Annotated in this window: 107 protein-coding genes, 3 tRNA genes and 1 pseudogene (2 of these 111 only partly in view); 74 read left to right on the top strand and 37 right to left on the bottom strand. The window is 70.2% G+C overall.

Annotation, left to right across the window (positions count from 1 at the left end; all coding sequences use genetic code 11):
- Positions 1-714: the 5' portion of an LLM class flavin-dependent oxidoreductase gene (locus BUB75_RS20515; RefSeq protein WP_073259129.1), read on the bottom strand. Its footprint begins 450 nt before the window's first position; only the first 714 of its 1,164 coding nucleotides appear in the window; the start codon lies at positions 712-714; the stop codon falls past the left edge of the window.
- Between the two features lie 90 nt (positions 715-804).
- Between BUB75_RS20515 and BUB75_RS20510 the strand changes: the two genes are divergently transcribed.
- Positions 805-1,365 (top strand): TetR/AcrR family transcriptional regulator, encoded by a 561-nt coding sequence (locus BUB75_RS20510; protein WP_073259128.1) that lies wholly within the window; start codon positions 805-807, stop codon positions 1,363-1,365.
- Positions 1,366-1,399: 34 nt separating this feature from the next.
- A complete protein-coding gene (locus BUB75_RS20505; protein WP_178379929.1) occupies positions 1,400-2,332 on the top strand; it encodes an LLM class F420-dependent oxidoreductase in 933 nt (310 codons plus the stop codon).
- Positions 2,333-2,365: 33 nt separating this feature from the next.
- Here BUB75_RS20505 and BUB75_RS20500 read toward each other — a convergent pair whose 3' ends face one another.
- Complete coding sequence (locus BUB75_RS20500; protein WP_073259126.1) at positions 2,366-4,390, bottom strand: prolyl oligopeptidase family serine peptidase; 2,025 nt, start codon at positions 4,388-4,390, stop codon at positions 2,366-2,368.
- A gap of 189 nt (positions 4,391-4,579) precedes the next feature.
- Between BUB75_RS20500 and BUB75_RS20495 the strand changes: the two genes are divergently transcribed.
- Positions 4,580-6,655 (top strand): acyltransferase family protein, encoded by a 2,076-nt coding sequence (locus tag BUB75_RS20495; protein ID WP_073259125.1) that lies wholly within the window; start codon positions 4,580-4,582, stop codon positions 6,653-6,655.
- A 17-nt stretch (positions 6,656-6,672) separates the two neighbouring features.
- Here the strand turns inward: BUB75_RS20495 and gad are convergent, their stop codons facing one another.
- The 4 genes from gad to BUB75_RS20475 form a co-directional block, all read right to left on the bottom strand.
- A complete protein-coding gene (gene gad, locus BUB75_RS20490) occupies positions 6,673-8,058 on the bottom strand; it encodes a glutamate decarboxylase (protein WP_143175315.1) in 1,386 nt (461 codons plus the stop codon).
- Between the two features lie 100 nt (positions 8,059-8,158).
- Complete coding sequence (locus BUB75_RS20485) at positions 8,159-8,494, bottom strand: hypothetical protein (RefSeq protein WP_073259123.1); 336 nt, start codon at positions 8,492-8,494, stop codon at positions 8,159-8,161.
- Positions 8,491-9,399, bottom strand: a complete 909-nt coding sequence (locus BUB75_RS20480) for an SUMF1/EgtB/PvdO family nonheme iron enzyme (RefSeq protein WP_073259222.1) — start codon at positions 9,397-9,399, stop codon at positions 8,491-8,493. Before BUB75_RS20480 ends, BUB75_RS20485 begins: the two co-directional genes overlap by 4 nt.
- A gap of 38 nt (positions 9,400-9,437) precedes the next feature.
- A complete protein-coding gene (locus tag BUB75_RS20475; protein ID WP_073259122.1) occupies positions 9,438-10,940 on the bottom strand; it encodes an arylsulfatase in 1,503 nt (500 codons plus the stop codon).
- Positions 10,941-11,066: 126 nt separating this feature from the next.
- On the opposite strand from BUB75_RS20475, the gene BUB75_RS20470 reads away from it, so the two are divergent.
- Entirely contained in the window at positions 11,067-11,987 is a 921-nt protein-coding gene (locus BUB75_RS20470) for an HAD family hydrolase (protein WP_073259121.1), read from the top strand.
- Positions 11,988-11,996: 9 nt separating this feature from the next.
- On the opposite strand, the gene BUB75_RS20465 is transcribed toward BUB75_RS20470, so the two are convergent.
- From BUB75_RS20465 to BUB75_RS20440, 5 genes are all read right to left on the bottom strand, one after another.
- Positions 11,997-14,072, bottom strand: a complete 2,076-nt coding sequence (locus tag BUB75_RS20465; protein WP_073259120.1) for a hypothetical protein — start codon at positions 14,070-14,072, stop codon at positions 11,997-11,999.
- Between the two features lie 1,348 nt (positions 14,073-15,420).
- Positions 15,421-16,485 carry a decaprenyl-phosphate phosphoribosyltransferase gene (locus BUB75_RS20455; protein ID WP_073259118.1) on the bottom strand — a complete coding sequence of 355 codons (1,065 nt, stop codon included), beginning with the start codon at positions 16,483-16,485 and terminating at the stop codon, positions 15,421-15,423.
- Between the two features lie 161 nt (positions 16,486-16,646).
- Complete coding sequence (gene dprE2 / locus BUB75_RS20450; RefSeq protein ID WP_073259117.1) at positions 16,647-17,399, bottom strand: decaprenylphospho-beta-D-erythro-pentofuranosid-2-ulose 2-reductase; 753 nt, start codon at positions 17,397-17,399, stop codon at positions 16,647-16,649.
- A complete protein-coding gene (gene dprE1 / locus BUB75_RS20445; protein ID WP_218617652.1) occupies positions 17,396-18,748 on the bottom strand; it encodes a decaprenylphosphoryl-beta-D-ribose oxidase in 1,353 nt (450 codons plus the stop codon). Before dprE1 ends, dprE2 begins: the two co-directional genes overlap by 4 nt.
- 44 nt (positions 18,749-18,792) lie before the next feature.
- Positions 18,793-20,253, bottom strand: a complete 1,461-nt coding sequence (locus tag BUB75_RS20440) for a benzaldehyde dehydrogenase (protein WP_073259221.1) — start codon at positions 20,251-20,253, stop codon at positions 18,793-18,795.
- Between the two features lie 160 nt (positions 20,254-20,413).
- Between BUB75_RS20440 and BUB75_RS20435 the strand changes: the two genes are divergently transcribed.
- The 3 genes from BUB75_RS20435 (at position 20,414) to BUB75_RS20425 (ending at position 25,707) form a co-directional block, all read left to right on the top strand.
- Complete coding sequence (locus tag BUB75_RS20435; RefSeq protein WP_073259115.1) at positions 20,414-20,806, top strand: cupin domain-containing protein; 393 nt, start codon at positions 20,414-20,416, stop codon at positions 20,804-20,806.
- A 358-nt stretch (positions 20,807-21,164) separates the two neighbouring features.
- Complete coding sequence (locus tag BUB75_RS20430; RefSeq protein ID WP_073259114.1) at positions 21,165-23,378, top strand: putative bifunctional diguanylate cyclase/phosphodiesterase; 2,214 nt, start codon at positions 21,165-21,167, stop codon at positions 23,376-23,378.
- Positions 23,379-23,424: 46 nt separating this feature from the next.
- A complete protein-coding gene (locus BUB75_RS20425; RefSeq protein ID WP_073259113.1) occupies positions 23,425-25,707 on the top strand; it encodes a putative bifunctional diguanylate cyclase/phosphodiesterase in 2,283 nt (760 codons plus the stop codon).
- Here BUB75_RS20425 and BUB75_RS45355 read toward each other — a convergent pair.
- Entirely contained in the window at positions 25,701-26,987 is a 1,287-nt protein-coding gene (locus tag BUB75_RS45355) for a hypothetical protein (RefSeq protein ID WP_143175314.1), read from the bottom strand. The two genes, BUB75_RS20425 and BUB75_RS45355, sit on opposite strands and share 7 nt — an antisense overlap.
- A 123-nt stretch (positions 26,988-27,110) precedes the next feature.
- Between BUB75_RS45355 and BUB75_RS20415 the strand changes: the two genes are divergently transcribed.
- A complete protein-coding gene (locus BUB75_RS20415) occupies positions 27,111-27,401 on the top strand; it encodes a hypothetical protein (RefSeq protein ID WP_073259111.1) in 291 nt (96 codons plus the stop codon).
- Between the two features lie 132 nt (positions 27,402-27,533).
- Here the strand turns inward: BUB75_RS20415 and BUB75_RS48175 are convergent, their stop codons facing one another.
- The 6 genes from BUB75_RS48175 to BUB75_RS46370 form a co-directional block, all read right to left on the bottom strand.
- The gene (locus tag BUB75_RS48175; protein ID WP_143175313.1) at positions 27,534-31,364 is read right to left on the bottom strand and encodes an ABC transporter transmembrane domain-containing protein; all 3,831 of its coding nucleotides are present in this window, start codon (positions 31,362-31,364) and stop codon (positions 27,534-27,536) included.
- Positions 31,365-31,368: 4 nt separating this feature from the next.
- Positions 31,369-34,617 (bottom strand): adenylate/guanylate cyclase domain-containing protein, encoded by a 3,249-nt coding sequence (locus BUB75_RS20405; protein WP_178379928.1) that lies wholly within the window; start codon positions 34,615-34,617, stop codon positions 31,369-31,371.
- A 308-nt stretch (positions 34,618-34,925) separates the two neighbouring features.
- On the bottom strand, positions 34,926-35,591 hold the full coding sequence (locus tag BUB75_RS20400) for a Crp/Fnr family transcriptional regulator (RefSeq protein ID WP_073259108.1): 666 nt from the start codon (positions 35,589-35,591) through the stop codon (positions 34,926-34,928).
- Positions 35,592-35,606: 15 nt separating this feature from the next.
- Positions 35,607-37,667 (bottom strand): serine/threonine-protein kinase, encoded by a 2,061-nt coding sequence (locus tag BUB75_RS47175; protein WP_073259107.1) that lies wholly within the window; start codon positions 37,665-37,667, stop codon positions 35,607-35,609.
- Between the two features lie 28 nt (positions 37,668-37,695).
- Positions 37,696-39,519, bottom strand: a complete 1,824-nt coding sequence (locus BUB75_RS20390) for a trypsin-like peptidase domain-containing protein (RefSeq protein ID WP_178379927.1) — start codon at positions 39,517-39,519, stop codon at positions 37,696-37,698.
- Positions 39,520-39,737: 218 nt separating this feature from the next.
- Positions 39,738-39,896, bottom strand: a complete 159-nt coding sequence (locus tag BUB75_RS46370) for a hypothetical protein (protein WP_178379926.1) — start codon at positions 39,894-39,896, stop codon at positions 39,738-39,740.
- 281 nt (positions 39,897-40,177) lie between these two features.
- Between BUB75_RS46370 and BUB75_RS20385 the strand changes: the two genes are divergently transcribed.
- Positions 40,178-40,495: an antibiotic biosynthesis monooxygenase family protein gene (locus BUB75_RS20385; RefSeq protein ID WP_073259105.1), complete on the top strand. Its 318-nt coding sequence runs from the start codon at positions 40,178-40,180 to the stop codon at positions 40,493-40,495.
- A 95-nt stretch (positions 40,496-40,590) separates the two neighbouring features.
- Here the strand turns inward: BUB75_RS20385 and BUB75_RS20380 are convergent, their stop codons facing one another.
- Positions 40,591-41,922, bottom strand: a complete 1,332-nt coding sequence (locus BUB75_RS20380; RefSeq protein ID WP_073259104.1) for a class I adenylate-forming enzyme family protein — start codon at positions 41,920-41,922, stop codon at positions 40,591-40,593.
- A gap of 130 nt (positions 41,923-42,052) precedes the next feature.
- Here BUB75_RS20380 and BUB75_RS20375 point away from each other — a divergent pair, with 130 nt between their 5' ends.
- The 3 genes from BUB75_RS20375 (at position 42,053) to BUB75_RS20365 (ending at position 44,601) form a co-directional block, all read left to right on the top strand.
- Positions 42,053-42,481, top strand: a complete 429-nt coding sequence (locus BUB75_RS20375; protein ID WP_143175312.1) for a hypothetical protein — start codon at positions 42,053-42,055, stop codon at positions 42,479-42,481.
- 279 nt (positions 42,482-42,760) lie between these two features.
- A complete protein-coding gene (locus BUB75_RS20370; protein WP_073259220.1) occupies positions 42,761-44,044 on the top strand; it encodes an RsbRD N-terminal domain-containing protein in 1,284 nt (427 codons plus the stop codon).
- Positions 44,045-44,067: 23 nt separating this feature from the next.
- Positions 44,068-44,601 (top strand): PaaI family thioesterase, encoded by a 534-nt coding sequence (locus BUB75_RS20365; RefSeq protein WP_073259102.1) that lies wholly within the window; start codon positions 44,068-44,070, stop codon positions 44,599-44,601.
- A 10-nt stretch (positions 44,602-44,611) separates the two neighbouring features.
- Here the strand turns inward: BUB75_RS20365 and BUB75_RS20360 are convergent, their stop codons facing one another.
- The gene (locus BUB75_RS20360) at positions 44,612-45,247 is read right to left on the bottom strand and encodes a TetR/AcrR family transcriptional regulator (protein WP_073259101.1); all 636 of its coding nucleotides are present in this window, start codon (positions 45,245-45,247) and stop codon (positions 44,612-44,614) included.
- Between the two features lie 259 nt (positions 45,248-45,506).
- Here BUB75_RS20360 and BUB75_RS20355 point away from each other — a divergent pair, with 259 nt between their 5' ends.
- Positions 45,507-46,370 (top strand): carbon-nitrogen hydrolase family protein, encoded by an 864-nt coding sequence (locus tag BUB75_RS20355; RefSeq protein WP_073259100.1) that lies wholly within the window; start codon positions 45,507-45,509, stop codon positions 46,368-46,370.
- A 68-nt stretch (positions 46,371-46,438) separates the two neighbouring features.
- Positions 46,439-47,962: an NAD(P)/FAD-dependent oxidoreductase gene (locus BUB75_RS20350; protein WP_178379925.1), complete on the top strand. Its 1,524-nt coding sequence runs from the start codon at positions 46,439-46,441 to the stop codon at positions 47,960-47,962.
- On the opposite strand, the gene BUB75_RS20345 is transcribed toward BUB75_RS20350, so the two are convergent.
- Positions 47,951-48,874 (bottom strand): alpha/beta hydrolase, encoded by a 924-nt coding sequence (locus BUB75_RS20345; RefSeq protein ID WP_073259098.1) that lies wholly within the window; start codon positions 48,872-48,874, stop codon positions 47,951-47,953. The genes BUB75_RS20350 and BUB75_RS20345 overlap by 12 nt on opposite strands.
- Positions 48,875-48,883: 9 nt before the next feature.
- Positions 48,884-49,762, bottom strand: coding sequence for an SDR family oxidoreductase (locus BUB75_RS20340; RefSeq protein ID WP_084741514.1), 879 nt, complete (start codon positions 49,760-49,762; stop codon positions 48,884-48,886).
- Positions 49,763-49,849: 87 nt separating this feature from the next.
- Between BUB75_RS20340 and BUB75_RS20335 the strand changes: the two genes are divergently transcribed.
- On the top strand, positions 49,850-50,485 hold the full coding sequence (locus tag BUB75_RS20335) for a TetR/AcrR family transcriptional regulator (protein ID WP_084741513.1): 636 nt from the start codon (positions 49,850-49,852) through the stop codon (positions 50,483-50,485).
- 42 nt (positions 50,486-50,527) lie between these two features.
- Here the strand turns inward: BUB75_RS20335 and BUB75_RS20330 are convergent, their stop codons facing one another.
- From BUB75_RS20330 to BUB75_RS20315, 4 genes are all read right to left on the bottom strand, one after another.
- Entirely contained in the window at positions 50,528-50,899 is a 372-nt protein-coding gene (locus tag BUB75_RS20330) for a hypothetical protein (RefSeq protein ID WP_073259096.1), read from the bottom strand.
- An 82-nt stretch (positions 50,900-50,981) separates the two neighbouring features.
- Positions 50,982-51,509, bottom strand: coding sequence for a roadblock/LC7 domain-containing protein (locus tag BUB75_RS20325; RefSeq protein WP_245806286.1), 528 nt, complete (start codon positions 51,507-51,509; stop codon positions 50,982-50,984).
- Positions 51,506-52,630 (bottom strand): hypothetical protein, encoded by a 1,125-nt coding sequence (locus BUB75_RS20320; protein ID WP_073259095.1) that lies wholly within the window; start codon positions 52,628-52,630, stop codon positions 51,506-51,508. The genes BUB75_RS20325 and BUB75_RS20320 overlap by 4 nt, the downstream gene beginning before the upstream one ends.
- Positions 52,630-53,007, bottom strand: a complete 378-nt coding sequence (locus tag BUB75_RS20315) for a hypothetical protein (protein ID WP_073259094.1) — start codon at positions 53,005-53,007, stop codon at positions 52,630-52,632. Before BUB75_RS20315 ends, BUB75_RS20320 begins: the two co-directional genes overlap by 1 nt.
- 313 nt (positions 53,008-53,320) lie before the next feature.
- On the opposite strand from BUB75_RS20315, the gene BUB75_RS20310 reads away from it, so the two are divergent.
- Positions 53,321-55,633, top strand: a complete 2,313-nt coding sequence (locus BUB75_RS20310; protein ID WP_084741512.1) for a putative bifunctional diguanylate cyclase/phosphodiesterase — start codon at positions 53,321-53,323, stop codon at positions 55,631-55,633.
- Here the strand turns inward: BUB75_RS20310 and BUB75_RS20305 are convergent.
- Together BUB75_RS20305 and BUB75_RS20300 are read right to left on the bottom strand one after the other, a co-directional pair.
- Complete coding sequence (locus BUB75_RS20305) at positions 55,630-56,313, bottom strand: ANTAR domain-containing protein (protein WP_073259093.1); 684 nt, start codon at positions 56,311-56,313, stop codon at positions 55,630-55,632. The two genes, BUB75_RS20310 and BUB75_RS20305, sit on opposite strands and share 4 nt — an antisense overlap.
- A 136-nt stretch (positions 56,314-56,449) precedes the next feature.
- A complete protein-coding gene (locus BUB75_RS20300; RefSeq protein WP_073259092.1) occupies positions 56,450-57,160 on the bottom strand; it encodes a M50 family metallopeptidase in 711 nt (236 codons plus the stop codon).
- Positions 57,161-57,361: 201 nt separating this feature from the next.
- Here BUB75_RS20300 and BUB75_RS20295 point away from each other — a divergent pair, with 201 nt between their 5' ends.
- The 9 genes from BUB75_RS20295 to BUB75_RS20255 all read left to right on the top strand — a co-directional run bounded on the left by BUB75_RS20295 (position 57,362) and on the right by BUB75_RS20255 (position 64,325).
- Positions 57,362-57,769, top strand: a complete 408-nt coding sequence (locus BUB75_RS20295; RefSeq protein WP_073259091.1) for a hypothetical protein — start codon at positions 57,362-57,364, stop codon at positions 57,767-57,769.
- 132 nt (positions 57,770-57,901) lie between these two features.
- Positions 57,902-60,493 (top strand): putative bifunctional diguanylate cyclase/phosphodiesterase, encoded by a 2,592-nt coding sequence (locus tag BUB75_RS20290; protein WP_178379924.1) that lies wholly within the window; start codon positions 57,902-57,904, stop codon positions 60,491-60,493.
- Between the two features lie 89 nt (positions 60,494-60,582).
- Positions 60,583-60,655: transfer RNA gene (locus BUB75_RS20285), tRNA-Thr, on the top strand.
- A gap of 49 nt (positions 60,656-60,704) precedes the next feature.
- A tRNA-Met gene (locus tag BUB75_RS20280) sits at positions 60,705-60,777 on the top strand.
- 123 nt (positions 60,778-60,900) lie between these two features.
- Positions 60,901-61,032: a 50S ribosomal protein L33 gene (rpmG, locus tag BUB75_RS20275; RefSeq protein ID WP_240746576.1), complete on the top strand. Its 132-nt coding sequence runs from the start codon at positions 60,901-60,903 to the stop codon at positions 61,030-61,032.
- A 215-nt stretch (positions 61,033-61,247) separates the two neighbouring features.
- Positions 61,248-61,700 (top strand): MaoC family dehydratase N-terminal domain-containing protein, encoded by a 453-nt coding sequence (locus BUB75_RS20270; RefSeq protein WP_073259090.1) that lies wholly within the window; start codon positions 61,248-61,250, stop codon positions 61,698-61,700.
- Positions 61,700-62,128, top strand: a complete 429-nt coding sequence (locus tag BUB75_RS20265; protein WP_073259089.1) for a MaoC family dehydratase — start codon at positions 61,700-61,702, stop codon at positions 62,126-62,128. The genes BUB75_RS20270 and BUB75_RS20265 overlap by 1 nt, the downstream gene beginning before the upstream one ends.
- Before the next feature lie 111 nt (positions 62,129-62,239).
- Positions 62,240-62,815: a TetR/AcrR family transcriptional regulator gene (locus tag BUB75_RS20260; RefSeq protein WP_073259088.1), complete on the top strand. Its 576-nt coding sequence runs from the start codon at positions 62,240-62,242 to the stop codon at positions 62,813-62,815.
- Positions 62,816-62,897: 82 nt separating this feature from the next.
- Positions 62,898-64,325 carry a DHA2 family efflux MFS transporter permease subunit gene (locus tag BUB75_RS20255; protein ID WP_073259087.1) on the top strand — a complete coding sequence of 476 codons (1,428 nt, stop codon included), beginning with the start codon at positions 62,898-62,900 and terminating at the stop codon, positions 64,323-64,325.
- An 89-nt stretch (positions 64,326-64,414) separates the two neighbouring features.
- On the opposite strand, the gene BUB75_RS20250 is transcribed toward BUB75_RS20255, so the two are convergent.
- Positions 64,415-65,638: a pyridoxal phosphate-dependent aminotransferase gene (locus tag BUB75_RS20250; protein WP_073259086.1), complete on the bottom strand. Its 1,224-nt coding sequence runs from the start codon at positions 65,636-65,638 to the stop codon at positions 64,415-64,417.
- 219 nt (positions 65,639-65,857) lie between these two features.
- Here BUB75_RS20250 and BUB75_RS20245 point away from each other — a divergent pair.
- The 7 genes from BUB75_RS20245 (at position 65,858) to rplL (ending at position 70,426) form a co-directional block, all read left to right on the top strand.
- Positions 65,858-65,930, top strand: a tRNA-Trp gene (locus BUB75_RS20245).
- 306 nt (positions 65,931-66,236) lie between these two features.
- Positions 66,237-66,590, top strand: a complete 354-nt coding sequence (gene secE / locus BUB75_RS20240; protein ID WP_073259085.1) for a preprotein translocase subunit SecE — start codon at positions 66,237-66,239, stop codon at positions 66,588-66,590.
- A 96-nt stretch (positions 66,591-66,686) separates the two neighbouring features.
- On the top strand, positions 66,687-67,409 hold the full coding sequence (gene nusG, locus BUB75_RS20235; RefSeq protein ID WP_073259084.1) for a transcription termination/antitermination protein NusG: 723 nt from the start codon (positions 66,687-66,689) through the stop codon (positions 67,407-67,409).
- A 224-nt stretch (positions 67,410-67,633) separates the two neighbouring features.
- Positions 67,634-68,068, top strand: a complete 435-nt coding sequence (gene rplK, locus BUB75_RS20230) for a 50S ribosomal protein L11 (RefSeq protein ID WP_073259083.1) — start codon at positions 67,634-67,636, stop codon at positions 68,066-68,068.
- Positions 68,069-68,157: 89 nt separating this feature from the next.
- A complete protein-coding gene (gene rplA / locus BUB75_RS20225) occupies positions 68,158-68,880 on the top strand; it encodes a 50S ribosomal protein L1 (protein WP_073259082.1) in 723 nt (240 codons plus the stop codon).
- A gap of 493 nt (positions 68,881-69,373) precedes the next feature.
- Positions 69,374-69,946 (top strand): 50S ribosomal protein L10, encoded by a 573-nt coding sequence (gene rplJ, locus BUB75_RS20220; protein ID WP_073259081.1) that lies wholly within the window; start codon positions 69,374-69,376, stop codon positions 69,944-69,946.
- 90 nt (positions 69,947-70,036) lie between these two features.
- Positions 70,037-70,426, top strand: coding sequence for a 50S ribosomal protein L7/L12 (gene rplL / locus BUB75_RS20215; protein WP_073259080.1), 390 nt, complete (start codon positions 70,037-70,039; stop codon positions 70,424-70,426).
- 167 nt (positions 70,427-70,593) lie between these two features.
- On the opposite strand, the gene BUB75_RS20210 is transcribed toward rplL, so the two are convergent.
- The gene (locus BUB75_RS20210; protein WP_073259079.1) at positions 70,594-71,370 is read right to left on the bottom strand and encodes a WecB/TagA/CpsF family glycosyltransferase; all 777 of its coding nucleotides are present in this window, start codon (positions 71,368-71,370) and stop codon (positions 70,594-70,596) included.
- A gap of 172 nt (positions 71,371-71,542) precedes the next feature.
- On the bottom strand, positions 71,543-72,511 hold the full coding sequence (locus BUB75_RS20205; RefSeq protein ID WP_073259078.1) for a GDP-L-fucose synthase family protein: 969 nt from the start codon (positions 72,509-72,511) through the stop codon (positions 71,543-71,545).
- 66 nt (positions 72,512-72,577) lie between these two features.
- Between BUB75_RS20205 and BUB75_RS20200 the strand changes: the two genes are divergently transcribed.
- Both BUB75_RS20200 and BUB75_RS20195 read left to right on the top strand, forming a co-directional pair.
- A complete protein-coding gene (locus BUB75_RS20200) occupies positions 72,578-73,759 on the top strand; it encodes a glycosyltransferase family 4 protein (protein ID WP_073259077.1) in 1,182 nt (393 codons plus the stop codon).
- 266 nt (positions 73,760-74,025) lie between these two features.
- On the top strand, positions 74,026-75,693 hold the full coding sequence (locus tag BUB75_RS20195; protein ID WP_073259076.1) for an O-antigen ligase family protein: 1,668 nt from the start codon (positions 74,026-74,028) through the stop codon (positions 75,691-75,693).
- Between the two features lie 57 nt (positions 75,694-75,750).
- Here the strand turns inward: BUB75_RS20195 and gmd are convergent, their stop codons facing one another.
- The 5 genes from gmd to BUB75_RS47705 all read right to left on the bottom strand — a co-directional run bounded on the left by gmd (position 75,751) and on the right by BUB75_RS47705 (position 81,997).
- The gene (gmd, locus tag BUB75_RS20190) at positions 75,751-76,815 is read right to left on the bottom strand and encodes a GDP-mannose 4,6-dehydratase (RefSeq protein WP_073259075.1); all 1,065 of its coding nucleotides are present in this window, start codon (positions 76,813-76,815) and stop codon (positions 75,751-75,753) included.
- Positions 76,816-76,855: 40 nt separating this feature from the next.
- The gene (locus tag BUB75_RS20185) at positions 76,856-78,193 is read right to left on the bottom strand and encodes an MATE family efflux transporter (RefSeq protein WP_073259074.1); all 1,338 of its coding nucleotides are present in this window, start codon (positions 78,191-78,193) and stop codon (positions 76,856-76,858) included.
- Between the two features lie 23 nt (positions 78,194-78,216).
- A complete protein-coding gene (locus BUB75_RS20180; RefSeq protein ID WP_073259073.1) occupies positions 78,217-78,984 on the bottom strand; it encodes a CDP-alcohol phosphatidyltransferase family protein in 768 nt (255 codons plus the stop codon).
- Positions 78,981-79,688, bottom strand: coding sequence for a phosphocholine cytidylyltransferase family protein (locus BUB75_RS20175; RefSeq protein ID WP_073259072.1), 708 nt, complete (start codon positions 79,686-79,688; stop codon positions 78,981-78,983). The genes BUB75_RS20180 and BUB75_RS20175 overlap by 4 nt, the downstream gene beginning before the upstream one ends.
- A gap of 1,265 nt (positions 79,689-80,953) precedes the next feature.
- The gene (locus tag BUB75_RS47705; protein ID WP_178379899.1) at positions 80,954-81,997 is read right to left on the bottom strand and encodes a collagen-like domain-containing protein; all 1,044 of its coding nucleotides are present in this window, start codon (positions 81,995-81,997) and stop codon (positions 80,954-80,956) included.
- Positions 81,998-82,571: 574 nt separating this feature from the next.
- Between BUB75_RS47705 and BUB75_RS47700 the strand changes: the two genes are divergently transcribed.
- The gene (locus BUB75_RS47700) at positions 82,572-82,709 is read left to right on the top strand and encodes a hypothetical protein (protein ID WP_178379898.1); all 138 of its coding nucleotides are present in this window, start codon (positions 82,572-82,574) and stop codon (positions 82,707-82,709) included.
- A gap of 95 nt (positions 82,710-82,804) precedes the next feature.
- Here BUB75_RS47700 and BUB75_RS48540 read toward each other — a convergent pair.
- Positions 82,805-83,122 (bottom strand): annotated as a pseudogene (locus BUB75_RS48540) (PRC-barrel domain-containing protein); the annotation flags it as partial.
- 712 nt (positions 83,123-83,834) lie between these two features.
- Between BUB75_RS48540 and rpoB the strand changes: the two are divergent.
- From rpoB to BUB75_RS19975, 39 genes are all read left to right on the top strand, one after another.
- Positions 83,835-87,269: a DNA-directed RNA polymerase subunit beta gene (gene rpoB, locus BUB75_RS20165; RefSeq protein ID WP_073259070.1), complete on the top strand. Its 3,435-nt coding sequence runs from the start codon at positions 83,835-83,837 to the stop codon at positions 87,267-87,269.
- Positions 87,270-87,360: 91 nt separating this feature from the next.
- Entirely contained in the window at positions 87,361-91,257 is a 3,897-nt protein-coding gene (locus tag BUB75_RS20160; RefSeq protein ID WP_073259069.1) for a DNA-directed RNA polymerase subunit beta', read from the top strand.
- A 164-nt stretch (positions 91,258-91,421) separates the two neighbouring features.
- Entirely contained in the window at positions 91,422-91,955 is a 534-nt protein-coding gene (locus BUB75_RS47165) for a hypothetical protein (RefSeq protein ID WP_218617650.1), read from the top strand.
- A gap of 73 nt (positions 91,956-92,028) precedes the next feature.
- Positions 92,029-93,111 carry a hypothetical protein gene (locus BUB75_RS20150; RefSeq protein WP_073259068.1) on the top strand — a complete coding sequence of 361 codons (1,083 nt, stop codon included), beginning with the start codon at positions 92,029-92,031 and terminating at the stop codon, positions 93,109-93,111.
- Between the two features lie 439 nt (positions 93,112-93,550).
- Positions 93,551-93,925 carry a 30S ribosomal protein S12 gene (gene rpsL / locus BUB75_RS20145; protein ID WP_035857832.1) on the top strand — a complete coding sequence of 125 codons (375 nt, stop codon included), beginning with the start codon at positions 93,551-93,553 and terminating at the stop codon, positions 93,923-93,925.
- Between the two features lies 1 nt (position 93,926).
- Positions 93,927-94,397, top strand: coding sequence for a 30S ribosomal protein S7 (gene rpsG / locus BUB75_RS20140; protein ID WP_073259067.1), 471 nt, complete (start codon positions 93,927-93,929; stop codon positions 94,395-94,397).
- 36 nt (positions 94,398-94,433) lie between these two features.
- On the top strand, positions 94,434-96,533 hold the full coding sequence (gene fusA, locus BUB75_RS20135) for an elongation factor G (protein WP_073259066.1): 2,100 nt from the start codon (positions 94,434-94,436) through the stop codon (positions 96,531-96,533).
- Between the two features lie 83 nt (positions 96,534-96,616).
- The gene (gene tuf, locus BUB75_RS20130; RefSeq protein ID WP_073259065.1) at positions 96,617-97,810 is read left to right on the top strand and encodes an elongation factor Tu; all 1,194 of its coding nucleotides are present in this window, start codon (positions 96,617-96,619) and stop codon (positions 97,808-97,810) included.
- 131 nt (positions 97,811-97,941) lie between these two features.
- Positions 97,942-98,250 carry a 30S ribosomal protein S10 gene (gene rpsJ / locus BUB75_RS20125; RefSeq protein ID WP_035857828.1) on the top strand — a complete coding sequence of 103 codons (309 nt, stop codon included), beginning with the start codon at positions 97,942-97,944 and terminating at the stop codon, positions 98,248-98,250.
- A 125-nt stretch (positions 98,251-98,375) separates the two neighbouring features.
- The gene (gene rplC, locus BUB75_RS20120; protein ID WP_073259064.1) at positions 98,376-99,044 is read left to right on the top strand and encodes a 50S ribosomal protein L3; all 669 of its coding nucleotides are present in this window, start codon (positions 98,376-98,378) and stop codon (positions 99,042-99,044) included.
- Complete coding sequence (gene rplD, locus BUB75_RS20115; protein WP_073259063.1) at positions 99,041-99,736, top strand: 50S ribosomal protein L4; 696 nt, start codon at positions 99,041-99,043, stop codon at positions 99,734-99,736. The genes rplC and rplD overlap by 4 nt, the downstream gene beginning before the upstream one ends.
- A complete protein-coding gene (gene rplW, locus BUB75_RS20110) occupies positions 99,733-100,029 on the top strand; it encodes a 50S ribosomal protein L23 (protein ID WP_073259062.1) in 297 nt (98 codons plus the stop codon). The genes rplD and rplW overlap by 4 nt, the downstream gene beginning before the upstream one ends.
- A gap of 44 nt (positions 100,030-100,073) precedes the next feature.
- Positions 100,074-100,910 carry a 50S ribosomal protein L2 gene (gene rplB, locus BUB75_RS20105; protein WP_073259061.1) on the top strand — a complete coding sequence of 279 codons (837 nt, stop codon included), beginning with the start codon at positions 100,074-100,076 and terminating at the stop codon, positions 100,908-100,910.
- Between the two features lie 11 nt (positions 100,911-100,921).
- The gene (gene rpsS / locus BUB75_RS20100) at positions 100,922-101,203 is read left to right on the top strand and encodes a 30S ribosomal protein S19 (protein WP_073259060.1); all 282 of its coding nucleotides are present in this window, start codon (positions 100,922-100,924) and stop codon (positions 101,201-101,203) included.
- Positions 101,204-101,258: 55 nt separating this feature from the next.
- Positions 101,259-101,729, top strand: coding sequence for a 50S ribosomal protein L22 (rplV, locus tag BUB75_RS47695; RefSeq protein WP_073259059.1), 471 nt, complete (start codon positions 101,259-101,261; stop codon positions 101,727-101,729).
- Entirely contained in the window at positions 101,729-102,640 is a 912-nt protein-coding gene (rpsC, locus tag BUB75_RS20090) for a 30S ribosomal protein S3 (protein WP_073259058.1), read from the top strand. Before rplV ends, rpsC begins: the two co-directional genes overlap by 1 nt.
- A gap of 3 nt (positions 102,641-102,643) precedes the next feature.
- Positions 102,644-103,066, top strand: coding sequence for a 50S ribosomal protein L16 (rplP, locus tag BUB75_RS20085; RefSeq protein WP_073259057.1), 423 nt, complete (start codon positions 102,644-102,646; stop codon positions 103,064-103,066).
- The gene (gene rpmC / locus BUB75_RS20080) at positions 103,063-103,302 is read left to right on the top strand and encodes a 50S ribosomal protein L29 (protein ID WP_073259056.1); all 240 of its coding nucleotides are present in this window, start codon (positions 103,063-103,065) and stop codon (positions 103,300-103,302) included. Before rplP ends, rpmC begins: the two co-directional genes overlap by 4 nt.
- Complete coding sequence (gene rpsQ, locus BUB75_RS20075) at positions 103,299-103,586, top strand: 30S ribosomal protein S17 (protein ID WP_073259055.1); 288 nt, start codon at positions 103,299-103,301, stop codon at positions 103,584-103,586. The genes rpmC and rpsQ overlap by 4 nt, the downstream gene beginning before the upstream one ends.
- Positions 103,587-103,688: 102 nt before the next feature.
- Complete coding sequence (gene rplN / locus BUB75_RS20070; protein WP_035857817.1) at positions 103,689-104,057, top strand: 50S ribosomal protein L14; 369 nt, start codon at positions 103,689-103,691, stop codon at positions 104,055-104,057.
- Between the two features lie 2 nt (positions 104,058-104,059).
- The gene (rplX, locus tag BUB75_RS20065; RefSeq protein WP_073259054.1) at positions 104,060-104,407 is read left to right on the top strand and encodes a 50S ribosomal protein L24; all 348 of its coding nucleotides are present in this window, start codon (positions 104,060-104,062) and stop codon (positions 104,405-104,407) included.
- The gene (rplE, locus tag BUB75_RS20060; RefSeq protein ID WP_073259053.1) at positions 104,407-104,976 is read left to right on the top strand and encodes a 50S ribosomal protein L5; all 570 of its coding nucleotides are present in this window, start codon (positions 104,407-104,409) and stop codon (positions 104,974-104,976) included. Before rplX ends, rplE begins: the two co-directional genes overlap by 1 nt.
- Positions 104,977-104,978: 2 nt before the next feature.
- Positions 104,979-105,164 (top strand): type Z 30S ribosomal protein S14, encoded by a 186-nt coding sequence (locus BUB75_RS20055; RefSeq protein WP_073259052.1) that lies wholly within the window; start codon positions 104,979-104,981, stop codon positions 105,162-105,164.
- 100 nt (positions 105,165-105,264) lie between these two features.
- Complete coding sequence (rpsH, locus tag BUB75_RS20050; RefSeq protein WP_073259051.1) at positions 105,265-105,669, top strand: 30S ribosomal protein S8; 405 nt, start codon at positions 105,265-105,267, stop codon at positions 105,667-105,669.
- 8 nt (positions 105,670-105,677) lie between these two features.
- Complete coding sequence (gene rplF, locus BUB75_RS20045; protein ID WP_073259050.1) at positions 105,678-106,217, top strand: 50S ribosomal protein L6; 540 nt, start codon at positions 105,678-105,680, stop codon at positions 106,215-106,217.
- The gene (gene rplR / locus BUB75_RS20040) at positions 106,217-106,612 is read left to right on the top strand and encodes a 50S ribosomal protein L18 (RefSeq protein WP_073259049.1); all 396 of its coding nucleotides are present in this window, start codon (positions 106,217-106,219) and stop codon (positions 106,610-106,612) included. Before rplF ends, rplR begins: the two co-directional genes overlap by 1 nt.
- A gap of 40 nt (positions 106,613-106,652) precedes the next feature.
- Positions 106,653-107,249, top strand: a complete 597-nt coding sequence (gene rpsE / locus BUB75_RS20035; protein WP_073259048.1) for a 30S ribosomal protein S5 — start codon at positions 106,653-106,655, stop codon at positions 107,247-107,249.
- A 1-nt stretch (position 107,250) separates the two neighbouring features.
- Positions 107,251-107,433: a 50S ribosomal protein L30 gene (gene rpmD, locus BUB75_RS20030; RefSeq protein ID WP_073259047.1), complete on the top strand. Its 183-nt coding sequence runs from the start codon at positions 107,251-107,253 to the stop codon at positions 107,431-107,433.
- A gap of 4 nt (positions 107,434-107,437) precedes the next feature.
- A complete protein-coding gene (gene rplO, locus BUB75_RS20025) occupies positions 107,438-107,890 on the top strand; it encodes a 50S ribosomal protein L15 (RefSeq protein WP_073259046.1) in 453 nt (150 codons plus the stop codon).
- 269 nt (positions 107,891-108,159) lie between these two features.
- The gene (gene secY / locus BUB75_RS20020) at positions 108,160-109,491 is read left to right on the top strand and encodes a preprotein translocase subunit SecY (protein WP_073259045.1); all 1,332 of its coding nucleotides are present in this window, start codon (positions 108,160-108,162) and stop codon (positions 109,489-109,491) included.
- The gene (locus BUB75_RS20015; protein ID WP_073259044.1) at positions 109,491-110,141 is read left to right on the top strand and encodes an adenylate kinase; all 651 of its coding nucleotides are present in this window, start codon (positions 109,491-109,493) and stop codon (positions 110,139-110,141) included. The genes secY and BUB75_RS20015 overlap by 1 nt, the downstream gene beginning before the upstream one ends.
- A 130-nt stretch (positions 110,142-110,271) precedes the next feature.
- Positions 110,272-111,093 (top strand): type I methionyl aminopeptidase, encoded by an 822-nt coding sequence (map, locus tag BUB75_RS20010; RefSeq protein WP_073259043.1) that lies wholly within the window; start codon positions 110,272-110,274, stop codon positions 111,091-111,093.
- 14 nt (positions 111,094-111,107) lie between these two features.
- Positions 111,108-111,524, top strand: a complete 417-nt coding sequence (locus BUB75_RS20005) for a DUF1707 SHOCT-like domain-containing protein (RefSeq protein WP_073259042.1) — start codon at positions 111,108-111,110, stop codon at positions 111,522-111,524.
- Positions 111,525-111,692: 168 nt separating this feature from the next.
- Entirely contained in the window at positions 111,693-111,914 is a 222-nt protein-coding gene (infA, locus tag BUB75_RS20000; protein WP_035857803.1) for a translation initiation factor IF-1, read from the top strand.
- A 57-nt stretch (positions 111,915-111,971) separates the two neighbouring features.
- Positions 111,972-112,085, top strand: coding sequence for a 50S ribosomal protein L36 (rpmJ, locus tag BUB75_RS19995; RefSeq protein ID WP_035857802.1), 114 nt, complete (start codon positions 111,972-111,974; stop codon positions 112,083-112,085).
- 185 nt (positions 112,086-112,270) lie between these two features.
- Entirely contained in the window at positions 112,271-112,651 is a 381-nt protein-coding gene (gene rpsM / locus BUB75_RS19990; protein WP_073259041.1) for a 30S ribosomal protein S13, read from the top strand.
- An 82-nt stretch (positions 112,652-112,733) separates the two neighbouring features.
- Positions 112,734-113,138 (top strand): 30S ribosomal protein S11, encoded by a 405-nt coding sequence (gene rpsK, locus BUB75_RS19985; RefSeq protein WP_035857800.1) that lies wholly within the window; start codon positions 112,734-112,736, stop codon positions 113,136-113,138.
- A 32-nt stretch (positions 113,139-113,170) separates the two neighbouring features.
- Positions 113,171-113,797: a 30S ribosomal protein S4 gene (rpsD, locus tag BUB75_RS19980; RefSeq protein WP_073259040.1), complete on the top strand. Its 627-nt coding sequence runs from the start codon at positions 113,171-113,173 to the stop codon at positions 113,795-113,797.
- Between the two features lie 121 nt (positions 113,798-113,918).
- On the top strand, positions 113,919-114,915 hold the 5' portion of the coding sequence (locus BUB75_RS19975; RefSeq protein WP_073259039.1) for a DNA-directed RNA polymerase subunit alpha. 26 nt of this gene lie beyond the right edge of the window; the window shows 997 of its 1,023 coding nt (coding positions 1-997); the start codon lies at positions 113,919-113,921; its stop codon lies off the right edge, out of view.

Here is a 114,915-nt window from a genome sequence, read left to right as displayed (position 1 = left end):
GCCCCGTGCCCCGGCGACCTGTGCACTCTCGCCCGGGCTGCTGCCGAGGATCCAGACCTCCAGATCCGCACCCTCGCCCGGCACCACGTGGGCCTCGACGCCGTTCTCGCTGCGGTACTCACCCGCCAGCAGCGCCAACAGGTCGGTGACCTGCCGGGTGTAGTCGCCGGGTTGCGCGCCCTCCGGGTAGAGCAGCTTGAACTGCGCCGCGAACCGCGGCGAGGACAACAAGTGCAAGAACGAGAACGGCGGTGGCAGCAACAGGCCGTTCGCGGTCCGGCGGCCCGCCGTCGTGGCTTCCGTGCCCGATGCGGACGCTATGGCAGCGGGCGTTTCGCTCGCAGGCGCAGCTGCTTCGGCCTCGGCGTCGCGCTTGCGGGCACCCGATCGGCCGAGCCCCAGGTCGATCCGCCCAGGGAAGGCCGCGTCGAGCGTCCCGAAGTCCTCGAGGACCGACAGCGGCGTCCGATGGCTCAGTTGCACCGCCCCGGATCCGACCCGGATCCGGTCGGTCGCGCCGGCGACCAGCGCGATCAGCAGCGCGGTCGACGAGCCGGCGACGCCGGGATTCAGGTGATGCTCGGCGAGCCAGTAGCGCCGGTAGCCGGCGGCCTCGGCGTGCTGAGCGAGGTCGAGCGTCTTCTGTAACGCGCCGCGGCTGTCGTCGCCTGCCGAGATCGGGACCAGGTCGAGCACCGAGAGCGGAATGGGCATCGTCCGTCCTTCCCCGCGAAGTCTCGACCACCTTAACCCAGTTATCCGACCCATCAAGTAGGTAAATCGGTTCGTGCTTACGCTGTCACTGTGAGCGATCCGACGTCCGAGCGGCAGCGGTTGTTGTCGCTGGTCGCCGACCACATCCTCGCGTCGGGCGTCAGCGGCCTGACGTTGCGCGGCGTGAGCCGCGCGGTCGGATCGAACAACCGGATGCTGCTCTACTACTTCGAGTCCAAGGAGCAGTTGATCGCGGCCGGGCTGGCGGAGGTACACGTCCGGTTCCCGCGACTGCGGCACGCGCTGGACGGCTTACACGGGACCGCGCCGCTACCGGACCGTCTCCACGAGGCCTGGCGGGACATCGCCGCGCCGGAAAACGTCCCGTTCCTGCGGTTGTTCTTCGAGGTGTTCGGCCTGGCGGCGCACGATCCCGACCGTTACCGCGCGTTCCTGGACACGGTGGGCACCGACGCGGTGACGCGGGTCGCGGCCGCGTTCGAGGCCGACGGCGCCGCGCCCGACGTCGCCCAGCGCTTGGGGACCGAAGTGGTCGCGCTCTGGCGCGGCCTGCAGTTCGCGCTGCTCTCCGGCGCCGCACCCGAGGCGCTGGACGCCGTCCACCGAGCCGCCGTCGCCCGGCTGCGCTGAGCCCGCCCGGACCCGGCGTGTGAGTATGGGGTTCATGAGGTTGCGCGTATTCACTGAGCCCCAGCAAGGCGCCGACTACGACACGCTGCTCGCGGTCGCGAAGGCCGCCGAAGACCTCGGGTACGAGGCGTTCTTCCGGTCCGACCACTACGTCGCGATGGGCGACAGCAACGGTCTGCCCGGCCCCACCGACACCTGGATCACGCTGGGCGCGCTCGCCCGCGAGACGTCTCGCATCCGGCTGGGGACGCTGGTGACGTCCGCGACGTTCCGGTACCCCGGGCCGCTGGCGGTCGCGGTGGCGCAGGTCGACCAGATGAGCGGCGGCCGAGTCGACTTCGGCCTGGGCTCCGGCTGGTTCGAGCAGGAGCACACGGCGTACGCGATCCCGTTCCCGCCGCTGGGCGAGCGGTTCGACCGGTTCGAAGAGCAGCTCGAGATCATCACCGGGCTCTGGGGCACGCCGGTGGGCGAGACGTTCTCGTACAGCGGCAAGCACTACCAGATCGTCGACTCGCCGGCGCTGCCCAAGCCGGTGCAGAGCCCGCGCCCGCCGATCGTGATCGGCGGCCAGGGCAAGAAGCGGACGCCGAACCTGACCGCCCGCTTCGCGGACGAGTTCAACGTCCCGTTCTCGTCGCCGGAGGCCACCGGCGCGCAGTTCGACGTCGTCCGGGCGGCCTGCCGTGACCTCGGGCGGGACCCCGGGGAGCTGAAGTTCTCGGCCGCGCAGATCGTGGTCTGTGGCCGCGACGACGCGGAGATCGCCCGGCGTGCCGCCGCGGTCGGCCGGGAGGTCGACGAGCTCCGGCAGAACGGTCTGTGCGGTACGCCGGACGAGGTCGCGGCCAAGCTGCGGCAGTTCGCCGACCGTGGCGCCGAGCGGGCGTACCTGCAGTTCCTCGACCTCTCCGACCTCGACCACCTGGCCCTGGTCGCCGAGAAGGTCGCGCCGCAGCTGGTCTGACGCGGTGGGCCCCGGTGACGGGGCCCACCGGGTTCAGCCGAGCTTCTCCCAGAGGAACGCGAACGAGAGCGCACGCATGAACGCGCGCTGCTCGTTGTTGCTCGCGCCGCCGTGGCCGCCCTCGATGTTCTCGTAGTAGTCCACCGGGTAGCCCAGCTCCTCCACCCGGGCGACGAACTTGCGGGCGTGCCCCGGGTGGACGCGGTCGTCGCGGGTCGACGTCGTCACCAGCAACGGCGGGTAAGGACGCTCGGCGCGCAGCAGGTGGTACGGGGAGAACGTGCGGATGAACTCCCACTGCGTCGGGTCGTCGGGGTCGCCGTACTCCGCCATCCAGGACGCCCCGGCCAGCAGCTGGTGGTAGCGCCGCATGTCGAGCAGCGGCACCTGGATCACCACGGCGCCGAACAGCTCCGGGTACTGCGTGAACATGTTGCCGGTCAGCAGGCCGCCGTTGCTGCCGCCGGAGACCCCGAGCCTCTCCGGCGTCGTGATCCCGCGCGCGGCGAGGTCGGACGCCACGGCGGCGAAATCCTCGTACGCCCGGTGCCGGTTCTCCTTGAGCGCGGCCTGGTGCCAGCGCGGCCCGTATTCACCGCCGCCGCGGATGTTCGCGACCGCGAACGTGCCGCCGCGCGCCAGCCAGGCCCGGCCGAGCCCACCGTCGTAGCCGGGCAGCATCGGGATCTCGAAGCCGCCGTAGCCGTTGAGCAGCGTGGGGCCCGTGGCCTCGTCCGGGCCGACCACGAAGTACGGGATCCGGGTGCCGTCCGCCGACGTGGCGAAGTACTGGTTCACCGACATCCCGCTCGGGTCGAACCGGGCAGGCGAGCGCTTCAGCACCTCGGCCGGCTCGTCGGTGCCGGCCACCAGCCGGTGCAGCTCCGGCGCGACGAGGTAACCGTCGACCGCGAGCAGGTACTCGTCGCCGTGGTGCCGATCGGTCGAGATGACCCGGACGCTGCACCACGCCGGCGCTGGTGCGGACGGGCTGCGCGTCCAGCCGGACGGGCCCGGCTGCAGCACCTCCAGCGTGGGCTGGACGTCGACCAGCGAGCTGACCAGCAGCGCGTGCTCGGTCCAGTGGTAGGAGACCAGCGCCGAGCGCTCGTCGGGGGCGAACAACACGTCGAACGTCCGGTCGCCGGACCGGAACCGCTCGAAGTCGATCGCCAGCAGCGCGCCGGCCGGGTACGCGTCCCAGTCCGTGCGGAGTTCGACGGTCAGATGCCCGGCGTGGACGCTGATCTCGGCGTCGTCCGGTACGTCGAGCGGCTCCGGGACGTCGTCGACCAGCAGGTACCGCTTGCGGTGGTAGAAGTCGACGCTGCGGGTGAGGAAGTCCAGCCCTGACAGCTGGTCGCGCCAGGCGTGCACCGAGACGTCCGTCTGCTCACCCTCGAACACGGTCACCGCGTCGTCCAGTGGGGTGCCGCGGCGCCAGCGCTTCACGACCCGGGGGTAGCCGGAGTCGGTCATCGAGCCGGGGCCGAAGTCGGTACCCACGTAGAGCGTGTCGCGGTCGACCCAGCCGGTGCTGCTCTTGGCCTCCGGCAACGTGAACCCGTCGGTCACGAATTCCCTGGTCACCGGGTCGAACTCGCGGGTGACGTCCGCGTCGGAGCCGCCGACCGACAGCGAGATCAAGCATCGGTCGTAGTCCGGCGCGAGGAACGTGGCCCCGTGCCACACCCAGTTCTGATCCTCGGCGGTGGCGAGCGCGTCGACGTCGAGTAGGACGTCCCAGTCGGGTTTGTCGTTGCGGTACTGCTCGAGCGACGTCCGGCGCCAGAGCCCGCGCGGGTTGGCGGCGTCCTGCCAGAAGTTGTAGAGGTATTCGCCGCGGCGTACGACGTACGGAATTCGGGTCTCGGCGTCGAGGACCTCACGGATCTCGTCCTGGATCTCGGTGAACCGCGGGGTCTCGGTGTAGGCGGCGAGCGTGCGGGTGTTGTGCTCGCGGGCCCACTCGAGCGGACCGTCCCCGGTGACGTCCTCCAGCCACCGGTACCCGTCTCTTTCGCCCTCGGCTGCTGGGGCTGTGTCAGTGGATTCCACGGTGCCAGTCTGCCCCCTGCGCGAAAGAGGGCCGATTGTTGTATTAGGGCATCGTTACCGCTGTGTAATGGCACAATCGGCCGGGTGGGTCGGCACAGTGCAGAGCAGCACGAGCAGTTACCGGTCGTAGAAGGCGCCCCTGTGGTGCCTGCCCAGCGCGTCCCGAGCGATGTGCAGCCCGATGATCCCGTGTCCGCTGACGCCGCCTCGGCCGCCGACGAAGGAGCAGTCGCCGTCGAGGCCCCACCTGCGGTCGAGGTGGAGGCCGCGGTAGAGGGGCCACTGGACACCGCACGAAGCTCCGTCGCCGAAGGCCAGCTGTTCAGCCGCCCCAAGGCGGGCGGTGTCCACGCCGGACACCGCTACAACCCCGGCCTGGACGGGATCCGCGCGATCTCGGTGATCGCGATCCTGCTGTACCACGGCGGAGTCACGTTCCTCCCCGGCGGCTTCCTCGGCGTCGACATCTTCTTCGTGCTCTCCGGCTACCTGATCACGTCGCTGCTCCTGCTGGAACACGACCGCACGCAGACGCTGCACCTGAAGAACTTCTGGATCCGCCGGGCACGGCGTCTGCTCCCGGCGCTGGTCCTGATGGTCGCCGGCGTGCTCGTGCTCTTCCCGATGCTCGACGTCGAGTGGCCACAAAGCACTCGCGGTGACGCGCTCGCGGTGCTGTTCTACGTCTCGAACTGGTGGTTCGTGCTGCGCGGCGAGTCCTACGCGCAGGCGTTCGAGGACCCGTCCCCGTTCCAGCACACCTGGTCGCTCGCGATCGAGGAGCAGTGGTACCTGCTGCTGCCGCTCGCCCTTCTCGTGCTGTTCCGTTCGCCGGGCGGGCGGCGGGTGCTTGGCTGGCTGCTGGCGATCGCGGCGCTCGCCTCGGCGGGTCTGATGGCGGCGCTCCAGTCCACCTCGGACGGATCGCGGGCCTACTACGGCACCGACACGCGCCTGCAGGGGTTGCTGGTGGGTGCCGCGTTCGCGTGCTTCGCGGTGTCACCGATGGGGCGAAAGCTGCTCGACAACGCGGTCGTCGCGGTGCTCGGCTGGATCGGCTTGGCCGGGCTCCTCGTCGCGTTCGTGCTGGCCGCGCAGGCCGACCCACGGATGTACCAGGGCGGGTTCCTGCTGCTCTCGGTGGCATCCGTACTCGTCGTGGCGTCCGTCGTCGGCACCAGCAAGCTCTCACCGAACGTCCTGCTGAGTTGGCAGCCGTTGGTCGTCGTCGGCGTGCTCTCCTACGGGATCTACCTCTGGCACTGGCCGGTCTACTTGGTACTGAGCCCGGAGCGCACCGGCATCGACGGCGTCCCGCTGCTGATCGTGCGGATCGCGTTCACCGCGCTGGTGTCGATCGCGTCGTTCGTCATCGTCGAGCGTCCACTGCGGATTGGCGCGCCACCGAACTCGCTGGCATCGCCGCAGGTGGCCGGGCCGATCGCGGCGGCTGCGCTGGTTGCGGCGCTGGTCGGCGTCGCCGTGCCGGGCGTCGCAGGCATCAAGGAGGAGTCGGCTGACTCGGTCGACTCGCTGGCCGCGGTAGCGGCCGACCGGACGCAGGGCGGGACCGGCGCGAACAAGATCCTGCTGGTGGGGGACTCGAACGCGTTGAGCCTGTTCGCGGCGGTGCGGGACGATCCGGGGCCGGACGTGAACCTGAGCATCGCCACCCGGTTCGGGTGTGGTGTCGTGCCGTACACCGCGTCGGTGGAAGGCAAGCCGCTCTCACCCGAGCAACCGCTGTGCACTGACTGGGCCGCGGTCCGGGAGATGGAGATCGAGGCGGCGGCGCCGTCGGTCGGGGTGCTGTTCGCGGGTTCGTGGGAGCAGTACGACCGGTGGATCGGCGGGCGGACGGTGCCGTACACGTCCGACGCGTGGCTGGAAGCGACCACGGCGGACTACGTCCAGGTGCTGCGGGAGATCCTGAAGTACGCACCGCGCGCCGTGGTCGTGCTGAACCACTGCCACCAGGTACCGGACACCGGGCTACCGGCCGCGACGATGTTCGCCGCCGGCCGGTACCCCCCGGTGCTGAACGACGCCAAGCGCGTGGCGGCCACGAACGAAGCCGCGAAGAAGGCCGCGGCGACGCTGGGGAACAAGGTCGCGGTGATCGACCCGAACCCGTTCCTGTGCAAGTCCGGCTACACGAGCGAGCTGAACGGCGTCACGCTCCGCACCGACGGCCTCCACCTGACCACCGCAGGCGGCAAACTCGTCTGGGGTTGGTTGCGTCCGCAGCTGACCGCCACCCGCTGACGCCGAGCGGGCCGCGCTCAGTGGTGGAAGCCGGCGGCGTCGGCGTCGTTGATCGGTGCTGTTCGCTTCTGCAGGCTCGGCAGTTGCCGCTTGATGTCGGCGATCAGCATGTCGGCCAGGTCGTGGGTGAAGCCGCGTCGGACGACGACCCGCAGGGCAGCGAGGTCCTCTCGGTTCTTGGGGAACGTGTAGGCGGGCACCAGCCAACCGCGTTCCCGCAGCGCGGCGGAGACATCGAACACTGTGTAGTTGGTGACGTCGGCGCGCAGCGTGAAGGCGAACACCGGTAGTTCGTCGCCTCTGGTGATCAGCTCGAACGGGCCCAGCTTCGCGATCTCGCCGGATAGCCGGGTCGCGACCTCCCTGGCGTAGCCGTGCACGCGCTGGTATCCGCGGAATCCTAGGCGCAGGAAGTTGTAGTACTGCGCCACGACCTGCGCGCCGGGCCGGGAGAAGTTCAGCGCGAACGTGGGCATGTTGTCGCCGAGATAGTTGACCCAGAAGACCAGGTCCTCGGGCAGGGCCTCGGCGTCCCGCCAGACGATCCAGCCGACGCCCGGATAGACCAGGCCGTACTTGTGTCCCGACGCGTTGATCGATGTCACCCGCGGCAGCCGGAAATCCCAGACCAGCTCGGGGTCGACGAACGGCGCGACGAAAGCCCCGGAGGCGCCGTCGACATGGACCGCGACGTCGATCCCGGTGTCCGCCTGGAACGCGTCGAGCGCGGCGCAGATCTCCTGCACCGGCTCGTAAGACCCGTCAAACGTCGATCCGAGGATGGCCACCACGCCGATCGTGTTCTCGTCACACAGCTTCACGGCTTCTTCCGCGGAGAGGTGGAATCGGTCGCCGTCCATGGGAACCAGACGCATCTCGACGTCCCAGTAGTTGGCGAACTTCTCCCAGCAGACCTGGACGTTGATGCCCATCACCAGGTTCGGCCGGTCGGCAGGCTGTCCCGCGGCGGCTCGCCGGTGCTGCCAGCGACGCTTGAGCGCGAGGCCGCCGAGCATCGCCGCTTCGCTCGACCCGGTCGTCGAGCAGCCGGTGGCGAGTGCGGCGTCCGGGGCGTGCCAGAGCCGGCTGAGCATGTTCACACATCGAGTCTCGAGCTCCGCCGTCTGCGGATATTCGTCCTTGTCGATCATGTTCTTGTCGAAGCACTCGGCCATCAACCTGTCGGCCTGCGGCTCCATCCAGGTGGTGACGAACGTGGCCAGGTTCAGCCGCGCGTTGCCGTCGAGCATCAACTCGTCGTGGATGATCTCGTAGGCGACATCGCGGGGAAGCTCGTCCTCCGGCAGCTCGTGCCGGCTGATTCGTTTGCCCTCCAGGCCGAAGATCGGCGCCACGGAGAGGTCGCCGGTCACCGCCTGCGTTTCCCGGGGATGCTTCAGCATCACCGCACCTCCTTGTCGTAGTGCTGTCGTCGGTCCGCCCGGCGAGCGGGCCAGCTGCCGAGCGCGCAGGCCAGGAAGCACGCGGCCCCGGCGCAGGTGGTCAGGTTGGCCGCCACACGAGCCGGTCGTAGTTCGAGTCCGCGAGCACGGTCTGCATCGCACGGAACGTGGACAGGTTGAAGAACAGGGTGCCGGCCGACTGGAGCACCGCCACCACCTCGTCGGCTCGGTGTCGACGCGCCGCGGCCTGCCAGGTCTGCAGCGCACCCCCGATCGTGAAGAACACCGAGCCGACGAAGAACGTGATGGCGTCAGCGGTGGCGCCGACGAGGTCGACGTACCCGGGCGCCGGACCGACGAGGAAGCACGCCGCTCCGAGCGCGAACGACGCGGCCATGGCGCGTTGGAACGCCGCCCCGTCGGTCGCGGAGTTCATCGCTGAGGCGGGGCGACGCAGCGGAAGCCGATGTGACTCATGCCGGTGTCAACCATGTGCGGCCGTCGCGCGGCGGGCCGGTATCGGAGGCAGTAGCTGTCCGCGCAGAGAAACGAGCCACCCTTCAGGACCTTGCGCGGGATGCGGATCTGCGGCTGGGCGGGGTCGTAGCTCTGCTCGGCCGATCCGCCGCGTGGGTCGCGGGGAAGGCAGCAGGGCGAGAGGTCGGCCCAGCGGCGTTCGACGTACCAATCCTGGGTCCACTCCCAGACGTTGCCCGCCATGTCGGCCAGGCCGTAGCCGTTGGGTGGGAACGTGGCGACCGGCGCGGTGCGGCCGTACCCTTTCTCGGCCCGCCAGGGGAAGTCGCCGTGCCAGTAGTTGGCCCGGCGCTCGTCCGGCGTCTCCGGATCGGCTCCCCAGGTGTAGGTCGCGCCGTCGATGCCTCCCCGGGCCGCATGCTCCCACTGGGCCTCGGTGGGCAGCACGAGCCCGGCCCAGGTCGCGTACGCGTCGGCGTCCTCGTAGGCGACGTGCACCACCGGATGGTCGGCGCGACCGTGCAGGTCGCTGCGCGGCCCCTCCGGGTGGCGCCAGGAGGCGCCCGGCACCCAGGCCCACCACTGGCTGAGATGACGCAGGTCGACGGGGCCCGGCGTCCCGACAAAAACCATCGAGCCGGGCACCAGGTTCTCGGCCGGGGCGCCGGGGAAGTCGGCCGGATCCAGCGGACGTTCGGCGACGGTCCGGTAGCCGGTCGCGGCGACGAACGCCGCGAACGCCGCGTTCGTCACCGTGGTCCGGCACACCCAGAGGCCGTCGACCTCCACCACCCGGGCCGGCGCCTCCTCGGGGTAATGGTCGTCGGATCCCATCCGGAACGCGCCCCCGGGAACCCAGACCATGTCGCCGGTCGGCGGAGCCCCGACCGCGAGAGACGCGGTCACGCGCTCCCGATTCCGCTCTGCAGCTTCGCCAGCACCTGCTCGAGGCTGAAACTGGCGGGCTCCTGCCGACGAGGGAACTCGGCGAAGGTCTGGAGCATGCCGGCCACGTACGACTGCATCGGCACGGCGAGCCAGGCGTGGTCGAGGACCCAGTCGTAGTAGGTGTTCGAGGTGACGTCGGCCCGTTCGTACGGATCGGTGCGCAGGTTGAAGATCTTGGGGACGCGCAGCTCGGTGAACGGCTCGGCCCACACCCGCAACGTGCCGGTGGCTCGCTGCTCGAGGAAGACCAGCTTCCAGTTGCCGAACCGCACGGCGGTCAGGTCGCCGTCGTCGGACACGTAGAAGAAGTGCTGGCGGGCGCTGGACCCGGATTGGCCGGTGAGGTAGTCGAGCTGGTCGTAGCCGTCGAGGTGGACGTGGTAGCGACTGCCGTTCAGATCGACGCCTGCGCGCAACTGGTCGGCGATGTCCGGCACGCCGGCGGCGGCGAGCAGCGTCGGGAACCAGTCGGCGTGGCTCACGATGTCGTTGAGCACGGTTCCGGGGGCGATCCGGCCGGGCCATCGGACGAGTGAGGGCACGCGGTAAGCGCCCTCCCAGTTCGAGTTCTTCTCGCCGCGGAACGGTGTCATGCCGCCGTCCGGCCAGGTGTTCATGTGCGGCCCGTTGTCGGTCGAGTAGAGGACGATCGTGTCGTCGGCGATGTCGAGCTCGTCGAGCAGCCCCAGCAGGTCACCGACGAGCTTGTCGTGGTCGACCATCGCGTCGTGGTAGTCGGACTGCCACCGCCCGGCCTGACCTCGGCTCTCGGGCTTGACGTGGGTGCGGAAGTGCATGTGGGTGGAGTTGAACCACAGGAAGAACGGCTGCTCGGCAGCGGCCTTGTCCCGGATGAACACCGACGCGGCGTCGAGGAACTCCTCGTCGACCGTCTCCATCCGCTTCTTGGTCAACGGGCCGGTGTCCTCGACCCGCTGAGTGCCGTCCTTCTCCGCCCAGGAGTGGATGACACCGCGCGGGCCGAACCGCTTCCGGAATTCCGGGAACTCCTCGGGCCGCGGGTAGTCCTCGAGCTCGGGCTCCTCCTCCGCGTTGAGGTGGTAGAGGTTGCCGAAGAACTCGTCGAAGCCGTGCACGGTCGGCAGGTGCTCGTCGCGGTCGCCGAGGTGGTTCTTGCCGAACTGCCCGGTGGCGTAACCGTGCGCTTTGAGCGCGGTGGCGATCGTCGGGTCCTCCGGCTGTAGTCCGACGGTCGCGCCCGGCATGCCCACCTTGGTGAGCCCGGTGCGGATCGGGTTCTGCCCGCAGATGAACGCGGCCCGTCCGGCCGTACAGCTCTGCTCGCCGTAGTAGTCGGTGAATCGGGCGCCTTCGGCCGCGATCCGGTCGATGTTCGGCGTCCGGTAACCCATCAAGCCGTCGCTGTAACAGCTCAGGTTGGAGATCCCGATGTCATCACCCCAGATGACGAGGATGTTGGGCCGGTCCGACGGCATCGCTGACCTCCGTGTCGTTCGGGTTCGAGGTGGAGTGCTCGGCGCAGAGTCAACCGATGCGGCGGCCGGTGCGCCTCATCCCGCCGGGGTGAGGCAGCGCCCGCGGAGGTGGCCGATTGTCGACGGATGACGAGAGGAAATGCGGCGCTGACGAGCTGGCGGGACGGGGATGCGAAGCAGGCGATCCTCGAGTTCGTCCAGCGGGCATCGGCGGAGGTACCGGTCGAGGAACGGGTGGCCGTCTTCGACAACGACGGAACGCTGTGGTGCGAGAAGCCGATGCCGATCCAGCTGGACTTCATCCTGCGGCGGTTGGCCGAGATGGCGGAGGTCGATCCGACGCTGCGCACCCGCCAGCCGTGGAAGGCGGCGTACGAGAAGGACTACGGCTGGCTCGCCTCTGTCCTCGCCGAGCACTACGCCGGCGACGAGCGCAACGTCCAGGTCCTGGCCGCCGGCATCCTCGCGGCGTACGACGGGATCAGCGTCGAAGACTTCGAGGCGCAGTCCGATCGGTTCCTCCGTGAGGCCACGCACCCCACACTCGGACGCAAATATCTGCGCTGTGCCTACGCGCCGATGGTCGAACTGCTCGAGCACCTCGCCGACCACGGCTTCACCAACTACATCGCCTCCGGCGGCGGGCGGGACTTCATGCGGCCGGTCAGCCAGGAGGTGTACGGCATCCCTCGCGAGCGCGTGATCGGCAGCACGGTGGCACTCGAGTACCGAAGCGACGAGCGCGGCGGCACGGTCATCCACAAAGCCGAGGCCGACTACCTGGACGACGGCCCGGAGAAACCCGTCCGGATCTGGAGTCGCGCCGGCCGCCGGCCGCTGCTCGCCGCGGGCAACTCCAACGGCGACATCGCGATGCTCAACTTCGCCCAGCACCCGGACAAGCCGTTCCTGCGCCTGCTCGTCAAACACGACGACAACGAGCGTGAGTTCGAGTACGTCTCGGGATCCGAGCAGGCGCTGAAGGAGGCGGAACACCAGGGCTGGACGGTCGTCAGTATCCGTGAGGACTGGTCGACCGTCTTCTGACCTCCGGGGCTACGGCGTGGCTGGTTCTCCCGGGTCGGCCACGCCCACGGCGAGGTACGAGAGGCAGACGCCGGCGCTCTTCGGCACGTTGTCGAACGTGACCCACGCCGCCGGTCCCTGCACCTTGACCCAGAGCGTGTGGGTGCCCTTCTCGAACGTGATCTGCTTGCCGCGGGTGTTCGCGGAGTTGAACACAGCCGGTGTGGTCTCCTGCGCGGTGTACCGCAGCTCCGCGTACCACCACCAGTTGAACAGCTCCTTGTCCAGGAAGATCGGGAACCGTTTCCCGCTCACCCGGTAGCCGCAGTTCTTCGTGGTGCCCGCGGGGGCGCGCGCCGACGTGACCCTGGCGTGCGAGAGCTGCCCGGTCGGGTCGAGGACGTACAGGTCCTTGCTGGTTTCCGGATCCGCGTTGATCGGAAGGTCGAGCGGTGCCATCAGCCGGGTCGGGAAGTTGGTCGGGTTGAGCACACCCCACGCGACCTTCTCCGGCACCGCGCCGTTGTAGAGGTCGACCCGGCGCCCCATCGCCCGGATCGACTTCTCCGCGGTCGCCACGTAATCCTTGGCCGGGTTGTCGTGCCAGCGGTTGCTGTACTTCACGGTCGAGACCAGGCTGCTGACGAACAGCGCGACGACCAGCGGCAGCACCAGCGCGTTGGCGTTCGACAGCGCCAGCCGGGTGCCGCCCAGCACCGGCGGCCACTCGATGCCGGTGCGTTGCGCCCAGGTCGCCGCCCACGCCGGTGGACCGACCAGCGCCAACGTCAGCGCGACCGCCGCGATCGGAACCAGGTCGGTGAAGTAGCGGTACTCCATCGCGGCGCCGGAACCGAGCTGCAGCCGTCCGACCGCCAGCACCAGGACGTCGAACACCAGCGTGCCGCCGAGCAACACCCACGCCTGCCACGCCAGCGGTCGGCGGTACACGGTCAGCGCGACGACCGCGAGAATGATGACGACCGAGATGATCCGCAGGGCGACCGGCGGGTTCGCGCTCGCGTCCACCGCACCGATCGCCTTCCACGACCACGGACCGCCGAGCAAGCCGGCAGGCACCGAGTTCGTCGCGGCGTTCCCGAGCAACCCACCGAGGTCGACTGCCGACTCGCCACGGCGGTCGAGCGGCCGCGTCAGGTACACCCCGGCGTACACGACGCCGACGACGGCGAACGCGAACCACTGCCGCTTGAAGCGGAAAAGCGCCGCCTTGAAGCGGTCCGGCAGGTCGGACTGCGGCTGCAGAATGACCGTAAAAACAAAAACCAGGGGGACGACGAGCGCAGCCTTTTCGTAGAACGGCAGCGCCAGCGCAGCGGTGACCACCGCAATCGCGCCGTAGCGGGCCTTGCCCGTGCGGAGGTACGCGAGCTGGGCGAGCAGTGCGCCGGGGATCGCGATCAGCATCGCGAGCTGGTTGATCGAGACCGCCCACCAGAGCGTGGCCGGGAGCGTGATCGGGCTGAACAGCGCGATCGCAAGCGGAACCAGCGCGACCAGGCGAGGTCCGGCGAGGCGCCGGATGAGGAGCCAGGTCAGGAGGTAGCTGACCGCCATCAACCCGAGGTCGACGCCGGCCACGAGCCGATAGTCCAGCGGCGCGATCGTCGTCTCGGCCCAGACCATCAGATAGGCGCCGGGCATGAAGTGCGAGTTGTACGGCGTCAGCAGGAGGTCGGAGCCGAGGCCCTTCTCGGCGGCCAGCCGTGCGAACGTGAAATCGTCGAGGCTGAAGTAGCCGCCCCAGGCGGCCCAGGCGCGGATCAGCAGCTCGGTGACGATCAGCGTGATCGCGGCCGCGTCGACGAACCGCCGCGAGGGCGCCGCGGTGGCGGTCTCGCTGGTGCCGTCCGTTCCGGCCGGAGCGGCCGCGGTGGCGGTGGCGGCTGCGGTGGTGGCTGCGGTGGTGGCCGCCCGCGCCGCCTTCGCGGCCTCCTTCGCCGACGCAGGCGCCGATGCCGTCCGCGCAGCCGCCGCAGCGGAAGCGGCAGATGCGGCGGAACTGGCCGCCGCGCCCGGACCGGTCCGCGCAGCCCCCGGTGCCGCCGCGGCCGCGCCAGCCGACGAGCCCGCCGCGCCGGGCACACCCGACGCGTTCGCTGTGTCCGACGCGCCCTGTGCGCCCGACGCGTCCCGCGCGCCAGACGGGCCCGATGCGCCAGACGGGCCCCCTGCGCCAGACGGGCCCCCTGCGCCAGACGGGCCCCCTGCGCCAGACGGGCCCCCTGCGCCAGACGGGCCCCCTGCGCCAGACGGGCCCCCTGCGCCAGACGGGCCCCGTGCGCCCGACGCGTCCCGCGCGCCCCCTGCGCCCGACGGGCCTCCTGCGCCCGACGCGTTCGGCGCGCTTGGCGTGTCGAACCCGGCGGGTGTGGCTGGAGTGATGGATGGGGGTGGGGGGAGCGAGGTGTCCGATTCGGTCGGTCGCCGGGTCTCTGGTGCGCCCGCTCGACTGCCGGGTGCGTCCTGCGGCGTGGCGGGAGCGGGCGGCGTCGGCCGGACCGAGAGCGGCGACAGGCCGTTGACCTCGCCCGCATGCGGACGCGCCTGATCGCCTCGCGGCGTCGCGGGCGGGGTGCCCGTTCCGGCCGGGGACGCGTTCCGCGGCGGCACCGGCGGGAGGGGCTCGGTTCCGCGCGGCGGTTTGATCCATCCGGCCGGATCCGCGTTGCGCGGCGGCACCGGCGGGAGGGGCTCGCGCAGCGGAGCCGCCGGACCCGGGTCCGGCGGTTTGATCCATCCCGCCGGATCGGCGGCCCGCGGCGCCGCGGGCCCACCGGCGTTCGCCGGCCGAGAAGGCTCCCGCGGCGGCGCAACGCCGCGATCCGTCCCCGACGGTCCCGGCCCCGCAGGCGGCGCGCCCCCCTGATCCGGTGCGGGCCGCGCGGGCGGCGCGACCTCCCGATCCGCGGCCGACGACGCTGGCAGCGTGGCCTCGCGGTCGGGTCCGGACCGGGCTGGCGGCACGACCCCGCGATCCGCGGCCGACGATCCCGGCCATGCCGACGGCGCGCCCCCCTGATCCGGTGCGGGCCGCGCCGGTGGCGCGGCCTCGCGGTCCGGTCCGGACCGGGCGGGTGGCGCGATCTCGCGGTCGGCGACCGACGGGGTTGGCGGCGCGGCCTCGCGGTCCGGGCCGGGCCGGGCGGGGGGCGCGGGCTCGGGGTCTGTCGGGCGGGGCGGGGCGGCGGCGTCGGGTGTCGGGGTGACGAACGGGTCCGGCGGCGGGCCCGCGGGCACGTCGCCGGGCGCGAGTGGCGTCTCCCACCAGTTCTCCGGCGCCGGTTGGCTGATCGGCGGCCCCTGCGCGTAGCGGGCGCGCTCGGCCGCTGCCCAGCTCGGCTCCTCGCGTGGCCCGGACCAATCGTCGCTCGGCCTGCGCTGGCCGGGAACCTCCGGAGGACCGTCCGGAAGGGAATTGTCGGACCGCGGCTCAGACATGCAGTACACCCAGCCCGAAAAGCACCAACCACGCTCCACCGAGCGCCAGCAGTACCTTGTCGCGTAACACTATTTCCTCCGGCTCACCGGTCTGTCCGCGGTCGATGTCGCGGGCATACTTCAGCAGCCCCAGCACCAGGGGTGCAATCGACAACGACGTCCACGGGGCCGTCGTCTCACCGGCCCGCTCGTCTGCGACCTCGAACGCCCAGAGGCAGTATGCGGCGATCACCACACCCGCCGACGTGCTCCAGACGAACCGCAGATAGCTGGCCGAATACTCCCGCAGCGAGGGCCGCGTCCCCTGGTCGTCCCCGAGCGTCACGATCTCCGAGTACCGCTTGCCGGCCACCATGAACAGGCTGCCGAACGCGGCAACGATCAGGAACCAGCGCGACAGCGGGATGTCCGCGGCCAGGCCTCCGGCCATCGACCGCAGCAGGAACCCCGCGGCGACCAGCGCCAGGTCGACGACCGGCTCGTGCTTCAGCCAGTTGCTGTAGAGGGTCGTGCAGCCCACGTACACGCCGACGCAGATCGCGAGCTCGCCGTAGCCGGTGAGCGCTGGGACGCTGACCGCAGCGAGCAGCAGCACGACCCCGGCCGTGTACGCCAGCGAGAGCGGCACGTCTCCGCGGGCGATCGGCCGGCGACGCTTGCTCGGGTGAGCGCGGTCGCGCTCGACGTCACGGGCGTCGTTGATCAGGTATCCACCGGCCGACGCGGCCACGAACGCCCCCAGCGCGACCAGCGTGTCGAGCAGGATCGGCACGTCCCAGAGCCGCCCCGCCGCCAGTGGAGCGGCGAACACCAGCACGTTTTTGATCCACTGCCGTGGACGGAGCGACTGCGCGAACGCCCAGCTCCGGCGACCCAGGCTCAGCCCTTCGACGCGGCTCGTCACCTCGACGGCGTCGGCCGCGGCGTCCGCATCGGCGGGCGCCAGCGCGACGGCGCCGGGTGGACGCTGGGCAGCAGAAGCGTCGCTCGATCTGGTGACTTCCGGATCGGCCTGCGTGCCGGTGTCGGCACCCGCGGCCGTGGCCGTCTCCCTCACACGTACTCCTTCGCCGCCGACCGCGGTCGGAACCCGGAACTCAGCGGATGCATCGGCAGTACGGGCAGCGTGTGGGCCACGTTGCCGTTCCGTGATGGTAAGCGAATAGGGTGTTGCGCCTTGGTGGTTCTGCCTGATTTCTCGGGGGGTCTCCGGAGCGCTCAGACCGGGAGTTTTCGGAAGATCGGGCGCGGTACGTGACGCAGAGCGCTCATCACGAACCGCATTGCCCCGGGAACCCAGATCGTCTCTTTGCGACGGCGCAAGCCGTGGACGATCGCGTCCGCGACCTGCTCCGGAGTGGTGGAGAGCGGTGCCGGCTCCAGGTGCGCGGTCATCTTCGTCCGGACGAAGCCGGGCCGGACGACCATCACGTGGACGCCGGTGCCCTGCAGTGCGTCCCCCAAGCCGGTCGCGAAGGCGTCCAGGCCCGCCTTCGAGGACCCGTAGACGAAGTTCGCCTTCCGGGGGCGCTCGCCCGCGACGCTGGAGAGCACGACGATCGCGCCGTGACCCTGCCGCTGCATCGCCTGCGAGACCGGCACCGTGACCGACAGCGCGCCGACGTAGTTCGTCGCGGCGATGTGAACGGCGTGGGCGGCGTCGCGCTCGGCTTCCGACTGGTCACCCAGGACACCGAACGCAAGAACGGCGAGATCGACGTCGTCCACAAAGGCTTTTTCGACCAGGGCGGGATGGGCCTCGGGGTCGGAAGCGTCGAACGGGAGAACCTCGACCTGCGCACCGGCGGCCCGGAGATCGTCGGCGGCCGAGTCGAGGGCGGCCGACGGCCGACCGGCCAGCACCACCCGGCGGCAGCGGTCGGCGATCAGCTTGTGCGCGAGCGCCAACCCGATCTCCGAGGTGCCACCGAGCAGCAGCAGCGACTGCGGCGAGCCCAGGGCGTTGATCACAGGTCCAGCCTCCTCGACAGATCGGACGCGAAAAGACCGGCCGGATCGAGCGTGGACCGGACGGCCCGCCACTCGTCCAGCCGGGGATACATCGCCGGGAGCAGTTCCGGCCGCAGCCGCGAGTCCTTCGCCAGGTAGATCCGGCCGCCCGCGGCGACGACCAGCTCGTCCAGGCCGTCCAGCAGCCGCGCCAAACCGGTCATGTTCGTCGGGAGGTCCAGCGCGAGGGTCCAGCCGGGCGTGGGGAACGAGAGCGGCCCCTGGTTGCCCGCGCCGAACCGCTTGAGCACGGCGAGGAACGCGGGGGACCCGGCGGCGCTCAGCCGGTCGACCGCGGTCCGGACGACGTCCTCGGCGCCGTAGGGCACCGCGAACTGGTACTGCACCAGACCGGGGCGGCCGTAGATGCGGTTCCAGCGCTCGACGAGGTCCAGCGGGTGGAAGAACGCGGCGATGCTCTGCAGCTGGCCGCGCTTGTCGGCCGGTGCTTTGCGGTACCAGAGCTCGTTGAACGCCGCGACCGTCGCCTTGTTCAGCAGGCCCGGCGGCACGATGCCGGCCGGCATCGACGCCAGCGGATGCGGGCTGAACGCGAACGGCTCGGCCCGTTTCCGGCGGGGCAACTGGTCCAGCCGGGCGTGGTCGCCGCGGGTGATCACCGAGCGGCCCATCCGGGCGCCGCGGGCCAGCAGGTCGATCCAGGCGACCGAGTAGCGGTACCGGTCGTCGGTGGCTTCCAGCCGGGAGAGCAGCGCGTCCAGGTTCGGCGCGCGCTCGGTGTCGACGGACATCAGGCTGGTCTCGACCGGGAGCAGCTGGATCGTGGCGGCGAGCACGATGCCGGTCAGGCCCATGCCGCCCGCGGTGGCCCAGAACGCGTCGTCCTCCGGCGTGAGCGTTCGTACCTCACCGGAGGCGAGGAGCAGGTCGATGCTCCGGACGTGCTGGGCGAACGTGCCCTCGACGTGGTGGTTCTTCCCGTGGATGTCGGCGCCGATCGCACCGCCGACCGTGACGTACCGCGTCCCAGGGGTGACCGGAACGAACCAGCCGAACGGGAGGACCTGCCGCATCAGCGTGTGCAGGCTCAGCCCCGCTTCGACGTCGATGACTCCTGCCTCGACGTCGAAGCGGCGCACGCGGGTGCACTGCGTGAGGTCGACGACCAGGCCGCCGGCGTTCTGAGCGGCGTCGCCGTAGCTGCGGCCCAGCCCTCGGGGGAGAACACCCCTCGCCGGGGCATCGCCGACGGCCTTGACCACTTCGTCCAGGGTGGCCGGAGACGTCACGTCCGCAGCGGTCGGAGCGGTCGCGCCCCAACCTGCGAGTAGTCGCCGCTGAGAAGTCACCCGGCCACCCTGCCACATCCCTACTGTCCAGTAGGGGTCGATGGCTAGAACGGATACTGCGCGGGGGTCGAGCGGAGTGTCACCCACTGCGTCTCGGTGAACGCCTCGAGGTTGGCGCGGCCCCCGCCGTGGCGCGAACCGGTGCCGGAAGCGCCGACGCCGCCGAACGGGATCACGGCCTCGTCGTTCACGGTCTGGTCGTTGATGTGCACGGCGCCGGACGGGATCTGTGCCGCGATGTCCAGCGCCTTCGCGACGTCACGGGTCATGATGCCCAGCGACAACCCGTATTCCGAGTCCGCCGCCAGCGCGATCGCCTCCTCGACGGTCGAGAACCGGCGAACCGGTGCGACCGGACCGAAGATCTCCTCCGCCCAGCCCGGCGCGGTCGTCGGGATGTCCGCGAGCACGGTCGGCCGGTAGAACAGACCCTCGTACGTGCCGCCCGCGGCCAGCCGCGCACCCTGCTCGACGCTCGCGGTGACCCGCGCGTGGATGTTGTCGCGCTGCTGGGCGTCGATCACCGGGCCGAGCGCGACCTGCTCGGTCGCCGGGTCGCCGACCGGCAAGTGGTTGGCCCGCTCCGCGAGCGCGGCGATGTAGTCGTCGGCGACCCCGGCCGCGACCAGGTGCCGACCGGTCGTCATGCACACCTGACCCTGGTTGAAGAACGATCCCCACGCCGCGGCCGAGACGACCTCCGCCGGATCGACGTCGTCCAGCACGATCAGCGCGGAGTTGCCACCCAGTTCGAGGTGCGTGCGCTTGAGGTGCTTACCGGCCAGCTCGCCGATCCGGCGCCCGGCCCTCGTCGACCCGGTGAACGCGATCACCCGTGTCGCCGGGTCCGTGATCACGGCCTCGCCGACGTCCACACCGCCGGGCAGGAACGACAGCACTCCGGACGGCAGCCCGGCCTCCTCCAGGACCCGGACGATCGTCACGCCGCCGCACACCGCGGTGCGCGGATCCGGCTTGAACAGGACCGCGTTGCCGAGCGCCAGCGCCGGGGCGATCGCCCGGATCGCCAGGATGATCGGGACGTTGAACGGCGCGATGACGCCGACGACGCCGACCGGCAGCTGCCGGGCCAGGCTGTAGCGCGGCAGCGCCGAGCGGAGCATCTCGCCGTACGGCGCCGACGCCAGCGCGGACGCCTCGTAACACTCCTGAGCAGCGGTGTCGATCTCGAACCCGGCCCGCCCGGGGATCGCGCCACCCTCTCGAATCAGCCAGCCGGAGATCTCCTCGGCGTGCTCGCGGAACAGGTCACCGGCCCGCCGCAGGACGGCGGCTCGCTCGGGGTACGGCAGCGCCGCCCACGCTTTCTGGGCCTCCTCCGCCGAGGCGGCTGCGCGCCGGACGTCGGACACCGAGGCCCGGCCGACCAGCCCCAACTCCTTGCCGGTGGCGGGCGCTACCGACGGGGCGGGTTCGGCGCCGCCCGCGGTCCACCCGTCGAGGTAGATCTTGCCCTCCCAGACCGCGCTGTCCAGCAGACCCATCGTGTCCATCTCCTTCGCGGAGTCGAGCGGTGATTCGGTAGGGCGTATGGCACCCGGTCAATGCCAGGGTGTCCAGCCACGATTCCGGTAATCGGAACGGCTGTCACGCGATCCGTTCCACTCGGTGTAACCGCGGGGCATCGGGGGAAGAGACCGGCGCATGGAGCACTTCACGATCGCCACTGTTGCCGAAAAGAGCCCCGACTTTCGCCGCGTGCTCTGGACCGGCGAACACAGCCAGCTCGTCATCATGACCATTCCGCCGGGCGGAGAGATCGGCGAGGAGGTCCACCCGGACACCGACCAGATCCTCACGTTCGTCAGCGGGGTCGGCGAGGCCAGGGTCTCCGGCCAGACCCGCAAGGTCGCCGCCGGTGACCTGGTCGTCGTCCCGGCCAATAGGAAGCACAACTTCGTGAACACCGGTCCGAACCCGCTGGTGCTCTACACGGTCTACGGGCCGCCCGAGCACTCCGAGGGCGCCGTACACAAGACCAAGGAGGAAGCCGACGCGTTGGAGGAGGCAGGAAAGGACGAGCCGCCGACGTCGTGACGGAGGTCGACCTCTGCCGCGTAGTGCGGTGGTGCGGCTCGGACCTGTGCGCCGGGGAGCGCCGACCGCCGGTCGGTGCTCCGCCGCTGGAAGAGCCGGGGTGGACAGCGGTCCGGTGTGGAATCACTGCGTTCCCCGGCGTACGCTCGCGCGGGCTCGGCCGTCTCCAACGTCGGAGCGTAGCTGCGAGATACGTCACAGTGATCGATTAAACGCGAGGCCGTGCGAGGGTGGCCCACGCATACCCGCGTGAACGGGGTGTTTCCCGGGGCCGGTCGGTCATAGAGTCGCGATTCAACTGTCCATCGGAAGCCTGACCGGACTGCCACCCGGTCGGCGCGGAGGGCGGGGTCGAGCGATGCGACGTGGCTGGCTCACCGGGGTTTTGGCGCTCAGCGTGGCCTTCCAGGTCTCGCTCGTGATGCTGCCCGCCGGTGCGCTGCACGTCGAGAACCTCGGGTTACTGCTGGTGACGACCTGGGCCACTCGGCACTTCGTCCGGCGGGCCCGTGAACTCACCGGCGCGCAGCGGCGCTGGCGGGTGCTCAGCGTCGTCGCGCTGGGGCTGTGGGGGCTGGCGCTCGCCTGCAACGAGATCGGGCTGCTGGCCGGGGCGTCGCTCGGCGTGCGGATGGGTGCGCTGGCGCTGGTCGCTCAGCTCGCGCTGGCGTGTGCGGTGGTGACGCTCCTGATGGTTCCGGGGCTGCGGCTGAACCGGGCTTCGGCGGTGCGGATGCTGATCGACGGCGCGGCGGTCGGACTGTCGCTGGCCACGCTCGCCTGGGCCGCGCTGTTCGGGGTCGACCCCGCCGTCGACCTGGACGCCCCGGGCGCGCTGGCGCTGATCACGCTGTCCGGGTCGCTGCTGGTGCTGCTGTCCGCGGCGTTGCCGATCATGCTCGGGCGCACCCAGAACGGTCCGACGTCGCTCGGCTCGTTCGCCGGTGGCATCGCGGTGATGGCGTTCGGGGCGCTGGCCGCGGGGTTCGTCGCGCTGGCCGGTGACCCCGCGCCGGAGACCGTCGCCGGCGGTGCGATGTTCCTCGGGACCGCGCTGATCGGCCGGGCCGCGCTGCTGCCGATGCCGATGTTCGCCCGCCGCGCGAACTGGGAGTACCCGACGACGCTCGCCCAGGCGCTGCCGTATCTGGTGCTGCTCGCGCTGGCGGTGATCGCCGCGGTGCACCAAGCGCTCGCGCGGGACATCAACCTCGTGCTCACCGGGATGCTGTTCTTGCTCGCGGTGGCGGTGCTGACCCGGCAGTTCCTCTCGCTGCAGCGGAACGCCCGGCTGGCCGGTGAGCTGACCCGGCAGCGGGCGCAGCTCGCCTACCAGGCATTTCACGACCCGCTGACCGGGCTGGCCAACCGGACGCTGTTCGCCGAGCGGCTCGAGGCCGCGCTGGCAACCGATCGGTCGCCCTCGGTGCTGCTGGTCGACCTGGACGGGTTCAAGGCGGTGAACGACTCGCGCGGGCACGCCGCCGGTGACCAGTTGCTGGTCACGGTCGCGCGGCGGCTGCGGGCCGCGATCGGGAGCGCGGACACCGTCGCCCGGATGGGTGGTGACGAGTTCGCGGTGCTGCTGCCGGGCGGTGAGGCCGGCGCGAGGACCGTGGCGGAGGCGATCCTCGACCGGGTCGCCCGGCCGGTGACGCTCGGCGAGTCGACGGTCGGGTTGCGGGTGAGCATCGGGATCGCGACCGCGCAGCCGTCCTCGTCCGCCGACGCCGTGCTCCGGGACGCCGACCTGGCGCTCTACCGGGCGAAACAGGAGGGCAAGAACCAGTACCGGGTCGCCGACCAGGAACTCGCGGAGCGGTCGCTGGCGCGGCACCGGCTGGAGGAGGACCTGCGGGCCGGCGTCGACCGAGACGAGTTCGAGGTGCTCTACCGGCCGATCGTCGAGCCGTCGTCGGAGCGGGTCGTGGGGGCGGAAGCCGTCCTGCGGTGGCGCCACCGCGAGCGGGGGTTACTCGATCGGGCGGAGTTCGAGGGTGCCGCGGTTGCGGTGGGACTGCTCACCGCGCTGGACCGGCGGGTGCTGGAGACCGCCTGCGCGGACGCCGCCGCCTGGGTCGACAGCGCGCCGGGGCTCACGGTCACGGTGCCGATCTGCGCCGCCAGCGTCGCGGACGCCGCACTCCTCGGCGCGGTCACCCGGTGCCTGGTGGCTGGTGGCATCCGGCCGGAGGTGCTCGAGCTGGCCGTGCCCGCGGCGGCGCTGGTGGCCGACGTCGGCGCCGTCGAACCACCGTTGCAGGCGCTGTCCGGGCTGGGCGTCCGCCTCGCGATCGCCGACGTCGGCGCAGGGCCCACCGAATTACGGTCGCTCTGGACGCTGCCGCTCCGCACGCTCGTGCTCGACCGTTCGCTGGGCTGTGACCCGGGCCTGACCAGGGCGGTCGTCGGCCTGGCCCACGGCCTGGGCCTCCGTGCGGTGGTCACTGGGGTGGAGTCGCGGACGCGGCTCCGGGAGTGCGGTGCGAACCTGGCGACGCTCGGCGCCCCGGTACCCGCGGACGAGTTCGCGCTCCTGCTCCCGGACCGCCGAGCCGACTCCGTTGCCTGACGCGCCTTCTGCTTAGCCTGCGGCTCCGGCCGCCGATGAAAGGCGTATGCGGCGTGGGTGGATAGCGGCGGCGATCGCCGTCGTCGTCTACGCGCTCGTGGTCCGCACCCTCACGCCGTCGGTGTTCGAACTGGTGGACGACCTGGTCCTGGTCACCCTGATCGCGTGGGCACTGGTCCGGTACGTCCACGTCGGGCGGCAGGCCGAAGGGCGCCTCCGCACCGGTCGACGGCTCGGCGCGCTCGCGATGGGGCTCTGGGTGACCGGCCTGCTGCTGCACACGCTCGGCGGTCCGCTGGGATGGTCCGAGCAGATCCGGACCGCGAGCCTCGCGCTGTTCTCGATCCCACCGTCGGTCTGTGCGGTCGGGGCCCTGCTGGCGCTTCCGGTGGCGCCACCGACGCGGATCGGCAAGATCCGGCTGCTCTGCGACGGGGCGATCATCGCGCTCTCGCTCTCCGGTCTCATCTGGATGGCGATGGGCCACGAGTGGTACGCCGAGCGGCACGTCGGCCGCGGCGCGGTGAGCCTGATCGTGCTCTGCCTGATCCTCGTGATGGTCGTCTCGATCGCGGTCCTGCTACTGGTCAACGGCCAGATGGTGTGGCGCTCGGCGCTCACCGGGCTGACCGTGGGCGGCGCGCTGGTCGCGACGTCGATGGTCCTGGAGATGGCGACGACGCTCCGCGGCGACGAGTGGGAGTGGGGCCATGTGCTCGCCCAGCTCGGCGCCGTCACCGTCGCGATGTCCGCCGGCCTGCCGATCCCGACCGGCCCGGCGCGGGACCGCGGGCTGACCACGTTCGCCGCCCAGGGCCTGCCGTACTTCCCGCTGCTAGTGCTCGGCGTGTTCGCGTTGCGGGCCCAGATCCAGCACGGCCGGCTCGACACGGTCGTCGTCGGCCTCGGGACCGCGGTGGTGGTCGCGATCCTCGGACGGCAGTTCCTGACGCTCCGGATGACGACGTCGCTCAGCAACGAACTGGGCGCCCAGCGCGCCCGGCTCGCCCACCAGGCGTACCACGACCCGCTGACCGGCCTGGCGAACCGCACGCTATTCAGCGAGCGGCTGGAGACCGCGCTGCTCACCGATCTCGCCCGACCGGCGCTGCTGCTGGTGGACCTGGACGGCTTCAAGGCGGTCAACGACACCCGTGGCCACGCCACGGGCGACCAGCTGCTGGTCGCCGTCGCCGGGCGGCTGCGGAGTGCGGTGCGGGCGACGGATACGGTTGCCCGCCTCGGCGGCGACGAGTTCGCGGTGCTGCTGCCCGGCATGTCGAGCGAGGCGGACGCCGTCGCGGTGGCCACCGTGATCCTGGAGCGGGTCGGCGAGCCCGCCTCGGTCGGCGAGGGTGGCCCGGTCACGGTACGGGCGAGCGTCGGGATCGCGCTGGCCGACGACCGATCGACCGCCGACCTGCTGCTCCGCGACGCCGACCTGGCGCTGTACGAGGCGAAGGAGAGCGGTAAGAACCGGTATCGCGTCGCCGACCAGGAGCTGTCGAGCTCGACGCTGGGCCGGCTGCGGCTCGAGGAGGAACTCCGCGGTGCGCTGGACGCCGGCGAATTCGAGGTCCACTACCAGCCGATCGTCGAGCTGGCATCCGAGCGGATCACCGCCGTCGAGGCGTTGCTGCGCTGGCGGCACCCCACCCGTGGCCTGCTCGGGCCCGGTGCGTTCCTGGAGTCCGCCGAGACCGCCGGGCTGCTCTCCGCGATCGACGGGTACGTGCTGCGGACGGCGTGTCATCAGGTCGCGGAGTGGCGGCGGCACGTGGCGCCCAAGTTCGTCGTCAGCGTCAACGTCTGCGCCGCGCACCTGGTGGACACCGGCCTCGTCGACGAGGTGGCGGCAGCGCTCGCCGACGCCGACGTTCCGGCCGAGGCGCTGATGCTGGAGGTCACCGAGACCGCGCTCGTCGCCGACCTCGCGCTGGCGGCGCGGACCCTCCGGGAACTGTCCGACCTGGGTGTGCGGATCGCGCTCGACGACTTCGGGACCGGCTACTCGTCGCTGACCTACCTGCGGACGCTGCCGATCCACGCGATCAAGATCGACCGGTCGTTCGTGCACGACCTGGACGGCAACCCGACCGACGAGGCGGTAACCCGTGCCATCCTCGGGCTGGCCGAGACGCTCGGGCTGCGTCCGGTGGCCGAGGGGGTGGAGGGGGTCTCGCAGGCCGATCGGTTGCGTGACCTGCGGTGCGGGCACGCGCAGGGCTTCCTGTTCGCCAAACCGATGCCGCCCACGGAGATCACTGAGCTGCTGATAGCGCCTGCCGGGCCGCTGCACACGGCGCGCGACACGTCACTGGCTCAGTAGTTCTCCTCCCACCACTCCCGCCAGTCGTCGTCGTCCCAGCCCTCGGTGTCCTCCGGCCAGTCACCGTCGTCGTACCAGTCTTCCTCCGGAGCCTCGGTGGTGGGCTTCGCCGGCGGCGGGTAGTACGGCTCCTGGTACTCACCCGCGGCGGCCGACGCGCTGGGCCGAACCGGCGACGGGCTGGCGGACGTCGGGGCGACGCTCGGCGTGGCAGCGGCCGGTGACGGCTGCTCGCTGCCCTCCTCGGTGGAGCCGCCGGCCAACGCGGGCAGCACCAGGACGAAGCCCAGGATCAGCACCGCCAGCAGCGCGCCGCCGAGCAGCACGAGCTTCGAGCGGGCGCCGCGCTTCGGGGGAGCGCCGGTGCCGGCGTCGGTGTCGAGGGCGGCGGCGTGGCGGCCGCTGGAGCGGCCCGCGGCCAGCGCCCACTTTCCCTGGGGGCCCGCGGTGGTTGAGGCCTCGAAGACCGGGAAGTCCATGGTCTCGGCCCGCGGTACTGCGTCAGATTCGGACGCCACGGGCACCCCAAAGTGCCCCGCGCCACCGCTGGTCGGGGTTCCGCTCGGCGCGGACGGAGTCGGTGCGGGTTCGTTCGGCGTGCTCGCGCTCGGCGCGGCCGTGCCGGGTGCGCTCCCGTCGGGTCGCGGAACATCGGGGCGCGCCAGCACCGCGGTCGGCCCGTCCGCCGCCCCACCCGTCCCCGCCGCCGCGCTCGAAGCTCCGGCCCGGCTCGGAGCCGTTGCGGGGCTCGCAGCCGCAGCCGCTGTGGGGGCCGGGCTCGAGGGCGCGCCCGTGGGGGCGGCGTCGGCGGGTGGGGCGGGTTGCGGGGGTGCCGCTGCGGTCGTCGGGGTGGTCGGGGCGTCGGGGGCGGCGGGGGGATCGGGGATGCCGGCTCGGCGGGGCGGCGCGGCGGACTGCAGGCCCGGCGTCGTCGGATAGGCCACCGCGGTCGGTGGCCACACTGCGGGCGGCGGCGGGAGCGGAGTCTTGGGGAACGGCGCCGGCACCACCGGCGGCGCGCCCGGATCGGGTGCGGGTAAGTCGCCCGACACCGGATTCTGCGAGAACGGCGGTGGCACCGGGGAGCCCCCTACGAGCGGCACGGACGGATTCGCCTGCGAACGTCCGCGGCGGTTCTTCGGGCGCTGACGGCTCGGTGCCTGACCACCGTCGGCACGCTTCGCAGCCGCGGCGGCGCGAGCCAACGCAGCGGCAACGGTCGGTTCGGCGGGCAGGTCGTCCGGCGTGGGGCCGGTGGCTGGGGGATGTTCCGGCGCCATCGTTCTCCTCGGGTCCCGCAGCATCATTCCAGTGCCGGTCAACTCCCGGTAGCCGGGGGCATGCGTGAGGTCGATGGGGGCGAGGCAGAGCTAAAGGGCGTTATATGCCGTATCGTTACCTTTATGCGGGTGCGTTTGGCGATCAACGACCTCTTCTTCGTGCTCGACGAGAAGATGTGCGAGAAGACCCTGGAAGCGAACCTCGCGGAGGTCGGCCCGCTGAGTCGGCAGGACGCCGGCGACTACATGATGAACACGCTCCGGGCTCGGCTCTCCACCGGCCACGACGCGTGGATCATCGGCCACCGGGCGCTGCCCGACCCCTCCCGCCACACCCTCGACCCGTACGGCAGCCCCGGCCGCCACTGGATCCGGGCCGCCGCCGTCTACTACCTCGCCAACGTCCCCGGGTAGTGCACGGCCCGGTCAGAACGGCGCTGGCAGGCGAGCGCGAGGCCTTGAGACACAGCACAGGTCGCGGCGGCCTCGCGCTCGACTGCCAGCGCCGCCCTGACCGGGCTCCACCGCCGTTGTAAGGCAAGCCGGTTAGGACGCGGGCGGTAAGCGGCGGAGTTCCGGCGGCAGCATCCGCACCTGAGAGAGGCGCTCGCCGCCGAGCGGCGCGGACGGGGAGCGGCGCGCGTTGAGGGCAGCCGCCACCGCCGGCAACCGCGTCGCCAGCGCGTAGAGCGCCTGCTCGGTGAGGATCCCCAGCTCCATCCGCCGGTCGGCGCGCAGCTCAGCGGCGGTGTCGTCGCCGAGCAGCGCCCCGAGCCCGAACACCTGCCCCGGACCGAGCTCCGCGACCTGCACCGCGCGGCCGGTCGGGTCCGGTGCGAACACCCGGCCCTGTCCCCGCACGACGACCGCGAGCTGCCCGGTGCGCGCGGGTAACGTGTCGCCGCGCTCCAGCCGGATCTCCCGTAGCGAAGCAGCCACGATGCGCAGCTCGGCGTCGTCCAAACCCGCGAAGAACGGGACCTGGGCCAGCGCGCCCGCCGGATCCACGACGTCGTCGCCCGCAGTCTCCGACGGTCGCGGCAGACCGTTCTGCTCAGCCCACAGGTCGGCGTACACACCGCCGAGCGCAACCAGCTCGTCGTGCGTGCCCTGTTCGACGATCTGACCGCTCTCCAGCACGTAGATCTGGTCGTAGTCGACGATCGACGTGAGCCGGTGCGTGACTGCGATCAGCGTCCGGCCGCTGCTGACCGATTCCAGCGTCTCGGCGACCAGCCGTTCGGTGCGCGGGTCGAGTGCGGAGGTCGCCTCGTCCAGCAGCAGTACCGCGGGGTCGCGGAGCAGCGCACGCGCCAGCGCGAGCCGCTGCCGCTGCCCACCGGAGAGCCGCACCCCACGTTCACCGACCGGGGTGTCGTAGCCCCGGGGCAGCGTCGTGATGTATTCGTGCAGCTGAGCGGCGCGGGCGGCCTTCTCGATTTCCTCCGGTGAGGCGCCGAGCCGCCCGAGCCCGATGTTGTCGCGGAGCGTCCCGTCGAACAGGAACGTCTCCTGGAACACGACGCCGAGCTGGCCGCGCAGCGACGCGAGCGTCGCGCCGCGGATGTCGCGGCCGTCGAACAGCACCGCGCCCCGGTCCGGATCGTAGAACCGCATGATGAGCTGCAGCGTCGACGATTTTCCGGCGCCGGTGGGGCCGACGAACGCGACCTTCGTGCCGGCCTTGATCGTGACGTCGACGCCGCGCAGCGTCGGCCGGTCACCGTCGTACGAGAACGAGATGTCCGCCAGCCGGATCTCCCGGCGAACCGGCGGAAGCGGGGTGGCCTGCGGGTGGTCGTCGATCTCCGGCTTCGCGCCGAGGATCTCGTTGACCCGGAACAGCGCACCCGTCGAGGTCTGGATCTGCTGCCCGATCCCGGTCAGCGCGGTCACCGGGCCGACGACGGTGGCGATCTGCGTGATCGCCGCCGCGAAGTCGCCCACCGACAGGCTGCCCTTGATCACCAGGTAGCTGCCGACGACCAGCGTGATCAGCCGCAGCGTCGTCACGACGGCGTCCACCGAAAGGTCGAACAAGCCGCTGAACAGCTGCAGCGACAGCTGACGCTTGAACAACCGGTCGGACGCCCGGCCGAACCGGCTGCGTTCCTCGTTCTCCAGGCCGAAGGCCTGGACCACCGCATGCGCCTGGTAGCTCTCGGCCGCGACCGAGACCAGCGCACCGACGTTCTCCTGGACCGCCTTGCTGCGTTTGAGCGCGGGCCCGTCCAGCCGTCGGTAGATGAACGCGACGATCGGCGCGCCGGTCAGGACGATCAGCCCGAGGATCCAGTTCAGCTGGAGCAGCACGATGCCGGAGACGATCAGCGTGAGCGACTGGAACAGGCCCTCCCGGACCGCGTTCGACAGGCCCTGCTCGAGCATGCCGACGTCGGAGAGCAGCCGGGACAGGATGTCGCCCTGCTTCCGGGCGTTGTACCAGCGCGCGGTGAGCGACTGCAGCCCAGCGAACATCTGCATGCGCAGCGCGCGGACGATCGACGAGCTGACGAACGCCGACACGTAGTTCCGTCTCAGCTCGGCGAGCAGGCTGATCGCGAACGTCCCGGCGAGCAGACCGATGAGCTGGAGGATGTAGTCGAAGTTGGGGTTGGGCTGGGTGACCTCGTTGATCATCCGCGAGAACGCGAACGGGAACACCGCGACGAACGCGAGCTCGATCAGCAGGTAAAAGCCGATCTCGACCTCGCGCCGGATGTACGGCCGCAGGTAGCGCCCGGCCAGCCGCAGGAACGCGGTGATCCGGACCTTGTCCTCCTCGACCTCCAGCGAGCGGAGCCACTGCTCCTCGAGGCCGGAGAGTCCGGTGCCGTAGATCTCCTGCACGGTCAGGTCGACCTGACCCGGGCGGGACGTGGTGAAGACCTTCCAGAGGTCGGCCTCGGTGCCCCGTTCCAGCAAGAATCGGACGAACGACAGCGCCATCAGCGTCCGTAGCTCGCCTTCGGCGCGGACCAGCGGCGGCAGACCCCGCTCTTCGTCGATCTCGGCGAGGTATGGGTCGGCCGACGGGACGCCGCAGAGGTGCAGGCCGTAGCCCTCGATCAGCAGCTCGACGTCTCGACCGGCGGGCAGCGCGGCACCGAAGAACAGCGCCAGCGGACGCTCCGGCGGCTCCGGCGGCGACTCCGCGGTGACGACGACGAAGATCTCGCCGCGTGCGGCGTCCACGACCGTGCCGGACGTCAGGATCGAGCCGGGGTCGTCCGGGTCCGGGAACGGGTCGACGAGACAGATCTGCGGCTTGACGCCCCACGGTTCGGAGCCGAGGCCGGCCAGCCGCTTGCGGGCGCGCTTGACCGCGGTGGCGTAGGCCGAGACGGCGGCCTCACCGGCGCTGCCCCGGCGATACCGGAGGACGGCCGCGTCGGTCTCCTTCGCGACCATCTCCTCCAGCGCGGGCCGGAGCGGCAGCAGCGGCTGCCCGGTCTGGAACGCGGAGCCCTCGGCGGCGGCGCCGTCGTACTGCGGTGGCTGGGGGGTCGGGCCCGGGGTGACCGCCGCGCGCCCGGCCACCGGCACCGGCACCTGCGCCGATCCGAGTGCGGGACGCGGGGGTCCGTCAGAGGCGGGTGCGGGGCTCACGGATGCGGACCCGACCGCGGCGGAACCCACCGCGGGCTGGGGCGGCGTCGGTACCTGCGCCCGACCGGCCGCCGGGACGTTGGGTGCGGGTTCGCCCACGCGCGGGATCGGCGCCGAGGCACTGCCCGCTCCGCCGGCTCCGGCGCCTGCAGAGCCCGGCTGCGGATCTCCCACCCGGGCGCTCCCCAGCGCCTGCCCGCGCCCGCCCGCGCCGGGCCCGGCTGTGCCCGGGCCACCTGTGCCCGGGCCACCTGTGCCAGGGCCACCTGCGCCAGGGCCGCCTGCGGCGGGCTCGCCCAAGCCGCGACTCCCCGCGCCGGGGCCGGCTGCGCCAGGGCCACCCGGACCGGGGCCGGCTCCGCCAGGGCCGCCGGCGCCCGGGCCGGCGGGGGCGGCTCCGCCGGACGGGAGTTCCTCGGTATCCACCTGCCCGACCGGCAGATTCGTATCGGTCGGCGCGCTGTCCGTCGGATCGTCGGTCAGCAGTCCGATGACGACGATCCGGACGTCGCCGACCCCGACGATGTCACCGGGCTCCAGCAGCGTCTCGGCCTGGATCGGGTTGCCGTTGACCGTGGTCCCGTTGGTACTGCCCAGGTCACGGACGGTCAGAAAGTCCTCGACGCTGGTGAGCGCGGCGTGCCGACGGGACGTCTCGGGGTCGGACAGCAGGATTCCGGACGCGTCCCGGCCCACCTCGACGACGCCGTCGATGACCGCCGTCCGTGCCGGAAGCCCGGGTTCGCGGACCTCGACGAGCTGGGCCATCCGCTCACCCACCCAGCCGCAGCACGACCGCGCGGGCGCGGGCGCCGGAGATCACGTTGCCCTTGCGCTCGTACCGATCCAGCGATTCGGACGCCGACATTCGCGCGCCGATCGGGTCTCCCAAGAGCTCCAGCACCTCCGCGAGGTCCAGCAGAACGTCCGCCTCCACCGTGGACAGCCCGGTACCCCGGACCGTGTCGACCGCGGATCGGGCCGCGGTCACCGCCTGTTCCACCCGGCCGAGCCGGGCCAGGGCCTTCCCGCGGGCGGCCCGTGCGGTGGCCTGCGCGACGATCTCGTCGTTCGGTGCGGCCCGCTCGGCGTCGCTGGCCAGCTGCGCCGACTCGGCGAGCACACCCTGCGCGTACCGGGCCTGAGCGAGCAGCGCCAGCAGGTTCGATAGCACGTACCGCTCGCCCATCTGGGCGCACTCCTCGGCTCCCGCGTGCAGTTTCGCAGCCGCTGCCGCCGGGTCACCCGCCAGCATCTCGACGTAACCGCCGAGGTAGGCCAGCGAGACCGCGCGGACCCGCAGGCCCAGCCGGTCGGTGATCGCCTGCGCGGCGACCAGGTGCTCACGGGCGTCGTCGAACCGGCCTGCCATCGCGGTCAGCCCGGCCAGCGCACCACGCAGCCGGACCTCGGCGGTGCGGTTGGTCGAGACGCTCGCCAGCTCGGCGCGGTACTGGCTGATCGTTTGCTCGACCGGAGCGTCACCGAGCACGGCGGCGAGCGCGAACGCCTTGGCGATCGCCTGCCGCCGCCCGTCCGCGCCGGGGCCGGCACCGCTGGAGTCCGCGTCGGTCGGCGGCCGGTCGACGCTGTTCACCGCACGGGGCAACCACCGAACGTCGCGGAGCAGCGTCCAGCTGGCCGCGACCGAGGCGCCGCCACCGCCGCCGAGCTCCACAGTCGTGGTCAGGTCGGGGAGCGGCTGGCGCTCCCCGGCGCGGGCCGGGGAGACCCCGCCGTCGGCCAGGTCGTCGGTCGAGGGACCGGACAGCAGCCGCAGCACCGACCGCACTTTTTCGGTCTCGCGGCGCAACTCGTTGTCGCCGGTCCGGTCGGCCGCCATTGCGGCCTCGGTCAGCAATTCGGACGCTCTGGCGAACTCACCCCGCTCGACGAGCGCGGCGGCGAACTGGGGCAGCAGCCCCACCCGGCCGGGGTGCTCGGCGGGCAGCAGCGCGGTTGCCCGGCCCAGCAGCGTGATCGCGGCCGGCATGTCCCGCCGAGCGAACGCCCGGCGTCCGGCGCGGCCGAGGTGCTCGGCGGCGCGGCGGGACAGTTCCAGCGTGTCCGGGTCGGCGGGGCCGATGCCGCTGCGGTACCGGGCGGCCTGCTCCAGGTGGTAACCGACGATCTCCTCCAGCTCGGGCAGCCGGCCGGCGAGCGTCTCCTCCATCCAGCGGCCCGCGGCCTCATGCAGGTGCGCGCGTTCCCGCTTCGACAGCGAGTTGTAAGCGGCGTCCCGGACCAGTTGGTGGCGGAAGCGCAGCGCGCTCTCGCCGTGCAGCACCGAACCCTCCGGCCGGAGCAGTTCCTTGCGGACCAGCGACAGCAGCGCGCCGGTGACGTCACGTCGCTGGTCGGGCGAGGTGAGCGCGATGACGCCGTTGCGGTAGAACACGTCGCCGATGACGCTGGCGCGCTCCAGCACGCCCCGCTCGCCCTTCGGCAGGCCGTCCAACCGGGCGGCCAGCAGCGCGCCGACGCTCGGCGGCACCGCGAGCCGGTTGATCTCGGCGGTGAGCGTCCACCGGCCGTCGATTCGATCGAGTAAACCGTCGTCGAGCAGCATGCCGACCAGCTCTTCGATGTAGAGCGGGTTGCCCTCGGCGGCCTCGACGATCCGGGCGCGCACCTCTTCGGCGCCCTCCGCGCCGTCCAGCAGGTTGTCGAGCAGCGCTGCCGAGTCGTCGCCGGTCAGCGGTTCGAGCATCAGCGTGTTGGTGCCGCCGCTGCTCAGCTGCGGATGTGCTTCCAGCAGCTCGGGCCGGGACAGACAGCAGATCAGCACCGGGCTGTCGCGCAGCCACTCGGCCAGTTTGAGGATCAGGTCGAGCAGCGCGGGCTCGGCCCAGTGCAGGTCGTCCAGCACCAGCACGAGCGGACGCCGCGCCGCCAGCGTGGACGCGAACCGGAACATCGCCTCCGGCAGGTCCTCGACGCTGGCGGCTGTCGCCGGTGGCTCCAGGATCGTCGGGCCGGTGGGCTCGCCGAGCAGCCCGGCCAGCGCGGTCACCGTCCGGTCGTCGCCGGGGAGCAGCGCCGAGAGCTTGCGCCGGACCGCGGCGGTGTCCTCCTCCGGGCCGACACCCGCCGCCTGGCGGACGATCTCGGCCAGCGGCCAGTACGTGAGTCCGTCGCCGTAGCTCAGGCATTGGCCGCGCAACACGGTCGCCCGGTCGCCGACGCGGTTGAGCAGCTCGTAGAGCAGGCGCGACTTGCCGGATCCGCCGGAGCCGAGCACGGTGATGGATTGGACGGTCCGCTCGGCCACGGCGCGGTCGAACAGCTGCTGCAGCAGCGCGAGTTCCTGTACCCGGCCGACGATCGGGGCGTCCAGCCGGCGGGCGTGGCCGGAGGCGCCCGGCTTCACCGCGAGCAGCCGCCAGGCGTCCACCGGGACGCCCCGGCCGCGCACGGTCATCGGCGGCAGCATCTCGGCGGTCACGGCGTCCCGCGACAGGCGGTAGGTCGCATCACCGATCAGCACGCTGCCCGGCTCGGCCGCGGTCTCCAGTCGCGCCGCGACGTTCACGACGTCGCCCAGCGTGATGTCCTGGCCCAGGAACGCGGCGCCGATCACGACCTCACCGGTGTTGACGCCGGTGCGCAGGTTCAGCGTGACCTGCCAGTCGCGCTCCAGCGTCCGGTTGAGGTCCTCCAGCGACGCGTGCAGCTCCGCGGCGGCCCGGACGGCACGCAGGGCGTCGTCCTCACGGGAGTTCGGGAGCCCGAACACCGCCATGACCGCGTCACCGATGAACTTCTGGACCCGGCCGCCGTGCTTCACGTGGATAGCGGTCGCGTGCTCGTAGTAACGAGTCATCATCCGACGGAGCACCTCGGGATCGAGGCGCTCACCCAGCGAACTCGACCCGACGACGTCGGTGAACACCACCGTGATCGTCTTGCGCAGTTCGCGGGTGTCGTCGGAGGTCAACGCGTTTCCGCAGGAAAAGCAGAACCGAGCCTGCGGCGGGTTGTTCTCCTCGCCGCAGTTCGAGCACCTGAGCACGGTCGGCACGGAGGTAGCGTAGGCGTCCGCCGCTCCCTGGCCCACCCGGACTGACGGGGACCTGACTACGTGGGACAGCTCACGCGTCGTGTCCGTGGCGACGGTCGACGGAGGCGTCGGCCGTGGCTCCTGGTGCGCCAGCACGGTCGCTTGTCCGTCGACCCCGACGTCACGGGGCCGCACTTCGGGCCGTAACCGGCGCGCGGTGCTCGCCCCGTGCCGCGCATCGGTCGCGAGCAAGGAGATCGGCGTGCCGAAAGGGACGGTGGGGCGGTCGTCAGCGGGCGGAGTGGCGGCCAGCGGGCCTCGGGCCCCGGTCACCGTGCCTTACGCACGAGCGCCGCCGGGTTGAGGATCTCGATCTTCGAACGTCCGATCGCGATGATGCCGGCCTCCTCCACGGCGCGGAGCGCCTGGTTGGTCGTGGGACGCGAGGTGCCGGCGAGGCTGGCGATGACCTCCTGGGTCAGGGGTACCGCCACCGGCCGGGTGCGTCCGTCGTCGTAGGCACGGGCGAGCGTGGCGAGGCGTCGCAGCACACGCTTGTCCGCGGGCAGGTACAGGAACTCCAGCAGCCGGCCGTTGAGCCGGCGCACCTCGTTCGCCAGCAGTTCGGCCAGCACCCGGTCGACCCGGGGATATTGCTGACGTAACGCGTCGAACCGGTCGCGCTGCAGCGACAGCGTCTCGCAGCCCTCCAGCGCGGTGACGGTCGCCGAGCGCACCGCCTTGCTCGGATCGGCCTCGAGGAGAGCCAGCTCGCCGACGGTCTCGCCGGGACCGAGGACGGCCAGCGTGACGCTGTCGCCCGCGCCGGTCGTCACCCGGACGCTGACGTGGCCGGACTCGATCAGGTGCAGCGAGTTGGCCGGGTCACCCTCGTGGAAGAGCACCTCGTTGCGGCGGAACTTGCGTCGCCGTGCGACCGCGAGCAGCTCACGCCGCTCTTTGTCGCTGATCATGGACAGCGTTGACCACTCCATCGACCGCGGCTCTCCCTACGCGCTGAACTTGACCGAACCCAGCAGTGTCTTGAACTTGTCCTCGTTCTCGCTCCAGGCCTTCTCCGACGCGAAGAACACCAGCACCACGGTCTGGTTCGTCGTCTGGTCGGTGGTGACGAAGCACCGGATCCGGAGTTCGGCGTCGCCGCCGTCCTGCTGAAGCTCGCCGTCGTAGCGGGCCGAGTCGTGGCCGTCGACGACGGTCGGCTCCTCGGCGCCGAGGTTCGCGGTGGTGGGCAACTGGCCCTGCAGCGACTCTTTCCGGCCGTCGGCCTCGTCCGGGAACGGGTTGAGGCTCAGCAGCGTGTAGACGCCGACCACCGAGTCGGCGTCGCTCTTCAGCGCGTCGGCGAGCTTGGGCCAGCCGGTTCCGGTGCCGGGCGCGGTGAACAACGCCGCGGCGTCGGACGCCTTCGGCGAGAAGACCAGGTTCGTCCCCTGGCCCGACCGGTTCCAGCTCTCCGGGTAGTCGAACGAGATCGGCAGCGTCGTGGTGGGGTCGAAGTGCTTCGTCCCCTCCTCGAACGGCTTGATCACGAGGACGAGGACGAGGACTACCGCGAGCACCAGCGCGCCGGCGAGGCCTCCGATCAGCAGTTTCCGCCCGCGCCCCGAATCGGGCGTGGGCGGCGGCGTCGACCCCACCCCGTGCGGTGGTGCCGAATAGGGGTACGGCGGTGCCGAGCCGGGGTGGGGCGGTGCCGAGTACGGGTACGGCGGTGCGGACCCCTGGTGGGGCGGCGCGGAGTACGGGTGCGGCATCGCCTGGTTCGGCGGAGCCGACTGCGGATGCGGCGGCGCCGAGTGCGGGTACCCGCTGGGCGGGAACTGCGTCGGCGAGTACTGGTTCGGGTACGTGCCGTGCGGCGGTGCGCTGGACGGCGAGTACTGGTTACCGGGGTACTGGTTACCGGGGTACTGGGCCGTCGGCAGCGGCGTCCCGTGCGGCTGTTCGGCGGCACCGGTTGACGGCGGCGCCGACCACCCGGGCACCGGCGGCTGCGTGATCGGCCCGCTCGGCGGCACCGACGTCGGGGAGTGCGGCGTCGGAGGCTGCGGCGTCGGGGTCTGGGTCTGAGGCGTCGGGGTCTGCGCCGTCGGAGGCTGCGGCGGTTCCGGGTGGGTGGCCGGCGGTGCGCTGTTCGGGCTCACCCCGGGCCCGCCCGACGCGCTGGCAGGCAGGTTGACCTGCTGCCCGCCGAACGCCGCTCCCAGCGCCGCGATGAAGTCACCGCAGGAGGCGAACCGGCCCTCCGGGCCCTTCGCCATCGCGGTCGCGATCACCTGGTCGACGGCCACCGGGATCTCCGGACGCACGGAGCTGACCGGCGTCGGCATCTCCATCAGGTGCGCCCACAGCAGCGCGGCGTCGTCGTCCCGGATGAACGGCACCTTGCCGGTCAGCGCCTGGTACAGCACGCATCCCAGCGCGTACACGTCGGTCCGGGCGTCGACCGCCTTGCCGCCGATCTGCTCCGGCGCGACGTAGTCCATCGTCCCGACGACGATGCCGGTGGCGGTGACGCCAGTCAGCGACGATGCCCGCTTGGTCAGGCCGAAGTCGCTCAGGTACACGTGGTCGCGCCCGGCCGGAGTGGTCGCCGCCGAGACCAGGATGTTGGCCGGCTTGACGTCACGGTGCACGAGACCGGCCTGGTGGGCGGCGTCGAGCGCGGCACCGACCTGCCCGAATAGCGCCATCGTCTCGTCGACGGTCAGCGTCCCGCGACGCTTGAGGACGACCTTGAGGTCGGCGCCCTCCACGTACCGCATGGCCAGGTACAGGTGGCCGTCGGCCTCGCCGGCCTCGTAGATCGGGATGATGTTCGGGTGGTCGAGGGACGCCGCCAGGCGCGACTCACGGAGGAACCGCTGCCGGAACTCGTCGTTCTGGGCGAGTTCCGGCGCCAGCACCTTCACCGCGACGACGCGGCCCAGCCGGGTGTCCTCGGCGCGGTAGACGTACGCCATCCCACCGCGTCCGATCAGCGACTGCAGCTCGTAGCCCGCAGCGCGTAGCCCGTCCAGGCGCGCGGACTCGACTGGATCACTCATCGTTGACCACCGGTTCGTTCGACACGTTTCAGTGCACCCGGTTTCCGCAGTAACCGCAGAACTGCTGCCCCGGGACGAGCGTCTGCCCACATTGGTCGCAGCTAGCCGCGACGTCGCCGGCACCGTTCTCGCCCTGACGGGCCATCACGCCTGCCGGCGCGCCCTCGGCGCCCGGTGTTCCCTCTCCCGCGACGACCGTGGCGCCGGACGGGTTGCTCTGTCCGGGAATGGGTGGCGGCGTCGACGGCGAGAGCCGGAGCACGGTCTGCTGCTCTCCGTTCGGATCCGCATAGGGGACGCCGGACGCGGGTGCGCCGTACGGCGTCTCGCTGTAGTTCGGCACACCCGGGTACGGGTTCTGGACCGGGTAGGGGGTACCGGGCTGGCGCGGGTCGACCCAGCCGGGCGGGGCCGACGTCGGCCACGTGGCGGGCGGAGCGCTCGCCGGCGATCCGACCGCGCCCGGGTACGGCGCGCCCAGCGGCATCGGCGGACCGGGTTGCCCGTAACCGGGCATCAGGTTCGGGTCCGGCGGCGGTGCGGCCGTCTCCGGCTGTCCCTTGCCGCCGCGTCCCCGCAGCAGCACGGCACCGAGCAGGACCGCCAGCACGACGATCGCGCCCAGACCACCCCAGAGCAGGATGTTGCTGGATCCGTCGGAGCCACCGGAGCTCTGCTCGTCGGTGGTGCCGAACCCGGACGTGTCGGTGGCGCCGTCGGTGCCCTTGTCGGCCGACGTGCCCTTGCGCTGGTTGGCGACCGTCAGCTTCTGCGAAGCCAGCGCGTGGCCCGGGTAGAGCTTGAGGACTTGCGACAGGTTCGGCGCGGCGGCGGTGTAGAGCTGGTTGTTGAAGTTGTGCAGCGCGTTCTCGTAGACGAGGTCGGTGGGGCCACGTTCGGCCTTCACGTCCACCGCGGCCAGTGCCTCGGCGATCTGATCCGGACCGACCAGCTTGATCTCGTTGCCGGACTTGGCCAGGAACCCGATGACCTGACCCTTCTCCGACACGACCGGCCCGCCGGACATACCGTCGGTGAAGCCGCGGTTGAGCTCGGCCAGGTAGTCGTCGTTGGGGCGGACGACGCCGCTGCCCTTCTTCGTGAAGTGCGCCTGGGTCGCCTTGAGCGACTTCTCGTCGGTCGGCGTGTTCGTGAAGCCCAGCGTGCTGACCGCCTCGGCGTTGTCGGCCGAGTTGCCGTAGACGACCGAAGGCATGCTGCTCGCGCCGACCTTCAGCACCGCCACGTCCGACTTCTTACCGCCGGTGGGGTACACGACCTGGGCCGGCAGGTCGCCGAACTGTTTCTGGTCGGAGACGAACGGCTGAACGGTGACCACGGCCTGCGTGAAGATGACGCAGCCGCCGGTCTCGTCGGTGGTGTTGCCCTGATAGCAGCGTTGCAGCCGCTTGCTGACCACGTCGTCGGTGTTGGCCGACGGCTTGGCCTTCGTATACGGGTCGGCGGGCATCGGGGCGCCGTCGCCGTAGCGCTCGTTGAAGATCTTGTTGACCGCGAAGATCGCCGCCCGGTTCAGGTCGACGCCGGTGACCGTCGGCGACGTGATGATCGTGCCGCTCGGGTTGACCACGAAGCCGCTGCCGGTGCCCAGCATCGGCTGGTAGGAGCGCTGCACGAGCGAGATGTCGTTACCGGTCGAGCCACGGAAGTTGTGCTCGATCAACGAGATGCTGACCTTGCCGTAGGTCATGATCCGGACCACGGCTGGGGCGATCAGCTCGGCCGGCGTGGGATGCTTGTGGGCCTCGGCCGGGGTGGCGATACCAAGCGTGAGGGCCGAGACGCAAACAGCAAGAACCGCTGCGGTCAGCCGGAGACGAGGCAGACGCATAGGGAGTTCCTCCACTCGGAGGGGCTTAGAGGAGCGTCGATCATCGGCGGTAGCCGGCGCCTGTGACTGGACCATGAATCCGGAGAAAGTTATCACGCAGTCCAGGGCGGCGTAACCGGACAAGAGGCCGGTCTCGGTGGGGAGTCAGAACCCCGACACTGTTCACCGTCGACCGGCTGAGCTGCACCGTCGCATCGCGACGGTCGCCCACCCGAAACTCAGACCGCGGTGCGCGCGGCCTGCGACAGTGGCCCGTCCTGACCAGGCTCCGGACGACCGACACACCCACCCGGACCGGGGACCGTCGACTGCTCGAGCCGGTCGCAGGGGCAGCGCCGGCCGGTGTTCACGTCCAGTACGTCCAGAGTGATGCTCATGGTCCCGGTCCTCCACGGATGTCGTCGGTGAGTTGACCTCAGCGTGCTAGCGGCGCGGCGGACCGGCGATCGTGGCGATGACGTCCGGAATGTTCGCTCGGGAACACTCGTGCCCGCTCCTGGGCGCCGCAGCGAAGGCTGGCCGGGTGGGGACGCTGTTCTACCTTTCCGGCGGGGCGCGCCTCCGCCGTTCGGCGGGTCAGTTCCGAGCCGGCCGCGACGTCGGCAAGTCGGCTCCCGCTGCGAAGTGAGGTCTCGCGGACCCGGTTAGGCTGCCCTTCATGGCTGTCGTGAAGATCAACGCGATCGAGGTTCCCGAGGGCGCAGGCCCCGAGCTGGAGAAGCGGTTCGCCGCCCGGCACGGTGCGGTCGAGGGCTCGCCCGGCTTCCTCGGGTTCGAGCTGCTGCGTCCGGTGGCGGGGGAGACCCGCTACTTCGTCTACACCCGCTGGGAGACCGAGGAGCACTTCCAGGCCTGGGTGAAGGGCCCGGCGATGGAGGCGCACTCCGGCGAACGCGCTCGCCCCGTGGCGTCCGGTTCCAGCCTCCTGGAGTTCGAAGTCATCCAGAGCGCCGACCCTACTGCACGGCCCGCCTAGGACGACGCTGACGGCCGCGCGCGAGGCCTTGAGACCAACAAAGGTCGAGGCGGCCTCGCGCGCGGACGCCAGCCCCGCCCTAGGCGGGCTCCACGTCAGGACTGACGCGCCTGCGGCGCGTCACCGAGAGCTAGGTGGGCCGCCAGATCGAGGCGGCGGATCTTGCCGGTGGTGGTGCGGGGCATCTCGGGCACGACGTGGTACTCCTTCGGGCGCCGGGCCGGTGGCAACTCGGCCGCGGCGAACTCTTGGAGCGCCGCCGTGCTCGCGGTGCCCACCACCGCCGCGCAGAGCCGCTGCCCCCAGTGGTCGTCCGCCACGCCGAAGACGGCGACCTCCTCGACGCCGGGGCACCGGTCGAGCACCCGTTCGACCTCGCGCGGATAGACGTTGACGCCCCCGGTGATCACCAGGTCGTCGCGGCGCCCCTCCAGGTACAGGTAGCCGTCGGCGTCCAGCCGTCCGACGTCCCCCACGCTGAACGCGTCACCGCGCCAGGCGTCCGCGGTCTTCTCGGGCGCGTCCCAGTAGGCGAACCGGGCATACCGCGGCACCGCACACCACACCGCGCCGTCCGCGTCCACCGACAGGCGCCGATGCGGCCGGGCGCGACCGACCGTCCCCGGGCGTGATCGCCACTCGGTCGCCGGGCAGACCGTGAACTGCCCTTCGGTCGAACCGTAGAACTCCGCGACGACGTCCTCGCCGAACGCCTCGACGACCCGCTCCTTGAGCGGCGCCGGACACGGCTCGCCCGCGTGCGCGAGCAGCCGGAATGAGTCGAGCGACGGCAGCGGTCCGGCGCCGAGCAGCCGTCGCAACTGGGTGGGGACGCAGAACGTCGTCGTCGGGTGGTGTTCGGCGATCGCCGCGATCGCCACCGCCGGGTCGAACTTGCCGGGCAGCACGACGGTTCCGCCGGAGAGCAGCGTCCCGGCGGCGAATCGGAGCGGCGCCGAGTGGTAGAGCGGCGAGAGCACCAGGTGCCGGTCGGCGGCGTCGAACTTCCAGAGCTCCACCTCCTCGGCGAGGAGCGCAGCCGCGTCGCCGGGGTCGAGGACACCCGACCAGACGCCTTTCCGGCGACCGCTCGTCCCCGAGGTGTAGTGCATGGGGCGTCCGAGCGGCGCCGGGCCGAGCGTCAGCGGAGCGCCGCTGAGCAGCGCGTCGACGGCGTCCGAACCGTCTACGGTCAGCGCCGGCCGGCAGTCGGCCAGCAGGTCCGCGCGTTCGGCCTGCGGCAGCGCCGGGTCGAGCATCACCGGGATGATCCCGCTCCGGAGCGCGCCCAGCGCCACCGCGAGCACACCGGCGGTGGGCTGCGCGAAGACCGCGATCCGGTCTCCGGCGACGACGCCGGCCTTGGACAGCCCGCCTGCCGCCGCGCGTTGCAGTGCCTCGTGCTCGACGGCGGTCACGACCTCCACGCCGGCTGCCTCCTCGCAGTTCGGTACCTGGAACCCCAGTCTGCCGTGACAGGTGTGCACCCAGTTGCGGCTGTGGTGCGTCTCCTACCGTCCGACTTCAGCCGCCCGAACTCCCGCCGACAGGGCATTCGTGCTGAATGCTCCCGAATGCGCCCTGGACGACTTGCTGCGAGTGCACGAGTCCCGCCAGGCCCTCGCCGCCCGCGCGGCCTACAGCCTGCTGCGAATCAGTGCCGCCGTCCCGCCGGACCACCGTACGGTCGTCGGCGCCGCGGACGCCGGTCAGCGCGCGGGCGCCTGGCTCGCCGCAGCCTCCACCAACCCCGGCCGGTGGACGAACCGTGCGGTGCTCACCGCGGAGCTGGCCGAGCTCGACGTCCTGCTGGTGGACCTTCGCACGCACCTGGTCGTCGTCCTCGACTGGTTGAACGTGCACCTGGGCACCCAGGTCGCCCGCGCGGGTCGGCCGGAGACGATCCGGGTGCCGCGGACGCTGTTCGCGGAGTGCAAGGCGCTGGTCGAAGACCTCACGGACCTGGCCCCCGCCGCCGCCGCGTAGGCGGGGCTCGGACGGCCGCGCCCCAAGGGGACGGCGGCAGCAGCGGGAACGACGGGGTGGTGCCGGCCATCCGGTCGCGATCACGCCCACGCCGACCACGTAGCGCGGACGCTGCCACGAAGATCGCGCCCCGGGCACCGACCCGGAAACCGAGCGGTGGCACGGGCACCACCCCGTGGGCCCCGACCTTCGAGCACCGTGGAGGATCGGACAAGGGTCTTGTTCAGCCCCACCGCAAGAGCCTTGTCACACGCTGACAAAGCTGCTGGGGTGGGCAACATGCCGCGGAACAGCGTCCGGCGGGCAGTGCTCGCCGCCGAGGACACGATCGGCGACCTGGTCGTCGCGGAGATCGTGGCTGAGATCCCGGCCTACCGAGCGCTCGACGTCCGGCAGCTCGCCGAGGTGCGGGCGATCGCGCTCTGGGTGTTACGGCGGATCCTGGATATCTGGGTCGAAGGTGCCGAACTGGGCGACGACGACCTGGCCCGGGTGCGCGGCATCGGCGCCGCGCGAGCCGCCGACGGGCGGCCGCTGCCGAGCGTCCTGCGGGCGTACCGGGTGGCGGCGACCACGGCGATCGACCAGATCGTCGAGCTGGTCGAACCGATGCTGACCGTCGCTGACACGATCGCGTTCGCGCGGCTGTGGCTGACCAGCTTCGATCAGCTGACCGAGGCGATCTACGAGGGATACAGCGCCTCCGCGGAGAGGTTGACCGCCGACCGCGACCGCGCCCTGCGCGATTTCCTCGACGACCTGCTAGTCGGACGCCAGGCGCATCCGGCTGCGGCGGCTGACCGGTCGCGCGCGCTGGGCATCACGCTCCCCAGCCCGCCCCGGCTCCTGGTCGCCGAACGCGAGCCGGCGGACGCGCCCGCCGCGCCGACCGCCGGTGCGCCTGATGCCGGTTCGCACGCCGACGGGCGGCGGCGGAACGTGCGGGGTGGCGCCCAGGCGGCGCCCGGCCCGGTACTGCGCCTCGCCCAGGAGCTCGCGGCCCAGCTCTGCCCGGACGGTGGTGCGCTGAGCACCGTACGCGGCCAGCGCGCCGTCCTGCTACTACCACTGCGCGACGAGGAGACGATCCGCGCCGCTCTCCTCGACCACGGCTGCCGTGGCTGCGCGATCCGGCCGCCGCGCCCGGACACGCTCGTGGACGCCTACCGGCTGGCCTCCCTGGCGCTCGACCTCGCGCCCGCGGACGCGTACGAGGGTGGTCCGTTGCTGGGGGAGTCGGACGGGTACGCGCTGGCGCTGCTCGCCGGGCGTCCACCCGCGGAGCCGGAGACGGTGGCGCGGGTGTTGCTCGGCGCGCTGCTGGACCCCGGCCAGGAGCACGTCCGCCAGGGCCTGGACGCGTTCCTGGCCGCCGGATCGGCCACGACCGCGGCCGCGATGGTCGGGCTGCACCCGCAGAGCCTGCGATACCGGCTCCGGCGGGTCCGTGAACTCACCGGCCGCGACCCGCGCCGCAGCTGGGACCGGTTCGTGCTCGATCTCGGGTCCCGGATCGCCGCCTCGCCGCTCGGCGCCGCGCCGTCCGGGGTGCCGGGAGACTGATGACCGCTCGACGAAGGAGCTAGATGAGCGACGAACACCTCGTGTCCGAACGCGGGATCACCGCCGGGGAGCGGTACGCCGACGGCGACGAGTGGGAGAACCGCCGCACTGCCGGGCCGAACCTCTGGAAGACGCTCGGGTACCGGAGGGCCGGCTGGGCGCCGGGCCGCAGCGTGGTCGAGTGGGAGGCCACCGTCGACTACTGCTTCCCGGCTGCGGGCGGGCCGATCGTCCAGGGCGGGCTCGTGACCGCGCTGCTGGACGCAGCGATGGGCGGAGCGTGCTGGACGGTGCTCGACCGGGACCAGGCGTTCCTCACCGCGGACCTGCGGGTGGAGTTCCTCCGCAGCGCCCACCCGGTGCTGCTGCGCGCGACCGGCGAGGTGATCCGGCGAACCCGGCGGGTGGTCTTCTGCGCCGCCGAGTTGCACGACGCGGACGGCGTCCTGCTGGCCACCAGCCGGTGCACCCAGGTGCTGCTACCGGCCGGCGGCCGCGCCGGACGCTACGGCCCGCCGGAGGCCGACGGCGGCCCGCCACGAGATGCCCGCGGCTGACCGTTGGCGGCTACTCCTCTTTCCCTCTGGCCACGCCGCGGACGCCCGCGAGGATCAGGTCGACGAGCTGATCGAGGTACTCGTCGCTGCGCTCGCGGGCGACGTCGCGCAGCTCCACCGGTGTCACCGCCACGTGCATGATCGTCGTCCCGAGGATCGCGTCGAGCACGAGCGCCGGTGACGTGCCGGGCGGCAGCTCGCCCCGAGCCGTCGCGCGCCGCACGATCTGGCGCGCGGCCAGCACCGTGGGGTGCGTCAGCCGGTCACGATGCTCGGCGAACTCGTCGTGGACCGCGCTCTCGACGACCAGCCGCATGTACGTGATGCCGCCGTCGGCCCAGAACATGCTGAGCAACTGCGCGCCGAGGTGCCGCAGGTCCGACCGGATGTCGCCGGTGTCGATCGAGACGTCCACCGACGCGCGCGCCGCCAGAGCGTCGAACAGCAGTTGCTGTTTGCTGTCCCACCGCAGGTAGAGCGAGGCCTTACCGACGCCGGCGGCACGGGCGACACCGTCGATCGTGAAGCCGGCCCACCCTTTCTGGCCGAACAACTCGATCGCGGCACGAAATACGCGGTCCTCGAGCGCGGGATCGCGCGGTCGGCCCCGCGGTGCGGGCGTACGAGTGGGCGAGGTCGTGGTCACAGGCTGTCCCCCACAGCTTTGGGTCGTGGGTCGTGGGCCGGGCGTGAGAAGCAATCGAGCCTACCTCCGCCCTGCCCGCGGAGGTGCCGGGTCGTACTGGCCCGGTCGGGCCTTTCTGCCCGCCGAACGGGGGGCCGCGACACGAGTTTATTCCGTACGTCATCGAGAGTTAATCGGCGCCGATTGGACTGGAGAACGCCCGAACCGGGTGACGACCCGACCGCGAGCTGAATCGGTTCTGACCGAGCAGGGGGAAACGATGAGGACGACCAGGGTTGCGGCGGTCGCCGCGCCGTTCGGACGCGATCTCGACGAGTGTTTCGGCCGGATCGAGCGGGTGCTCGCGCTCGCGAGGGCACGTGGCGTGCAACTCGTGGCGCTGCCAGGGGCCTGCCTCGGCGGCTACCTGCCGACCCCGAACGCCGGCGACGCCCAGCCCGGGAACGGGGACGGGCAGACGGGGGAAGCCCCGCCCGCGCTCGACCCGGACGGGCCGGAGATCCGGCGGCTGGCCGCGCTCGCCGGCGACATGGTGGTCTGCGCGGGCTACTACGAGCGTGGGGTTGACCGGACCAACAACGGTCCTGATCGGATCGTCCGATACAACAGTGCCGTGTGCGTCACGGGGGACGGAGTACTCGGACGCCATCGAAATGGTGACCAGTTTGGCGCCTTCGCTACTCCAGTGGGCAGAATCGGGATGATGATCAGCTACGACAAGGCCGCTCCCGAGGCCGCCCGCGCGCTCGCCGCCGATGGCGCGGCGATCGGCGTCTGCCTCTCGGCCTGGCCCGCCAGCCGCACGAACCCGTCTCCCGACCTCGGCCGCGACCGGTGGACCCGCCGGTTCGACCTCTTCGACCAGGCACGTGCGGTCGAGAACCAGCTGCTCTGGCTGTCGGCAAACCAGTCCGGCCGGTTCGGCGACCTGCGTTTTGTCGCGAGCGCGAAGGTCGTCGACCCGGGCGGTGACGTGCTCGCCACGACAGGGTTCGCGGCCGGCGCCGCGGTGGCGGACGTGGACGTGGACGAGGCGGTCGGGTTGGCGCGCCGCGCGATGGCCGATCGGGTGAGTGTCCGCGGCACGGCCCGAGAAAGCGTTCCGGTCGCAGCGTGGCAGTGAATTCTTTTCGACCGACCCCTGCGGACGGCGCTCAGCCTGCGAAATCTCTGAGGTTGAAAAGAGTTCAGTTGAGGTTCTGGCTTCGCTTCCGGTCACGGCAACGCGGCGGTAGTTCCGGTCGCGCGTCCGCGCGCCCGCCTCGGCGTCGGCCGACGCCCGGCCCGGCCACGCCGTTACAGGTCGTGGTCGTCGGCGGCGGCATCGGCGGCCTGGCCGCCGCGCTGCTGCTCGGGCGTCGTGGCCACCGCGTGGTCGTCGTCGAACAGGAACCGGTCGCGGCACCGGCCTCGCTGGAGGACGCCCGCTGGTGGTGGCGGTCGAGCGCGCCGCAGGCCGCCCACGCGCACGTGTTCCCGGCGCGCTGCCGGGAGTTGCTCGCCGCCGAGGCGCCCGACGTGCTGGCCGCTCTGCGCCGCGCCGACGTCACCGAGGTACGCCTGACCCGGCAGGCGCCGGGCACGCTGACCGGCCCGGTCGACGACGATCCGCGGCTGGTCGCGCTGGCCGCCCGGCGGTCGGTGTTCGAATGGGTCCTGCGGCGTGCGGTGCTCGCCGAGCGGGGCGTCACGATGCTCTCCGGCCTGCCTGCGTTCGGGCTGGTGCTCGACGGGGCGGACGTCCCGAAGGTCACCGCCGTCCGGCTGAGCGGCGGCCACCTGCTGACCGCGGACCTGGTGGTGGACGCCGCCGGTCGGCGGTCGCCGGTTCCGGACTGGCTGACCGCGGCGGGCGCGCCCGCGCCGGTGATCGAGGAACTCCCGGGCGGCGTCACCTCGCACACCCGGTTCTACGGGGTCCGCGGCGGAGCGAAGCCGCCGACCCGGGTCGTGGGCGGCGTCTACGACGGGTACGCGTGCCGGTTGGTCCCGGCCGACGCCGGTGCGTTCGCGGTGACGTTCGAGGTGCCCGAGGACGAGCGGGCGTTCGACGGCCTCGTCGACGGCCGCGCGTTCGACCGGGCCGCCTCGGCCGTGCCGGGGATCGCCGAGTGGCTCGACCCGAGCCGGTCCCGCCGGCTGACCAGGGTGGCCAGGCTGACCAGCGCGGACAACCGATTGCGGCGGCTGACCCGGGACGGACGCCCGCTGGTCGCCGGTGTGCTCCCGGTGGGCGACGCCGTCTGCGCGACGTCGCCGGGGCTCGGGCACGGCGTGGCGCTGGCCATGCTCTCCGCGGTCCGGCTGGTGCAGGCCGTGGACACGAACCCCGGCGTCGGCCGAGCGGACGCCGAGGCCCGGACGCTCGCGATGGACGCGGCGATAGCAGCCGAGATCGCACCGTGGTTCCACGACGCCGCGGTGCGCGACCGTGGTGTCACGGTCACCGCGCCGAGCCCGGAGGCCCCGCTGACGTATCCCGAGCTGACGCTGGCCGCTCAGCGGGATCCGCGGGTCTGGACGGCGCTCACCCGGCTGCAGAACCTGCTGGTGCTGCCGTCCGCGGTGCTCGCCGACCCGGACATCGTCGCGCGGGCCCGCGGGGTGCTGGCGTCCGGGTGGCAGCCCGAACCGGACGACGTCCCGAGCCACGACGAGCTGGTGGCGCTGCTCTCCGAACAGCGCCACCTCGCCGTAGCGGCCTCAGGCCAGTAGCTCCCGGAACGACGCGCACGTAATGCGCACGGCCTTCTCGGACGCCGGGGAGATCCCCGGCAGTCCGAAGAAGCCGTGGATCAACCCGTCGAACCGGTGCGCGATCGTCCGGACACCGGCCGCCTCGAGCGCCGCCGCGTACGCGTCACCCGCGTCGCGCAGCGGGTCGAACTCGGCGGTGACGACGACGGCCGGCGGCAGCCCGTCCAGGCGTCCGCGCAGCGGCGACAGCCGCGGGTCGGCGAGCTCGGCGGACGGCGGCACGTAGTTCGCGCTGAACCACACCATGTCGGCGCCGGTCAGGAAGTACCCGTCGGAGTTCTCGGACATCGACGGGTACACGTCGGCGAAGTCCGTCGCCGGGTAGATCAGCAGCTGGGCGGCGATCACGTCCCGCCGCTCCTGGGCGACGACCGCGGCGAGGTTGCCACCGGCGCTGTCCCCGGCCACGGCCACCCGGGCGGCGTCCCCGCCCAGCGAGGCGACGTGCGACAGCGCCCACTCCACCGCGGTCAGCGCGTCGTCCACCGGGCCGGGCCATTGCGACTCCGGCGCGAGCCGGTACCCGACGCTGAGCACGACCGCGCCGACCTCGCGGCAGATCCACCGCACCTGGTCGTCGTGCGTGTCGATGTCGCCGATCACGAACCCGCCGCCGTGGAAGAACACGATCGTCGGCACCGGGCCGTCAGCCTCCGGCCGATACACCCGCCCGGGTAACGCGACACCCTCGCTGTCGATCGTCACGTCCTCCACGGACGCGACCGGCACCAGCGATTCCGGCTGGCGCGCGTCGACCGTGAAGCGGCGGAAGTTCAGCCGCGCCGCTTCCGGGGTGCCGTCGCTCAGCTTCGGGACGCCGGGCGCGTTCAGCAGGGCGAGTAAGGGCTGGAGGGACTCGTCGACGGGCAAGGTGCTCTCCTAGATTTTCGCGGTGCTGTGCTCGCCGAAGAACCGGCCGCTCGCGGTGACCTCGGCCTCGAACTGCGGAACCATCGTCCGGGCCTGGCTGAGCAGCACCCGTTCGAACAGCGGTCCGAGGACCAGCGTCCGCAGTGCCGAGACGACGGCGATGGACTTCGGGACGTACACCTTGCGCGCGCGCCGCGCGATGCCGTCGAGCAGCGCGGACGCGCAGTCCTCCACCGAGACCTCGGTGCCCAGCGGGCCGGGCAGGCGGCGCTGGTTCTGCCGGAACGTGCCCAGGTCGTGCTTGAGGTCGCGGGTCATGTCGGTGTCGATCCAGATCGGATGTGCCGACCCGACGGTCACGCCCTTGTGTGCCAGCTCCAGCCGCAGGCCGTTCGCGAACTGCTCGACGCCGGCCTTCGACGCGGCGTACGGCGTCATGCCGGGCAGGATCGTGAACGCGGCGGCCGACGAGATCAGCTGGTAGTGCCCGCGGCTCGCGGTGACCGCCGACAGCGTCGAGGTCACGGTGCGGACCACACCGATCAGGTTCACCTCGATGACCTTGGCGACCGCCTCCGGCGGCGTCACCGCCACCGTGCCGTGGTTCGCGATCCCCGCGTTGGCGACGACGACGTCGATCGCGCCGTGCGCCGCGAGCGTGCTCTCGACCGCGGCGGTCATCGCCTCCTGATCGGTGACGTCGCACTCCGCCCAGCTGTGGCCGGGCCCCAGCGTCTCGGCGAGCGCGGCCAGGCGGTCGGGTTCGAGGCCGAGCAGCGCGACTCGCGCTCCGGCGGCGGCGGCCTGTCTGGCCAGCTCCGCGCCGATGCCGCGGGCGGCGCCGGTGATCAGTACGGTCTTACCGGCCAGGGACATCCGTTGTGACATGGTTTCGCTCCATTGTCAGCGGCCGTGGTACCAGTCGGTACCAGACTGCGGGTGACGGTACCATTCCGGGCGAGGAGGGGTACAGAGGTGACTTCTGCCGCGACGCGTGGTGCCGATCCGGAGCTGGCCACCCCGATCGAGAGCATGAGCGGGCATCGGGGCCGTCTGCTCGCAGGCATGGCCGCTGCTCTGGTCGAAAAGGGGTATGGGGCGGTCACGATCGCCGACATCGCCCGACACGCCCGCGTCTCCAAGCGGACGTTCTACGAGCACTTCGCCGACAAGCAGGAGTGCTTCCTCGCCGTGTACGCGGCCGCGAGCGACCGGCTGCTGCAGCTGGTCGGCGAGGCCGCGCGTCCGGAGCTGGACTGGGTCGAGCAGGTACGGGCGGCCGTGCACGCGTATCTCTCGGCGTTGCAGAACGAGCCCGCGCTCACCCGCACGATGCTGCTCGAGTTGCAGTCCGCCGGGCCGGAGGCGCTGCGGCTGCGCAGGAGAGGGCAGCAGGACTTCGCCACGCTGCTGCTCGACCGGGTCGCCCAGGGCGTCCGGGAACACCCGGGGGCCCGGCCGATCTCACCGGCGATGGCAACCGCGGTGATCGGCGGGCTCAACGAGCTCGTCCTGGAGGCGGTCGAGGACGGCCGGGCCGACCGGCTCACCGACCTGGGCCCCGTCGCCACCGACTTCGTTCGTGCGGTGCTGGTTTCCCCACAAGACTGAGAGGTAGGAGGCCGGGGCGCCGCCGCCCCGGCCCCGCAGGCCTCAGACCTCGAGGTCGCTCTCGATCCGGCTGAGATGGTGCCGCGCCATCGCCAGGTTGGCGCGCTGGCGGTCCAGCGAGATGTAGAGGAACAACCCCTTACCCGAGCGAGACTGCACGGGGCGGATCATGTGGTACTGGTGCCGCAGCGTGATCAGGATGTCCTCGATGCTGTCGCCCAGGTTCAGCATCTCCATCGTGCGCATCTTCGCGCGGACGACGTCGGTGTTGCCTGCCGCGGCGACGTTGAGATCGAAGTCCTTCGTTCCGCCCAGCGTGCCGAGCGCCATGCCGCTGTTGTAGTCCACGAGCGCCACGCCGATCGATCCCTCGATCGTCATGGCCTCTTTCAACGCGGTGTCAACGGATGCCATGTCTTCTCCTTCTACGAGATTGAGGTCGCGCCCGGCGGGCGCGGGTGTTACCGGTTGCTGGGGAGTCGCCGACCACCTCCTCTCATCGGCGTTCCGCCGCGCTCACGGCGTCCAGCAGGAGGGCCAGCCGGTTCGCGACCTGTCTGGCCTCCAGGTGGAGCCGCCCGATGTTGGTCTCCTCGCCGGTCACGACCGTCAGCACCGCGCGCGGACCGGCCGCGTACGTCGCGACGTATCCGTGCGTGCCGCGCGTGACGGTCTCGGCGAAGTTGCCCGGTCCCACCGTCTGGATCAGACGCTGGCTCAGCCCGAGGACGGCCGCCGACAGCGCGGCCAGCCCGTCCGGCTCGATGCCGTGGGTGTCGTGCGCGACCAGCCGCCCGTCCACGCTCGCGACCAAGCTGCCTGCCACGTGGCGGACCCGGTCGCGCAAACCTCGGATCTCGGCCAGCACGTCCGCCTCGATCTCGCGCTCCACCCCACTGCCTCCATCGGTTCCGAACGCCTTCTTTCCGATCAGCCGGGTCGGCCGCTTCGGCAGTGCCGTACCGAGCCGCGGGCCGGGCAGCTCGGACGTACGGCGGGGTCCGAGCGGCCAGCGCGCGGTCACCGCAGACCCTCGAGCGCGGTACGGACCCGGGACAGCAGGCCCTGGTCCGGTTCCGGCACGTCGAGGATCGAGTTGTCAGACCGCCCGTCGGCTCGCGGTCCGACCGGCACGACACCGCGGAGCGCCGCACCCGGCTGACGGCGCGGCAGTGGCGTGGGCTGTCCCGGGTTGTCCCGACGGGGGAGGTCCGGCTTGCGCCTGCTGCCGCTCCCGCGGCCGGCGGCGTTGAGCAGACCCGACCGCCAGCCCTCGGTCTCCGGCTGCGGCTCCGCGGGGGTGCTGTCCTCAACTGCCGGTGTGGACGCCGTCCGAGCGGCCGATTCGCGCTGGACGCCGTTCTTCGGGGCGTCGTCGGCCGTACTCCATGTCGGCGCCTCGGTCGTACCGCGAGCCGCCACCCGGATCAGACCGGCGGTGACCAGCCGCCTGGCCTCCAGCACCGAGTTGAACGCCGACCGCCCGAGGAGCCGAGCCAGCTCCCGCGGAGAACGGCGCCCGTCGGCGTGGACGATCAACTCCCACTGCACGTCGGTGAGGACGACGTGGTGCCGTCCCAACCGTCCCGCGGCGACCACCGGCTGGTCGTCGATGTCGCCCGGTGGCGTCCGTTCGAGTAATCGGCGCCGCTTCCGCACCTGCGCGTCGAGCCCGGCGGTGCCGACCCGCCGCAGCGCGCCCCACCAGTGGCCTTCGCCCGGCGCGAACCGGACCGGCCCGGCCTCCGCGGGCGACGCGGTGAGCAACACGTACGCCCCGTCGATGATCGCCGCGCTGGTGCACAGCTCGGCCTCGCCCCGGCTGAGCGCGCCGGACTTGATCAGGACCTCGCCGACCTGCCCGGCCGCGGCACCGGCGGTCCAGGCGGTCTGGAACACCGCGGGCGACACAGTGCCGGACGCCTGTAACAGGCAGTCGACGCCCGGCGCCGCGGACGTGTGGACGTAGTAGACCTCGCCGTCGACCAGGTAGATCGACCCGCCGACGGTGCCCTCGACGTGCAGCGCCCCGGTGGCGCGTGCCGCGGTCAATTCGTCCAGTGCCTCCGGAACAGCCGCCCAGCGGCGGGGACCGTCCACCGTGGCCACAGCCTCCACCGACGCGGTGGCTCTCGGCGCCGACATCAGCCGAGCACCAGGTCGGCGGCGAGCCCGGCGAGCCGGTGCCGGGCGATCGCGAGGTTGGCGTGTTCCCGGTCCAACCACAGGTAGAGGAAGAGTCGGCTGTCCAGCTTCGCGTTGAGGAACCGCAGGACGTGGTACCGGGCGGCGGACGCCACGACGATGTCCTCGACGACGTCGCCGACGGCAGAGACCGCGAACGTTGCGTTCTCCAACGCGGCGCGCGCGACCTCGGTGGCGCCGGCGGCAGCGGGCTCCTCACCGCACGGCCAGTCGCCCGCGCTGCCTACGGCGAGCCCGGAGGCATAGTCGACCAATCCGGCGCCGAGGACGCCGGGGATGGACATGGCGTGGCGGAGGCTCTCGTCGATCCCGGGCACACGTCACCTCTCCGTGCCGGTGAGGCCGGCCCGCGCGGTTACTGGTGAGCAGCCAGTGCCGAGCGGGGCCAGCCGGTCGTGCGCCCCGGGGGGATCTTACGACTACAGCCAGCGCTGATGTGAGCGCTGTGCGTATTCTGTTAGGTTCGGGTTTATACGTCCACGTATCGATTTGCCCGGGCGGCCTGCCGTCGCAGGTCAGGGCCTTCGAGGGGACGTCGGGCGGCCGCCCGGTTCCGGTTGGTCGATACCGCCCGTATGCTCGGCGCTCGTCAGAGTTTGCGGGATATCGACGCTCAGCGGAGGCGTGCGCGTGGCGGTCCACGCCGGAAGCACCGGGGTCGTGGTGGCCTCGGCGGTCGTCGACGCCGTTGCCCACCGCTGGTGGCAGATCGCCAACGAGACCTGCTTCGTCCCGATGAGTTCGGCCGAGATCGAAGCCGAGTTGCGGGGCCACACCGCCCGGCTCCTCCGGTCGCTCTCCACGGTTCCGTTCCGCACCACCCCGGCCCGTGAGGTCGGCACGGCGCTGGTGGCCCGGCACTTCGCTGATCCGGACTTCATCGGCCGGACCGTCGAGCTGTTCGACGACACGGTGCTGGCGCCGCTCGGCGTCCCGACCGCGTCCCGGGTCGTCCGGGGACCGAACGGCAACGCCGATCGCTCCACGCGGCTCTCCGCGCTCCGGTCCGCGCTCGTGGCCGGTTACACCGAGGCGCTGCGGGCGCAGACGCTCGCCCAGCAGGAGGAGTTGCGCCGGGCCGACCTGCACGCCCGGAGCGAGCTGGAGGCGGCGTCCCGTGCGCACGCCGCCCGCTTCCGCGCGGTGTTCGAGAACGCGGCCGTCGGCATCGCGATCAGCGAGTGGGACGGCACGATCCTGGAGGCCAACCCGGCGCTCCGGGCGATGCTCGGCTACACGCTCCGGCAACTGCGCCAGCGGCGGCTGGACGATCTGGTCCACCGGGACGGTGCGTTCGCCGGCCCGACCGACGTGGGGGTACGCGGCGAGAACGGGATGCCGGTCTCCGGCGAGCGCCCGCTCGTCGTCAACGGTGGCGGCGTCATCTGGGCACAGCTGACGACGTCGGTCATCACGCCGGGCGAGGACTCGTTCGAGCCGCCACCGCCCGGCGGCCCCGGCCGGGAGCTCTCGCCGGTCGGTGAGACGAGCGGCGTCCGATACCAGCTCACGGTGGTCGAGGACGTCACCGAGCGCCGCCGGATGCGCGCCCGGCTCGTCCACCAGGCGCTGCACGATCCGCTGACCAGCCTGCCCAACCGCGCGCTGTTCTTCGACCGGCTCCGCGAGGTGCTGGTTCGCACCGGGCCGCGCGACCCGGTCGGCATCCTGATCATCGACATCGACGGGCTGGCTGCGGTCAACGACAGCCTGGGGCACGAGGCCGGTGACCAGATCCTCGCGTCGGTGGCCGACCGGCTCACCGAGGAGATCGCCAGGGCCGGCCATCTGGTCGCGCGCATCGACGGGGACGACTTCGCGGTCCTGGTCGGGCCGGGTGGCTACCGCGGGGCCGCCGAGGCGCTGGCTCGCCGGGTGCTCGCGGTGCTGGCCCGTCCGTTCGCCGTGGGCGCGCACGCGATCCCGGTGACCGCGACGATCGGTGTGGCCGAAGTGGACGCGGCAGGCGTCGACGCGTCCGGGATGCTGCGGGCGGCGCAGACCGCGCTGGAGTGGGCCAAGGCCGACCCGACCCGCTCCTGGGCGGCGTTCGAGTCCGGCCGCGGCGAGCGGGAGACGGCCCGGCGCCGGCTCGCGGCCGCGATGCCGGCGGCGCTGGAGAGCGGCGCGTTCCAACTGGACTTCCAGCCGATCGTCGGGTTCGCGGACGGCACGGTGCGGGCCGCCGAGGCGCTGGTGCGATGGAAGCATCCGCGGTTCGGGGTACTCGGCCCCGCGCAGTTCATCCCGCTGGCGGAGGAGACCGGGTTCATCGTCCCGTTGGGACGGTGGGTGCTGGCCGAGGCGTGCAGGCAAGCGTCCGGCTGGCGGACGTCCGGCGGGCAGGCGCCGGTGGTGAGCGTCAACATCGCCGCGCGGCAGGTGACCGACCCCTCGCTGCTCAACGACGTCGCCGTGGTGCTGGACCGGACCGGGCTGCCACCGGAACGGCTGCAGCTGGAGATCACCGAGAGCGCGATCGTCGGCAGCGTCGAGGCGCCGAGCGAGGTGTTGCAGGCGCTGGCCGGCGAGGGCGTCCGGATTGCGATCGACGACTTCGGCTCCGGCTTCTCCAACCTCTCGACGCTGCGGCACCTCCCGGTGCGGGAGCTGAAGCTGGCCGGGCCGTTCCTCCAGGACATCGCGAACGAACCACCAGCGGTGGGGCCGGGGGAGGCCGCGGCAGCTCCGGCGGCGATCGCGCAGGCCGGACGGGCGCTCGAGCGGCGTCCGGCGGATCGGGAGGCCGGTGCCGACCACGACGTCGTCGGTGCGCTGGTCGGGCTGGCGCACGCGCTCGGGCTCAGCGTCACCGCCGAGGGCGTCGAGACCGCCGGACAGGCCGAGCGCCTGCGGGAGATGGGCTGTGACGCCGGGCAGGGCTGGTACTTCGCCAGCCCGATGCCGCCCGACGAGTTCGCCGCGTCCCTGGCGCAGGCCTAGTTCCGGGCCTGACCCCCCTCGGTGGCGAGGTCGGCCGACGCGAGGGTCTGCCAGGTCACCAGGACGACCGTGCTGATCCGGACCGCGTGCAGCCGCACCGATCGCCGCGCCACGTCGTCCACAGTGTTCTCGCCGTCCGCGGGCCAGGGGGCGGTCACCAGCGCACCGGTCGCCAACGCCCGGCGGCAGGCGTTGAGCAGCAGCGTCGCCGGCGGGCCCGGGAAGAGCGAGCTCGCGGTCGCGCGCAGCAGCCGCTCCCGGGACCGGCCGGTCCAGCCCACCGCGGGCCGGTTGGCGTGGTCGATCTGGAAGTCGGCCACCGCGCCACGCTCGGTCGGTACCGGGCTCACCACCATCGCCGGCTCGCCGAACGCGTTCAGCGCCCGGTCGATCCAGTTTCCCCGTCCGCCGTCCGCGCCGACCGCACCGGACCGCGCCACGACGTCGGCGGCGATCTGGACGAGCTTCACGTTCGTGCTCTGCGAGAGCGTGACCAGTCGCGTGAACGCGGCCTCATCGTCCACTCCGTAGCGCTCCATGAACACGCCCTTGGCCTGTTCGATGACGGCGCGACGGCTCATCGCCTCGCGCAGGCCGTCGATTTCGGCCCGTGCCGTCAGAAGCTCGTCGCGCAGCGTCGCGACGTCGCTCGGGGTCGCGGAGTCACCCGCAGCAACCACTAGCCAGCCACCCCTCCCATTAGGGCGGCTGGCTGCTCAACCGTGTTCCCGAAGATGTGCGGCTGCCATTATGCCGATCGTCCGCGAGTGGTGCTGCAACCCCGTCCCCGGTCGGTGACCCGAACGTGACCGGACGTCAGCCCAGGAGCCAGCGAGCGCCCAGCAGAAGGCACGTGAGCGCGACGAACGCGAACAGCGCGACCCAGAGCAACGGATGGAGCCCGGTCAACCGCGCGAGCTGGTCGGCGTCCGACTGTGGGGCTTGTCCGCGGCGGCGGAGCCGCTGCAGTTCGACCACCGGGCGGGCGCCGCCGACGAGCAGGAACCAGGTGAACGCGTAGGCGAACCCGGCCTGCGCGGTGGGCGTGCCGAACCACGACACGACGAACACGAGGCCGCCGGTCACCAGCACCGACGCGACACCGTAGACGTTGCGGATCATCACCAGCAGCGCGGCGAGCCCGACCACGGCGAGCCAGAGCAGCGCGGTGATGTGCCCCGCGGTGAGCAGGACCGCGCCGAGCAGACCCAGCAGCGACGGCGTGATGTAGCCGGCGGCGCCGGTGGCCACCATGCCCGGCCCGTACGGCTTGCCGCGAGAGACCGTCACGCCGGAGGTGTCGGAGTGCAGGCGGATGCCGGTCAGCCGCCGGCCGCTCAGCACCGCCGCGGCCGCGTGGCCGCCCTCGTGTGCGATCGTCACGACGTTCCGGGAGATCCGCCAGAGCGGGTGCGGGACGACCGCTACCAGCGCTACGACCGCGGCCGTCAGCACGAGCCACCGTGGCGGGTCGGGCTGCGTCCCCAGAACGTTGGTCCAGACCTCGCTCAGGCTCCGCCCGTCCACCTGGCTCCTTCGCGATCCGCCTGCAACTGTCGCGGGCAGGGTCGCACATCCCCACCAGCGTCGGTCGAGCAGGCGGGGGTGGGCGTTTACGGAGGGTGGTGCCCCTGTGATCAGAGCGTGAGATAATCCATTATTGGGGTCATTGAAACCTATCGGACTCAGTGTCCGATTCGGCAGTTGTGGCACTTGCGAGGGGGAGCGATGCGGGGAGATTCCGCGGGTAGGACGGCCGGCGGCCTGGTCGTCGCCGTCGGTCTGGTCACCGCCGTTGCCGGCGGCCTGTTCGGGACCCCGGCGCACGCGGCCACCGGGACCACCGAAGCGACCGGCCACCGGGCCATCGGGGATACCGGCACAAAAGCCGGGACGACGTCCGGCACGGTCGAGGGGCAGGGCGAGCCCACCGAGGGCACGCCGGGCGCCGGGAGCAGCTGGACGGTACGCCGGTCGGTCACCGACGGGGTGACGGTGACGGTCACGGGCGCGATTCCCGCGGGCGTCACGGAGTCGGTCACCGAGTCGGTCGGTGGGGCCGTGACCGGGGCGGTCGCCGGGACCGTATCCGGGTCGGTTGATACCGGCCTGCCCATTGGGTCCAGCTGGACCTGACCGTTGCGCCGAATTCGTGCACCTTTCCGGGAAGACCGATCAGCAGGTCCTGCATGATGTGATCGCCGAAGCTGGGCCGTCCGTGCTCCTTTCATCCGGATGGACGGGCTGGAAACTGCCGGGGAGGTGCGCGTGGCCGACGTGACGAGGCGGCGCATCGCCGGGGTGCCGACCCGTCTCTGGCCACTCGTTCTCGTCACCGCCGCGGTCGGCGCCGCGGGCACCCAAGCGGCGATCACGGTCGCCGGCGGGGGCCTCGCGCCCGCCTGGCTGATCCCGATCTTCATCGGGTTGTTCCTGGTCGGCGAGGCCACGCAGCTGCACGTCCAGCTGCGCCGCGAGACGCACTCGTTCTCGATCTCCGAGATTCCGCTGGTCCTCGGCCTGTACTGGCTCTCGCCGCTGGCGCTGGTGCTCAGCCGGCTGACCGCGGTGATCGTGGTCAACGCGGTTCGCCGCACCACGCCCCACAAATTCGTCACGAACACCACGGTGGCCGCCGCCGAGACCGGCGTCGCCGTCGCGGTGTTCGCGTACATGAGCCCGCTCGACACCACTCAGCCGCTGCTCTGGATCTCGATGCTGCTCGCGGTGGGGCTCGCCGACTTGGTGAGCTTCGCGGGCATCCTGGCCGCGATCACGCTCTACGAGGGGCGCCCGGCGCCGGTCGCGGTGACCCGGCTGGTGATCGCCTCGATCTCGGTCGGTGTGCTGAACACCACGGTCGGCCTCGTCGTGCTGATCGTGCTCAAGGTCAACATGCTGGCGCTGGTGTTGCTGGTCGTGCTGGCGGTGGTGCTCGTCATGGGCTACCGCGCCTACGCTCAGTTCCTCGCCCAGCACAAGAGCCTGGGGGAGTTGTACGCGTTCACCAGGGCGGTGAGCACGGCCAGGCAGGAGAACAGCCTCGCCGACACGATGCTGACCAGGGTTCGGGAACTGCTCTCCGCGGAGTCCGCCACGCTCTGGATGCCGGCCCTCGGACGCCACCCGGAGACCGCGCTGGTCGCCCGGGTCGACCAGGCGGGCCTGATCGACGAACAGCTGGGTGAGGACCCGATCCGGCGTCGGGTGCTCGACACCGGCGTCACCGTGCATCTGGGCCCCCGCGGCGCCAACGCCGACCTGCGGCTGCGCCGGGCACTGCGCGGACGCGACGTCAAAGACCTGATCGTGGTCCCGCTCCGCTCGGGCACCGCGGTCGTCGGCTGCCTGGAGGTCGCCGACCGGCTGCACGACCTGGCGACGTTCGGGGCCGCGGACGTCCGGCTGCTGGAGACGCTCGCCGCGCACGCCGCGGTTGCCGTGGAGAACTCCCGCCTGGTCGAGCGGCTGCGTTATGACGCGTATCACGACACGACGACCGGGCTGCCGAACCGTCGCCGGCTGGTCGAGGCCGTCGAGGCCGCGATCGCCGTCGATCCGGTGCCCGACGAGGTCGTGGCGCTGCTCGAGTTCGATATCGACGCCCTGCGCGGCGTCAACGAGACGCTGGGCCACAAGGCGGGTGACCGGCTGCTCGCTGAGGTCGGACGCCGTCTGCGCGAACACGCGCCGGACGGTGCCCTGGTCGCGCGCCTCGGTGGCGACGAGTTCGCGGTGCTGCTGCGCGCGTCGGGCGTCGACTGCGTGGTGGCGCTCGCCACCGACCTGCGGCGGGTCGCGATCGAGCCGTTCCCGCTGGAGAACTTCACGATCGAGGTCGGTGCCGCGGTCGGCGTCGTCCTGTTCCCCGACCACGCCGACGACAGCGAGACGCTGCTCCGCCGGGTCGATGCGGCCACCGACGCCGCGAAGGCGTTGCCACGTGGCGTGGCGGTCTACAGCGGCGCGATGGAGTCGCGCAGCGTCCACCGGCTGGGGTTGGTGCCCGAGCTTCGGCGGGCGATCGAGCAGGACGAGCTGACCGTCCACTACCAGCCCAAGGTGGCCCTGGCGACGCGCGAGCTGATCGGCGTCGAATGCCTGGTCCGGTGGAACCACCCGGAGCAGGGCCTGCTGATGCCCGGCGAGTTCGTGCCGGTCGCCGAGCACACCGGCCTGATCGGGCCGCTCACCCGGTGGGTGCTGCGGAACGCGCTGGCCGAGTGCCGCCGCTGGCAGGACCAGGGGCGTCCGCTCGGGGTCTCGGTCAACCTGTCCGCCCGCACGCTGCAGGACCCGGACTTCCCCGACGAGCTCGACCAGTTGCTCGCCGACGCCGGGGTGCCGCCCGAGCTACTCACGCTGGAGATCATCGAGGGCGGCGCACTGACCGATGCGGAGCGCCCATTGGCGACGCTGCGGCGGCTCGCCGAGCGGGGCGTCCGGCTGTCCCTCGACGACTTCGGGGTCGGGACGTCGGCGTTCAGTTACCTCCGCACGATCCCGGTCCACGAGATCAAGATCGACCGCTCGTTCGTCCTGGGCATGAACACCGACGCGGCGGACCTCGGCATCGTCCGGTCGATCGTCGGGCTGGGCCGCCATCTGGGGCTCTCGGTGGTGGCCGAGGGCGTCGAGAGCGAGCGGGCGCTGGCGCACCTGGAGGAGATGGGCTGCGACATCGCCCAGGGCTTCCTGTTCGCCCGGCCGCTGCCGCAGGACCGGCTGGAGTCGTGGGTCGCTGCGCGGACCGAATCGACCACGGAGTCGTCGGGGGATCCGTCCGGGGAATCGTCCGGCGACGCCGCAGCGGCCGACGAGGCGACGCGCCGGTTGCGCGTCGTCGGCCAGCACGGATAACCGCTGGTCAGAAGGCTTTTTGTGCGGATGGGCGATACCGATTTCGCATCCGCGGGGCGGGCCGTGTAACCTTTGCAGCGGCTCGCAAGGCCCCCTTAGCTCAGTCGGCAGAGCGTCTCCATGGTAAGGAGAAGGTCTACGGTTCGATTCCGTAAGGGGGCTCCGATTCCGGCCTCGGCCGGTGTGCCCGGCAGTGCAGGCTTGCTGCCATGGCGGTGTAGCTCAGATGGCAGAGCAAGCGGCTCATAATCGCTGTGTCGCCGGTTCAAGTCCGGCCACCGCTACCGCCACTCCCGGTCGGCCACACGGTCGGCCGGTGCCAGGTAAGCTAGTTGGTCGAGTCCCGACCCGATCTTGTAGAAAGAGGCACTCCCGTGGCCGCCACCGACGTCCGACCGAAGATCACGATGGCTTGCGTGGAGTGCAAGAACCGGAACTACATCACTAAGAAGAACCGGCGGAACGACCCCGACCGGCTCGAGGTGAAGAAGTTCTGCCCGAATTGTGGCAAGCACCAGCCCCACCGCGAGACCCGCTAAGAAGTTCTGCGCCGCGTTGGGTTGTGGCAAGCACCAGCCCCACCGCGAGACCCGCTGACTTTCGCGCTCAACGGCGCCGCCCCTGTGGGGTGGCGCCGTTTGTGTGTGAGACGGGCCACGGTCGGCGGCGGGACGTTACCGGTAGGTTGCGGTGAAACTCGACCCGAAGGAGGCGCCGTGGCCGACCGGACAGACGTAGCGCTGGTGAGCGCACGATGAGCGCCGCGGACGCGATCGGGCGCACGTACCCGAAGACCGCGCCCTACGAAGTCGGGCGGGAGAAGATCCGGGAGTTCGCCGAGGCGATCGGCGACCTCAACCCCGCGTACCTCGACCCGGCAGCCGCCCAGAAGCTCGGCCACCCCGACGTGATCGCGCCGCCGACGTTCCCGATCATCTTCACGATGCGCTCGACCGCCGCCGCGACCTTCGATCCGGAGGTGGGGATGGACTACAGCCGGGTGGTCCACGGCGAACAGCGGTTCGTCTACACCCGGCCGGTGCGCCCCGGTGACCGCCTCGTCTGCGAGACGACGATCGAGGACGTGAAGAACCGCGCGGGCAGCATCTTCCTGTCCATGCGTACGGACGTCACCACCGAGGACGGCGAGCCGGTGCTCGCCGCGTACGCGCTGATCGTCTCCCGTGCCGCCGAGAAGGAGAGCTGATGGCCGCCACCGTCTCCTACGACGACGTCGAGGTCGGCACCGCGCTGCCCGCGAAGACGTTCCCGATCCAGCGGCAGAACCTGGTGATGTACGCGGGCGCCTCCGGCGACTTCAACGTCATCCACTGGAACGAGCGGATCGCGACGTCCGTCGGGCTGCCGAACGTCATCGCGCACGGCATGTTCACGATGGCCGAGGCCAGCCGGGTGCTCACCGAGTGGGTCGGTGACCCGGGAGCGGTCGTCGAGTACGGGGTTCGGTTCACCAAGCCGGTCGTGGTCCCGGACGACGACAAGGGTGCCGACCTGCTGGTCTCCGGCGTCGTGACCGAGAAGCTGGACGACCGGCGCGTGGCCGTGGAGCTCACCGCTCACGCCGGCACCGACAGGGTCCTCGGCAAGGCCAAGGCCGTACTCCAGCTCGCCTGACCCGCGACTTGACGCGAAACCGGCCTCTAAGCGCGCCTTAGAGGCCGGTTTCGCGTTATCGGGATTCCGCGACCTATTGACTAAGTAGTGATTGGTCAATAACTTGGGTCCATGAGCCCAGGGACGCGCCTTAGTGCTGACGAGCGACGCGAGATGGTCGTTCGGGCCGCCCTGGTCGAGTTCGCCCGGGGCGGGTTCGACGGCACCAGCACCGAGACGATCGCCCGCCGGGTCGGCATCAGCCAGCCCTACCTCTTCCGCCTGTTCCCGAACAAGAAGGCGCTGTTCGTCGCCACTGTCGACCTCTGCTTCCGCCGAGTCGTCGAAGCGTTCGAGGGCGCTGCCGAAGGCCTGGCCGGCGCGGACGCGATGGTCGCGATGGGTGATGCGTACACCAAGCTGATCGGCGATCGTGACCTCTTGATGCACCAGCTCCAGACCTACGCGCAGTGCGACGATCCGGAGATCCGCCAGGCCGCCCGCAACGGCTACGGCCGGCTCTGGGCGACCGTGCAGCGCATCGGTGGCGCGACCGACGATTCGGTTCGGCAGTTCTTCGCCTACGGCATGCTCTGGAACGTCGTCACGGCGATGAGCCTCGACTCGTACGACGCCCCGTGGGCGCGCCTGTGCGTTCCCGAGGCCATGCGCGAGGGGCTGGAGTTCCTCGACGCCCCGCAGCAGTAACGACCCGAGTCCCGGCGCCGCGGCCGGGACTTTTTTCGACCCAACGAAGTTATTGACCAATCACTACCTGGGGAGCCTCGCCATGTCCGCGCCACCCTCCACGACCCGATGGACGTTCCCCGTGACCACGCTGGCGGCCTTCATGGTGTCGCTGGACAACCTGGTCGTCACCACCGCACTCCCGGAGATCCGCACCTCGCTCGGCGCCGACCTCGCCGACCTCGAGTGGACCGTCAACGCCTACACGCTGACGTTCGGCGTCCTCCTCCTCACCGGTGCGACGCTGGGTGAACGCTTTGGACGCCGCCGCATTCTCGGCCTCGGTATCGCGCTGTTCACGGTCGCGTCGGCGCTCGCGGCGCTGGCCCCGAACGTCGGCACGCTGATCGCCGCACGGGCCGTTCAGGGCGTCGGCGGCGCGATGATCCTGCCGCTCACGCTGACGATGCTGTCCGCAGCGGTAGCGCCAGAGCGACGCGGTGCCGCGCTGGGGGTCTGGGGAGCGGTCTCCGGGCTCGGCGTCGCGTTCGGCCCGCTGATCGGCGGGGCGGTCGTCGACGGATGGGCCTGGCAGTGGATCTTCTGGATCAACGTCCCGGTGGGCATCCTGCTGGCGCCGATCGCGCTGACCCGTCTCTCGCCGGCACGGGGCACGGCGCAGCGTCTCGACCTGCCCGGCCTCGGCCTGATCACCGCCGGTCTGCTCGGCATCGTGTGGGGCCTGGTGCGCGGCAACGCGGCCGGCTGGGGCAGCGCCGAGGTCGTGGGTTCGCTGGTCGTCGGCGGCGCCCTGACCGCGCTGTTCGTGGCCTGGGAGGCCCGCACCGCCCACCCGATGCTGCCGCTACGGCTGTTCCGCAACCGGGGCTTCGCCGCGAGCAACGCCACCGCGATGCTGTTCAGCTTCGGGATGTTCGGATCGATCTTCCTGCTCGCCCAGTTCCTGCAGACCGTGCAGGGGGCCGGTCCGTTCGAGGCGGGCCTGAAGATGCTGCCCTGGACCGCGATGCCGATGCTGGTCGCGCCGCTGGCCGGTCCGCTCTCCGACCGGATCGGCGGGCGCCCGCTCCTGGTCGTCGGTCTGCTGCTGCAGGCGGCCGGGCTCGCCTGGCTGGCCGGGACGATGGCGCCGGACACTCCCTACTCCACGCAGTGGCCGGCGTTCGTGATCTCCGGGATCGGCATGGCGCTGTTCTTCGTCCCGATCGCGAACGTGGTGCTCGGGTCGGTGTCGGTCGCTGACACCGGCGTGGCGTCCGGTGCGAACAACGCGATCCGGGAGATCGGGGGCGTGTTCGGGGTGGCCGTGCTCGCGGCGGTCTTCTCGCACCAGGGCGGCTACGCCTCGGCGCAGTCGTACTCGGACGGCACCAGCGTCGCGACCTGGGTCGGCGTCGGTGTGGTCCTGGCTGGCGCGGCCGCCGCGGTCTTCGTCCCCGGTCTCCGGCGCTCGACGCCCGAGCCGGTTGTGCCGCCGCTGGCCCGCGAACCCGAGCCGGTGCCCGCCTGACCAACTCGAAGCGGGCCCGTTCGGGCGAGCCATGGCTCGCCCGAACGGGCCCGCTTCGCTGTGAAGGCGTGTGAAGGCGTGTGAAGGCGTCAGTGGGCTTCGGCGAGCAGCTTCTGGAGACGGGAGACGCCCTCGACGATGTCGTCGTCGCCGAGCGCGTACGAGAGCCGGAGGTAACCCGGCGTGCCGAACGCCTCGCCCGGAACGACCGCGACCTCGACCTCGTCGAGGATCACCGACGCGAGCTGCGAGGACGAGGAGATCTGAACGCCGCGCAGCTCCTTGCCGATCAGCCCCTTGACCGACGGGTAGGCGTAGAACGCACCCTTCGGTTCCGGGCAGTAGACGCCGTCGATCTCGTTGAGCATCCGGACGATCGTCTGGCGGCGACGGTCGAACGCGGTCTTCATCTCCTCGACCGCGGACAGGTCACCTTCGACGGCGGCCAGCGCGGCCCGCTGCGACACGTTGGCCACGTTCGAGCTCAGGTGGGACTGGAGGTTGGCCGCCGCCTTGACGACGTCGGTCGGGCCGATCAGCCACCCGACGCGCCAACCGGTCATCGCGTAGGTCTTCGCGACGCCGTTCAGGATCACGGCCTGGTTCGCCAGCTCCGGGACCGCCTTGACGATCGAGACGAACTCGGCGTCGCCGTAGATCAGGTGCTCGTAGATCTCGTCGGTGATCACCCAGATGCCGTGCTCGAGCGCCCAGCGGCCGATCGCCTCGACCTGCTCGGCGGTGTAGACCGCGCCGGTCGGGTTGCTCGGCGAGCAGAACAGCAGCGCCTTCGTCTTCTCGGTGCGGGCGGCCTCGAGCTGCTCGACCGTGACCAGGTAGTCCTGGGTCTCGTCGGCGATGACGTCGACCGGGACGCCGCCGGCCAGGCGGATCGCCTCGGGGTAGGTGGTCCAGTACGGCGCCGGGAGGATGACCTCGTCGCCGTCGTCGATCAGCGTCGCGAACGCCTCGTACACGGCCTGCTTGCCGCCGTTGGTGACCAGGACCTGGTTCGCGGCGACCTCGACGCCGGTGTCGCGCAGCGTCTTCGCCGCGATCGCGGCCTTGAGCTCGGGCAGGCCGGCGGCGGGGGTGTAGCGGTGGTTCTTCGGGTCGCTGCAGGCGGCGATCGCGGCCTGGACGACGTAGTCGGGGGTGGGGAAGTCGGGCTCGCCGGCGCCGAAGCCGATCACCGGGCGCCCGGCCGCCTTCAGCGCCTTGGCCTTGGCATCGACGGCGAGCGTGGCGGATTCGGCGATGGCACCCACCTTGGTCGAGATGCGGCGGGCGGGCGAGGTGTCAGCTGCGGTCATGGCTTCCACTCTGGCAGACCGGGCTGTGCGGGTGCGCGCCTATAGTTCGCGGGCCCGCGCGATGCCGGTTTGGGAGATTCGTCGGCGACCCCGTACACTCATCGCTCTGGGGCGTGCTGACGCCCGACCCGCCAGCCCCTGGTCGGACGGCGGGTTGTCGTCGCGCTCGCCTCAGGGAAGTATGTTGCAAAGCGCGTTGCCGCACCCGCGGCAGTGCGAAGGGGTGTAGCTCAATTGGCAGAGCAGCGGTCTCCAAAACCGCAGGCTGCAGGTTCAAGTCCTGTCACCCCTGCACCGACCTCGCCCGACGAGGGGAACTAAGGCTCCGACAGGCGAGTTAAGAGCACGAAGCAACGACTGACGACGGGAAGGCAGAGCGACAGAGTCCGACAGCAAGGACTCCAGCCGCCCCGCCCGAACGAAGCAACGACTGACGACGGGAAGGCAGAGCGACAGAGTCCGACAGCAAGGACTCCAGCCGCCCGGCCCGAACGAAGCAACGACTGACGACGGGAAGGCAGAGCGACAGAGTCCGACAGCAAGGACTCCAGCCGCCCGGCCCGAACGAAGCAACGACTGACGACGGGAAGGCAGTCCGGTGGCCGACAGCAAGGGCAGCGCCCAAGCGGCGGAGCGGTCTGCAGCTAGCGTCGCCGCGAAGACCGACGGTTCGCCCAAGCTCCCCAAGGCCGGTGGCAAGGGCCCCGTCGACAAGGGGCCGCGCAAGGGCACCAAGGAGCGTCGACCCAATCCGATCTCCCGGTTGATCAGGTTCATCCGCGAGGTCGTCGCCGAGCTGCGCAAGGTGATCTGGCCCACCCGCAAGGAGCTGATCACCTACACGTCCGTGGTCGTCGTGTTCGTGACGATCATGACCGCGATCGTGTGGGGCCTCGATGCCGGCGTCGCCAAGATCGTGATGTGGGCGTTCGGGGCGAACAGCGACTCCTAGTTCGCCCCCGAGGCCGGCCCGCATCCCGGGTTGGCCTCGTGTCGCGTCCGCGTGCGGGACAATGGATTAAACCCACAGACAGAGAAGAGCCATCGCGTGCCCGACTACGACGAGGATTTCCGCCTTCCCGAGGGAGGCGAGACCGCCGCCCTGACCGATGACGCCGAGGCGTCGGCCGACGTCGAGGCGCTCGCAGCTCCGACTCCGGCCCCCGCGGCCGTCACGCCCGACGACGAAGAAGACCCGGTCGAGGAGCTGCGCCGCGCACTGCGGATGGCCCCCGGCGAGTGGTACGTCGTGCACTCCTACGCCGGCTACGAGAACAAGGTCAAGACCAACCTCGAGAGCCGCATCACGTCGCTGAACGTCGAGGACTACATCTTCCAGATCGAGGTGCCCACTCAGGAGGTCACCGAGGTCAAGAACGGCAAGCGGCAGCAGGTCCAGTCGAAGGTCTTCCCGGGCTACCTGCTGGTCCGGATGGAGCTGACGCCGGAGTCCTGGTCCGCGGTGCGGAACACGCCGGGCGTCACGGGCTTCGTCGGGGCCACCTCGCGCGCCGACCGTCCGAGCCCGCTGAGCCTCGAAGAGGTCGTGAAGATCCTCGCGCCGACCGTCCAGAAGGAGGTCAAGGCGCCGGTGAAGGTCGTCGACTTCGAGGTCGGCGATTCGGTCACGGTCACCGAGGGCGCGTTCGCCACGCTGCCCGCCTCGATCAGCGAGATCAACCCGGACGCGCAGAAGCTCAAGGTGCTCGTCTCGATCTTCGGCCGAGAGACCCCGGTAGAACTCAACTTCAACCAGGTCTCGAAGATCTAGTGGGCGGCCCGCTCAGGACGACGCTGACAGCCGCGCCGGGCGACTTGAGTATGACGGTATACGCGACGTCGCCCGGCGCGGATGCCAGCGCCGCCCTGAGCGGGCTCCAGGTCAGAACATGGCGCCCGCTGTGCTTCCGGCATCATTAGTGGTGTCCGGTTGTAACCGGCAAATGTTCCCCGGAGAGTCCGGGGGACTGCAGTAGCCCAGGAAAGCCCAGGAAGATGCCTCCGAAGAAGAAGAAGCTCTCAGCAATCATCAAGCTCCAGATCAAGGCCGGCGCTGCGACGCCTGCGCCGCCGGTCGGCCCCGCGCTGGGTCAGCACGGCGTGAACATCATGGAGTTCTGCAAGGCCTACAACGCGGCCACCGAGTCGCAGCGGGGCGACATCGTCCCGGTCGAGATCTCGGTCTACGAGGACCGCTCGTTCACGTTCGTCACCAAGACCCCGCCGGCCGCGCGGCTGCTGCTCAAGGCCGCCGGTGTGCCGAAGGGTTCGGGCGAGCCGCACAAGACCAAGGTCGCCACCGTGACGCGGGACCAGGTCCGGCAGATCGCTGAGACCAAGATGGTCGACCTGAACGCGATCGACCTCGACCAGGCCGAGAAGATCATCGCCGGTACGGCGCGCTCGATGGGCATCACTGTCCAGGACTGAGCGTCCGGCACCGCAGCACCACCGAGAAGTCGTGGGAGAGCCGAGCGCGGCTCACTAACCACGAACTCCGTTAGCTAGTAGGAGATGAGATGAAGCGCAGCAAGGCGTACCGCACGGCGGCGGAATCCGTCGACAAGACGAAGCTCTACAGCCCGCTCGAAGCGGCGCGGCTGGCCAAGACCACCAGCACCACCAAGTACGACGCGACCGTCGAGGTTGCGATCCGGCTCGGCGTCGACCCTCGCAAGGCCGACCAGATGGTGCGTGGCACGGTCAACCTGCCGCACGGCACCGGCAAGACCGCTCGCGTCATCGTGTTCGCGGTCGGCGACAAGGCCGCGCAGGCCGAGGCCGCCGGCGCCGACGCAGTGGGCTCCGAGGACCTGATCGAGCGGATCCAGGGCGGGTGGCTGGACTTCGACGCCGCCATCGCGACCCCGGACCAGATGTCCAAGGTCGGCAAGATCGCGCGGATCCTGGGCCCGCGCGGTCTCATGCCGAACCCGAAGACCGGCACGGTCACGCCGGACGTGACCAAGGCGGTTGCCGACATCAAGGGCGGCAAGATCAACTTCCGCGTCGACAAGCAGTCGAACCTGCACCTCGTCATCGGCAAGGCGAGCTTCGACGACACGAAGCTGGTCGAGAACTACGCGGCCGCGCTCGACGAGATCAACCGCGCCAAGCCGAGCGCCGCGAAGGGCAAGTACCTCAAGAAGGTGACGTTCACGACCACCATGGGCCCGGGCATCCCGGTCGACCCGAACCGGTCGCGCAACCTCACCGAAGAGGACGCTGCGACGTCTGCCTGACGCTCGGTCATCCCGCATCACGACGAGGCGGCTCCCGATGGGGGCCGCCTCGTTCGTCGTCCGGCTGAGGGATGAATGGGGGCATTGCGTCTCGCGCACACTGCCATCGCGGAGTGGGCTGGTAACTTGGCGATCGAAGGGTGGGCCGAGCCGGAGGGGGCGTCGCCGAGTGCGCTCCTCGGCGCGCAACACGGACGACGCCCCCTCTTGTCCGCTGTTCCCTGTGACGCGGGGAACGCGTTTTGCTGATACCGGATGGCGCACGTATTCTGGTCGATGACATCCACCGAAGACCGCTGGTCGCTGTGCTGAGTTCGCTCGGTACGGCCGAAGGTCCCGCCTCGCGCGGGCGACCCGCGCAGGCCGGACGGTCGCCGTAGGTCCCGTGCAGATCTCTGCGCGAATGGCTTGTGTGCTGCCCCGTGCGCCCTGCGCCGGGGCGTCTCTCGTTTCAGGCAGGTACGACCAGCCCGAGTTACGAGAGAGGAGGCCCATGGCTGACACTCAGGCCCGCCCCGACAAGGCGGCCGCGGTGGCTGAGCTGACCGGCGGTTTCCGCGACTCGGCGGCGGCGGTGCTCACCGAGTACCGCGGACTGACGATGGCGCAGATGACCACGCTGCGTCGTTCGCTCGGTCGCGAGACGACCTACGCGGTCACGAAGAACACGCTCGCGAAGATCGCCGCACGTGATGCCGGTATCACCGACATCGACGAGCTGCTGACCGGTCCGACCGCGATCGCGTTCGTCAAGGGTGACCCGGTCGAGGCCGCCAAGGGCCTGCGGGACTTCGCCAAGGCCAACCCGCTGCTGGTGGTCAAGGGTGGCGTGCTCGACGGTCGCAAGCTGAGCGCCGAGGACATCACCAAGCTGGCCGACCTGGAGTCGCGCGAGGTTCTGCTCGCGAAGCTCGCGGGTGCCATGCAGGCCAAGATGGCGCAGGCTGCCGCGACGTTCAACGCGCTGCCGACCCAGTTGGCCCGGCTCGCCCAGGCCCTGCAGGAGAAGAAGGCTGCCGAGGGCGGCGCCGACGCTCCCGCTGCCGAGGCTTCGGCCGAAGCCTGATCGTCCCCGCGTTGGGGCTGATCAGCCTCGCCGCACTCACATACGCGCTGGGGTGACCCCCTGGCACCCCGATGAAAGGAAACGCCTGACATGGCGAAGCTCAGCACCGACGAGCTGCTCGACGCGTTCAAGGAGATGACGCTGATCGAGCTCTCCGAGTTCGTGAAGCTCTTCGAGGACACCTTCGACGTCAAGGCTGCCGCTCCGGCCGCCGTCGCCGTTGCCGGCCCGGCCGGCCCCGGCGCTGCCGCCGAGGCCGAGCCGGACAAGGACGAGTTCGACGTCATTCTCGAGGGCGCCGGCGACAAGAAGATCCAGGTCATCAAGGAGGTGCGTGCCCTCACCAACCTCGGCCTGAAGGAGGCCAAGGACCTGGTCGACGGCGCGCCGAAGCCGGTCCTGGAGAAGGCCAACAAGGAGACCGCGGACAAGGCGAAGGCCCAGCTCGAGGCCGCTGGCGCCACCGTCTCCGTCAAGTGATCCGTGCCGGCGCGAGCGTCGGCCGCCACTGACACACGAAGCGCCCGCCCCCAATGGGGGCGGGCGCTTTGCTTTGGTACTGACCTGGAGCCCGGTCAGGGCGGCGCTGGCAGTCGAGCGCGAGGCCGTCGCGTCCTGGCTGTGACTCAAGGCCTCGCGCTCGCCTGTCAGCGCCGTTCTGACCGGGCCGTCCGGAAGCGGTCGGTGAGGGCGCCGTAGATGAAGACCGGGTTGCCGACCAGGTAGCGCTTCCAGAGACGGCGGGGCTCCGTGGCGAAGCGGTATGCCCACTCCATGCCGTGGCGCTGTAGGAACTCCGGCGCCGACGGCTTGTTTCCGGCGTGGAAGTCGAACGCCGCACCGACCGGGACGACCGTGCAGTTCAGCCGCGCCGTGTAGTCGGCGACGAACTTGTCCTGGCGCGGAGTCCCGAGACCCACCCAGAACACGTCCGGCTTGGCCTCGGCCACCCGCGCGACAAGGTCGTCCGCCTCCTCCGGGGAGAGCGGCCGGAACGGTGGTGACTCCACGCCGACGAACTCCGCGCCGGGGAACCGCTCGGCGAGCTTCTCGGCGAGCGCGGTCACCGTCGAGGGCGACGCCCCGTAGAGGTAGTGCTTCAGCCCTCGGGCCCGCCCCTGGTCGATGGTGTCGGCCATCAGGTCGGGGCCGTAGACCCGTGCGGCCATGTCCGGAAACCCACGACGCCGCCCGACCATCGCCACGTAGTGCCCGTCGGCGAAGTTGACGTCGGCGGCGTTGAGCAGCGCGCGGTACTCCGGGTCGCGCACCGCGAGCGAGAGCGTGTACGCGTTGCACAGGTGGGTGCGGCGCGCCTGCCCGTAGTGCGAGTCGACGACCAGCGCCGCCGCGGGCTCGCGGGTGAGTGCTTCGATGCGGACGCCGCAGCACACGAACGTGCCCGGTCGCGTAGACGTGCTCATGCCCGCGAGCTTAGTGTTCACCGCCGCGCCACCCGAAATCAGCAACCCTGCACACCCCCAGCGACCGGAGGCTGGGCGAGCGCCACGCACGAACGAGCGGGACGACTCGGTGGACGAACCGCGCGCCGGACGCGGAAGCGACCGGCGCGCGCCCTGCAGGCGTCGATATGAATCAGTGGCGGAAAGTGGTCTGGTGGGTGAGGAACCACTCGTAGACGCTGCGGATACCGTCACAGAGCTCCACAGTGGGCTCCCAGCCCAGGGCCTTGATCCGGGAGACGTCGAGGACCTTGCGGGGCGTTCCGTCGGGCTTCGAGGTGTCGTGCGTGAACTCGCCGGTGTAGCCGACGACGTCGGCGATCATCTGGACCAGTTCGTCGATCGTGACGTCCTCGCCGACGCCGATGTTGATCGGGGCGGGATTGTCGTACCGCTCCAATAGCGTCAGGCACGCACGGGCGAGGTCGTCGGTGTGCAGGAACTCACGACGGGGGGTGCCGGTGCCGTAGATCGTGAACGTCGTGTCGCCGGCCGCGACGGCCTCGTGCATGCGCCGCATGACCATCGGCATGACGTGCGCGCCGGGAATCTCGAAGTTGTCGCCGGGCCCGTACAGGTTCGTCGGCATCGCCGAGATGTAGTTGCGGCCGTACTGCCGCCGGATCGCCTGCACCTGCATGACCCCGGAGATCTTCGCGATCGCGTACGCGTCGTTGGTCTCCTCGAGCGGGCCGGTGAGCAGCGAATCCTCCCGGATCGGCTGCGGCGCGAACTTCGGATAGATGCAGGAGGAGCCGAGGAACAGGAACCGTTCGACGCCGAACTCGTGGGCCGCGTCCAGCAGGTTCGTCTGGATCCGCAGGTTGTCGGAGAGGAACTCGGCCGGGTACGTCGAGTTCGCGAAGATGCCGCCGACCTTCGCGGCGGCGTCGATGACGTAGTCCGGGCGGACCTCGTCGAAGAACGCCCGCACCGACTCCCGGTCGCGCAGGTCGAGCTCCTTCGAGCGGCGGCCGACCAGGTTCGTGAAGCCGACCGACTCGAAGTGGCGCCAGAGCGCCGAGCCGACGAGCCCGCCGTGGCCGGCGATGTAAACCCGGGCGTCGCGGGGGACCGGGTGGTGGAAGGGGGCGGTGGCCACGAGGGGTCCTCTCCGGGTAGTAACGTCTGCCGCCAGCGTATCCAAGCCTGTGGAGAGCCCCGCGCCGTGAAGATCGTGATAGCGCACAACCGCTACGTATCGGCCAACCCGTCGGGGGAGAACACGGTCGTCGACCTCGAGTCACGGCTGCTCGCGGACGCCGGTGTCACCGTGCTGCCGTTCCAGCGCAGCTCGGACGAGATCGCGTCGTTGTCCAAGGGGCAGAAAGCGCTGCTGCCGATCTCGCCGATCTACGCGCGTACCGCTCAGCGGGAGCTGGCCGCGCTGCTGGAGTCGTCGCGGCCGGACGTGCTCCACCTGCACAATCCCTACCCGCTGCTGTCCCCGTGGGTGATCCGTACCGCGCACGCCCACGGTGTTCCGGTCGTCCATACCGTGCACAACTTCCGCCAGGTGTGTGCGAACGGGCTGTACTTCCGCGACGGCCACTCGTGTCACGACTGTCTGGGCAAGGCCTATCCGTACCCGGCCGTGCAGCACTCGTGCTACCGGGGCTCGAAGGCGCAGAGCGCGCTGATGGCGACGACGCTCACCGTGCACCGCGGCACCTGGCACTCGGTGGATCGATATCTGGCGCTGACTCCGGCCATCGCCGATCATCTGCGATCGTTCGGGGTGTCCGAGGCACAGATCACCGTGAAACCCAACGGCGTGCCCGACCCGGGCACGCACTCGCAACCCGGGAACGGGTTGCTGTTCGTGGGCCGGTTCTCCGCCGAAAAAGGCCTCAACCTCCTGTTGGACGCCTGGCAGCGGCACCCCGAGGGGTCGCTGGGCACGCTGCGGCTGATCGGCGACGGGCCGTTGTTGTCGTCGGTCACCGCCGCAGCGGCCGGGCGGGCCGACATCGAGCTGCTCGGACGACGCACGCACGACGAGGTGCAGGACGCGATGCGTTCGTCAGCCGCGTTGGTGACGCCGTCGACGTGGGACGAGGTCTGTCCGATGGTCGTGGTGGAGGCGCTGGCGAACGGGCGGCCGGTGCTGGCCACGGCGATGGGTGGGTTGCCGTTCCTCGTGGGTTCGGGCTCCGCGGCGGCGGGCTGGACCGTGCCGCCGGAGGTGGATGCGCTCGCCGCGGTGCTGCCGCGGGTGGTGGCCGAGGCGCCGGGCCTCGCTACGGTGGCTCGCCATCGGTACGAGCAGAAGTTCTCCACGACCGTGACGACCGCGGCGCTGCTCGGCGTGTACGAGGAGCTGATCGCGGCCCGTACGGTGAAACGCTGAGGAAGCAAACTCCGTTGTTACTTTGGGAGTCCACGAGATAGACGGCGTGTAGCTGGCGAGTACCGTCCGTGGCTCACATGAACCAATGCGAGAATCAGCGGAATCGGTGCCCAGCTGCCGACCGGCGCGCTGCGGCGCGGCTGCACGCCGGGGCAGTACGGGTGTCGAGTCCACTGTGCGGGAGCGCTGCGGGGCAACAGCGCAGCCGCCCAGGGGAGCAGAAGGCAGCGACGCTGCGTACAGCGACCGGAGGACTCAGCACAGCCGTGGCGATCGAAGAGCGCGTCAGCCCCCTTGCCCAGCGTCTTGGGTCCGGTGGGCCTTTCCTCGACCCTGATCGGTGGACGGCGCGGCACCGCCGCTTCGTCCTGATCGGCGCGGTCGTCGTGGTGATCGCCTGGTTGGTGGAGGCCGTCGCCGAGAATGCCGCCAACGGGACGCGGGCCGCGATCGGTGCCGCACTGGCGGTGGCCGTGGCCGGCTTCGCGCTCTCGCTGCGGGGCGTCACCTGGTCGGGCCTCGCCGTCGGCGGGTTCGTGGTGTTCTGCGGGATCATGTCGTGGACGTGGACCACGACCCGCGCGGTGACGTGGTCGGTCTACGCGCTCGGCGCCCTGCTCCTGCTGCTCTGGACGTTCCCCTGGTTCCGGGACGCGATCCGGCTGCCGCGGCTCGGCGCCGCGTGGCTCGGGCTGGCGTACTGGCCGCTCGGCATCATCTCGGCGATCCTGACCGCGAGCTGGACGGTGGGCGGCCAGCGGGTCGCGTACTTCGGCGTCTCGGCGGTGGCCGCGCTCGGCATCATCGTCGCGCTGCGCCGCACCGGCCGCGACCCGTCGATCGGCGTCGTCACCGCGTTCCTGTTCGCGATCGCTGCGCTGTTCCTGGTCGGTTCCGGCAACATCCTGGACGACGTTCACGCGGTGCCGGAGGGAGCCTGGGGCGCACGCATGACCGGCCGCTTCTGGGGTGGCCCCGGCCTGCTGTACCACCCGAACTCGCTGGCGCTGATCGGCGTGCTGATCTCGTTGCGGATCGCGCCCGACCGGTCGTTCGCCCGCTGGCAGCGCGGTGCTGCGCTGGGGCTGACCGGGCTGGTCATCCTGCTGACGAACTCCCGCACCGCGTGGCTGTTCCTGGCCTGCGCGGCGGGTGTCCATCTGCTGGTCGTGGCCCGGAAGCAGTGGTGGGCGCGTCGTGGCGCCGTGGTTCCGGACGACGGGCTGCCCCACTACCCCTCGGTGCGCCGGGCGGTGCTGGCGGCCGTCCTGCCGTTCGTCCTGGTCGGCATGGTGTTCATCGGGATGGGCGGGGTGTCCTCGCTGTTCCAGAGCCGCTACCAGGACCCGGGGACGACGCCCGCCACCGAGAACGAGACGGCCGACATCACGAGCGGCCGCGTCGACACCTGGAAGCAGGTGATCGACGAGTTCGAGGCCGACGCGATCGTCGCGAAGCTGTTCGGCAACAACTCCGATCCACGGGGTGCGGTGGTCCGGGAGGACACCGGCGTGGTCGGCGAGCGGCCGGAGCTGACCACCGACAACTCGGCGATCGGCGCGCTGCGCCGGGCGGGCATCCTCGGATGTATCGCGTTCCTGTTCGGGCTCGGGCTGCTGCTGTGGCGTGCATTGCGCCGTGGCGTCCCCGCGTGGTTCACGATCGCGGTGGTGGCGTCGCTGGCGACGATCCCGTGGGCGGACTGGTTGCTCGGCGGCGTCGGCGGGACGTTCTGGATCTTCCTGCTCGCGGCCGAGGCCTGGATCGTGCTGGGGCCCGCCGCGCAGGCGGCCAAACGAGGGCCCACGGTGCCGTCCGATGGCGCTACACCGCCGGTGCCGTCGCCGGCCGGGCCGCCGGGGGCGCCAGCAGCGGGGGCACCAGCTCCCGCGGTCGCGCCGCGGGAGCCTGCCGCGGATTCGTTCACGCGCTGAACGGCACACGGGCCGCGCCCCCGGCGGGGCGCGGCCTTCGCCGTGTATGTGGCCGGGTTACCGGTCGTCGAGACGGATGGACCGGCCGGACAGCTGATCGTCGAGCTGCTGGATGTCCGCGTCGACCATGATCTGCGCCAGCCGACGCCAGTCCGTGGTCGCCTTCCACCCCAGCTGCCGCTCGGCCTTCCCCGGGTCGCCGATCAGCGCGTCGACCTCGGCCGGCCGCTCGTAGCGGGAGTCGTGCTTGACGTACTTCTCCCAGTCGAGCCCGACGTGGCTGAACGCCGCGGTGACGAAGTCCCGCACGGTCGCGGGGACGCCGGTCGCCAGCACGTAGTCGTCCGGCTCGTCCTGCTGCAGGATCCGCCACATGCCCTCGACGTACTCCGGCGCGTAACCCCAGTCGCGCACCGCGTCGAGATTGCCGAGGAACAGGTCCTCCTGCAGCCCGGCCGCGATCCGCGCCACCGCACGCGTGATCTTGCGGGTCACGAACGTCTCGCCGCGCCGCGGGGACTCGTGGTTGAACAGGATGCCGTTCGATGCGTGCAGACCGTAGGACTCCCGGTAGTTCACGGTCATCCAGTACGAGTACATCTTCGCGACGCCGTACGGGCTCCGCGGGTGGAACGGCGTCTGCTCGTCCTGCGGCGGCGGCGTCGCCCCGTACAGCTCGGACGTGGACGCCTGGTAGAACCGCGTCTCGACCTTGGCCGCCCGGATCGCCTCGAGCAACCGGACCGTGCCCAGGCCCGTGGTGTCGCCGGTGTACTCCGGGATGTCGAAGCTCACCCGCACGTGGCTCTGCGCGGCCAGGTGGTAGACCTCCGTCGGCCGGATGTCGCGGATCGCGTTGACCAGGCCACTGGCGTCGGTGACGTCGCCGTAGTGCAGGAACAGGCGCCGGTGGGCCTCGTGCGGGTCCTGGTAGATGGCGTCCAGCCGCTCGGTGTTGAACATCGACGCCCGGCGGATGATGCCGTGCACCTCGTAGCCCTTGGCGAGCAGCAATTCGGCCAGGTACGACCCGTCCTGCCCGGTGATACCGGTCACGAAGGCCACCCGCCGCTCCGACTCGGAGGGCGTGCCGGTGGCGGTGGGAAGGGTCGGATCGGTCACTGCGAATCCATTCTGATCGAGGGCTCGGGCAGTCTGCGGCTCATCGTACGGGCGTCGGCCCAGCGTTCTCGTCGGCCACGGTTTCGGTCGTCGTGGCTGCTCCGGGAGGCGGGTCGGTTTCTTTCGGGCCGGGGTCCGGCTCGGCGGGTTCTAGCTTCGCCAGCGCTCTCCGGTACAGGATCACCATCGTGACCAGGCCGACCGCGGAGCCCGCCATCATGCCCCAGGCAGCGCCGCGCAGGTCGAACGCGAGCGTGCCGCCGATCAGGCACGCCACCTGGGTCACGAAGAACACGACGTACTGCACGAACAGGCTGCGGACGCGCTGCATCCCGCGCAGCGCCGCGGTGAACGGCACCTGGACGAGGTAGATCGCGGCCTGGATCGCCACCGGCAACGCGATCGTCGCCGCCTGGGCGTACTTCGGCAGGATCGCGTCCAGGAGAGGCCCGGCCAGCGGCGACAGCGCGACCGGCACGAGGCCGCACAGCGCGGTTGCGGTCAGCGCCCGGCGCAGCAGCCGGGCGATCCCGGCTCGGTCGCCCGCACCGGCAAGCCGCGACATCCGGGGCACCAGCAGGCTGGAGACCGCCATCTGGAGGTTCTGCGCGGGCATCAGCAGCCCGTACTGCGCGGCACGCAGTATCGACAGCGCAGCGGGCGTCAACAGGCCGGTCACGAGCGTGTAGACGAACTGCACCTGAGCCTGGCCGAGCAGCGCGGTGAGCGTCAGCCAGCCCGAGAGGTGCCTGGTCTCCCTGACCCAGTCGCGCAGGTCGCCCCGCCGTAGATCAACGACGTTGATCCGCGCGCGGATCAGGAACGACAACGCCCCGGCGACGCCACCGACGCCCCAGGCGCAGAGAAACACCGCCCCGTCGCGGAACCCGGCGACGAGCAGCGCGGTCAGCAGGACGCCCTGGACGGCGATGTAGGTCAGATCGGAGATCAGCGCACGCTGCGGCCGGCGCGCGGCGAGGAACACGTACCGCCCGGCGTCGTGCACCAGGACGAACGGCAGGAACGGCGCCAGCCAGATCAGCTCGCTGAGGAAGTCGGGGCCGGTGGCCCAGGCGGCGACCACTATCAGGGCGGTGATCAGCCCCAGAGCGCCCGCGGTCTTCGTGGCACTGGTGGCCTGCCGGGCTCGCTCGGCGTCGCCGTAGCGGGCGGAGTACGTGAGTAACACGTCGCCGACCAGCGCACGGGCGATCCCGATCGCGAAGTAGCCGACGCCGATCGCGAACAGCACCGCACCGGCCTCGGCGGGGGCGAGGAACGGCAGGACGAGCAGACCCGTCGCGGCGTTCGCCCCGGCGCTGACCAGTTGGTCGGCGAGGCCGGCGGCGTTGGCGGTATTCCCCCGCAGCTTCTTCACGGCGTCAGGTTATTCGTGCGTGCTCACGGCTCGGCGTGGTGCGGTGGTGCCACCAAGCCCGCCTTGCGTGCGGACTGGCCGATGCTCGCGAGCAGGAACAACCCGTTCACCGTGGCGACGACGGCCATCAGCAGCGGCGTCCAACCGGGTAGGAACGCGATCACCAGACCGCATGCGGTCACCACCGCACCGTAGTCCCGGATCAGCTTGACGATGCGGATCGGCAGCGACGTCGACTTCAACAGGCTCGCGGCGGCCGTGTTCGTCGACGCCATCACCGACGTGACCAGGTTGACCATCCAGGTACCGGCGAACACCGCGACGAGCCAGGCCGGCGTGCCGGACGAGTGCGCGACAGCGGTCGCCGAGATCGCGGCCACCAGCGAGATCTGCACGGCGACGTCGCAGAGAATGTCGACCCGAGCGCCGGCCGGTCCGGCCATGCCGGTGACGCGGGCCAACTGTCCGTCGGAGCAGTCGAGGCTGTAGGCGAGGTGCCAGACGAGCAGTGCGCCGAGGCCCAGTGCCCACTCGGAGACGTCGCCGCGGGCAGCTGCCGGGGCGAGGGCCGCGACAGCTGCGGAGGCTCCGAGCCCCAGGACGAGGTTGATCAGCGTCAACGCGGACGGCGCCAGGCGGAGGCGGTGCGCGACGACGGCCAGGTACGAGCCGATCCGCTGGTTCACGGTCTCGGTGAACAGCCCACCACCGCGGTGACGGGCGAGGAAATCGGCGGCGGTGGGCTTGCCGGACGACTGGGGGGTGGTCGGGGTCACGGTCGGCAGGGTCATCGAGCCTCGACGTCCAGTTCGTTCGCTCGTGCAAGGTCTGCGTCGAAGTCGACCTCAACTACACCGAAGCGGGAAATGTCCACAGCCCGGAACCTACTGCCGGTATCGGCGATCGCGGTCTCCACGCCACGCTCGAAATAATCCTGGTCGTCGCAGGCATCGAGGTGCGTGATCAGCGTCGCCTTGTCGGCGTCGGCCACGTAATTGATGCCGACCGCCTCGCCGAGCGCGCCGTCGCGAACCTGCTTCGACAGGTCCTTGACGTAGCCGTCGCCGTCGAGCGTGTACTTGACCTCCTCGTCGGCGACCGAGTCGGTGTTCACGCAGATGAAGCTCTGCCCGGCGTCGACCTGTTCGGCCACCGCCTCGAGCAGGCCGTCGACGAAGACCACGTCGCCGTTGAGCCAGAGGACGCCGCCCGGCGCGGACAGCTTCAGCGCCTTGAGCAGGCTCTTCGACGTGTTGGTCTGGTCGTAGACCTCGTTGTAGACGAAGAGCGCGTCCGGCGCGGCCTCCATGACTAGGTCCATCTTGAAGCCGACGACGATCGTCACCCGGGCCTCGCCGCCGAACGCCGCGTCGATCCGGTCCAGCTGGTGACGGAGAATGCTCTTTCCGTCGCGGAGCGGAGTCAAGGTTTTGGGGTGCGGACGTCCGAGCCGCGTACCCAGCCCGGCCGCGAGGATCACCACCTGCGGCGCCATCTGCGCATCAACTCCTCTTCGTCTCCCGGCCACCCCGCGGGGAGGATAGCGCCTCTTGATCGGTCCGCCTCCGGACGGGAACCGGCTGTGGATACCGAGCGGTCACCCCGCTGACAGTTACCGATCATCTCGATTTCTTGCGGGGGACATCGGGGGTCTGGCGCTTTGGGGATTCGTCCTGGTGGTTTTGGGGTGGTTGTGTAGTGGTTGGGTGGTGGTTGGGGCGCCGGTAGCAGCGGGTCGGCGGCGGTCGCCGCGCCGCGGCGGAGTTGTTCGGGGCGGTGGGGTTTGCCGCGCGGCGGCGGAGCTGTCCGCGGCGGCGGTGGGGGTTGCCGCGCGGCGGCGGGGGTTGTTCGGGGCGGTGGGGGTTGCCGCGCGGCGGCGGGGTTGTTCGGGGCGGTGGGGGTTGCCGCGCAGCGGCGGGGTTGTTCGGGGCGGTGGGGGTTGCCGCGCAGCGGCGAGTTGGCCGGGCTGGCGGGGCGGCGGAGCCTTTGGCCCGGCGGGGCCGCGGCGCCTTCGCCACGCGTCCGTAGGGCTGCGGGCGGGACCGGGGGTGCGACCTGCGCATCAGGTGGGCGGGGCCTCCGTTTGTCGTCCGGAGGTGTTCGCGGGCTGCGGGCGGACCGCGGTTGGCGACCTGCCCATCGGCGGGTGGGGGGCCTCGGCGTGTCGCCGGGGCGTCCACGGGGCAGGGGGCACGGGGGCGCTGCGGAGCGAACTGGGCGGCTCTCGGTGCGCTTCGGGCACCTGCGGGGCCGCCACGGGGCTGCGGCCGGTGGCGAGCTGTCCGTCGTGGCGCGTTACCGCACGGTTACGGGGTGTGCGAGGTTGCGGTTCTCGGCGGCTGGCGGGGAACAGCGGCTTCTGCGGGTTGGCCGGGATGCCCGCGAGCGGCGGGTGCCCGCGGCGGCGGGATCTCGCCTGGCGGGCGGCGCCACTATCCAGGGCGCGTTGTCCGATTCCTGCTGACCTGCGTCTGATTCCCGCCTATCGGGGTCCGATTCCCGCTAGCTGATGTCTGATTTGCGCCAGCCACGACCGATTCCCGCGGGGCCTGGCTGATTCCCGCTAGATCGGCGCCCGATTCGCCCTCCGGCTCCCATTTCTTGCTCGGCCCGCCGCCGTGGATGTCAGATTCTGGGCGTCCCAGCACCCACTACGGGACAACCACGCCCTGCCGACCCGCCGTGGGACGGGAAGTCCACGTCGCCAGCCGGTCAGGGTCGCGGTCCCGCAACGTGGACTTCCCGAAAGCCGGGGCCGGGTCAGCGGCGCCGGGAGCGGTGGCGGCCGATGTGATCAGATGGTCCGGCCGGGTACAGCGGCGCGATCGGGCCCGTCGGCGCCGGCTTCTCGGCGGCGTCGTCCGCGGCTGCGGGGCCGTCCGCGGTGTCGCCGCCGGAGGGCGTGGGCCGGAGCGTCACCGGACGGAAGTCCAGCGAGACCGGTCCGGGGCCGAACGGGCGTGGCGCATCGGGCGCGCCGGGCGTGTCGGTGGTCTGGGCTGACCCCGGCGCGTCCTGGCGACCCTGCGCACCCTGGCTGCTTCCGCCGTCCTGGCCGCCACGTCCGTCCTGGCGGATCTGCCCGTCCTGGCCGGCACGCAGCGCCGGGGTGTCCTGCGCGGCCGAGGTCTCCTGCGGAGCCGCGCGGTCAGACCCTGTGTGGCCATCGCTGCTGCTCGGGATGCCCCGCCCACTCCGGCCGTCCTGCCCGCTCCGGCCGTCCTGCCCGCTCCGGCCGTCCTGCCCGCTCCGGCCGTCCTGCCCGCTCCGGCCGTCCTGCCCGCTCCGGCTGTCGCGCCCGGCCTGGCTGTCGCGCCCGGCCTGGCTGTCGCGCCCGGCCCGGTGGTCGCGCCCGGCCCGGTGGTCGCGCCCGGTCTGGCTGTTGTGCCCGGCCTGACTGTTGTGCCCGGTCTGACTGTCGTGCCCGGTCTGACTGTCGTGCCCGGTCTGACTGTCGTGCCCGGTCTGACTGTCGTGCCCGGTCTGACTGTCGTGCCCGGTCTGACTGCTCTGGGCGCGCCCGCCGGCCGCGATGGTGCGGCCGTCCTGGCCGGTGGTGTCCGGGGCCGCGGGGCCACCGGGCGCGCCGGCGAAGCGTCGGGCGTCGTCGGCCCAGGATGCGCGGGACGACGCCGACGGGTCCTTGGGCTGACCGCCCCACGGCCGCCCGCCACCCCATGCCCCCGCGTCCTGCAGCCCGCCTTCCCGCGGCCCGCTGTCACGGGGCCCGCTGTCACGGGGCCCGCTGTCACGGGGCCCGGCGATCCCCGGTCCACGCCACTCGCCATCCCGCGGTCCCGCCATCCCCGGCCCTGGGCCATGCAGCTCAGCCTCGCGCGGCCCCGAGACGGGCGGCCCCGAGACGGGCGGCCCCGGGACGGACGGCCCCGAGACAGGCGGCCCGGAGACGGGCGGCCCGGAGACGGGCGGCCCCGAGACGGGCGGCCCCGAGACGGGCGGTCCGGAGGTGGGCAGTCCCGAGATGGGCGGTCCGGAGGTGGGCGGTCCGGAGATGGGCGGTCGCGAGATGGGCGGTCCGGAGGTGGGCGGTCCGGATACCGGGGGCCGCGAGATGGGCGGTCCGGAGGTGGGCGGTCCGGATACCGGGGGCCGCGAGATGGGCGGGCCCGAGACGGACGGTCCGGAGGTGGGCGGTCCCGAGACGGGCGGTCCGGAGGTGGGCGGGCCCGAGACGGGCGGTCCGGGGACCGGGGGCCCCGAGGCGGGCGGTCCCGAGATCGGCGGCCCAGGGAAGGGCGGTCCGGATACCGGGGGCTCCGCTGCCGGAAAACCGTCACCCACCAACTCCCCAGCCGGCGACGTCGGCGCAACGAACGGATCGTCGAGCGGCGGCTCGGGCCGGGGCGGACGGGGAGCAGTGCTCGCCTCCTCCCCGTGCGGCGTCTCGTCGGCCAGGCCGTCCAGCGCGGTCGCCGGACCGAACGAGCTGATCCGCCCGGTGTCGGCGTCGATCGCGTCGGAGACGACCGGCGGCGCCGGTGGCTCCACGCGGTAGTGCCGATACAGGTCGTGTTCCTGCTCGGGCGTCAGCCCGCCGAACACCCCGGCCGGCTCGATCTCCGGAGCGGTCTTGATCAGCTGCTTGTCGTACGGCAGCCGCAACCGGTCGCCGTCCAGTTCCGCGTCGCCGACCGGGACGAAGCTCTCCTTCGTCCCGAACAAACCGGTGTGCACGGTGACCCACTCCGGGGCCTGCGTCCGGTTGTCGAGGTAGACCTGACCGATCTTGCCGAGCTTGCTGCCTTCTGCGTCATACGCGGTCGCATGCACGAGCGCTTGTGCATGCTCCTGTGTCAACACGGTTGTTGCCTCCGCGGTCTTCGTCGATCGCCGCTCGGCGCCGAAACCGAGGATGCTGGACCTCGTCCGGCCGGCGGGGACTCGCGTCCGACCGGCTAACGTACCCATCCCCGGAAAGACCCAATCCGCCTCCCACTGTGAGGTAAAACGCTCCCCGGGCGCGTCCGGTTCGCCCGACCTGAGTCGGGGCTACGCCCGGACTGCGCGTGGCGAGGCCGACCGCGTCACCAGCCCCACTACCCCGCGGCCGGCACAACCATGCCGAACTGGTGCATCGTCCACTTCCGGCCCGTCACGCCCGGCGGACTTCCTCCGCCTCTTCAGGGCATCCTCCGACCGGCCAGGGGCGACTTAAGCCGGTGAGGTATCCCCCCACCTGGGGCGCGCCTCTTGACGTGGCGGACCGGCACAGGCACGCTCTTCTCGTAGCGCGCAGCCAGTGCACATGCTCGGTGGCTGAGCGTGACGAGTACGTGAAGTACGGGCTTGTAATTCGAGCCCGGTAATTTCGCCCCGGCGAGGTGCGCGGCGGGGCGCGGTTCGGGTCGGCTCCCGTCGTCCCCTCCGAGGTTCCGCGGGCCCCCATCAGTTTTGGGGATCCAGTCTGGGGAACACGGATTTTCCGGGAGTTCGGTTCGAGTGCGTGGCTGGCGGACGGGGTGTCACGCCGCGCGGGCCAGGGGATTCGACAGTAGTGTGCCTTGCGGCTACACTGCTAGTTTGCGCTGCCTTCTGCCTTTCGCGCCTCCATTTGACGGAGGCCGATTGGAGTGCGCGCACGACGACCGTTCGGATCCGCAGGTCCTCGGAAGGACGCATCTTGGCAGTCTCCCGCCCCGGCACCAACACTCCTCCCCGCACCGCCGCCGGCAAGCCGCAACGCATCTCGTTCGGGAAGATCGCCGAACAGCTCGAGGTGCCGAACCTGCTGGCACTCCAGACGGACTCGTTCGACTGGTTGGTCGGCAACGACGCCTGGCGGTCTCGGGTCGCCGGTGACCCTGCTTCGGTCGCCGGTCTCGAAGAAATTTTGACGGAGATCTCCCCGATCGAGGACTTCTCGGGGTCGATGTCCCTGTCTTTCTCCAACCCGCGCTTCGAAGAGGTCAAGGCCTCGATCGAGGAGTGCAAGGAGAAGGACCTCACTTACTGCGCTCCGCTGTTCGTGACGGCGGAGTTCACTAACAACACGACTGGCGAGATCAAGAGCCAGACCGTGTTCATGGGCGACTTCCCGATGATGACGCCGAAGGGCACGTTCATCATCAACGGCACCGAGCGGGTCGTCGTCTCGCAGCTCGTCCGTTCGCCCGGTGTGTACTTCGACCGGCAGCCCGACAAGACCTCCGACAAGGACGTCACCAACGTCAAGGTGATCCCGAGCCGGGGCGCCTGGCTGGAGTTCGACGTCGACAAGCGCGACACGATCGGCGTCCGGATCGACCGTAAGCGTCGGCAGGCCGTCACGGTCCTGCTGAAGGCCCTCGGCTGGACCCCGGAGCGCATCCGCGAGCGCTTCGCGCACTCGGAGATCGTCCTCGCCACGCTGGAGAAGGACCACGTCCAGACCCAGGACGAGGCGCTGCTCGACATCTACCGCAAGCTGCGTCCGGGCGAGCCGCCGACGCGCGAGAACGCCCAGACGCTGCTCGACAACCTCTTCTTCAACCCGAAGCGGTACGACCTTGCCAAGGTCGGCCGCTACAAGGTGAACAAGAAGCTCGAGGTCGAGGTCCCGATCACGACCGGCGTGCTCACCGAGGACGACATCGTCGCGACGATCGACTACCTGGTGAAGCTGCACGTCGCCGAGGCCGGGTTCGAGCCGGACGACATCGACCACTTCGGTAACCGGCGCCTGCGCACGGTCGGCGAGCTGATCCAGAACCAGGTCCGGGTCGGCCTCTCCCGGATGGAGCGGGTCGTCCGCGAGCGGATGACGACGCAGGACGTCGAGGCGATCACGCCGCAGACGCTGATCAACATCCGGCCGGTCGTCGCCTCCATCAAGGAGTTCTTCGGCACCAGCCAGCTGTCCCAGTTCATGGACCAGACCAACCCGCTGGGTGGTCTCACCCACCGGCGCCGGCTCTCGGCGCTCGGTCCCGGTGGTCTGTCCCGTGAGCGGGCCGGCTTCGAGGTCCGCGACGTGCACCCCAGCCACTACGGCCGAATGTGCCCGATCGAGACGCCGGAAGGCCCCAACATCGGCCTGATCGGTGCGCTCTCGACGTTCGCGCGGGTCAACCCGTTCGGCTTCATCGAGACCCCGTACCGCAAGGTCGAGGACGGCGTCGTCACGTCGCAGATCGACTACCTGACCGCGGACGAGGAGGACCGGTTCGTCAAGGCGCAGGCCAACGCCGTCCTCGACGCGACCGGCCGGTTCGCCGAGGACCGCGTCCTGGTCCGCCGGAAGGGCGGTGAGGTCGACTTCGTGCCGGGCACGGAGGTCGACTACATGGACGTCTCGCCGCGGCAGATGGTCTCGGTCGCGACCGCGATGATCCCGTTCCTCGAGCACGACGACGCCAACCGCGCGCTCATGGGCGCGAACATGCAGCGTCAGGCAGTGCCGCTGCTGCGTAGTGAGTCGCCGCTGGTCGGTACCGGCATGGAGGCCCGTGCCGCGCAGGACGCCGGTGACGTCGTGCTGGCCGAGCAGGCCGGTGTCGTCGAGGACGTCTGTGCCGACTACGTCACGCTGATGCACGACGACGGCACTCGCCGCACGTACCTGCTGCACAAGTTCCGTCGCTCGAACCAGGGCACCTCGATCAACCAGCGCCCGCTGGTGGAGGAGGGGCAGCGGATCGAAAAGGGCGGCGTCATCGCCGACGGTCCCTGCACCGATGAGGGCGAGATGGCTCTCGGCAAGAACCTGCTGGTCGCGTTCATGCCGTGGGAGGGCCACAACTACGAGGACGCGATCATCCTGAGCCAGCGTCTGGTCCAGGACGACGTCCTCACCTCGATCCACATCGAGGAGCACGAGGTCGACGCCCGCGACACCAAGCTGGGCGCCGAGGAGATCACCCGGGACATCCCGAACGTCTCCGAGGAGGTCCTGGCCGACCTCGACGAGCGGGGCATCGTCCGGATCGGTGCCGACGTCACCACCGGCGACATCCTGGTCGGCAAGGTCACCCCGAAGGGTGAGACCGAGCTGACCCCGGAGGAGCGGCTGCTCCGCGCGATCTTCGGTGAGAAGGCGCGCGAGGTCCGCGACACCTCGCTCAAGGTGCCGCACGGTGAGTCCGGCAAGGTCATCGGCGTCAGCGTGTTCAGCCGGGACGAGGGCGCCGAGCTCTCGCCGGGCGTGAACGAGCTGGTCCGGGTCTACGTCGCCCAGAAGCGGAAGATCCAGGACGGTGACAAGCTCGCCGGCCGTCACGGCAACAAGGGCGTCATCTCCAAGATCCTCCCGGTCGAGGACATGCCGTTCCTCGAGGACGGCACGCCGGTCGACATCGTGCTCAACCCGCTCGGTGTGCCGGGCCGGATGAACCTCGGCCAGGTACTGGAGACCCACCTCGGGTGGATCGCATCCCAGGGCTGGCAGGTCGAGGGCAACGACGAGCAGTGGAAGAAGGAGCTCCACCGGATCGGTGCGGCCGAGGCCGAGCCGAACGTCAACACCGCCACGCCGGTGTTCGACGGCGCCCGCGAGGAGGAGATCACCGGCCTGCTGGCCTCGACGATCCCGAACCGCGACGGCGACCGGATGGTCAACTCCGGCGGTAAGGCGCGCCTCTTCGACGGCCGCTCCGGCGAGCCGTTCCCGGAGCCGGTCAGCGTCGGCTACATCTACATCCTGAAGCTGCTCCACCTGGTCGACGACAAGATCCACGCTCGGTCGACCGGCCCGTACTCGATGATCACGCAGCAGCCGCTGGGTGGTAAGGCGCAGTTCGGTGGTCAGCGCTTCGGTGAGATGGAGTGCTGGGCGATGCAGGCCTACGGTGCGGCCTACGCGCTGCAGGAGCTGCTGACGATCAAGTCCGACGACGTCCTCGGCCGCGTGAAGGTCTACGAGGCGATCGTCAAGGGCGAGAACATCCCCGAGCCGGGCATCCCGGAGTCGTTCAAGGTTCTGCTCAAGGAGCTCCAGTCGCTCTGCCTGAACGTCGAGGTCCTCTCGAGTGACGGCGTGGCCCTGGAGATGCGTGACTCGGACGACGAGGTCTTCCGCGCCGCTGAGGAGCTGGGCATCGACCTGTCGCGCCGCGAGCCGAGCAGCGTCGAAGAGGTGTGATGGTCGCGGGCAGGTGGCGACAGCAGCCGCCGCCTGCCCGTAACGAGGGTCAGAGCTTTACCAAAAACCTCTAGCAGAGGGACTGAAACACGTGCTTGACGTCAACTTCTTTGACGAGCTGCGTATTGGCCTCGCCACGGCCGACGACATCCGTCAGTGGTCGCACGGCGAGGTGAAGAAGCCGGAGACCATCAACTACCGCACCCTCAAGCCGGAAAAGGACGGGCTCTTCTGCGAGAAGATCTTCGGTCCCACCCGGGACTGGGAGTGCTACTGCGGTAAGTACAAGCGCGTCCGGTTCAAGGGCATCATCTGCGAGCGCTGCGGCGTCGAGGTGACCCGGGCCAAGGTGCGTCGTGAGCGGATGGGCCACATCGAGCTGGCCGCTCCGGTCACGCACATCTGGTACTTCAAGGGCGTCCCGAGCCGGTTGGGCTACCTGCTCGACCTGGCTCCCAAGGACCTCGAGAAGATCATTTACTTCGCGGCCTACCTGATCACGGGCGTCGACACCGAGGCCCGTCATCGCGACATGTCGACGATCGAGGCGGAGATCGCCGTCGAGCGTCGTCGGGTCGAGGAGCGCCGGGACGCCGACATCGACGCCCGCGCCAAGAAGCTCGAGGCCGACCTGGCCGAGCTCGAGGCCGAGGGCGCCAAGAGCGACGTCCGCCGGAAGGTCAAGGAGGGCGGCGAGCGCGAGATGCGCCAGCTGCGCGACCGTGCGCAGCGGGAGATCGATCGCCTCGACGAGGTCCTCGACACGTTCCGCAAGCTTGAGGTCAAGCAGCTGATCCCGGACGAGCTCCTGTTCCGCGAGCTCCGTGACCGGTTCGGCGAGTACTTCACCGGTGGCATGGGCGCCGAGGCGCTGCAGAAGCTGCTGGAGAACTTCGACCTCGACGGCGAAGCCGAGAACCTGCGCGAGACGATCCGGTCGGGCAAGGGCCAGAAGAAGATCCGGGCGCTCAAGCGGCTCAAGGTCGTCGCGGCGTTCCTGAACACCCGTAACTCCCCGATGGGCATGGTGCTCGACTGCATTCCGGTGATCCCGCCGGACCTGCGGCCGATGGTCCAGCTCGACGGTGGCCGCTTCGCCACCAGCGACCTGAACGACCTGTACCGCCGGGTGATCAACCGGAACAACCGGCTCAAGCGCCTGCTCGATCTGGGCGCGCCGGAGATCATCGTCAACAACGAGAAGCGGATGCTGCAGGAGGCCGTCGACGCGCTGTTCGACAACGGCCGCCGCGGCCGGCCGGTCACCGGCCCGGGTAACCGTCCGCTGAAGTCGCTGTCCGACATGCTCAAGGGCAAGCAGGGTCGGTTCCGTCAGAACCTGCTCGGTAAGCGCGTCGACTACTCCGGCCGTTCGGTCATCGTCGTCGGCCCGCAGCTCAAGCTGCACCAGTGCGGTCTGCCGCGCTACATGGCGCTCGAGCTGTTCAAGCCGTTCGTGATGAAGCGTCTGGTCGACCTGAACCACGCGCAGAACATCAAGTCGGCCAAGCGGATGGTCGAGCGTGCGCGTCCGGTCGTGTGGGACGTGCTCGAAGAGGTCATCTCCGAGCACCCGGTGCTGCTCAACCGCGCACCGACCCTGCACCGTCTGGGCATCCAGGCCTTCGAGCCGCAGCTGGTCGAGGGCAAGGCGATCCAGATCCACCCGCTCGTCTGCACCGCGTTCAACGCGGACTTCGACGGTGACCAGATGGCGGTCCACCTGCCGCTGTCGGCCGAGGCTCAGGCCGAGGCCCGGGTGCTGATGCTGTCCAGCAACAACATCCTGTCGCCGGCGTCGGGTCGTCCGATCACCTCGCCGACCCAGGACATGGTGCTCGGGCTTTACCACCTCACCGCGGTCCGCGAGGGTCGCGTGGGCGAGGGCCGGGTCTTCGGTTCGGACGCCGAGGCCGTGATGGCGTACGACCTGGGCGAGCTCAACCTGCAGACCCCGGTCAAGATCCGCATCGACGGTGCTCCGACGGTCGACAACGGCCCCGGCGCCGAGCCGTGGGTCGCGCCGGAGGACTGGGAGCCGGGCTCGCCGCTGCTGGTCGACACCACGCTCGGCCGGGTCTTCTTCAACGAGACGCTCCCGACCGACTACCGGTTCGTCAACTACGAGGTGCGTAAGCCGCAGCTCTCGGCGATCGTCAACGACCTTGCCGAGCGTTACCCGAAGGTGCAGGTCGCCGCGACGCTGGACGCCCTCAAGGCGTACGGCTTCCGGTGGGCGACCCGGGCAGGCGTCACGATCTCGATCGACGACGTGGTGACGCCGCCGAGCAAGCCGGAGATCCTCGACCGGTACGAGAAGGACGCCGACAAGATCGAGCGTCAGTACCAGCGTGGTGTGATCACCGGCGAGGAGCGCCGCCAGGAGCTCATCGAGATCTGGACCAGGGCGACGAACGAGGTCGCCAAGGCCATGGAGGCGAACTTCCCGGAGACGAACCCGATCTGGATGATGGTCAACTCGGGTGCCCGAGGAAACATGATCCAGGTCCGGCAGATCGCCGGTATCCGTGGTCTGGTCGCCAACCCCAAGGGTGAGACGATCCCGCGTCCGATCAAGTCCTCGTTCCGCGAGGGCCTGTCGGTGCTGGAGTACTTCATCTCCACCCACGGTGCCCGTAAGGGTCTGGCCGACACCGCGCTGCGGACCGCCGACTCGGGTTACCTGACCCGTCGTCTGGTGGACGTCTCGCAGGACGTCATCATCCGCGAGGAGAACTGCGGCACCGAGCGTGGTGTGTCGGTTCCGATTGCGACCGAGGGTCCGGACGGGTCGCTGGTCAAGCACCAGCACGTCGAGACGAACTCCTACGCCCGGACGCTCGCGACCGACGCGAAGAGCCCGGACGGCGTCGTCGTGGCGCCCGCCCAGTCCGACCTGGGTGACGTCCTGATCGACGCGCTGGTCAAGGCCGGCATCAAGGAGGTCAAGGTCCGCTCGGTCCTGACCTGCGAGTCGGCGATGGGTGTCTGCTCGTACTGCTACGGACGCTCGCTCGCCACCGGCAAGCTGGTGGACGTCGGCGAGGCGGTCGGCATCATCGCCGCCCAGTCGATCGGCGAGCCCGGCACCCAGCTGACGATGCGTACCTTCCACACCGGTGGTGTGGCCGGTGACGACATCACGCAGGGTCTGCCGCGTGTGGTCGAGCTGTTCGAGGCCCGTGTCCCCAAGGGCAAGGCCCCGATCGCCGAGACCGCGGGCCGGGTCCGGATCGAGGAGACCGAGAAGTCGCGGAAGATCGTCATCGTCCCGGACGACGGGACCGACGAGGTCGTCTACGACAAGCTGTCCCGCCGCGTCCGGCTGCGGGTGGCCGACGGCGAGCACGTCACGGTGGGCCAGCAGCTCACCGATGGTGTGGTCGACCCGCACGAGGTGCTCCGCATCCAGGGCCCGCGTGCCGTGCAGCTGCACCTGGTCAACGAGGTGCAGAACGTGTACCGGTCGCAGGGCCAGCCGATCCACGACAAGCACGTCGAGATCATCGTCCGGCAGATGCTCCGCCGGGTGATCATCATCGACTCGGGTGCCACCGAGTTCCTGCCCGGTGCCCCGATCGAGCGGCCGATGTTCGAGAACGAGAACCGTCGGGTGGTGGCCGAGGGCGGCGAGCCGGCTTCGGGTCGTCCGATCCTGATGGGTATCACCAAGGCGTCGCTGGCGACCGAGTCGTGGCTCTCGGCGGCCTCCTTCCAGGAGACCACCCGGGTGCTCACCGACGCGGCGATCAACGCGCGCAGCGACTCGCTGATCGGTCTCAAGGAGAACGTGATCATCGGAAAGCTGATCCCGGCCGGTACGGGCATCTCCCGCTACCGGAACATCCGGGTGGAGCCGACCGAGGAAGCGCGGGCTCAGGTCTACTCGATGACCCCGTACGACGACGTCGAGTACGGCGGGTTCGGCACCGGCTCCGGTCAGGCCGTCCCGCTGGACGACTTCGACTACGGGTCGTTCAACCGCTGAGTACGTAAGTGACGATGGCCGCTCGGGGTTCGCCCCCGGGCGGCCATCGCCGTTCCCGGGTCGTCCCATGGCTGCATTTCTCGGGCCTGTGTTCGGCGCCGGATCGTGTCGGGGGATGATGGCACGATGCAGTTTCCGGTGTTCGTGGTCGGCGGGAGGTGACGATGACCGAGGCCCCACCTCCGGTGAAGGGGTCACCCTCGCCGTGGGCACGGCCGGTACCAGGGCAGACGCCGCCCGAGGTCGGCTTGGCGTCGCCCACGCCAGAGGTCCTCGAGACGCCGAGACCGGCGCCGGGTCCGGCCGTGGCTGCGCCTGGCGCGGCTGTCGGCGGGTGGCCCGCTGCCGGGCCGCTGCCCGGGCCGCAGGAGGGAATCGAACGGCACCCGGCCGATCCGGACGAGACGCCGTCGACCAAGGCGTGGGCGGTACTCGCGCTGGGCGTCGTCGGCCTTCTGCTCATGTTCTGCGGGGGAGGGCTCGCGCCCGGCCTGGCCGGGCTCGCCCTGGTGCGTCCGGCACGAGCCGAGCTCACCGCGTCGGCGGGTTTCCTCACCGGCGGCCGGGCACTGCGGGCGGGGGAGATCATGAGTTGGATCGCGGTGGCGGTGAGCGCGATCGTGATCGTGGCGGTCGTGATCGGGCTGCTGATCGGGTCCGTGGGGAACGGGCCGCAGTACGACGAGAACGTCAACTGACGGCCGCCGCAGCTGGCGGAACCGTGGCAGGGAGCGCGGCTGCACTACAGCGCCGCGTCTGACGAGGAGAGAGATGACCGACCGACCTGGCTCTGAGCCGGCCCAGCCCTACGACCCGCGCGAACGTCAGGGTCGCCCTGGTGAGGAGCCGCCGAGCGGATTCAGCTTCCCCGACTACAACAACCCCTCCGCGCCGCCGGCGCCCCAGACCCCCAACTTCAGCGTGCCCGACTACGGTCAGGCGCCCGACAGCCCCTACGATCAGCCGGCCTCGTCGCCGCCGCCGTCCCAGTACGGCGACCCGAACCAGCAGCAGTACGGCGGCGGCCAGTACGGCGGCTCGCAGTACGGCTCTGGCGGCACCCAGTACGGGTCCGGTGGGTCGCAGTACGGCTCGGGCGGCTCGCAGTACGGCAGCGGTGGTTACGACCAGCAGCAGCCCTACGACTCGCAGCAGCAGCCCTACGGGCAGCAGCCGCCGGCGTCGCCGACGTCCGGCTACGGCTCGCCGTGGGGCGGGGGTGCCGACCAGACGCCGGGTTACGACCCGAACAACCCGGCGGCCCCGACGTCCGGCTACGGGCCCGGCCCGGCGTCGCCGACGTCCGGGTACGGCGCGGGTCCGGCGTCGCCGACCTCGGGTTACGGTGCGGCCCCGACCTCCGGGTACGGTGCCGCGCCGACGTCCGGGTACGGCGGTCAGCCGCCCTACGGTGGCTATGACCCGAACAACCCGGCGGCGCCCACGTCCGGGTACGGTGCCCCGCCGACCTCGGGTTACGGCGCCGGTGCCGCGCCGACCTCCGGCTACGGTGCGCCGGGTTACCCGCAGGCCGGGTACCCGGGTGGCGGTTACGGCACCCCGAAGCCGCCGAACGAGCAGTTCGCGCTGTTCTCGATGATCGCGGGCATCGTGTCCGCGGTCACCGCGCTGCTGACCTGCTGCCTCTGGCCGCTCGGCTTCATCGCGATCATCGCCGGTGGTGCGGGTGTCGCGCTCGGCGTGATGAGCAAGAAGAAGATCGACGCCTCCGGCGGGGCGCTCGGCGGCAAGCAGCAGGCGACGGCGGGTCTGATCGCCGGCGGCATCGGCGCTGGTCTGGGCCTGCTCCTGATGATCCTCGGGATCGTGGGGCTCGCTGCACTGAACGCCTGAAACATTTCCTGACGACGGCCCGGTCCCCGATGGGGGCCGGGCCTCGCCATGCTGGCAGGTTGGTGATAAGCGAGGTACGGTTGCGAGCGGTGCCTACCCGCGGCGCAAGTCGTGGGTCTGAACCTGGTCAGGAACGCCGGGTGGTCGGTTCACCTAGGTGAACAGGGAAGCAACCGGCGGTAACACGCACTACCGCGCCCGGCAAGAGGGTCGCGGTAGTCGTTTTGACCTGTGGTCGGGCCGTAGGTAGTCTTGGTTTTCGTGCCTAGGTGCGCCTGGGCATGCACGTGCGCCCTCTGCCGGGCGTACGGCCTCCCCTGGGGTCTGTTTACAGACTCTCGGCCTGCGGCGGGCGCGACACGCCCGACCGCGGGGGTCGGAGGAGCCGGACATCTGGCTCAACACGAGGACAATTAGTCGAGAAGAAAGCGGAGACCCGGTGCCCACGATCCAGCAGTTGGTCCGCAAGGGCCGGCAGGACAAGGTCGAGAAGACCAAGACTCCTGCGCTCAAGGGCAGCCCGCAGCGCCGTGGCGTGTGCACGCGCGTCTACACCACCACGCCCAAGAAGCCGAACTCGGCTCTGCGGAAGGTGGCGCGTGTCAAGTTGAGCAGTGGCGTCGAGGTCACCGCATACATCCCGGGCGTTGGTCACAACCTCCAGGAGCACTCGATCGTCCTGGTCCGCGGCGGTCGTGTGAAGGACCTGCCCGGCGTTCGCTACAAGATCATCCGCGGCTCGCTGGACACGCAGGGTGTCCGCAACCGCAAGCAGGCCCGCAGCCGGTACGGCGCGAAGAAGGAGAAGAGCTGATATGCCCCGCAAGGGTCCCGCTCCGAAGCACGCGGTGGTCATCGACCCCGTGTACAACTCGCCGCTCGTCACCCAGCTGATCAACAAGGTCCTGCTGAGCGGCAAGCGGTCCGTGGCGGAGCGCATCGTCTACGGGGCTCTCGAGGGTGCCCGCGAGAAGACCGGCAACGACCCGGTCGTCACGCTGAAGCGCGCGCTCGACAACGTGAAGCCGGCCCTCGAGGTGCGCAGCCGCCGTGTCGGTGGCGCCACCTACCAGGTCCCGGTCGAGGTTCGGCCCGGCCGCAGCACCACCCTCGCGCTGCGCTGGCTGATCCAGTACAGCCGCGCTCGTCGTGAGAAGACCATGACCGAGCGCCTGATGAACGAACTTCTGGACGCGAGCAACGGTCTCGGCGCGAGCGTCAAGCGTCGCGAAGACACGCACAAGATGGCCGAGTCCAACAAGGCCTTCGCGCACTACCGCTGGTAATCCGCGTCCCGCACTCGAAGCTGAAAGGCAAGGCAGATGGCTGGCAACAACGCCGCCCTGGCCAAGGTCCGCAACATCGGGATCATGGCCCACATCGACGCGGGCAAGACGACGACGACCGAGCGGATCCTGTTCTACACCGGTATCAACTACAAGATCGGTGAAGTCCACGATGGCGCAGCCACCATGGACTGGATGGAGCAGGAGCAGGAGCGCGGCATCACGATCACGTCGGCCGCGACGACCTGCTACTGGCACGACCACCGGATCAACATCATCGACACTCCGGGTCACGTCGACTTCACCGTCGAGGTGGAGCGGTCGCTGCGGGTGCTCGACGGTGCCGTCGCGGTCTACGACGGTGTGGCCGGCGTCGAGCCCCAGACCGAGAACGTCTGGCGTCAGGCGGACAAGTACCACGTTCCGCGGATGTGCTTCGTCAACAAGCTCGACCGCACGGGCGCGGACTTCTTCCGCTGCGTGCAGATGATGATCGACCGGCTGAACTCCACCCCGGCCGTTCTCCAGATCCCGATCGGGCTCGAAGGCGACCACATCGGCGTCGTCGACCTGGTGGGCATGCGTGCGCTGACCTGGCGCGGCGAGACCCAGAAGGGTGAGGACTACGCGGTCGAGGAGATCCCTGCGGATCTGGTCGACCAGGCCAACGAGTGGCGCGAGAAGCTCCTCGAGACGATGTCCGACGTCGACGACTCGATCGCCGAGGCCTACCTCGAGGGTGAGGAGATCTCGGTCGAGACGCTGAAGGCCGCGATCCGTCGGGCCACGCTGGCCGACAAGGTCAACCCGGTCGTCTGCGGCTCCGCGTTCAAGAACAAGGGCGTCCAGCCCATGCTCGACGCGGTCGTCGACTTCCTGCCGAGCCCGCTCGACCTCCCCTCGATCGACGGCACGCTGATGGACGGGGAGACCCCGGCCGCGCGTCACTCGGACGAGAAGGAGCCGTTCAGCGCTCTGGCGTTCAAGATCCAGTCCGACAAGCACCTCGGCACGCTGACCTACCTCCGGATCTACTCCGGTCGGTTGGACTCGGGCACCCAGGTGATCAACTCGACCAAGGACCGCAAGGAGCGGGTCGGGAAGATCTACCAGATGCACGCGATCAAGCGTGAGGAGCTGCCGAGCGTCGGCGCCGGCGACATCGTCGCGGTGCAGGGCCTGAAGCAGACCACCACCGGTGACACGCTGAGCGACCCGTCGAACCCGATCATCCTCGAGTCGATGACGTTCCCCGCGCCGGTCATCGAGGTCGCGATCGAGCCGAAGACCAAGGCTGACCAGGAAAAGCTGGGCACCGCGATCCAGAAGCTCGCGCAGGAAGACCCGACGTTCAAGGTCCACAACGACGAAGAGACCGGTCAGACGGTCATCGGCGGCATGGGCGAGCTGCACCTCGAGGTGCTGGTCGACCGCATGCGGCGCGAGTTCAACGTCGAGGCGAACGTCGGCAAGCCGCAGGTGGCTTACCGCGAGACGATTCGTCGCTCGGTCGAGGGCTACGACTTCACCCACAAGAAGCAGACCGGTGGTTCCGGTCAGTTCGCGAAGGTGAAGATCAACATCGAGCCGATCCCGCAGGACGGGGACGCGCCGAGCTACGAGTTCGAGAACAAGGTCACCGGTGGCCGCGTGCCGCGGGAGTACATCCCGTCGGTCGACGCCGGCGCCCAGGACGCGATGCAGTACGGCGTTCTGGCCGGTTACCCGCTCGTCGGCATCAAGTTCACGCTGGTCGACGGCCAGTACCACGAGGTCGACTCTTCGGAGATGGCCTTCAAGATCGCCGGTTCGATGGCGCTTAAGGAAGCGGCCCGCAAGGCCGACCCCGCGCTGCTCGAGCCGATGATGGCGGTCGAGGTCACCACGCCCGAGGAGAACATGGGCGACGTGATCGGCGACCTCAACTCGCGGCGCGGTCAGATCCAGGCGATGGAGGAGCGCGGCGGTGCCCGCGTCGTCCGTGCTCTGGTTCCGCTCTCCGAGATGTTCGGCTACGTCGGAGACCTCCGGTCGAAGACCCAGGGCCGGGCGAGCTACTCGATGCAGTTCGACTCCTACGCGGAGGTTCCCCAGAACGTCGCGAAGGAGATCATCGCCAAGGCAACGGGCGAATAAGCCCCGAGCCGAAGGCGATACCCGACCCGCAATAGATCCGGACGCACGGCGTTCCAGGTTTTAGTCCACAGGAGGAAAGACCAGTGGCGAAGGCGAAGTTCGAGCGGACCAAGCCGCACGTCAACATCGGGACCATCGGTCACATCGACCACGGTAAGACGACGCTGACCGCGGCGATCACCAAGGTCCTGCACGACAAGTACCCGGACATCAACCCCTTCACGCCGTTCGACCAGATCGACAAGGCGCCGGAGGAGCGGCAGCGCGGTATCACGATTTCGATCGCGCACGTCGAGTACCAGACCGAGGCGCGGCACTACGCGCACGTCGACTGCCCGGGTCACGCTGACTACATCAAGAACATGATCACGGGTGCCGCCCAGATGGACGGCGCGATCCTGGTCGTGTCCGCGACGGACGGCCCGATGCCGCAGACCAAGGAGCACGTGCTCCTGGCCCGCCAGGTCGGCGTTCCGTACATCGTCGTCGCCCTGAACAAGGCCGACGTCGTGGACGACGAGGAGATCCTGGAGCTCGTCGAGCTCGAGGTTCGGGAGCTGCTCAACCAGTACGAGTTCCCGGGTGACGACGCTCCGATCGTGCGTGTCTCGGCGCTGAAGGCGCTCGAGGGCGACGCCGAGTGGGGCGAGAAGATCATCGAGCTGATGAACGCGGTCGACGAGACCATCCCGGAGCCCGAGCGGGACCTCGACAAGCCGTTCCTCATGCCGATCGAGGACGTCTTCACGATCACCGGTCGCGGTACGGTCGTCACCGGCCGTGTCGAGCGGGGTGTGCTGAAGGTCAACGAGACCGTCGACATCGTCGGCATCAAGGAGACCAAGCAGACCACCACGGTCACCGGCGTCGAGATGTTCCGCAAGCTGCTCGACGAGGCGCGTGCCGGCGAGAACGTCGGTCTGCTCCTCCGCGGCATCAAGCGCGAGGACGTGGAGCGCGGCCAGGTTGTCATCAAGCCGGGCACCACGACCCCGCACACCGAGTTCGAGGCGCAGGTCTACATCCTCAGCAAGGACGAGGGTGGCCGCCACACGCCGTTCTTCAACAACTACCGTCCGCAGTTCTACTTCCGCACCACCGACGTGACCGGTGTCGTCACCCTCCCCGAGGGCACCGAGATGGTCATGCCGGGTGACAACACCGAGATGTCGGTGAAGCTCATCCAGCCGGTGGCGATGGAGAACAACCTGCGGTTCTCGATCCGCGAGGGTGGTCGGACCGTCGGCGCCGGCCGCATCACCAAGATCAACAACTAGTTGTCCGCTGGGGCCGCGTGCGGCCCCGACGCGACGCGGCGGTCGGGTCGCATTGATCCGACCGCCGCGCCGCGCGGCGACTATCCGGCAGCCACCCGACCCCCGGCGTAACAGACAGGACTGAAGGTTCCATGGCGGGACAGAAGATCCGCATCCGGCTCAAGGCCTATGACCACGAGGTCATCGACAGCTCGGCGCGGAAGATCGTCGACACCGTGATCCGCACCGGTGCGTCGGTTGCGGGCCCCGTGCCGCTGCCGACCGAGAAGAACATCTACTGCGTGATCCGCTCGCCGCACAAGTACAAGGACTCCCGCGAGCACTTCGAGATGCGGACCCACAAGCGGCTGATCGACATCCTCGACCCGACGCCCAAGACCGTCGACTCGCTCATGCGGCTCGACCTTCCGGCCGGCGTCGACATCGAGATCAAGCTCTAGGACGTAGTCGCGCTCGAGTTCGGACTCAGGACTCGACAACGCATTACGTATACCGCTGAAGGACACGCCCGGCCGGTTATCCAGGCCGGGAGAGGATCCGGACCAAAGAGAGTCGGAAAGAAGAGATGGACAGGCAGATCAAGGGGATCCTGGGCGAGAAGCTCGGCATGACCCAGGTCTTCGACGAGAACAACCGGATCGTTCCGGTGACCGTCGTGCAGGCCGGGCCGAATGTCGTGACCCAGGTTCGTACCCCCGAACGTGACGGCTACTCCGCGGTCCAGCTGGCCTTCGGCGGCATCGACCCGCGGAAGGTGAACAAGCCGGAGAGCGGCCACTTCAAGGGCGCCGGCGTCACCCCGCGGCGGCACCTCGTCGAGGTGCGCACCACTGACGCGGCCGAGTACGAGGTCGGCCAGGAGGTCTCCGCGGAGATCTTCGAGGCGGGCATCAAGGTCGACGTCGTCGGCACCAGCAAGGGCAAGGGCTACGCGGGTGTCATGAAGCGGCACGGCTTCAAGGGCCTCGGCGCCGGCCACGGTACCCAGCGCAAGCACCGCGCGCCGGGTTCGATCGGCGGCTGCGCGACCCCGGGTCGTGTCTTCAAGGGCCTGCGCATGGCCGGCCGCATGGGCGGCGTCCGTACCACCACGATGAACCTCAGCGTCCACCGCGTCGACGCTGAGAAGGGCCTGATCCTGGTCAAGGGCGCTGTGCCCGGGCCCAAGGGCGGCCTGGTGCTCATCCGCACCGCCGCCAAGACCCAGCTTGGTAAGGGCGGTGTGGCGAAGTGACCACGATTGACATCGTCGACGCCGGCGGCACGAAGACCGGCACTGCCGACCTGCCCGCCGAGATCTTCGACGTGACGACGAACGTTCCGCTGATCCACCAGGTCGTGGTGGCCCAGCAGGCAGCGGCCCGGCAGGGCACGCACAAGACGAAGACCCGCGGGGAGGTGTCCGGCGGTGGGGCCAAGCCCTACAAGCAGAAGGGCACCGGCCGCGCGCGTCAGGGTTCGACCCGCGCGCCGCAGTTCACCGGCGGTGGCGTCGTCCACGGCCCGCAGCCGCGCGACTACTCGCAGCGGACGCCCAAGAAGATGAAGGCTGCTGCCCTCCGGGGCGCGCTCTCCGACCGGGCCCGCGGCGGTCGCGTGCACGTGCTCGAGTCGCTGGTCTCCGGCGACGCGCCGTCCACCAAGGACGCGGTCAAGGCGCTGGCGAACCTGTCCAGCTCGCGGCACGTCCTGGTCGTGGTCGCCCGCGGCGACCGCACCGGCTGGCTGTCGGTTCGGAACATCAAGGAAGTCCACGTCCTGGCGCCCGACCAGCTCAACACGTACGACGTGCTGATCAGCGACGACGTGGTGTTCACCAAGGACGCGTACGACGAGTTCTGTGCTGCCAGCGCCGGCCAGATCTCTTCCGGTGGCGCTACCGCCAAGGCCAGCTCCGCCGAGCTCGACACCGAGGAGACGAAGTGATTTACGACCCGCGCGACATCCTGCTCGCTCCGGTCGTCTCGGAGAAGAGCTACGGACTGCTGGACGACAACAAGTACACGTTCTACGTGCGCACGGACGCGAACAAGACGCAGATCAAGATCGCGGTCGAGCAGGTTTTCAACGTGAAGGTCACGGCGGTCAACACGCTGAACCGGCAGGGGAAGCGGAAGCGGACCAAGTTCGGCACGGGTAAGCGGAAGGACACCAAGCGCGCGATCGTGAGCCTCGCGCCGGGTGACCGCATCGAGATCTTCGGGGGACCGGTCTCCTGACGGGGGCCGGACCGAATCTGAGGATCGAGAGCTGAGGGATACAGATGGGCATCCGCAAATACAAGCCGACAACGCCAGGCCGGCGTGGTTCGAGCGTCGCCGACTTCGTCGAGATCACCCGTGACCACCCGGAGAAGTCGCTGGTCCGGCCCCTGCACAGCAAGGGCGGCCGGAACGCGCACGGTCGGGTCACCACCCGCCACCAGGGCGGTGGGCACAAGCGTGCCTACCGGCTGATCGACTTCCGCCGGGCCGACAAGGACGGTGTGCCGGCCAAGGTCGCGCACATCGAGTACGACCCGAACCGCACCGCGCGCATCGCGCTGCTGCACTTCGTCGACGGCGAGAAGCGGTACATCGTCGCGCCGAACAAGCTGCGTCAGGGCGACCGGGTCGAGACCGGCCCCGGTGCCGACATCAAGCCGGGCAACAACCTCCCGCTGCGCAACATCCCGGTCGGTACGGTCGTTCACGCGATCGAGCTGAAGCCGGGTGGTGGCGCGAAGATCGCCCGCTCCGCCGGTGCGAGCGTCCAGCTGGTGGCGAAGGACGGGCCGTACGCCCAGCTTCGTATGCCGTCCGGTGAGATCCGGAACGTCGACGCGCGCTGCCGCGCGACGGTCGGTGAGGTCGGCAACGCCGAGCAGTCGAACATCAACTGGGGCAAGGCCGGTCGCATGCGGTGGAAGGGCAAGCGCCCGACCGTCCGTGGTGTGGCGATGAACCCGATCGACCACCCGCACGGTGGTGGTGAGGGCAAGACCTCTGGTGGTCGTCACCCGGTCAACCCCAAGGGCAAGCCCGAGGGGCGCACTCGCCGGGCCAACAAGGCCAGCGACAAATTCATCGTCCGCCGCCGCAAGACCAACAAGAAGCGCTGAGGTTGTAGGCCATGCCCCGCAGCTTGAAGAAGGGCTACTTCGTCGACGACCACCTGATCAAGAAGGTGGACGCGCAGAACGCCCGGGGAACCAAGAACGTCATCAAGACCTGGTCGCGTCGTTCGACCATCACGCCGGAGATGATCGGCCACACGCTGGGCGTCCACGACGGACGCAAGCACGTGCCGGTGTTCGTCACCGAGGCGATGGTCGGCCACAAGCTGGGCGAGTTCTCGCCGACCCGCACGTTCAAGGGCCACGAGAAGGACGACCGCAAGAGCCGCCGCCGCTGACGCGGATCCAGGTGCGTCTGGTGAGCCGGGCGCGGATAGACGAGAGAGCAGACAGATGGCAGTGATCGACGGCAAGCGCGTGAATCCGCGGCGCGTGCAGCTGCTCGGGGACGCCCCGGGCGCATTCGCCGAGGCGCGGTATGTCCGGACGACGGCGATGAAGACCCGGCGTGTGGTCGACCTCATCCGGGGTCTGCCCGCGAAGGAGGCGCTGACCGCGCTCAAGTTCGCCCCGCAGGCCGCCAGCGAGCAGGTCTACCGGGTGGTCGAGAGCGCGATCGCGAACGCCGAGCACAACGAGCGGCTCGACCCCGACTCGCTGCTCGTGACGAAGGCCTTCGTGGACGAGGGCCCCACGATGAAGCGGTTCCGGCCGCGCGCCCAGGGGCGTGCGTACCGGATCCGGAAGCGCACCTGCCACATCACTGTCGTGGTGGAGAGTGTGGCCCCGGCGGCGAAGCCGAAGCGGGCGCCGAAGAAGGCGAGCGGCGGCCGAGCGGCAGCCACGAAGGGAAGCGCCGAGTAATGGGTCAGAAGGTTAACCCGCACGGCTTCCGGCTCGGCATCACGACCGAGTGGAAGTCCCGCTGGTACGCGGACAAGTTGTACAAGGACTACGTCGGAGAAGACGTGGCGATCCGGAAGATGATGTCGCGCGGCATGGAGCGCGCCGGCATCGCCCGGGTCGACATCGAGCGCACCCGTGACCGGGTTCGCGTCGACATCCACACCGCCCGGCCGGGCATCGTCATCGGCCGCCGCGGCGCGGAGGCCGACCGGATCCGTGGGCAGCTCGAGAAGCTCACTGGCAAGCAGGTGCAGCTGAACATCCTCGAGGTCAAGAACCCCGAGGCGGACGCGCAGCTGGTCGCCCAGGGCGTTGCCGAGCAGCTCTCGAGCCGGGTCAGCTTCCGTCGCGCCATGCGTAAGGCCATGCAGTCGGCGATGAAGTCGCCGGGCGTCAAGGGCATCCGGGTGCAGTGCGCCGGTCGCCTCGGCGGTGCCGAGATGTCGCGGTCGGAGTTCTACCGCGAGGGCCGGGTGCCGCTGCACACGCTCCGCGCGAACATCGACTACGGCTTCTACGAGGCCCGCACGACGTTCGGCCGGATCGGCGTCAAGGTCTGGATCTACAAGGGCGACGTCGTGCAGAGCCGCGCCGAGCGCGAGGCGGCCGAGGCCGCGCTGCGCCAGCACCGTGGCAACCGTCCGGAGCGTCGTCGTGGCGCCGGTGGCGGCGGCGGCGGTCGTGGCCGCGGCGAGCGTCAGGGCGGCGGTCGGGGTGCCGAGCGCACCGAGACCGAGGCCCCGGTGGCCACGGAGACCCCGGCGACCGAGGCTCAGGTCGAGACGCCGGTGGCCACCGAGGCCGCAGCCGCTCCTGTTGTCGAGGCGCCCGCCGCGGCACCAGCTGAGAACACCAGTCAGGAGGGCTGACCCATGCTGATTCCCCGCAGGGTCAAGCACCGTAAGCAGCACCACCCGACGCGTCGCGGCGCGTCCAAGGGCGGTACGGCGGTCACCTTCGGCGAGTACGGCATCCAGGCGCTGGAGCCGGCCTACGTGACCAACCGGCAGATCGAGTCGGCGCGTATCGCGATCACCCGGCACATCAAGCGTGGCGGCAAGGTCTGGATCAACATCTACCCGGACCGCCCGCTGACCAAGAAGCCTGCCGAGACCCGGATGGGTTCCGGTAAGGGTTCGCCGGAGTGGTGGGTCGCCAACGTCAAGCCGGGTCGTGTGCTCTTCGAGCTGCAGTACCCGAACGAGCAGATTGCTCGCGAGGCCATGCGCCGTGCGATCCACAAGCTGCCGATGAAGTGCCGGATCGTGAAGCGCGAGGGGAGTGAGGCGGCATGAGCAGCGGCCCGAACGACAAGGCTGCTGAGCTGCGCGAGCTCGACGACGAGCAGCTCGTCACCCGGTTGCGGGAGGCCAAGGAGGAGCTGTTCAACCTCCGCTTCCAGAGCGCGACCGGTCAGCTGGACAACAACCGCCGACTCCAGGTCGTCCGCCGGGACATCGCCCGGATCTACACGATCATGCGGTCGCGTGAGCTCGGCATCGAGCAGGCGCCGAGTGAGGTGACGGCATGAGCAGTGAGGACACCGTGAGCACGGAGACTGAGTCGCGGAACGACCGCAAGGTCCGTGAGGGCTACGTGGTCAGCGACAAGATGGACAAGACGGTGGTCGTCGAGGTCGAGGACCGCGTCAAGCACCGCCTGTACGGCAAGGTCATCCGTCGCACCCACCGGCTGAAGGCGCACGACGAGCAGAACGACTGCGGCGTCGGCGACCGGGTCCGGTTGATGGAGACGCGGCCGCTGTCGGCCACCAAGCGGTGGCGCGTCGTCGAGATCCTCGAGCGCGCGAAGTAGTGCCGCTGCCCGAGGGTTCGCGAGAACCCTCGGGCACAATATGAAAGTTCCGTTCCGCCAGGCTCTCTCGGAGAGAACCGGCGCGACATCAATGGAGTTGACGTGATCCAGCAGGAGTCGCGACTGCGCGTCGCCGACAACACTGGGGCCAAGGAGATCCTGTGCATCAGGGTCCTGGGTGGCTCCGGCCGGCGGTACGCGGGTATCGGCGACATCATCGTGGGCACCGTCAAGGACGCCATCCCCGGCGCGGGCGTGAAGCGCGGTGACGTCGTGAAGGCCGTCGTCGTCCGCACCGTGAAGGAGAAGCGGCGGCCAGACGGCTCCTACATTCGTTTCGACGAGAACGCCGCGGTCCTGATCAAGGACGGTGGTGACCCGCGCGGGACCCGTATCTTCGGCCCGGTCGGGCGTGAGCTGCGGGACAAGCGGTTCATGAAGATCATCTCGCTGGCCCCGGAGGTGCTCTGACCATGGCGAAGCTCAAGGTGAAAAAGGGCGACACGGTCCTGGTCATCGCCGGCAAGGACAAGGGCGCCAAGGGCAAGGTGATCCAGTCGTACCCCGACACCCAGCGGGTGCTCGTCGAGGGCGTCAACCGGATCAAGAAGCACACCAAGGTCTCCACCACGCAGCGCGGCGCCAAGTCGGGCGGGATCGTGACGCAGGAGGCCCCCATCCACGTCAGCAACGTGATGGTGGTCGGCGGCGACGGTAAGCCGACCCGGGTGGGGTACCGGACCGAAGAGGTCACCGGCGACGACGGCCGGGTTTCGCGCAAGCGGATCCGCGTCTCCCGGCGGACCGGTGAGGACATCTGATGACTGCCCCGGCCACCGAGAAGATCCAGCCGCGGCAGAAGCTGCGGTACCGCGAGGAGATCGTCCCCGCGCTGCGCGAGCAGTTCAGCTACTCGAACGTCATGCAGGTTCCCGGCGTCGTCAAGGTCGTCGTGAACATGGGCGTCGGCGACGCCGCTCGTGACTCGAAGCTGATCGACGGCGCGGTCCGCGACCTCACCGCGATCACCGGCCAGCGCCCCCAGGTGCAGCGCGCCCGGAAGTCGATCGCGCAGTTCAAGCTGCGCGAGGGCATGCCGATCGGCGCGAAGGTCACGCTCCGGAACGACCGTATGTGGGAGTTCCTGGACCGCCTGCTGTCGATCGCACTGCCCCGGATCCGCGACTTCCGCGGTCTGTCCGGCAAGCAGTTCGACGGCCACGGCAACTACACGTTCGGCCTCAACGAGCAGTCGATGTTCCACGAGATCGACGTGGACAAGATCGACCGCCAGCGGGGCATGGACATCACGGTCGTGACCACCGCGACGACGGACGAGGAGGGTCGGGCGCTGCTCAAGCTCCTCGGCTTTCCGTTCAAGGAGAACTGAGCATGGCGAAGAAGGCCCTGATCCAGAAGGCTTCCGGCAAGCAGAAGTTCAAGGTGCGTGCGTACACTCGCTGCCAGCGTTGTGGCCGTCCGCGCGCCGTGTACCGGTCGTTCGGTCTGTGCCGCATCTGCGTGCGGGAGATGGCGCACCGCGGCGAGCTTCCCGGAGTCACCAAGTCCTCGTGGTGACGCGCAGCGCGCAGATCGCCACCTCGTATGAAGGACCTGGGCACAGGTCCGCTGCTTCGCCGAAGGCCTTCGGGAACCGCGGCGAGAAAGGCATGAACCCATGACGATGACCGACCCGATCGCAGACATGTTGACTCGTCTGCGCAACGCCAACTCGGCGTACCACGACCGGGTGACGATGCCCCACTCGAAGCTCAAGGCGCACGTCGCCGAGATCCTTCAGCAGGAGGGCTACATCGCCGGCTGGACCGTGGCCGACTCCGAGACCGGCGTGGGCAAGGTCCTCACCGTTGACCTGAAGTACGGCCCGAACCGGGAGCGGAGCATCGCCGGTCTGCGGCGCGTGTCGAAGCCGGGTCTGCGGGTGTACGCGAAGTCCAACAGTCTGCCCCGCGTGCTGGGCGGCCTCGGCGTGGCGATCATCTCCACGTCGTCGGGCCTGCTCACCGACCGGCAGGCGACCAAGCGTGGAGTGGGCGGGGAAGTCCTCGCCTACGTCTGGTAGGGGAGAGCATGTCACGCATCGGTAAGCTGCCGATCCCGGTGCCTTCCGGCGTCGACGTCGCCATTGACGGCGCGACGGTCACCGTGAAGGGCCCGAAGGGGACGCTCACCCACCAGGTCGTCGAGCCGATCACGATCGGTCGCGGCGAGGACGGTTCGATCGAGGTCTCGCGCCCGAACGACGAGCGTCGGGCGAAGGAGCGTCACGGGCTGACCCGCACGCTGGTGGCGAACATGATCGCCGGCGTCACCAACGGGTACAGCAAGACCCTGGAGATCCAGGGCACCGGTTACCGCGTCCAGGCCAAGGGTTCCGACCTCGAGTTCGCGCTCGGGTTCAGCCACCCGGTCACCGTCCGGCCGCCGGAGGGAATCTCCTTCCGCGTCGAGAAGCCGACCCAGTTCGTGGTCGAGGGCATCGACAAGCAGCTGGTGGGCGAGGTCGCCGCCAACATCCGCAAGATTCGTCCGCCGGAGCCTTACAAGGGCAAGGGCGTTCGATACCAGGGCGAGAACGTCCGGCGTAAGGCCGGAAAGGCAGGTAAGTGATGGCTGCGTCTCTGCTTCAGCGCAAGTCCGGCGCCGGCGTCTCCGCCGTCCGCCGGGTGGGCAAGGCGCGTCGCCACTTCCGCCTGCGGAAGAAGGTCGTCGGCACCGAGGCCCGTCCGCGTCTGGTCGTCACCCGGTCGACGCGACACATCTACGCCCAGGTCATCGACGACACGGCCGGCCGCACGGTCGCCTCGGCGTCGACCCTGGACGTGTCGATCCGCGGTGGCGAGGGCGACAAGTCGGCCCTCGCCAAGAAGGTCGGCGCGCTGGTCGCCGAGCGGGCGAAGGCGGCCGGTGTCGACGCGGTCGTGTTCGACCGCGGCGGCAACAAGTACCACGGGCGGATCGCGGCTCTGGCCGACGCTGCCCGCGAAGGTGGGCTGGAGTTCTGATGATCGCCAGCACCGAAAACACTTACGAGGGGAACGTCTGATGCCTGGTCAGCAGCGCCGAGGCGGTGGAGGCGGGGACCGCCGGGACCGCCGCGACGGCGGGCGGGGCGGAGCGGCCCCGGAGAAGTCGCCTCACATCGAGCGCGTCGTCGCCATCAACCGTGTGGCGAAGGTCGTCAAGGGTGGTCGTCGCTTCAGCTTCACCGCGCTGGTCGTGGTGGGCGACGGTGACGGCACCGTGGGTGTCGGTTACGGCAAGGCGAAGGAGGTGCCGGCCGCCATCGCCAAGGGCGTGGAGGAGGCCAAGAAGCACTTCTTCAAGGTGCCGCGGATCGGCTCGACCATCGCTCACCCGGTTCAGGGTGAGGACGCCGCCGGCGTCGTCCTGCTGAAGCCCGCCAGCCCCGGTACCGGTGTCATCGCCGGTGGTCCGGTGCGCGCGGTGCTGGAGTGCGCCGGCATTCACGACATCCTGAGCAAGAGCCTCGGTTCGTCCAACGCGATCAACATCGTGCACGCCACGATCGCGGCGCTGAAGATGATCGAGCGTCCCGAGGCGATCGCGGCCCGCCGCGGTCTGCCGCTCGAGGACGTCGCTCCCGCGGCGCTGCTGCGGGCTCGGGCCGGAGGGGAGTGACATGGCACGCCTCAAGGTCACCCAGATCCGGTCGGTGATCGGCACCAAGCAGAACCAGCGTCACACGCTGCGCTCGCTGGGGCTCAAGCGGATCAACGACGTCGTCGTGAAGGAAGACCGCCCCGAGATGCGCGGCATGGTGCACACCGTGCGGCACCTCGTGACGGTCGAGGAGGTCGAGTAACGCCATGGCCCTCAAGGTCCATCACCTGAAGCCGGCCCCCGGCGCCCACACCCCGAAGACCCGTGTGGGTCGCGGAGAGGGCTCCAAGGGTAAGACGGCTGGTCGCGGTACCAAGGGAACCAAGGCCCGCTACCAGGTTCCGGCGCGCTTCGAGGGTGGGCAGATGCCCATCCACATGCGACTGCCGAAGCTGAAGGGCTTCAAGAACCGGTTCCGCGTGGAGTACCAGGTCGTCAACCTGGACCGGCTCGCCGAGCTGTTCCCGGACGGCGGCGAGATCGGCCCGGAGGAGCTCGCGCTCGCCGGTGCCGTTCGCCCGAACCGCCTGGTCAAGATCCTGGGCGACGGCGACCTCGGTGGCGTCAAGCTCACCGCGTCGGCGCACAAGTTCTCGGCCACCGCCAAGGAGAAGATCCTGGCGGCCGGCGGCACGGTCAACGAGATCACCGAAAGCTGAACCACTGCGGCGTCCGGCCCGGGCGGAACTCGCCCGGGCCGGACGCCGTTGGTCTCTATGGCTCCTCAGGCCCCTCTCAGGGAGCTGTGCTCACGCCGAGATTCGACGTGGGCCATCGGAGACCGACCGACTGTTAGAGTCGCACCACAGGCCCGCGCCTGACGGCGGAGCGGGCTGCCCCGACCACACTGGGCCGCGGCTGACCTCTCTGGGTCACCGGCCTGACCGATCAGCGGGCCACGACGATGGGTCCGTGCGCAGGAGGACTTGTGCTCGCCGCCTTCGGTAGGGCGTTTCGTACGCCCGACCTGCGCAAGAAGATTTTCTTCACGCTGTTCATCATTGCGATCTACCGAGTCGGCGCCACGCTGCCGTCACCAGGCGTGTCCGTCACCAACATCAATCAGTGCATCGACCAGCTCAAGACTGGTGGTGGCAGCGAGGTCCTGACGCTGCTGAACCTGTTCAGCGGAGGCGCACTCCTCCAGCTGTCGGTGTTCGCGCTGGGGATCATGCCGTACATCACGGCCAGCATCATCCTGCAGCTGCTCGTCGTGGTCATTCCGCGGCTCGAGCAGCTGCGCAAGGAAGGCCAGGCGGGTCAGGCCAAGATCACGCAGTACACGCGTTATCTGACTATCGGCCTGGCCGTTCTCCAGTCGACCGGTTACATCGCGCTCGCCCGGAGCGGCAACCTGTTCCAGGGCTGCAACCTCTCGATCATCCCGAGCAACACCGCCCAGCCGCAGTGGCTGACGCTGACCACGCTGGTCCTGACGATGACCGCGGGTACGGCAGTGGTCATGTGGCTCGGCGAGCTGATCACGGACCGCGGCGTCGGCAACGGCATGTCGGTCCTGATCTTCACCTCGATCGCGGCGCGCATGCCGTACGAGGGCAACAACATCCTGGAGACCAAGGGCGGTCTGGTCTTCAGCATCGTGCTGGTGATCGTTCTGGTCGTCATCGCGCTCGTCGTCTTCATCGAGCAGGCGCAGCGGCGGATTCCGGTCCAGTACGCGAAGCGGATGATCGGCCGGCGAATGTACGGCGGCACGTCCACCTACATCCCGCTGAAGGTGAACCAGGCCGGCGTCATTCCGGTGATCTTCGCCTCATCGCTGCTCTATCTGCCGCAGCTGTTCAGTCAGCTCGGTGACCCGGAAAACCCGGGTTCGGTGCAGCGATTCGTGGACAAGTGGATTACGCCCGCGGACTCGTGGCTCCACATCCTGCTCTATTTCGGCTTGATCGTCTTCTTTACGTACTTCTACGTGGCGATCACGTTCAATCCGACCGAGGTCGCGGACAACATGCGGAAGTTCGGTGGCTTCGTGCCGGGCATCCGGCCCGGTCGGCCCACCGCGGAGTACCTCGGCTACATTCTGAGCAGGATCACCCTGCCGGGGTCGATCTACCTGGGTATCATCGCGGTTCTTCCGAACTTGTTCATCTCCCTGCTCGATGACGGCGGCAACAACACGCAGAACTTCCCCTTCGGGGGTACGGCGGTACTGATCATCGTCGGTGTCGGTCTCGAGACCGTTAAACAGATCGAGAGCCAGCTCATGCAGCGCAACTACGAAGGTTTCCTCCGCTAGTGCGGCTGGTACTGGTCGGCCCCCCGGGTGCGGGCAAGGGGACTCAGGCCGAGTTCATCGCAGCTCACCTCTGCGCGCCCAAGATCTCTACCGGTGACCTCTTCCGCTACAACGTGGGCCAGGGGACGCCGTTGGGTGTCGAGGCGAAGAAATACATGGACGCCGGTCAGCTCGTGCCGGACGAGATCACGATCAACATGGTGCGGCAGCGTCTCGCCGAGCCGGATGCGGTGGACGGGTTCCTGCTCGACGGGTTCCCGCGGAACGTCCCGCAGGCCGAGGTGCTCGACGACATGCTCAAGGAGCTCGGCGTCAAGATCGACGTCGTGCTCGAGCTCGTGGTCGAGGACGACGAGGTGATCCGGCGGCTCTCCGGGCGGCGTACCTGCCGGGGCTGCGGAAAGATCTGGCACGTCGAGTTCGACCCGACGACGGTCGAGGGCGTGTGCGACCGGTGCGACGGTCAGCTGTTCCAGCGGGACGACGACAAGCCGGAGACGATCGCTAAGCGGCTCGAGGTCTACCACGAGCAGACCGAGCCGCTCGTCGACTTCTACAGCGCCCAGGGCAAGCTGGTGGGGATCGACGCCACCGGCCCGGTCGAGGACGTCACCGACCGCGCCATCGACGCGCTAGCGCCGTTCGAGTAGAAGAATTCGCATCCGAGCGGGCCAGGCTTTCGCCTGGCCCGCTCTGCGTTCTGGGGCGACTTTCGCTCCAAGCCTGCTTCGCGGACGCCCGGCAGCGCACCGTCGCGGACGCCGAGCTAGTGTCGAATCCGTGTTCAGGACGCAGGAGATCCAGCTCAAGTCGCCCGCCGACATCACGTTGATGCGTGCCGCCGGGCTCGTCGTCGGGAAGACGCTGGAGCGTCTGCGCGCCGCGGTGGCCCCCGGCGTCTCGACCGCCGACCTCGACGCGATCGCCGAAGACTCGATCCGCTCGCTGGGCGGGATCCCGTCCTTCAAGGGCTACCACGGCTTCCCCGCATCGATCTGCGCGTCGGTCAACGACCAGGTCGTGCACGGCATCCCGCGCAAGTCCCAGGTGCTCGAGGACGGCGACCTGATCTCGATCGACTGCGGCGCGATCGTCGACGGCTGGCACGGCGACTCGGCGATCACCGTCGGCGTGGGCACGGTCGACGCTGCCTACCTGAAGATGGCGCAGGTCTGCGAGGACGCGATGTGGGCCGGGTTCGCGGCCGCGCGCGTCGGAGGCCGGCTCACCGACATCAGCCACGCCGTCGAGACCGCGGTCCGCGCCGGCGGTAAGTACGGGATCGTCAAGCACTACGGTGGCCACGGCATCGGCACCGAGATGCACCAGGATCCGCACGTCCTCAACTACGGCAAGCCGGGACGCGGGCCGAAGCTGCGGGTCGGGATGGCGCTGGCGATCGAGCCGATGATCACGATGGCCGACCCGGAGACCGATGAGCTGGAGGACGGCTGGACGGTGGTGACCGTCGACGGCTCGCGCGCGGCGCACACCGAACACACGTTTGTCCTGACCGACGACGGCCCGTGGGTGCTGACCGCGCTGGACGGCGGCGTTTCCCGCCTCGGCGACGCGGTCACCCGGCAGCAACCCCGCGACTGAGCGACACTGGAGCCATGTCGTCCCCGTTACCCGACGTGCCGGAACCGAGGCGTCCCGATGTTCGGGTAGGGGACGCCGAGCGCCAGGCCGTCGTCACTCGTCTGAAGGCAGCCCTCGACGAGGGCAGGCTCGACCTCCACGAGTTCGACGAGCGGGCTGCGGCGGCCTACGCCGCGAAGACCGAGTCGGACCTCACACCGCTCACCGCCGACCTGCCGGAGCAGCACCCGCAGCCGGCGTCGAGCGTCACCGCGCGGAAACGTCTCACCAGTGGGGAATCCAGCTGGATCCGGCTGGCGGTGCTGCTGACCGGCATCTGGCTGATCACCAGCATCGCCCGCGGGGAGGTCACGTTCTACTGGCCGATCTTCCCGCTCGGAATCTGGGGTCTCGTCCTGCTGGCCAACCGCCTCACGGGGCGGCGTGACTAGGGCCGGTTTGGCGGGTCAGGCCACGACAACGTAGACTTCGTTGCTGGCGCGTTGCGTCTGTTCTCCTCGCATGTCTAGCGGGGGGACGCGGCTGAAGACCGACGTGTTGATCCAGAGTTTTACCGCCGGTGCCTCCGGGCCCGGAACGACGTCACGATTGCGGAGGACATGCCCAAGAAAGACGGGGCCATCGAAATCGAAGGCCGAGTCGTCGAAGCGCTGCCGAACGCGATGTTTCGCGTGGAGCTGCAGAACGGCCACCTCGTCCTTGCCCACATCTCCGGGAAGATGCGGCAGCACTACATCCGCATCCTGCCCGAGGACCGGGTTGTCGTGGAGCTCTCGCCCTACGACCTGTCCCGTGGGCGCATCGTCTACCGCTACAAGTAACGAGCAGCGCGCTAGGCCTCACGGCTGGCGAGCGTTTTCAAGGAGATGGCGACAGCCGTGAAGGTCAACCCGAGCGTCAAGCCGATCTGTGACAAGTGCAAGGTGATCCGCCGTCACGGGCGGGTCATGGTGATCTGCGAGAACCTGCGCCACAAGCAGCGGCAGGGCTGATCGCCGCCGCCCTCTCCTCAGGGCGGCGAGAAGATTCTGCCTCGCGCAGTCATCGCAACTCAGTAAAGCGTCTCCAGGCGTGAGCACGTGCTCACGTCCCACCCCCGGTCGGAGGCCGGGGCCCGCCCGGGCAGGCGGGATCCGGAGACGCGCAGACCTCCGCAGACGAAGGAGTACGCCCACCCATGGCACGTCTCGTCGGCGTAGACCTCCCCCGCGAGAAGCGGCTAGAGATCGCGCTCACGTACATCTTCGGTATCGGCCGGACCCGTTCCCTGGAGACGATCAAGGCGACCGGGCTCAACCCGGACACCCGCGTTCGCGACCTGTCGGACGAGGACCTGGTTCGACTCCGTGACTACATCGAGGCCTCGTTCCGGGTCGAAGGTGACCTGCGCCGCGAGGTCGCCGCTGACATCCGGCGCAAGATCGAGATCGGTTGCTACCAGGGCATCCGGCACCGGCGCGGCCTTCCTGTGCGCGGTCAGCGCACGCACACCAACGCGCGTACCCGTAAGGGCCCGCGCAAGACCGTGGCCGGCAAGAAGAAGCCGGGCAAGAAGTAATCGCCCGCGCGGCGGCGTGAGTAGTCCGCCGCCCGCTTCAGGAGCCGACTAGCCAACCGCTTTCTCGAGGAGAATTTCCGCAATGCCACCGAAGAGCCGTGGCGCCGGGGTCAAGAAGGTCCGGCGCAAGGAAAAGAAGAATGTCGCGCACGGCCACGCGCACATCAAGAGCACGTTCAACAACACGATCGTGTCGATCACGGACCCGCAGGGCAACGTGATCAGCTGGGCCTCCGCCGGCCACGTGGGCTTCAAGGGCTCGCGTAAGTCGACGCCGTTCGCCGCCCAGATGGCTGCCGAGAACGCTGCCCGCAAGGCGCAGGAGCACGGCATGCGCAAGGTCGACGTCTTCGTGAAGGGCCCGGGCTCCGGTCGCGAGACCGCCATCCGGTCGCTGCAGGCCACCGGCCTGGAGGTGGGGTCGATCTCCGACGTCACCCCGATGCCGCACAACGGCTGCCGCCCGCCCAAGCGCCGCCGCGTCTGATCAGCACCACGTTACGAGGAGACTGAGGAGAAATGGCCCGTTACACCGGTGCTGACTGCCGCCGCTGCCGGCGCGAGAAGATGAAGCTGTTCCTCAAGGGCAGCAAGTGCGAGTCGCCGAAGTGCCCGATCGAGGTTCGTCCCTACCCGCCGGGCCAGCACGGCCGCGGTCGGACCAAGGACAGCGAGTACCTGCTCCAGCTGCGTGAGAAGCAGAAGGCCAAGCGCATCTACGGCGTTCTGGAGAAGCAGTTCGGCGGCTACTACGTCGAGGCGAACCGCAAGCAGGGCAAGACCGGCGACATCCTGCTCCAGATCCTGGAGTCCCGCCTGGACAACGTCATCTACCGGGCCGGCTTCGCCAAGTCCCGCGACATGGCGCGCCAGGTGGTCCGGCACGGTCACGTGCTGGTCAACGGCGTCAAGGTCGACATCCCGTCGTACCGCGTCAGCGAGAACGACATCGTCGAGGTCCGGGAGAAGTCCCGCGAGCTCACGCCGTTCGTCGTGGCGCGCGCCGAAGCCGGCTCCCGTGGGATCCCGGCCTGGCTCGAGGTTCTCTCCAGCCAGATGCGGATCCTGGTTCACGCTCTCCCGGCCCGGCAGGTCATCGACACGCCGGTCCAGGAGCAGCTGATCGTCGAGCTCTACTCGAAGTAATCGCCTGCGGGCCGGTGCCTCGCGCACCGGCCCGTACGATTGGTTACGCAAGCCCGCGCAGGTTCGCTGCGCGGTTCGTCGGGCGTCATATAGCGGATGCCCGGACCGACAGGAGTAAGAAGTGCTCATCACCCAGCGCCCCGCGCTGACTGAAGAGTCCGTCAACGAGCACCGTTCCCGGTTCGTTATCGAGCCGCTGGAGCCCGGATTCGGCTACACGCTGGGCAACTCGCTCCGGCGTACGCTGCTGTCCTCGATTCCCGGCGCCGCTGTCACGAGCATCAAGATCGACGGTGTCCTGCACGAGTTCACCACCGTTCCGGGGGTGAAAGAGGACGTCACCGAGCTGATCTTGAACATCAAGCAGCTCGTGATCAGCTCCGAGAACGACGAGCCGGTCACCATGTACCTGCGCAAGCAGGGCCCAGGCACGGTAACCGCGGCCGACATCGCGCCGCCGGCCGGTGTCACCGTGCACAACACCGACCTGCACATCGCCACGATCAACGCGAAGGGTCGGCTCGAGATGGAGCTGACCGTCGAGCGTGGCCGTGGTTACGTCTCGGCCGTCCAGAACAAGCAGCCCGGGCAGGAGATCGGCCGGATTCCGGTCGACTCGATCTACTCCCCGGTCCTCAAGGTCAAGTACGCGGTCGAGGCGACTCGTGTCGAGCAGCGGACCGACTTCGACAAGCTGATCATCGACGTCGAGACGAAGAACTCGCTCACGCCGCGGACGGCGATCGCGTCGGCCGGTTCGACCCTGGTCGAGCTGTTCGGGCTCTGCCGCGAGCTGGACGAGACCGCCGAGGGCATCGACATCGGCCCGTCGCCGCAGGACGCCGCGCTCGCGGCCGACCTGGCGCTGCCGATCGAGGAGCTCGACCTGACGGTCCGTTCCTACAACTGCCTCAAGCGCGAGGGCATCCACTCCGTGGGTGAGCTCATCTCGCGCAGCGAGGCTGACCTCCTCGACATCCGTAACTTCGGCGCGAAGTCGATCGACGAGGTCAAGATGAAGCTGGCCACGATGGGGCTCGCCCTCAAGGACTCCCCGCCCGGGTTCGACCCGGCGAACGTCGTGGACACCTTCTCGGACGCCGACTACGACGGCGCCG

Source organism: Cryptosporangium aurantiacum (assembly GCF_900143005.1).
Lineage (GTDB): Bacteria > Actinomycetota > Actinomycetes > Mycobacteriales > Cryptosporangiaceae > Cryptosporangium > Cryptosporangium aurantiacum.
The sequence above is the reverse complement of the archived record's forward strand: the minus strand, read 5'-3'. Positions and strand labels throughout refer to the sequence as shown.

Coding starts and splice junctions, on each gene's coding strand:
- BUB75_RS20505 (WP_178379929.1), top strand. CDS start 1,400: ATGAGGTTGCGCGTATTCACTGAGCCCCAGCAAGGCGCCGACTACGAC.
- gad (WP_143175315.1), bottom strand. CDS start 8,058: ATGCTGAAGCATCCCCGGGAAACGCAGGCGGTGACCGGCGACCTCTCC.
- BUB75_RS20485 (WP_073259123.1), bottom strand. CDS start 8,494: ATGAACTCCGCGACCGACGGGGCGGCGTTCCAACGCGCCATGGCCGCG.
- BUB75_RS20480 (WP_073259222.1), bottom strand. CDS start 9,399: ATGGTCTGGGTTCCCGGGGGCGCGTTCCGGATGGGATCCGACGACCAT.
- BUB75_RS20475 (WP_073259122.1), bottom strand. CDS start 10,940: ATGCCGTCGGACCGGCCCAACATCCTCGTCATCTGGGGTGATGACATC.
- BUB75_RS20470 (WP_073259121.1), top strand. CDS start 11,067: ATGACGAGAGGAAATGCGGCGCTGACGAGCTGGCGGGACGGGGATGCG.
- BUB75_RS20440 (WP_073259221.1), bottom strand. CDS start 20,253: ATGGGTCTGCTGGACAGCGCGGTCTGGGAGGGCAAGATCTACCTCGAC.
- BUB75_RS20435 (WP_073259115.1), top strand. CDS start 20,414: ATGGAGCACTTCACGATCGCCACTGTTGCCGAAAAGAGCCCCGACTTT.
- BUB75_RS20430 (WP_073259114.1), top strand. CDS start 21,165: ATGCGACGTGGCTGGCTCACCGGGGTTTTGGCGCTCAGCGTGGCCTTC.
- BUB75_RS20425 (WP_073259113.1), top strand. CDS start 23,425: ATGCGGCGTGGGTGGATAGCGGCGGCGATCGCCGTCGTCGTCTACGCG.
- BUB75_RS45355 (WP_143175314.1), bottom strand. CDS start 26,987: ATGGCGCCGGAACATCCCCCAGCCACCGGCCCCACGCCGGACGACCTG.
- BUB75_RS20415 (WP_073259111.1), top strand. CDS start 27,111: ATGCGGGTGCGTTTGGCGATCAACGACCTCTTCTTCGTGCTCGACGAG.
- BUB75_RS48175 (WP_143175313.1), bottom strand. CDS start 31,364: ATGGCCCAGCTCGTCGAGGTCCGCGAACCCGGGCTTCCGGCACGGACG.
- BUB75_RS20400 (WP_073259108.1), bottom strand. CDS start 35,591: ATGGAGTGGTCAACGCTGTCCATGATCAGCGACAAAGAGCGGCGTGAG.
- BUB75_RS47175 (WP_073259107.1), bottom strand. CDS start 37,667: ATGAGTGATCCAGTCGAGTCCGCGCGCCTGGACGGGCTACGCGCTGCG.
- BUB75_RS20390 (WP_178379927.1), bottom strand. CDS start 39,519: ATGCGTCTGCCTCGTCTCCGGCTGACCGCAGCGGTTCTTGCTGTTTGC.
- BUB75_RS46370 (WP_178379926.1), bottom strand. CDS start 39,896: ATGAGCATCACTCTGGACGTACTGGACGTGAACACCGGCCGGCGCTGC.
- BUB75_RS20385 (WP_073259105.1), top strand. CDS start 40,178: ATGGCTGTCGTGAAGATCAACGCGATCGAGGTTCCCGAGGGCGCAGGC.
- BUB75_RS20370 (WP_073259220.1), top strand. CDS start 42,761: ATGCCGCGGAACAGCGTCCGGCGGGCAGTGCTCGCCGCCGAGGACACG.
- BUB75_RS20365 (WP_073259102.1), top strand. CDS start 44,068: ATGAGCGACGAACACCTCGTGTCCGAACGCGGGATCACCGCCGGGGAG.
- BUB75_RS20355 (WP_073259100.1), top strand. CDS start 45,507: ATGAGGACGACCAGGGTTGCGGCGGTCGCCGCGCCGTTCGGACGCGAT.
- BUB75_RS20340 (WP_084741514.1), bottom strand. CDS start 49,762: ATGTCACAACGGATGTCCCTGGCCGGTAAGACCGTACTGATCACCGGC.
- BUB75_RS20330 (WP_073259096.1), bottom strand. CDS start 50,899: ATGGCATCCGTTGACACCGCGTTGAAAGAGGCCATGACGATCGAGGGA.
- BUB75_RS20320 (WP_073259095.1), bottom strand. CDS start 52,630: ATGTCGGCGCCGAGAGCCACCGCGTCGGTGGAGGCTGTGGCCACGGTG.
- BUB75_RS20295 (WP_073259091.1), top strand. CDS start 57,362: ATGCGGGGAGATTCCGCGGGTAGGACGGCCGGCGGCCTGGTCGTCGCC.
- rpmG (WP_240746576.1), top strand. CDS start 60,901: ATGGCTTGCGTGGAGTGCAAGAACCGGAACTACATCACTAAGAAGAAC.
- BUB75_RS20270 (WP_073259090.1), top strand. CDS start 61,248: ATGAGCGCCGCGGACGCGATCGGGCGCACGTACCCGAAGACCGCGCCC.
- BUB75_RS20265 (WP_073259089.1), top strand. CDS start 61,700: ATGGCCGCCACCGTCTCCTACGACGACGTCGAGGTCGGCACCGCGCTG.
- BUB75_RS20260 (WP_073259088.1), top strand. CDS start 62,240: ATGAGCCCAGGGACGCGCCTTAGTGCTGACGAGCGACGCGAGATGGTC.
- BUB75_RS20255 (WP_073259087.1), top strand. CDS start 62,898: ATGTCCGCGCCACCCTCCACGACCCGATGGACGTTCCCCGTGACCACG.
- BUB75_RS20250 (WP_073259086.1), bottom strand. CDS start 65,638: ATGACCGCAGCTGACACCTCGCCCGCCCGCCGCATCTCGACCAAGGTG.
- rplK (WP_073259083.1), top strand. CDS start 67,634: ATGCCTCCGAAGAAGAAGAAGCTCTCAGCAATCATCAAGCTCCAGATC.
- rplA (WP_073259082.1), top strand. CDS start 68,158: ATGAAGCGCAGCAAGGCGTACCGCACGGCGGCGGAATCCGTCGACAAG.
- rplJ (WP_073259081.1), top strand. CDS start 69,374: ATGGCTGACACTCAGGCCCGCCCCGACAAGGCGGCCGCGGTGGCTGAG.
- rplL (WP_073259080.1), top strand. CDS start 70,037: ATGGCGAAGCTCAGCACCGACGAGCTGCTCGACGCGTTCAAGGAGATG.
- BUB75_RS20210 (WP_073259079.1), bottom strand. CDS start 71,370: ATGAGCACGTCTACGCGACCGGGCACGTTCGTGTGCTGCGGCGTCCGC.
- BUB75_RS20180 (WP_073259073.1), bottom strand. CDS start 78,984: ATGACCCTGCCGACCGTGACCCCGACCACCCCCCAGTCGTCCGGCAAG.
- BUB75_RS20175 (WP_073259072.1), bottom strand. CDS start 79,688: ATGGCGCCGCAGGTGGTGATCCTCGCGGCCGGGCTGGGTACGCGGCTC.
- BUB75_RS47705 (WP_178379899.1), bottom strand. CDS start 81,997: ATGGCGGGACCGCGGGATGGCGAGTGGCGTGGACCGGGGATCGCCGGG.
- BUB75_RS47165 (WP_218617650.1), top strand. CDS start 91,422: ATGACCGAGGCCCCACCTCCGGTGAAGGGGTCACCCTCGCCGTGGGCA.
- BUB75_RS20150 (WP_073259068.1), top strand. CDS start 92,029: ATGACCGACCGACCTGGCTCTGAGCCGGCCCAGCCCTACGACCCGCGC.
- rpsG (WP_073259067.1), top strand. CDS start 93,927: ATGCCCCGCAAGGGTCCCGCTCCGAAGCACGCGGTGGTCATCGACCCC.
- fusA (WP_073259066.1), top strand. CDS start 94,434: ATGGCTGGCAACAACGCCGCCCTGGCCAAGGTCCGCAACATCGGGATC.
- rpsJ (WP_035857828.1), top strand. CDS start 97,942: ATGGCGGGACAGAAGATCCGCATCCGGCTCAAGGCCTATGACCACGAG.
- rplC (WP_073259064.1), top strand. CDS start 98,376: ATGGACAGGCAGATCAAGGGGATCCTGGGCGAGAAGCTCGGCATGACC.
- rplB (WP_073259061.1), top strand. CDS start 100,074: ATGGGCATCCGCAAATACAAGCCGACAACGCCAGGCCGGCGTGGTTCG.
- rpsS (WP_073259060.1), top strand. CDS start 100,922: ATGCCCCGCAGCTTGAAGAAGGGCTACTTCGTCGACGACCACCTGATC.
- rplV (WP_073259059.1), top strand. CDS start 101,259: ATGGCAGTGATCGACGGCAAGCGCGTGAATCCGCGGCGCGTGCAGCTG.
- rpsC (WP_073259058.1), top strand. CDS start 101,729: ATGGGTCAGAAGGTTAACCCGCACGGCTTCCGGCTCGGCATCACGACC.
- rplP (WP_073259057.1), top strand. CDS start 102,644: ATGCTGATTCCCCGCAGGGTCAAGCACCGTAAGCAGCACCACCCGACG.
- rpmC (WP_073259056.1), top strand. CDS start 103,063: ATGAGCAGCGGCCCGAACGACAAGGCTGCTGAGCTGCGCGAGCTCGAC.
- rpsQ (WP_073259055.1), top strand. CDS start 103,299: ATGAGCAGTGAGGACACCGTGAGCACGGAGACTGAGTCGCGGAACGAC.
- rplX (WP_073259054.1), top strand. CDS start 104,060: ATGGCGAAGCTCAAGGTGAAAAAGGGCGACACGGTCCTGGTCATCGCC.
- rplE (WP_073259053.1), top strand. CDS start 104,407: ATGACTGCCCCGGCCACCGAGAAGATCCAGCCGCGGCAGAAGCTGCGG.
- BUB75_RS20055 (WP_073259052.1), top strand. CDS start 104,979: ATGGCGAAGAAGGCCCTGATCCAGAAGGCTTCCGGCAAGCAGAAGTTC.
- rpsH (WP_073259051.1), top strand. CDS start 105,265: ATGACGATGACCGACCCGATCGCAGACATGTTGACTCGTCTGCGCAAC.
- rplF (WP_073259050.1), top strand. CDS start 105,678: ATGTCACGCATCGGTAAGCTGCCGATCCCGGTGCCTTCCGGCGTCGAC.
- rplR (WP_073259049.1), top strand. CDS start 106,217: ATGGCTGCGTCTCTGCTTCAGCGCAAGTCCGGCGCCGGCGTCTCCGCC.
- rpsE (WP_073259048.1), top strand. CDS start 106,653: ATGCCTGGTCAGCAGCGCCGAGGCGGTGGAGGCGGGGACCGCCGGGAC.
- rpmD (WP_073259047.1), top strand. CDS start 107,251: ATGGCACGCCTCAAGGTCACCCAGATCCGGTCGGTGATCGGCACCAAG.
- rplO (WP_073259046.1), top strand. CDS start 107,438: ATGGCCCTCAAGGTCCATCACCTGAAGCCGGCCCCCGGCGCCCACACC.
- BUB75_RS20005 (WP_073259042.1), top strand. CDS start 111,108: ATGTCGTCCCCGTTACCCGACGTGCCGGAACCGAGGCGTCCCGATGTT.
- infA (WP_035857803.1), top strand. CDS start 111,693: ATGCCCAAGAAAGACGGGGCCATCGAAATCGAAGGCCGAGTCGTCGAA.
- rpsM (WP_073259041.1), top strand. CDS start 112,271: ATGGCACGTCTCGTCGGCGTAGACCTCCCCCGCGAGAAGCGGCTAGAG.
- rpsK (WP_035857800.1), top strand. CDS start 112,734: ATGCCACCGAAGAGCCGTGGCGCCGGGGTCAAGAAGGTCCGGCGCAAG.
- rpsD (WP_073259040.1), top strand. CDS start 113,171: ATGGCCCGTTACACCGGTGCTGACTGCCGCCGCTGCCGGCGCGAGAAG.